Origin of the sequence: Novosphingobium sp. AP12, assembly GCF_000281975.1 — a bacterium.
In the GTDB taxonomy this organism is placed as follows: Bacteria; Pseudomonadota; Alphaproteobacteria; order Sphingomonadales; family Sphingomonadaceae; genus Novosphingobium.
Genome location: NZ_AKKE01000173.1, coordinates 1 through 80,904, shown reverse-complemented (window position 1 = coordinate 80,904; position 80,904 = coordinate 1). Strand labels below are relative to the sequence as shown.

General features: G+C 67.5%; 70 protein-coding genes and 1 pseudogene. 40 read left to right on the top strand and 31 right to left on the bottom strand.

The annotated features are described in order from the left end of the window. Nucleotides 1-223: 223 nt before the first annotated feature. A complete protein-coding gene (locus PMI02_RS24765) occupies nt 224-1,006 on the bottom strand; it encodes a metallophosphoesterase (RefSeq protein ID WP_007688210.1) in 783 nt (260 codons plus the stop codon). 242 nt (nt 1,007-1,248) lie between these two features. Between PMI02_RS24765 and PMI02_RS24760 the strand changes: the two genes are divergently transcribed. Then, nucleotides 1,249-2,013, top strand: coding sequence for a TorF family putative porin (locus tag PMI02_RS24760; protein WP_007688208.1), 765 nt, complete (start codon nt 1,249-1,251; stop codon nt 2,011-2,013). A gap of 84 nt (nt 2,014-2,097) precedes the next feature. On the opposite strand, the pseudogene PMI02_RS24755 reads toward PMI02_RS24760, so the two are convergent. Continuing rightward, nucleotides 2,098-2,826 (bottom strand): annotated as a pseudogene (locus PMI02_RS24755) (SIMPL domain-containing protein). A gap of 114 nt (nt 2,827-2,940) precedes the next feature. Between PMI02_RS24755 and PMI02_RS24750 the strand changes: the two are divergent. The 6 genes from PMI02_RS24750 (at nt 2,941) to PMI02_RS24725 (ending at nt 9,620) form a co-directional block, all read left to right on the top strand. Beyond that, on the top strand, nt 2,941-3,372 hold the full coding sequence (locus PMI02_RS24750; protein ID WP_007688201.1) for a VOC family protein: 432 nt from the start codon (nt 2,941-2,943) through the stop codon (nt 3,370-3,372). A gap of 188 nt (nt 3,373-3,560) precedes the next feature. Next, on the top strand, nt 3,561-4,964 hold the full coding sequence (locus tag PMI02_RS24745) for a glycosyl transferase family protein (RefSeq protein WP_007688199.1): 1,404 nt from the start codon (nt 3,561-3,563) through the stop codon (nt 4,962-4,964). Further along, entirely contained in the window at nt 4,946-6,106 is a 1,161-nt protein-coding gene (locus tag PMI02_RS24740) for a hypothetical protein (RefSeq protein ID WP_007688197.1), read from the top strand. Before PMI02_RS24745 ends, PMI02_RS24740 begins: the two co-directional genes overlap by 19 nt. A 61-nt stretch (nt 6,107-6,167) precedes the next feature. Continuing rightward, nucleotides 6,168-7,082, top strand: coding sequence for a sulfite exporter TauE/SafE family protein (locus tag PMI02_RS24735; RefSeq protein WP_007688195.1), 915 nt, complete (start codon nt 6,168-6,170; stop codon nt 7,080-7,082). A 20-nt stretch (nt 7,083-7,102) separates the two neighbouring features. After that, the gene (locus tag PMI02_RS24730) at nt 7,103-7,843 is read left to right on the top strand and encodes a TIGR02186 family protein (protein ID WP_193372913.1); all 741 of its coding nucleotides are present in this window, start codon (nt 7,103-7,105) and stop codon (nt 7,841-7,843) included. Nucleotides 7,844-7,949: 106 nt separating this feature from the next. Then, complete coding sequence (locus PMI02_RS24725; protein WP_007688192.1) at nt 7,950-9,620, top strand: ATP-binding protein; 1,671 nt, start codon at nt 7,950-7,952, stop codon at nt 9,618-9,620. Between the two features lie 26 nt (nt 9,621-9,646). Here the strand turns inward: PMI02_RS24725 and PMI02_RS24720 are convergent, their stop codons facing one another. From PMI02_RS24720 to PMI02_RS24710, 3 genes are all read right to left on the bottom strand, one after another. Further along, nucleotides 9,647-11,098, bottom strand: coding sequence for an MATE family efflux transporter (locus PMI02_RS24720; protein WP_007688190.1), 1,452 nt, complete (start codon nt 11,096-11,098; stop codon nt 9,647-9,649). Next, a complete protein-coding gene (locus PMI02_RS24715; protein ID WP_007688189.1) occupies nt 11,095-11,841 on the bottom strand; it encodes a 7-carboxy-7-deazaguanine synthase QueE in 747 nt (248 codons plus the stop codon). Before PMI02_RS24715 ends, PMI02_RS24720 begins: the two co-directional genes overlap by 4 nt. Before the next feature lie 287 nt (nt 11,842-12,128). Continuing rightward, on the bottom strand, nt 12,129-14,789 hold the full coding sequence (locus PMI02_RS24710; RefSeq protein ID WP_036505384.1) for a valine--tRNA ligase: 2,661 nt from the start codon (nt 14,787-14,789) through the stop codon (nt 12,129-12,131). Nucleotides 14,790-14,950: 161 nt separating this feature from the next. Here PMI02_RS24710 and PMI02_RS24705 point away from each other — a divergent pair, with 161 nt between their 5' ends. From PMI02_RS24705 to PMI02_RS24685, 5 genes are all read left to right on the top strand, one after another. After that, complete coding sequence (locus PMI02_RS24705) at nt 14,951-16,066, top strand: MlaE family lipid ABC transporter permease subunit (protein WP_007688187.1); 1,116 nt, start codon at nt 14,951-14,953, stop codon at nt 16,064-16,066. After that, nucleotides 16,063-17,007, top strand: a complete 945-nt coding sequence (locus tag PMI02_RS24700; protein ID WP_007688186.1) for an ABC transporter ATP-binding protein — start codon at nt 16,063-16,065, stop codon at nt 17,005-17,007. Before PMI02_RS24705 ends, PMI02_RS24700 begins: the two co-directional genes overlap by 4 nt. 9 nt (nt 17,008-17,016) lie before the next feature. Next, nucleotides 17,017-17,955 (top strand): MlaD family protein, encoded by a 939-nt coding sequence (locus tag PMI02_RS24695; protein WP_007688185.1) that lies wholly within the window; start codon nt 17,017-17,019, stop codon nt 17,953-17,955. Between the two features lie 23 nt (nt 17,956-17,978). Further along, nucleotides 17,979-18,599, top strand: coding sequence for an ABC-type transport auxiliary lipoprotein family protein (locus tag PMI02_RS24690; protein ID WP_052025725.1), 621 nt, complete (start codon nt 17,979-17,981; stop codon nt 18,597-18,599). A gap of 297 nt (nt 18,600-18,896) precedes the next feature. Next, entirely contained in the window at nt 18,897-19,445 is a 549-nt protein-coding gene (locus tag PMI02_RS24685) for an outer membrane protein (RefSeq protein WP_007688183.1), read from the top strand. Nucleotides 19,446-19,532: 87 nt separating this feature from the next. Here PMI02_RS24685 and PMI02_RS24680 read toward each other — a convergent pair whose 3' ends face one another. The 5 genes from PMI02_RS24680 to crcB are packed head-to-tail and all read right to left on the bottom strand — an operon-like array spanning nt 19,533 to nt 22,863. Continuing rightward, the gene (locus PMI02_RS24680) at nt 19,533-20,225 is read right to left on the bottom strand and encodes an ATP12 family chaperone protein (RefSeq protein ID WP_007688181.1); all 693 of its coding nucleotides are present in this window, start codon (nt 20,223-20,225) and stop codon (nt 19,533-19,535) included. A 10-nt stretch (nt 20,226-20,235) separates the two neighbouring features. Beyond that, entirely contained in the window at nt 20,236-20,451 is a 216-nt protein-coding gene (locus tag PMI02_RS24675) for a hypothetical protein (RefSeq protein ID WP_007688180.1), read from the bottom strand. After that, nucleotides 20,448-21,098 (bottom strand): HAD-IA family hydrolase, encoded by a 651-nt coding sequence (locus PMI02_RS24670; RefSeq protein WP_007688179.1) that lies wholly within the window; start codon nt 21,096-21,098, stop codon nt 20,448-20,450. The genes PMI02_RS24675 and PMI02_RS24670 overlap by 4 nt, the downstream gene beginning before the upstream one ends. Next, complete coding sequence (locus tag PMI02_RS24665; protein ID WP_007688178.1) at nt 21,098-22,459, bottom strand: RluA family pseudouridine synthase; 1,362 nt, start codon at nt 22,457-22,459, stop codon at nt 21,098-21,100. Before PMI02_RS24665 ends, PMI02_RS24670 begins: the two co-directional genes overlap by 1 nt. Further along, on the bottom strand, nt 22,456-22,863 hold the full coding sequence (gene crcB, locus PMI02_RS24660; protein ID WP_007688177.1) for a fluoride efflux transporter CrcB: 408 nt from the start codon (nt 22,861-22,863) through the stop codon (nt 22,456-22,458). Before crcB ends, PMI02_RS24665 begins: the two co-directional genes overlap by 4 nt. A 311-nt stretch (nt 22,864-23,174) precedes the next feature. Here crcB and rpsU point away from each other — a divergent pair, with 311 nt between their 5' ends. The 6 genes from rpsU (at nt 23,175) to gatB (ending at nt 28,331) form a co-directional block, all read left to right on the top strand. Further along, entirely contained in the window at nt 23,175-23,381 is a 207-nt protein-coding gene (gene rpsU / locus PMI02_RS24655) for a 30S ribosomal protein S21 (protein WP_007688176.1), read from the top strand. 184 nt (nt 23,382-23,565) lie between these two features. Next, on the top strand, nt 23,566-24,132 hold the full coding sequence (locus PMI02_RS24650) for an FKBP-type peptidyl-prolyl cis-trans isomerase (protein WP_007688174.1): 567 nt from the start codon (nt 23,566-23,568) through the stop codon (nt 24,130-24,132). Between the two features lie 8 nt (nt 24,133-24,140). Further along, nucleotides 24,141-24,635 carry an FKBP-type peptidyl-prolyl cis-trans isomerase gene (locus PMI02_RS24645; RefSeq protein WP_007688172.1) on the top strand — a complete coding sequence of 165 codons (495 nt, stop codon included), beginning with the start codon at nt 24,141-24,143 and terminating at the stop codon, nt 24,633-24,635. Between the two features lie 116 nt (nt 24,636-24,751). After that, nucleotides 24,752-25,054 (top strand): Asp-tRNA(Asn)/Glu-tRNA(Gln) amidotransferase subunit GatC, encoded by a 303-nt coding sequence (gatC, locus tag PMI02_RS24640; protein ID WP_007688170.1) that lies wholly within the window; start codon nt 24,752-24,754, stop codon nt 25,052-25,054. Nucleotides 25,055-25,166: 112 nt separating this feature from the next. Continuing rightward, the gene (gene gatA / locus PMI02_RS24635) at nt 25,167-26,651 is read left to right on the top strand and encodes an Asp-tRNA(Asn)/Glu-tRNA(Gln) amidotransferase subunit GatA (protein ID WP_007688168.1); all 1,485 of its coding nucleotides are present in this window, start codon (nt 25,167-25,169) and stop codon (nt 26,649-26,651) included. A 177-nt stretch (nt 26,652-26,828) separates the two neighbouring features. Continuing rightward, on the top strand, nt 26,829-28,331 hold the full coding sequence (gatB, locus tag PMI02_RS24630; protein ID WP_007688167.1) for an Asp-tRNA(Asn)/Glu-tRNA(Gln) amidotransferase subunit GatB: 1,503 nt from the start codon (nt 26,829-26,831) through the stop codon (nt 28,329-28,331). Nucleotides 28,332-28,765: 434 nt separating this feature from the next. On the opposite strand, the gene PMI02_RS24625 is transcribed toward gatB, so the two are convergent. From PMI02_RS24625 to PMI02_RS24615, 3 genes are all read right to left on the bottom strand, one after another. Further along, nucleotides 28,766-29,068 carry a hypothetical protein gene (locus PMI02_RS24625; protein WP_007688164.1) on the bottom strand — a complete coding sequence of 101 codons (303 nt, stop codon included), beginning with the start codon at nt 29,066-29,068 and terminating at the stop codon, nt 28,766-28,768. 2 nt (nt 29,069-29,070) lie between these two features. Then, entirely contained in the window at nt 29,071-31,980 is a 2,910-nt protein-coding gene (locus PMI02_RS24620; RefSeq protein ID WP_007688162.1) for a pitrilysin family protein, read from the bottom strand. Between the two features lie 121 nt (nt 31,981-32,101). Then, complete coding sequence (locus PMI02_RS24615) at nt 32,102-32,557, bottom strand: nuclear transport factor 2 family protein (protein ID WP_036505396.1); 456 nt, start codon at nt 32,555-32,557, stop codon at nt 32,102-32,104. 236 nt (nt 32,558-32,793) lie between these two features. On the opposite strand from PMI02_RS24615, the gene clpB reads away from it, so the two are divergent. Then, on the top strand, nt 32,794-35,373 hold the full coding sequence (gene clpB, locus PMI02_RS24610; protein WP_007688159.1) for an ATP-dependent chaperone ClpB: 2,580 nt from the start codon (nt 32,794-32,796) through the stop codon (nt 35,371-35,373). A gap of 132 nt (nt 35,374-35,505) precedes the next feature. Here the strand turns inward: clpB and PMI02_RS24605 are convergent, their stop codons facing one another. Further along, nucleotides 35,506-38,508: a TonB-dependent siderophore receptor gene (locus PMI02_RS24605; RefSeq protein ID WP_007688156.1), complete on the bottom strand. Its 3,003-nt coding sequence runs from the start codon at nt 38,506-38,508 to the stop codon at nt 35,506-35,508. 464 nt (nt 38,509-38,972) lie between these two features. Between PMI02_RS24605 and PMI02_RS24600 the strand changes: the two genes are divergently transcribed. The 4 genes from PMI02_RS24600 (at nt 38,973) to PMI02_RS24585 (ending at nt 41,520) form a co-directional block, all read left to right on the top strand. Next, a complete protein-coding gene (locus PMI02_RS24600) occupies nt 38,973-39,758 on the top strand; it encodes an SDR family oxidoreductase (RefSeq protein WP_007688154.1) in 786 nt (261 codons plus the stop codon). A gap of 7 nt (nt 39,759-39,765) precedes the next feature. After that, nucleotides 39,766-40,410, top strand: coding sequence for a TetR family transcriptional regulator (locus tag PMI02_RS24595; protein ID WP_007688152.1), 645 nt, complete (start codon nt 39,766-39,768; stop codon nt 40,408-40,410). 8 nt (nt 40,411-40,418) lie between these two features. Further along, nucleotides 40,419-40,679 carry a hypothetical protein gene (locus tag PMI02_RS24590; protein ID WP_007688150.1) on the top strand — a complete coding sequence of 87 codons (261 nt, stop codon included), beginning with the start codon at nt 40,419-40,421 and terminating at the stop codon, nt 40,677-40,679. A gap of 172 nt (nt 40,680-40,851) precedes the next feature. Continuing rightward, complete coding sequence (locus PMI02_RS24585; protein WP_007688147.1) at nt 40,852-41,520, top strand: hypothetical protein; 669 nt, start codon at nt 40,852-40,854, stop codon at nt 41,518-41,520. Between the two features lie 56 nt (nt 41,521-41,576). Here the strand turns inward: PMI02_RS24585 and PMI02_RS24580 are convergent, their stop codons facing one another. The 10 genes from PMI02_RS24580 to PMI02_RS24535 form a co-directional block, all read right to left on the bottom strand. Then, entirely contained in the window at nt 41,577-43,328 is a 1,752-nt protein-coding gene (locus PMI02_RS24580) for an acyl-CoA dehydrogenase family protein (protein ID WP_007688145.1), read from the bottom strand. Between the two features lie 72 nt (nt 43,329-43,400). Next, nucleotides 43,401-44,351 (bottom strand): sulfate/molybdate ABC transporter ATP-binding protein, encoded by a 951-nt coding sequence (locus PMI02_RS24575; protein ID WP_007688143.1) that lies wholly within the window; start codon nt 44,349-44,351, stop codon nt 43,401-43,403. Continuing rightward, entirely contained in the window at nt 44,348-45,181 is an 834-nt protein-coding gene (gene cysW / locus PMI02_RS24570; RefSeq protein ID WP_007688141.1) for a sulfate ABC transporter permease subunit CysW, read from the bottom strand. Before cysW ends, PMI02_RS24575 begins: the two co-directional genes overlap by 4 nt. Further along, nucleotides 45,178-46,047 carry a sulfate ABC transporter permease subunit CysT gene (cysT, locus tag PMI02_RS24565; protein ID WP_007688139.1) on the bottom strand — a complete coding sequence of 290 codons (870 nt, stop codon included), beginning with the start codon at nt 46,045-46,047 and terminating at the stop codon, nt 45,178-45,180. Before cysT ends, cysW begins: the two co-directional genes overlap by 4 nt. A 234-nt stretch (nt 46,048-46,281) precedes the next feature. Continuing rightward, nucleotides 46,282-47,304, bottom strand: coding sequence for a sulfate ABC transporter substrate-binding protein (locus tag PMI02_RS24560; protein WP_007688137.1), 1,023 nt, complete (start codon nt 47,302-47,304; stop codon nt 46,282-46,284). Between the two features lie 197 nt (nt 47,305-47,501). Continuing rightward, the gene (locus PMI02_RS24555; RefSeq protein WP_007688135.1) at nt 47,502-48,353 is read right to left on the bottom strand and encodes an acyl-CoA thioesterase II; all 852 of its coding nucleotides are present in this window, start codon (nt 48,351-48,353) and stop codon (nt 47,502-47,504) included. After that, nucleotides 48,350-48,742: a MerR family DNA-binding transcriptional regulator gene (locus PMI02_RS24550; RefSeq protein ID WP_007688133.1), complete on the bottom strand. Its 393-nt coding sequence runs from the start codon at nt 48,740-48,742 to the stop codon at nt 48,350-48,352. The genes PMI02_RS24555 and PMI02_RS24550 overlap by 4 nt, the downstream gene beginning before the upstream one ends. A 50-nt stretch (nt 48,743-48,792) precedes the next feature. After that, a complete protein-coding gene (locus tag PMI02_RS24545; protein ID WP_007688131.1) occupies nt 48,793-50,511 on the bottom strand; it encodes a long-chain fatty acid--CoA ligase in 1,719 nt (572 codons plus the stop codon). Beyond that, nucleotides 50,511-51,809: an OmpP1/FadL family transporter gene (locus PMI02_RS24540; protein ID WP_007688129.1), complete on the bottom strand. Its 1,299-nt coding sequence runs from the start codon at nt 51,807-51,809 to the stop codon at nt 50,511-50,513. Before PMI02_RS24540 ends, PMI02_RS24545 begins: the two co-directional genes overlap by 1 nt. A 54-nt stretch (nt 51,810-51,863) precedes the next feature. Then, nucleotides 51,864-52,301 (bottom strand): DUF2147 domain-containing protein, encoded by a 438-nt coding sequence (locus PMI02_RS24535; protein ID WP_007688127.1) that lies wholly within the window; start codon nt 52,299-52,301, stop codon nt 51,864-51,866. 223 nt (nt 52,302-52,524) lie between these two features. Here PMI02_RS24535 and PMI02_RS24530 point away from each other — a divergent pair, with 223 nt between their 5' ends. The 8 genes from PMI02_RS24530 to PMI02_RS24495 all read left to right on the top strand — a co-directional run bounded on the left by PMI02_RS24530 (nt 52,525) and on the right by PMI02_RS24495 (nt 64,404). Then, the gene (locus tag PMI02_RS24530; protein ID WP_007688124.1) at nt 52,525-53,661 is read left to right on the top strand and encodes a thiolase family protein; all 1,137 of its coding nucleotides are present in this window, start codon (nt 52,525-52,527) and stop codon (nt 53,659-53,661) included. Next, nucleotides 53,658-55,985: a 3-hydroxyacyl-CoA dehydrogenase/enoyl-CoA hydratase family protein gene (locus PMI02_RS24525; RefSeq protein ID WP_007688121.1), complete on the top strand. Its 2,328-nt coding sequence runs from the start codon at nt 53,658-53,660 to the stop codon at nt 55,983-55,985. The genes PMI02_RS24530 and PMI02_RS24525 overlap by 4 nt, the downstream gene beginning before the upstream one ends. A 52-nt stretch (nt 55,986-56,037) precedes the next feature. Next, complete coding sequence (locus PMI02_RS24520) at nt 56,038-57,867, top strand: acyl-CoA dehydrogenase C-terminal domain-containing protein (RefSeq protein ID WP_007688119.1); 1,830 nt, start codon at nt 56,038-56,040, stop codon at nt 57,865-57,867. Nucleotides 57,868-58,137: 270 nt separating this feature from the next. Next, nucleotides 58,138-59,433, top strand: a complete 1,296-nt coding sequence (locus PMI02_RS24515) for an MFS transporter (RefSeq protein ID WP_007688117.1) — start codon at nt 58,138-58,140, stop codon at nt 59,431-59,433. Between the two features lie 203 nt (nt 59,434-59,636). Beyond that, nucleotides 59,637-60,275 (top strand): aldehyde dehydrogenase iron-sulfur subunit PaoA, encoded by a 639-nt coding sequence (gene paoA / locus PMI02_RS24510; RefSeq protein WP_007688115.1) that lies wholly within the window; start codon nt 59,637-59,639, stop codon nt 60,273-60,275. After that, on the top strand, nt 60,272-61,225 hold the full coding sequence (locus tag PMI02_RS24505) for a xanthine dehydrogenase family protein subunit M (RefSeq protein WP_007688113.1): 954 nt from the start codon (nt 60,272-60,274) through the stop codon (nt 61,223-61,225). Before paoA ends, PMI02_RS24505 begins: the two co-directional genes overlap by 4 nt. Next, nucleotides 61,222-63,420 (top strand): aldehyde oxidoreductase molybdenum-binding subunit PaoC, encoded by a 2,199-nt coding sequence (paoC, locus tag PMI02_RS24500; protein WP_007688112.1) that lies wholly within the window; start codon nt 61,222-61,224, stop codon nt 63,418-63,420. Before PMI02_RS24505 ends, paoC begins: the two co-directional genes overlap by 4 nt. 75 nt (nt 63,421-63,495) lie before the next feature. After that, nucleotides 63,496-64,404, top strand: coding sequence for a LysR family transcriptional regulator (locus PMI02_RS24495; RefSeq protein WP_007688109.1), 909 nt, complete (start codon nt 63,496-63,498; stop codon nt 64,402-64,404). A 10-nt stretch (nt 64,405-64,414) separates the two neighbouring features. Here the strand turns inward: PMI02_RS24495 and PMI02_RS24490 are convergent, their stop codons facing one another. The 7 genes from PMI02_RS24490 to PMI02_RS24460 form a co-directional block, all read right to left on the bottom strand. Further along, on the bottom strand, nt 64,415-65,401 hold the full coding sequence (locus tag PMI02_RS24490) for an aldo/keto reductase (protein WP_007688106.1): 987 nt from the start codon (nt 65,399-65,401) through the stop codon (nt 64,415-64,417). Beyond that, nucleotides 65,401-66,357, bottom strand: coding sequence for a Gfo/Idh/MocA family oxidoreductase (locus tag PMI02_RS24485; RefSeq protein ID WP_007688104.1), 957 nt, complete (start codon nt 66,355-66,357; stop codon nt 65,401-65,403). The genes PMI02_RS24490 and PMI02_RS24485 overlap by 1 nt, the downstream gene beginning before the upstream one ends. Nucleotides 66,358-66,376: 19 nt before the next feature. Beyond that, on the bottom strand, nt 66,377-67,282 hold the full coding sequence (locus PMI02_RS24480; RefSeq protein WP_007688102.1) for a class III extradiol dioxygenase subunit beta: 906 nt from the start codon (nt 67,280-67,282) through the stop codon (nt 66,377-66,379). Between the two features lies 1 nt (nt 67,283). Then, on the bottom strand, nt 67,284-67,730 hold the full coding sequence (gene ligA, locus PMI02_RS24475; RefSeq protein ID WP_007688100.1) for a protocatechuate 4,5-dioxygenase subunit alpha: 447 nt from the start codon (nt 67,728-67,730) through the stop codon (nt 67,284-67,286). Continuing rightward, entirely contained in the window at nt 67,727-68,752 is a 1,026-nt protein-coding gene (locus PMI02_RS24470) for an amidohydrolase family protein (protein ID WP_007688098.1), read from the bottom strand. The genes ligA and PMI02_RS24470 overlap by 4 nt, the downstream gene beginning before the upstream one ends. Nucleotides 68,753-68,755: 3 nt before the next feature. Then, nucleotides 68,756-69,631, bottom strand: a complete 876-nt coding sequence (locus PMI02_RS24465) for an NAD(P)-dependent oxidoreductase (protein ID WP_007688097.1) — start codon at nt 69,629-69,631, stop codon at nt 68,756-68,758. Nucleotides 69,632-69,715: 84 nt separating this feature from the next. Beyond that, on the bottom strand, nt 69,716-70,876 hold the full coding sequence (locus PMI02_RS24460; RefSeq protein WP_036505391.1) for a LysR family transcriptional regulator: 1,161 nt from the start codon (nt 70,874-70,876) through the stop codon (nt 69,716-69,718). Between the two features lie 112 nt (nt 70,877-70,988). On the opposite strand from PMI02_RS24460, the gene ligK reads away from it, so the two are divergent. The 9 genes from ligK to PMI02_RS24415 all read left to right on the top strand — a co-directional run bounded on the left by ligK (nt 70,989) and on the right by PMI02_RS24415 (nt 80,772). Continuing rightward, the gene (ligK, locus tag PMI02_RS24455) at nt 70,989-71,663 is read left to right on the top strand and encodes a 4-carboxy-4-hydroxy-2-oxoadipate aldolase/oxaloacetate decarboxylase (protein WP_007688095.1); all 675 of its coding nucleotides are present in this window, start codon (nt 70,989-70,991) and stop codon (nt 71,661-71,663) included. After that, nucleotides 71,656-72,708, top strand: coding sequence for a 4-oxalomesaconate tautomerase (locus tag PMI02_RS24450; RefSeq protein ID WP_007688094.1), 1,053 nt, complete (start codon nt 71,656-71,658; stop codon nt 72,706-72,708). Before ligK ends, PMI02_RS24450 begins: the two co-directional genes overlap by 8 nt. Then, complete coding sequence (locus PMI02_RS24445; RefSeq protein WP_007688093.1) at nt 72,701-73,576, top strand: amidohydrolase family protein; 876 nt, start codon at nt 72,701-72,703, stop codon at nt 73,574-73,576. The genes PMI02_RS24450 and PMI02_RS24445 overlap by 8 nt, the downstream gene beginning before the upstream one ends. Before the next feature lie 134 nt (nt 73,577-73,710). Continuing rightward, nucleotides 73,711-75,093 (top strand): class II fumarate hydratase, encoded by a 1,383-nt coding sequence (gene fumC, locus PMI02_RS24440; protein WP_007688092.1) that lies wholly within the window; start codon nt 73,711-73,713, stop codon nt 75,091-75,093. 184 nt (nt 75,094-75,277) lie between these two features. Then, nucleotides 75,278-75,466 carry a hypothetical protein gene (locus PMI02_RS24435; RefSeq protein WP_036505375.1) on the top strand — a complete coding sequence of 63 codons (189 nt, stop codon included), beginning with the start codon at nt 75,278-75,280 and terminating at the stop codon, nt 75,464-75,466. Beyond that, a complete protein-coding gene (locus tag PMI02_RS24430) occupies nt 75,463-76,821 on the top strand; it encodes an AtzE family amidohydrolase (protein ID WP_007688090.1) in 1,359 nt (452 codons plus the stop codon). The genes PMI02_RS24435 and PMI02_RS24430 overlap by 4 nt, the downstream gene beginning before the upstream one ends. 64 nt (nt 76,822-76,885) lie before the next feature. Further along, complete coding sequence (locus PMI02_RS24425) at nt 76,886-78,235, top strand: NCS2 family permease (protein ID WP_036505372.1); 1,350 nt, start codon at nt 76,886-76,888, stop codon at nt 78,233-78,235. Continuing rightward, nucleotides 78,235-79,182, top strand: a complete 948-nt coding sequence (locus tag PMI02_RS24420; protein WP_007688088.1) for a 5'-methylthioadenosine/S-adenosylhomocysteine nucleosidase — start codon at nt 78,235-78,237, stop codon at nt 79,180-79,182. Before PMI02_RS24425 ends, PMI02_RS24420 begins: the two co-directional genes overlap by 1 nt. A gap of 12 nt (nt 79,183-79,194) precedes the next feature. Beyond that, nucleotides 79,195-80,772, top strand: coding sequence for a gamma-glutamyltransferase family protein (locus PMI02_RS24415; RefSeq protein ID WP_007688078.1), 1,578 nt, complete (start codon nt 79,195-79,197; stop codon nt 80,770-80,772). Nucleotides 80,773-80,904: the final 132 nt, after the last annotated feature.

The window sequence follows — 80,904 nt, the reverse complement described above, 5'->3', positions numbered from 1 at the left end:
AACACCGCTTCGCCTTGTACTTCGGCTGGCGGATGCTGGGCCATATAACCTAAATGGTTCTCTTTGTCAAGATCCGTCATCCCAGCGCAGGCTGGGACCGGTGTGAACCCTTGAGGCGGAACCCCGCCGAAGGCCACTAGCCAGGGACTGCCCGGCCTCGTACTCGCGTGGCGCGGCCAGCGGTCCCAGCCTGCGCTGGGACGACGGTCATATTCGAACCGCCTTAGGCCGCTTCGCTCCTCACCGCATCGCTCGCCTGGAGGAACCAGCGCTCCTCGCCCTGGAGGCCGATCGCGGTGAGGGTGCCGTGGAGGAAGGCCCCCGTGTCGATGCCGACGCGGTTGGCGCAGATATCGGGCTCGGGCGTGATGGTATGGCCGTGCACCACGAAGCCACCGAAATCGCCGCGATGACTGAGAAACGGCTCGCGGATCCAGCGGCAGTCGCGCCCGGTCTGGAATTCCAGCGGTGTATCGGGGCGCACGCCGGCATGGACGAACACGTAGTCACCGATGCGGACCATCTTCTTGAAGCTGTCGAGGAAATCGAAGTCGTCCTGCGGGATGGCCTCGTTCATCAGCGCCTGGAGTTCTTCGATCTCCGCCGACATCGCCGTTGCCGCATCTACGCCGTAGGACAGGATCGTCTCCAGCCCGCCGAACTTCAGGAAGCCGCGCATCGCATCGATATCGCTGCGGCTGACGAGAAGCATTTCCTCGTGATTGCCCTGGATCAGTTCGACTTCGCGCTCAGCGGCCCACCGGCGGGCCCGCTCCACCACGGCTGCGCTGTCGTGGCCGCGATCGATCAGGTCTCCCAGCAACACGACGGTCGTGTGGGCGCGGCCACGGGCAGCGTCGTCCTTCTCGATGATGTCGATGAGCCCCTCGAACAGGTCGGCCCGGCCATGGACGTCACCCACGGCATAGACGCGTTCGCCGGATGGGATGGAGGGGGCTTGCCTGGATGGACGGCGGCCCATGAGATTGCGGATTTTTGAAAGCATTTATCGCACCGCAGTATAGCGGCGGCGCCAACCGGCACAAGCCGTGACCCATACGCATAATGTGCGTGACATAAAGCCCACAGTTCATTTCCCTAATATTGCTGAATTGAAATTTTTCTTGTGCGACCTCTGGGTGCGGTGCAGCAATATTGAGCTGTTGCAACCGAGGTCCGTGAACGAGACCGGGTGCGACGGATGCAGGTGGGACGAGGCATCAAGACAATAATTGTGAGGGAATGATCATGCTTTTGTCCGTCCGCGGCGCCATCGCCGCCACTCTTCTTGCGGGAACCGCGCTTTCCGCCGCTCCGGCCTTCGCGCAGGAAGCCGAGGCTCCCAAGGAAATCACCGTGACCGGCAGCGCCGCCGTGACCAGCGACTACCGCTTCCGCGGCGTGTCGCAGTCGGGCGGGGACATCGCGATCCAGGGCGGCATCACCGTGTCGCACGCCAGCGGCTTTTACGTCGGCACCTGGGGTTCGTCGATCGACCTCGGTTCGCTCTACGGCAGCACCGAGCTCGACATTTTCGGCGGCTGGACCGGTGAAGTCTCCTCGGGCGTGACCACCGATATCGGCCTGCTTTACTATGCCTATCCCAACGGAACCGGCGGCGATTCCGAGTTCTTCGAGCCTTACGCCTCGGTCTCGGCGATGGCCGGCCCCGCCAAGGTGAAGCTCGGCGCCACTTACGCGTGGAAGCAGGACGCTCTCCCGAACTTCGCGGGCAACAAGAAGAGCGACAACCTCTATCTCTACGGCAATGTCGACTTCGCTATCCCCAACACCCCGCTTACCCTTTCGGGCCACCTGGGCTACACCGACGGCGCGCTCGCTCCGTGCTATTACTGCACCTCGGACCGCACCGGAATCGACTACTCGATCGGCGCCTCGGCCACGATCTACGGCCCGCTTTCGGTGAGCGTGTCCTACGTCGGCGTCTCGGGCCCCAGCATCGACAGCTACACCAACGATGCCGTGGTGGGCACGCTGACGGCATCGTTCTGATCGGCTCCGTTCCGGTCTGAACATCCAGGCGAACCCTTCGCTGAAGGACCCGTCCGGCGAAATCCGGGCGGGTCTTTCGCGAGTCTACCTCAGGTAGAAGTCGATCGTCGTGACGACGCGGACCTTTTTGTACGGCGTGTCGGACTGACCCCAGCCGCCGCCCGAGTCGCCGTCGCGCGCCTCGATCGAGAAATAGCCCTGCGCCGCGTTCTTGATCGCGCCCACCTCGGCGCCGCTGTCCTTGGCGAACTGCTCCGCCGCGGCGCGCGCGTCGTTCGTGGCGGCGGCCACCATCTCGGGCTTGATGCCGTTGAGCCTGGTGAAGGTATAGGCCATTCCCGACCCTTCCTCGAGCATGACACCCCGCCGCACGAGATCGGACTGGCGGCGCACGGCGTTCTGCGCCCGCTTGATGTCGGTCGTGCGCAGAGTGACGCGCTGGCGCACCGTGAAGCTGACGATCCGGGCGTTGTCCTTGGTCTGGCTGACGTTGACCCCGGTGGGCTGGAGGGCATCGGCGGGGAATCCGAGCTCGCGGAAGAAGGTGCCGATCTGGACGGTGTCGCGGTCGACGCTGCCTTGCGCGCTCGCGAGGTCGGGGGCGGTGGCGGAGTAGCTGATCGTCCATGTCGCGAGGTCGGCGGTGACGTCCCGTTCGGCGAGGCCCTTCACGGTGACCGCGCGGTCGGCCCGCTATGCCCGCTTGATACCGTCACCGAGCGCGAACCCGCCGACGACAAGCCCCGCGGCAAGGATCGCCGAACTCGCGAGCCAGCGCACGGTCATGCCGTCCAGGCCCTTGCCTCCGTTCATGCCCGAACTATCTTCGCTCATCGCATCTCTCCCTGATGGTCGGCCGGTTGTGCCAACGATCGGCTGTCTGCGCGATGAACCGTTCTGTGGCATAGACGAACCGAGAAAGCTCCCATGACCCGCTATTTGCACACCATGATCCGAGTGACCGATCCGGACGAGACCATCCGCTTCTTCGAGCTCGTGGGGCTTAAGGAATCCCGCCGTTTTTCCAGCGAGCAGGGCCGCTTCACGCTGATCTATCTGGCACCCCCGGGGCAGGAAGAGACCGAGGTCGAGCTGACCTACAACTGGCCGGGCGAGGACGGTTCGTCCGAGGACTACACCGGCGGGCGCAACTTCGGCCACCTCGCCTTCCAGGTCGCGGACATCTACGAGACGTGCCAGCGGCTGCAGGACGGCGGCGTCACCATCAACCGCCCGCCCCGCGACGGTCACATGGCCTTCGTGCGCACGCCCGACGGCATTTCAGTGGAGCTGCTGCAGGACGGCCGGCTCGACCCCGCCGAACCCTGGGCCAGCATGCCCAACGTCGGGAGCTGGTGAACCGGCAGGGAACGCTCCGCACGCGGAGGAGTGTTCCTTGTGCACACATATCCCTTCCCGCCGGTTAACTTTGTGAAACCGCACGGAAAGCTGCTGGCGAAACGGCCCCACCTGACCATAGTCCCGAGCAGGGACGGGTTGACGGGGGGTCGACCCCCGGGGCTCCCCGGGTCGCGGAAGGGGGAAAGGTGCAGCCAACGGTCGCACTCCGATGTGTCGCAGCTTGCCTGCAGGCGGCGGAGCATGAACTGCTGTTGTTCACGGCGTTCTGGTTCATTCTGGGCGCGCTCGACGATTTCGGCGTCGACCTGTGCTGGATCTGGCTGCGGCTGATCGGGCGGGGGCGCGACGCGCGGATCACGCGGGAGGCGGCGACGGCTCCGCTATCGGGCCGCGCGGCGGTGCTGATCGCGGCCTGGGACGAAGCGGCGGTGATCGGTCACACGATAACCCACGCGCTGGGCGCCTGGAAGCAGGACCAGTTCACGCTCTACCTCGGGTGTTATGGCAACGACCCCGCCACGATCGAGGCCGCCGCGCAGGCCGCCGGGAACGATCCGCGCATCCGCATCGTGATAAACGCAAGGCCGGGGCCGACCACCAAGGCCGATTGCCTCAACCGTGTCTACGAGGCGCTCTGCGCGGACGAGCGCCGGTACGCACGGCGATACCGCTCGGTCATCCTGCACGACTCCGAGGACATGGTTCATCCCGCCGAACTGGCGGTGATCGACCGGGCGCTGGCGGAGGCGGATTTCGTCCAGCTGCCGGTGCGCCCGGAACTGCAGCCTCATTCGCCATGGGTCGCCGGACACTACGCCGACGAATTCGCCGAATCGCATTGCAAGGCGCTGATCGTACGCGACGCGCTGGGCGCGGCGATCCCGGCGGCCGGGGTGGGCTGCGGCTTCTCGCGCGACATGCTCGCCCGCATCGCTCGCCGGCGAGGAGGAGGCGAGGCGGGAGGCCCGTTCGCCGCGGAATGCCTGACGGAAGACTATGAACTGGGCCTGCTGGTGCGGCGCGAGGGCGGTCGTTCGCGGTTCCTGCGCGCCCGCGACGAGAACGGCGATCTGGTGGCGACGCGGGCCTACTTTCCGGCCAGCGTGGAAACGTCGGTGCGGCAGAAGTCGCGCTGGACGCACGGCATCGCGTTCCAAGGCTGGGACCGCCTCGGCTGGAGCGATGGCTGGGCGGACCTCTGGATGGCCCTGCGCGACCGGCGCGGGCCGCTCACGGCCATCGTGCTGGCCTGCGGCTACATGCTCGTGGTGGTCGAGGGGCTGTTGGCCCTGGCAGGCTTCGGCGGCATCGAGATGCAGCCGTCGGGCTCGCCGGTCCTGCGCCTGATGCTGCAGGCGTGCTTCGCCTGCCTGGCGTGGCGGTGCGCCTTCCGGTTCGCCTTTACCGCGAGAGAGTACGGTGCGCTCGAAGGGATCAGCGCAATCGTCCGGATTCCGGTCGCCAATTACATCGCCATCCTTGCCGGGCGCCGGGCTCTGGCGGGGTACGTCGGCAGCTTGCGCGGCGTGGCCGTGCGCTGGGACAAGACCAGTCACGACCGGCATCCCGCATGGGCTCAAGCGCAGTGAGCGGGTCGAAGATATCGCGCGGTCATCCGCTCGTCGCACTGCTGGCGGTGCTGGCCGGCTGGGCCGGCGGGCGCGCGGCAACATGGGATGCGTCGCCCGCCAACGCGCTTCAGGTGCCGACGCTCTCGGCGGATGCTGCGGAGAGCGGATACGCCGTCGATCCGCGCGGCGGACCTCTGTCGTTTCCCGATACGGCCCCTTTCTATCCCTATCCGTCGATGCCCGTCGATCCTCGCAGCAGAGCAGGCGGCTATTTTAGCTACCCGGCCGCCATGCCGGAGACCTTGCGGGGAAGGGCGTGGGCGGCCCGGTCTCCGTACTACGGCGATGCGCCTGGCCCATCCTATCCCTCGATCCCGCGCCACCTGCGCGACGATTTCGCGCTGTCCGAGCCCCTACCGCGATTTTATGCGCCCGAACCGCCCGGCATGGCGGCGATGCGGCCGCCATCCGCCGCGCCTCAGCCTGCGTCGCAGCGCCCCCGCCGCTGGTCGGCCGATGCCTGGGCGCTGCTGCGCCGGGACTCCGCCGGGGGTGTCGCATCTCCAGGCGCATTCCCGGCGACGTACGGCGCGAGCCAAGCGGGCGCCGTGCTGCGTTACAGGCTGGCGCTCTCCAGTCGCTATCGCCCGGCAGTGTACATGCGCACCACCTCGACCATGGGCCTGCCGCAGGAGACCGCCGCTGCGATCGGACTATCGGCGCGGCCGCTGCCTTCGTTCCCCGTGATCGCCGGGATAGAGGCGCGGCTGACCGACCAGGCCGGCAGGCACCGTTTCCAACCCGCGATCCTCGCCGTGACCGAACTGCCGCCGCTTCGGCTTCCCGCAGGTTTTCGCGGCGAGGCTTACGCCCAGGGGGGCTACGTCGCCGGCAGCTTCGCCACGCCGTTTGCCGACGGACAGCTCCGGGCCGACCGCGCCTTGCTGAGCGTCGGCAAGGTCGATACCCGCATAGGGGCAGGCATCTGGGGAGGGGTCCAGAAAGGCGCCGCCCGGCTCGATGCCGGCCCGACCGCTTCCGTCGTGATGCCGCTCGGCCGGGGGACCAACGGTCGCATCGCCATCGACTGGCGGTTCCGTCTTGCCGGAGAGGCAGTGCCGGACTCGGGCCCTGCGCTGACTCTATCCGCAGGTTTCTGACCGAAACTTCTTGAAACGCCGCTTTTCTGCAAGGCGTTGCTGCGGTAGCGAGAAGTCAGCAATGGACGTTTACCTCCCCATCGCAAACCTTTCGGTCAACGGTCTCATCATCGTTGGTCTGGGTCTGCTGACCGGCCTGCTTTCGGGCATGTTCGGCGTGGGTGGCGGCTTCCTGACGACGCCGCTGATGATCTTCTACGGAATCCCCCCCACCGTCGCCGCCGCCTCCGCCGCGAGCCAGGTGACCGGCGCCAGCGTCTCGGGCGTGTTCGCGCATACACGGCGCGGCAACGTGGACTACCAGATGGGCTCGGTCATGGTGGCGGGCGGCATCATCGGCACCGGCATCGGCGCGCTGCTGTTCAATCTGCTGCAGAAGCTGGGTCAGATCGATACCGTCATCAACATCCTCTACGTCCTGATGCTCGGCTCGATCGGCTGGCTGATGGCGCGCGAGAGCATCCAGGCGATCCTGGCGGAGCGTTCGGGCGTCCCGCTGCCCGCGCGCAAGCGGCGGCACCACCCGATGGTGGCGAGCCTGCCGATGCGTTGGCGTTTCTACCGTTCGGGCCTCTACATCTCGCCGCTGGCGCCGCTGCTCCTGGGCATGGGGACGGGCATCCTGACGATGCTGATGGGCGTGGGCGGCGGCTTCATCCTGGTGCCCGCGATGCTCTACATCCTGGGCATGAGCGCGAATGTGGTGGTCGGCACCTCGCTGTTCCAGATCCTGTTCGTCACCATGGCGACGACGATGATGCACGCGCTGACAACCCATGCGGTCGACATCGTGCTGGCCTCGCTGCTGCTGCTGGGATCGGTGACGGGCGCGCAGGTCGGCGCGCAGTTCGCCCAGAAGGCGAGCCCGGTGAAGCTGCGCCTGATCCTGGCGGTGATCGTCCTGCTCGTCGCGGGACGCATGGCGCTGGGCCTCGGCTACCGACCCGACGAGATATACACGGTGGCCCCGCTGTGAAAGCGCTGGCCTCCGGCCTGATGGCGCTGCTGGCGCTGGTCATGCTGACGGGCGCGCGCGATCCGATCCTGGTGCCTGAAGTCTCGCAGCACGAGGTGGACCTGCAGCAGGGCTTCACCGGAACCGAACTGCTGCTGTTCGGCGCCATCCTCACGCCCGAGGGTTCGCGCGCGGCGCAGGACTACGACATCGTCGTCGTGCTCAAGGGCCCCACCCAGTCGATCGTCCTGCGCGAGAAGCAGAAGGTGGCGGGCATCTGGATCAATGCTGCCAGCACCGAACTGCGCAGCGCGCCCAGCTACTTCGCCATCGCCTCGACCAGGCCGATTGCCCAGATCGTCGACGACAAGACAGCGGCGATCTACGAACTGGGCCTCAAGTGGCTCCAGCTCTCCCCGATCGGCGCGATCGACGTCGACGAGCAGGCGCGCTTTTCCGAAGGCCTAGTCGACCTCAACCGCAGGAACGGCCTCTACCGTGAGGACGAGGGCGGCGTGAAGGTGAGCGAGCAGGTGCTCTACCAGGCGCGCATCGGCCTGCCCTCGCGCGTGCCCACGGGAATCTACACGGCCGAGACTTACGCCGTTTCGAAGGGCAGGGTGGTGGCCTCCGCCAGCAGCCAGGTCGAGGTGCGCAAGCTCGGCGTCGAGCGCGCGATCGCCAACTTTGCCGAGAACTATGGCTTCGCTTACGGCCTGCTCGCCGTCTTCGTGTCGGTGGCGATGGGCTGGCTCGCAGGGCGACTGTTCGCCCTGATCTGACCGGGCGCCGCGTGCGTGCTGTGGTAACGTTCTTAGGCGGAAATTAACCGAGGCCGCGCTACCGCTCGCAATCGGTTGCCAGATAATCCGACGGTAGAAGAACAATATGCATGTCGAGGGTCTCGATCAGATTCAAGCGCCCCTGGCCGCAGCCGCGCCCGTGAGCCAGGAAGCCGTTGGCCACGAGCCGATCGGCGTCGTGCTCGAGATCAGCGGTTCGGGCAGCCGCATCGCCTTCGACCTCGAGCGTCTGAACGAGATCGCCCTCGACGCCGACCCTTCGGTCGCCCTCTCCGGACAGGTCAGCAGCCAGGTGAAGATCCGCGTCGGCGGCGGCTGGCTGCTTGCCAGCGTGCGCAATCAGAAGCAGGATGGCCGGACGACCGGAGCGGTCCTCTCCGATGTCGATTTCCTCGGCGAGGGGCAGGTCGAGAAGCTGACCGGCCGCATCCAGGCCTTCCGGCGCGGCGTCACGTTCTATCCGATCCCCGGCGCGATGGTCTATCCCTGCACCAGCGACGACCTGCGCCAGATCTATGCCAGCGACGGCCGCTCGGCGATCCAGGTCGGCAACGTCTACCCCACCCGCGACATCCGGGCCGGGCTTTACGTCGATGCGCTGCTGGGCAAGCACTTCGCGCTGCTGGGCTCCACCGGCACCGGCAAGTCCACCAGCGTGGCGCTGATCCTGCACCGCATCTGCCAGCATGCGCCCGAGGGGCACATCATCATGGTCGATCCGCACGGCGAATATGCCGCGGCGTTCCGCGACACCGGCGTGATCCTCGACGTCTCGAACCTGCAGATGCCCTACTGGCTGATGAACTTCGGCGAGCACTGCGAAATCCTGCTGACCTCGCGAGGGGATGAACGCCAGCTTGACGCGGAGATTCTCGGCAAGGCGTTGCTGGAGGCGCGCGCGAAGAACCGGCTCGCCGAGCAGATGGGCCGGATCACGGTGGATTCGCCGATCCCGTACCTGCTCTCGGACCTCGGCATCATCCTCAACAACGCGATGGGTAAGCTCGACAAGGGCCACACCAGCGCGCCCTACCTGCGCATCAAGAGCAAGCTGGAGGAACTGAAGGGCGACCCGCGCTACCAGTTCATGTTCTCAGGGATGCTGGTGGGCGACGTGATGGCCGACTTCATCTCGCGACTGTTCCGCCTGCCCTCGCGCGGGCGGCCGATCTCGATCATCGACGTCTCGGGCGTGCCGACCGAGATCACCTCCACGGTGGTCGCCGTGCTCAGCCGCCTGGTCTTCGACTTCGCCGTCTGGGCGCGCGAGGAGCAGACCCGCCCGATCCTCCTCGTCTGCGAGGAGGCGCACCGCTACGTGCCGAACGAGAAGAACGCCGACGGATCGTCGGTCGGCCGCATCCTCTCGCGCATCGCCAAGGAGGGCCGCAAGTACGGCATCTCGCTGGGCCTCATCACGCAGCGGCCGTCCGATCTTGCCGAGGGCGTGCTCTCGCAGTGCGGCACCATCATTTCCATGCGTCTCAACAACGACCGCGACCAGGCCTTCGTGCGGGCCGCCATGCCCGAAGGCGCCCGCGGCTTCCTCGATTCGATCCCGGCGCTGCGCAACCGCGAGTGCATCATCTGCGGCGAGGGCGTGGCGATCCCGATGCGCGTCTCGTTCGACGATCTCGAGGAAGAAAAGCGCCCGGCCTCGGCCGACCCGTCGTTCACGCAGCTTTGGAACGAGACCGGCGGCGAGGAGGAGATGGTCCTGCGCACCGTCCAGCGCTGGCGGGCGCAGGGGCGCTGAGGCTTGGCGCGGATGCGCTCGCCGGCTCAGTCGCCCTTGTAGGCCGCGCGCCAGTTGCCCCAGCGGTAGTAGACCAGCGTGAGCGCCACCGTCAGAGCCGAGCCGACGGGGTATGCCCACCATACCGCGTCGCTTCCGAGGTAGGGCACCGCCAGCGCGTAGAAACCGAGGCGGCCCGGGTAGAGGCCCAGCGTCAGGATCACCAGCGGCGCCACCACGGCGCCATAGGCGCGCATGGTTCCGGTCAGGATCATGGTCACCGAGACGATCACGAACGAGGCGGTGCAGATCAGCTGGATGTGCTCTGCGATCGGCATCGCCGGGCTATCACCGCCGAGGAACAGCGCCAGCAGCGGATGGTCGAAGCCCACGATCAGCGCCGCCAGCACGGTCGACATCACGAGGTTGGCGCCGAGCCCGGTCATCGTCACCTTGGCGACACGGCTGTGGTCGCCGGCACCCAGCGACTGCGCGACCATGGCGCTGACCGCCGAGCCGATCGCGAAGGCGGGCATCTGCAGGTAGTTCCATAGCTGCAGCGAGGCGCCATAGGCGGCGGCCGCGTTCAGCCCCTCGCGGTTGACGAGGCTGATCATGATCAGCCCGGCGGACGAGACGATCAGCATCTGCGCGCCCATCGGCAGGCCCTTGGTGACGACGTAGGCGAGATCGGGGCCGCGGGGGATCAGGTAGTTCAGCTCCGGTCCGCGCAGGCGCAGCGGCAGGTCCTTGCGGTAGATGACCCAGATCTGGAACAGCATGCCAGCGGTGTTGGCGAAGGCGGTGGCGATGGCCGATCCGGCGACTCCCAGCGTTGGCAGCGGCCCCACGCCGATGATGAGCAGCGGGTTGAGCGCGATGTCCAGCGCGACCGCCAGGATCATCGCATAGAGCGGCGTCTTGGAGTCGCCCGCGCCGCGCATCCCCATCGAGACCATCATGTTGACCGTCGCCAGCGGGATGGTGACGAAGATCACCCGCAGGTAGTCGAGCGCATCGCTGCGGCTGGCCGCCGGCGTTCCCAGCGCGTCGAGCAGGGCGCCCGCACCGAACCAGCCGATCACGCCGGTCGCGATCGAAATGCCGATGCAGAAGCCGACGCCGGTGCCGAAAGTCCGCCGCGCCGCGTCGAGATCGCGCCCGCCGAAGTGCTGGCCCACGCGCACGGTGGTGGCCATGCCGAAGCCGAACACCGCGGCGAAGACCAGGAACATCACGATGTTCGCATTCGCCGTCGCGGCCAGCGCGCTCTCGCCCAGCAGGCGGCCGACCCAGATCGCGTTCACCGAGCCGTTCAGCGTCTGCAGCACGTTCGACACCAGCATCGGGATCGAGAACATCAGCAGCGTCTTGAGGATCGGTCCCCGCGTCAGGTCGCCCTTCAGCGCCGGGCCCTGCCGGTGCGCTTCTTCCTTCGCCTTGGCTTCGGCCTCGAGGGCCTGGGTCTCGGCGACCGGGATCGGGGATGCTTCGTTCATGTGCCCCTCGTGTCGCCCCAGAGATGGATGTGCAAGCGGTCGGTGAATCGCAATCCGCGTGCCGAGCAGAAATCCGCCAGCCAGCCCGATCGTTCCCGGACGACATCGCTGGAGCGGCCCTCGGGCATCAGGAACAGCCGCTCGCCGGGGATGGCGTAGGTTTCCTGCAGTTCCATGACCTCGGCGAGATCGGCTTCTTCGGCGATCACGAACTTAAAGAACGCGCGCGGCTCGGCGGCCCAGGCGGCGAGGCGGGCGGGCACGAGTGCGAGGCTTGCCGGGTTGCCGCTGTGCGCCAGTTTGGGGCTGACGTTGTACTGGTGGACGAGGGCGTCGAGCGCAGGATGCGGGGCGACGGTGGAGTTGGTCTCCACCTCGACGTGCATGCCGGGGCGGATGTCGTTCAGCGCGGTCACCATGCGGGCGAGGGCGGCGCCCTGCAGCAGCGGCTCGCCGCCGGTGATGACGAGGCGGTCGGGGACCAGCGCGGCGACGGCCTGCGCGAGGTCGGCTTCCTCCATCGGCACCTGGTTCTCGGTCCGCTCGAAGGCGAGGTCGTCGCGGTGGAAGCGGTTGTCGCCGGTGAAGCGCCAGGTGTAGGCGGTATCGCACCATTCGCAGGCGAGGTTGCAGCGCGACAGGCGCACGAACGTGCTCGGCCGGCCCATCGAGGGCCCTTCACCCTGGAGGGAGGCGAATATTTCCGGGGTCCCCGGGGTGGTGGTGGCGAGGGTCAGGGTCATGGGATCACAGGCATAAGGCGACAGGTTTGCACGGTTTACACGGTCCAGAGGGAAACGGCGTCAACTTGTGGCGGAAAGTGTCGTCTTGTCCGGCGGAAGTGTCGCCTTGCGACGAATAAGTGTCGCCTTGCGACCAATAGGTGTCGCCTTGCGGGTTACACCTGTCACCTTGCGTAATCGGTCAGCGGTCATGGCCGGAACAGTGACAGAGCGGCGCGATGTAGGAAACCCGGCTCCGCCGGTGGGTTGGTGGAGGTGACGTTCGATTTCACCTCCACCCACGTCCGTCAGCCCAGCCGCGCCAGCGCCGCCGCGAGCCGCTCGGCCTCGGCCGCGTGCGCGGCGTGGTCGTCGCGGGCTTTGGCGATCGCCTCAGGCTTGGCCTTCTCGACGAAGGCCGGGTTGTCGAGCCGCTTGGCGAGGCTGTCGCGCTCCTTGATCGAGAGGCCTTGCGCCTTCTCAAGACGGGCCTTCTCGGCGGTGATGTCGATCACGCCTTCGAGCGGGATCGCCAGCATCGCGTCGCCGGCGCCCACCTGCATGGCCGCGCCTGCAGGCGCCGCCTCGAAGCGGATCGCGTCGAGGCGGGCGAGGCGGTCGATCGCGGTCGCATTGCGCTCGATGATCGCGCGGGTCGCTTCCGAGGGCTCGGCGAGGTAGGCGGTCAGGCGGGCGCCGGGCGAGATGCCCAGTTCCGCCTTGGCGCCGCGCAGGTTGCCGACGAGCGCGATCAGCCACTCGACCTCGACCTTGGCGCCGGCATCGACCTTGGCCTCGGGCGCGGGCCACCGCGCGACGATCAGTTCGCCCTCACGCTCGCCCATCTTGCTCCACAGCTCCTCGGTTACGAAGGGCATGAAGGGGTGGAGCATCACGAGGATCTGGTCGAGCACCCAGCCGGCGACGGCCTTGGTTTCCTCGTCGAACTGGCCCTTGATGAGCTCGATGTACCAGTCGCAGAACTGGTTCCAGACGAAGTGGTAGATCGCGTTGGCGGCCGCGTCGAAGCGCAGGTCGGCCATCGCCTTGTCGAGCGCGGCGACGGTTTCGACGACTTCGCCGATGATCCAGCGGTTGACCGCCGATGTCGCGGCGGGCGCGGTCAGCGAAGTGCTCGCGCCGATGCCGTTCGACTGGCAGAAGCGTGCGGCGTTCCACAGCTTGGTGGCGAAGTTGCGGTAACCCTCGACGCGCTTCTCATCCATCTTCACGTCGCGGCCCTGGCTCTCCATGGCGGTCATGAAGAAGCGCAGCGCGTCGGCGCCGTACTGGTCGATGAGGCCGAGCGGATCGACCACGTTGCCCTTGGACTTGGACATCTTCTGGCCGTCGGCGGCGCGCACCAGCCCATGCAGGTAGAGCCGCTTCCACGGCACTTCCTTCATGAAGTGGATGCCCTGCATCGCCATGCGCGCATCCCAGAAGAACAGGATGTCGAAGCCCGAGACGAGCAGGTCGTTGGGGTAGTGCTTGGCGACGAGCGGCGCATTCTCGTCAGGCCAGCCGAGCGTGGCGAAGGGCCACAGCGCCGAGGAGAACCAGGTGTCCAGCACGTCCTCGTCGCGCGTCAGCTTCTTGTTGCCGGCCTGCGCCTGGGCCTCTTCCTCGGTTTCGGCGACGAAGATTTCACCATCCTCGGCGAACCAGGCCGGAATCCGGTGGCCCCACCAGAGTTGGCGGCTCACGCACCACGGCTGGATGTTCTCCATCCAGTTGAAGTACGTCTTCTCCCAGGTCTTGGGGACGATCTCGATCTGCCCGGTGCGCACCGCTTCGATGGCAGGCTTTGCGAGGGTCGCCGCATCGACGTACCACTGGTCGGTCAGCCACGGCTCGATCACCACGCCGCCGCGGTCGCCGTAAGGCGTCGCGATCACGCGGTCCTCGACCTTTTCGAGCAAGCCGTCGTCGTCCATCAGCTCGACCACACGCCGCCGCGCATCGAAGCGGTCCATGCCGATGAACTCGTGCGGGATCAGCCCGTCCGAGGTTTGCTGCACCTTGGCCTCGGCATCGAGCATGTTGAGCATGTCGGCGGCCTTGAAGCCCGCGCGCTTGCCGACCTCGAAGTCGTTGAAGTCATGCCCCGGGGTGATCTTCACCGCGCCCGAGCCCAGCTCCGGGTCGGCGTGCTCGTCGGCGACGATGGGGATCTCGCGGCCCGTGATCGGCAGCGTCACGGTGGCGCCGCGCTCCAGCAGCGGCTTGTAGCGCTCGTCCGCGGGGTTCACGGCGACGGCCATGTCGGCCAGCATCGTCTCGGGGCGGGTGGTGGCGACCATGATGTGGCCCGACCCGTCCGAGAGCGGATACCTGAAGTGCCAGAAGCTGCCGTTGATCTCGCGGGTCTCCACCTCGAGGTCGCTGATCGCGGTCTTGAGCTTGGGGTCCCAGTTCACCAGCCGCTTGTCGCGGTAGATCAGGCCCTGCTTGTGGAGGTCGACAAAGACCTTCACCACGGCGCGCGTGAAGTGCGGGTCCATGGTGAACTGCTCGCGGCTCCAGTCCATCGAGCAGCCGAGGCGGCGCAGCTGGCCGGTGATGGTGCCGCCGCTCTCGGCCTTCCACTCCCACACCTTCTCGATGAAGGCCTCGCGGGTGTAGTTTGTGCGCTTGTCCTGCTTGGCCTCGAGCTGGCGCTCGACCACCATCTGCGTCGCGATGCCGGCGTGGTCGGTGCCCACCACCCACAGCGCGTCCTTGCCGCGCAGGCGCTCGTAGCGGATCACCACGTCCTGCAGCGTGTTGTCCAGCGCGTGGCCGATGTGGAGCGAGCCGGTGACGTTCGGCGGCGGGTTGACGATGGTGAACGGCGCCGCGTCGGGGCGCTCGGGGCGGAACAGGCCCTTGTCTTCCCAGTGGGCGTACCACTTCGCCTCGATCCGGGCAGGGTCGAAAGTCTTGTCGAGTCCGGCCTCGGGCGAGGCTTCTGTATTAAGGTCGTTCATGGCGCGGCGCTTTGCCAGCACGCGGGTTTTGGTGCAAGGAGTCGCTTGCATCGTGCAATGCCTCGCTTTTGCCGCAACCGCGTGCGATGCAGTAAGGCAACAATTCGTCGCGCCGGTGGAACCTCTTGCCGGTCCACGCTTTTTCCACGATACGAGCGAACATGCGGGAATGGGCTGAATTCACCCTGTCGGAAAACGACGAAGGCGCAGACCATGTCCTGGCGCTGAAGGGGCCGCTTCGCGTTCATTCCATCGGCAATCTCGACGCCAAGCTGGGCGCGCTGGAAGGCAATTTCACCCGCGTCGACATGTCGGGCGTCACCGATATCGACACCACCGGGGCCTGGCTGGTCAGCAACTACGCCAGCCAGCGCAATCTGGAAATCACCGGAGAAAGCGAGCAGGCGCGCCGCCTCTTCGCCTCGCTCGGCGACATGGGCGAACCTGAGGCGGAGCCCGAGCCTGAGCTGCCGCTCCCCACGCGCACCCTGGCCGATCTGGGCGACCTCGTCACCAACTGGGGCCACGGCCTCTACAAGATGCTGGGCTTCCTGGGCGAGCTGATCGCCGCTTTCGGGTCCATCATCCGCCATCCTTCGCGCCTGCGCGGCACGGCGCTGGTGTTCCACATGCAATACGTCGGCGTGAACTCGCTCTGGATCATCGGCCTGATGAGTTTTCTCATCGGCATCGTGATCGCGCAGCAGGGCGCGGTGCAGCTCGCGCAGTTCGGCGCCGAGGTCTACACCATCAACCTCACCGGCCGCCTCTCGATGCGCGAACTGGGCATCCTGATGACCTCGATCATGGTCGCGGGCCGCTCGGGCTCGGCCTTCGCGGCGCAGATCGGCACCATGAAGCTGACCGAGGAGGTCGACGCCATGCGCACGATCGGCGTCTCGCCGATGGAAGCGCTGGTGGTGCCGCGCGTGCTCGCCTCGATGCTGATGATGCCGCTGCTCGGCTTCTACTCCACGGTGCTGGCGATCATCGGCGGCGCGACGATCGCCAACTTCGCGCTCGACATCCCGTTCTGGACCTTCCTCCAGCGCACGCAGGAAGTCGTGCCGATCACCGACGTGTGGGTCGGCCTCATCAAGGCGCCGGTCTTCGCGCTGATCGTCGCGCTGGCGGGCTGCTACCAGGGGATGCAGGTCACCTCCAACGCCGAGGAAGTCGGTGCGCGCACCACGCAGGCGGTGGTCACCGCGATCTTCACGGTGATCGTGCTCGACGCCTTCTTCGCCATCTTCTTCACCAAGATAGGTTGGGCATGACGGACGTGGCGGAAGACCAGGTCAAGGCGCCGCAGCCGGGCACCGACGAGGGGGAATATCCCATCGTCGTCAAGGGCCTGCGCAACACCTTCGGCGACCACGTCATCCACGAGGCCCTCGAACTCAAGGTCCGCAAGGGCGAAATCCTGGGTGTCGTCGGCGGGTCGGGCACCGGCAAATCGGTGCTGATGCGCTCGATCATCGGGCTCCAGCAGCCGGAATCGGGCGAGATCACCGTGCTCGGCCACAAGATGGGCGATTCCACGGAAGAGGATTCGATCGACCTGCGTTCGCGCTGGGGCGTGCTGTTCCAGGGCGGCGCGTTGTTCTCGACGCTCACCGTGGGCGAGAACGTGGAAGTGCCGCTCAAGCAGTTCTTCCCCGAAATCAGCGACCACCTGCGCGGGGACATCGCCCGCTTCAAGGTCCGCCTCTCCGGTCTCGCCGAGGAATCCGCGTTCAAGTATCCCAACGAGCTTTCGGGCGGCATGCGCAAGCGCGCCGGCCTTGCCCGCGCGCTGGCGCTCGACCCCGAACTGCTGTTCCTCGACGAGCCGACCGCCGGCCTCGACCCGATCGGCGCCGCCGCCTTCGACACGCTCACGCGCGAGCTGAAGGAGACGCTGGGTCTGACGGTGTTCCTCATCACCCACGATCTCGACACGCTTTACGCCATCTGCGACCGCGTGGCGGTGCTGGCCGACAAGCAGGTGATCGCGGTAGGCACCATTCCGGAGCTGCTGGCGCTCGACCATCCTTGGATTCAGGAATACTTCAACGGTCCGCGCGGCCGTGCGGCGCTCGCCGCGAAGGACGATCCGGCGGTGACGTCGGAACAGGAGACGGCTCAGGCCGTTGACACAGCTTCGGCCTCCACCGACGCGCCGACCGGCGCGGGGGAAGGCGCGAGCAAGATAGACATGCGAAAGTCGGGGGCATAGGGCACAGCGATGGAAACACGGGCCAATCACGTCTGGGTCGGAGCCGTCACGCTGGTGCTGATGGCTGCGCTGGCGGCATTCGTCATCTGGATCGCGCGCCTCAACGAGGGCTCGCAGAACGAATACGACATCTTCTTCAAGCAGTCGGTCGACGGCCTCGCGAAGGGGTCGGAGGTCGGCTACGCGGGCGTGCCCTCGGGGCAGGTCACCAAGATCGAACTGTGGCCGCAGGACCCCAGCTTCGTGCGCGTGCGCGTCAAGGTCGATGAAAAGGTGCCGATCACGGTCGGCACCACCGCGACCATCCAGGCGAGCTTCACCGGCGTTTCCGACATTCAGCTCGAAGGCGCCGTCAAAGGTGCGCCGCTGCTGACGGAGGCGGGCCCGGAAGGGGTGCCGGTGATCCCGACCAAGCGCGGCGGCTTCGGCGAAATCCTCTCCAACGCGCCGCTGCTGCTGGAGCGGCTGGCGACGTTGACCGAAAACCTCAACCAGATGCTCACCGACGACAACCGGCGTTCGATCGCCGGCATTCTCAAGAACACCGACAAGATGACGGCGGACATTTCCCGGGCCACGCCTGAGTTCCGCGCGACCATGGTCGAGATGCGCGGCAGCCTGGCCCAGGCGACCAGGACGCTCAAGGCGTTCGAGGGTGTGGCCGGCAAGGCCGACGACCTCCTCGGCGACGAGGGCAGTTCGCTCGCCGATCAGCTGCGCAAGACGCTGGCCTCGGCGCAGAAGTCGATGGAGCAGCTGGATTCGACGATGCAACACGCACAGCCCGCGCTGGACCAGGTGTCGCAGCAGACGCTCCCCGCCGCCGAAGCTGCGATCCGCGACCTTCGGGCGACCAGCAAGGCGCTGCGCAGCGTGACCGAGAAGATCGACGAGCAGGGCGCCGGCGCGCTGCTCAAGGGGCAGAAGCTGCCCGACTACAAGCCTTGATGGGGATCATGATGGGAACCGCGATGACCCGCCTGCGCCGCCTTCGTGCCGGCAGCATCCATAAGGCCGGCTTCATGGCCGTGGCCGCCGCGCTCACGCTGTCGGGCTGCGTCAGCCTCGGCACCAAGCCGCCGGACGAACTGCTGCGCCTGACCCCCGCCGAGACCGCGCCCGCCGGCACTGTCGCCAGCGGCCAGCTGACCGAGGCGATCGTCGTCCTCGATCCCGAGGCGGACCGCGGGCTCGACGTCCTGCGCGTGCCGGTCACCGTCGATGCGTCCAGCGTCTCCTATCTCAAGGACGCGCTGTGGATCGAGAAGCCCACCCGCCAGTTCCGCTCGTTGCTGGCCGAAACCCTGCGCTCGCGCACGGGCAAGCTGGTGGTCGAGGGCGGGGACTTCGAAGTCACCGGCCGGACGCTTATCGGCGGGCGCCTGATCCAGATGGGCTACGACGCCCAGCGAGGCGCAGTCGTCGTGCGCTTCGATGCCATGCGGACCGAACGCGGCAGCAATCCCATCCAGTCACGCCGCTTCGAGGCGGTGGTCGAAGGCGTCGAGCCCAAGGCCAAACCGGTGGGCGCCGCGCTCAACCAGGCGGCGAACGACGTCGCCCGGCAGGTCGCGGACTGGGTGAAGGGCTGATCGGCGAAGTCCCAAGGGCGCATGGCGCCCTTGGAATCGCTCTGCCGATAATAAAGGCATGCGGTCGAATTTAATTTCGTCCCAGTTTTATCGATTTGCCGGCAAACGTGTGCAATGTCCGCGAAGCCTCGGGAAACGGCGTTCTTCGCCATGACTGCGCTGTGGCCCATCGGACACAATGACAATTCGATGACGGGCTGATCCAACTCCATGGTTTGACTGCAGATTCTCTCCCGCTAAGGGGCGCGTCCCCGCTGCGTTCGACGGCGGGCGACAAGAATTTGCAGGAGCATACCCATGAAGAAGTTCGCCCTCGCGGCCACCGCCGCCGCGCTGTTCGCCGTCCCCGCCGCAGCGGGCGCACAGGCGTTCGTGCAGGCCGAAACCGGCCTCGATGCGATCTCGTTCGACGGCGAGTCCGACGAAGGCGTGAGCTACGGTGTGACCGCCGGCTACGACATGCCCCTGTCGGGCGGCATGTTCGTCGGCATTCAGGGCACCGCCGCCGACAGCACCACCAAGGAGTGCATCAGCGCCGGCGCGGAGAGCCTGTGCCTCAAGACCGGCCGTGACCTCGCGGCGGTCGTCCGCCTCGGCACCGCCGTCGGCGACAAGGGCAAGCTCTACGTGCTCGGCGGCTACACCAACGCCCGTCTGCGCCTGACCTACACCGACGGCGTCGACGACTACAGCGACGGCGCCAACGCCGACGGCTTCCGTCTCGGCGCGGGCTACCAGCACGACCTGAGCGACCGCCTCTTCGTGAAGGCCGAGTACCGCTACTCGAACTACGAATCCGACTTCAGCCGCCACAACGCGATTGTCGCCCTCGGCGCGAAGTTCTGATCTCAAGAAGGAGGGACGGGCGTAGCATGCGCCCGTCCTGCCAGGAGGCCCGTCCCGGATCCGTCCGGGGCGGGCTTTTTCGAGGGTTCAGCGCGAGAGCGCGGCGAGCCTCATCGCCAGCTGGAACGCGGTGAAGCGGGTGGCGCGAAGGTCCGCGGCTTCCCAGTCCTCGCCCCAGAGTTCGACCTGCCAGTCGGCCTCCAGTTCGGCCGCACGCCACAGCGTGTCCGCGTCGGCGCCGGGGCGGATTGCCTCCAGCGCGATCACCAGCGAGGCGGAGAGGCTGCTGAGCATCTTGAGCGCGGCCAGCTCGAAGTCGCTGCACGCCTCGAGTTCCCCGCGCAGCCGCGCCAGCGTCTCGTCGGGCTGCGGCCTGTGCATGATCCCCGAGATGCGCGTGAAGCGCACGCCGAGCCGCTCTTCGAAGGCGCGGAGCAGTGGCTCCCACACTTCGGCCTGCCGCTTGTAGAGTGCCTCGTCGGGGTCGGCGCGGTAGCAGAGGGTGTCGGTCTCGGCGTAAGGGACGAGTTCGGCGATCACCGTGTGGCGGTCGGGCGCGATCGCGTCGATCGCGAAGTCGGCGAGGTCGCGGAAGTGGAAGGAGGCCGGATCGATGATCTCACCCTGCACGGCCCATTCGGCGGCGAGGGTTGAGGCCAGCGCCTGCGTCGGCACGACCTGCTGGCGCCCGCCCGCCGTGCGAATGGCGCGCCCGTCGAGCACCGCGCGCCAGCCGCCCTCGACCTGCTCGGTGCCGGTTTCCTTGTAGAATCGCTTCATTGGGTTCGCTTTACTTCGGAGTGCGCCACTTGCGGGCCATCAGCACGGGAAGGACGAAGACGTCGACCATCCCGTTGGCGATCAGCACATAAGCGATCCACGTGGGCCAGTCGGGGAACACGCGGCCGTTCGCCATAAGCAGGCCCAGGATGATGCAGCCGACGCCCGAAATGCGGGTCATGTTGATCACGACGAAACGCGCGCCGGCGGACTTGGGCTCGATCATTGCAGCAGGTGCTCCAGCAGCTGGGCAGGGCTCTCCACCACGACTTCGGCCCCGGCCTCGGCCAGTTCGCGCGGGTGGTGGTAGCCCCAGTCGACACCGATGGCGCGGACCTGCGCGGCGCCCGCCATCTGCATGTCGTAGGCGGTGTCGCCGATCATCACCGCTTCACCGGGCAGCGCACCGGCCTCGGCCAGCGCCATCTCGAGCATCGCGGGATGCGGCTTGGAGGGGTGCCGGTCGGCGGTCTGGAGCGTCACGAACAGGTCGGCGATGCCGTTGGCGGCGAGGCAGAAGCCAAGCCCTCGGTCGGACATGCCGGTGGCGACGCCCAGCGTCCAGCTGGCGCCGTGGAGGCCGCGCAGCGTGTCTTCGATGCCCGGGAACAGCGGCTGCGCGACGCGGCCCTGCTCACGCGCGGTGCGGAACGAGAGCTTGTAGACCTCTGCCATGGCCTGCTGGCGCTCTTCGCCCGATTCGGGGAGCAACTGGCGGATCGCCTGCGGCAGCGAGAGCCCGACCGCGCGGCGGATCGCCCCGCGCGACGGTGCGGGGATGGAGAAGGCCGCGAAAGCCGCTTCCATCGCCTCGCAGATTGGCGCCTGGCCATCGACCAGGGTGCCGTCGCAGTCGAAGACCGCCAGCTTCATCAGCCGCGGCCTCGCGGTGCTCCGCGCGGGGCACCCTTGGGCGGCCCGCTGGGTTTGCGGGCACCGGCAGGCTTCCCGGCAGCAGGGCGCGAGGGTTTTCCGGCAGGCTTGGCGCCCGGCTTCGCGAAGGTTTTGGCACCGGGCTTCGCGGGCTTGCCGATCGGCTTGCCGCCGAGCTTGCCGACGGCCTTGGTGCCGGCCTTGGCGGTGGGCTTGCCCGAGCGGACCTGCCCGGTCGGGCTGTCGGTGCGCTTGCGGCGCTCGCCCCGGCGTTCCTTGCGGTATTCCTTGGCGTGCTGCTTGGCGGCCTTCTTGCGTTCCTCCTTCGAGAAGTCGACCGGCGCGTCGTCCGGCATTTCGCCTTCCGATTCCACGAAGCCGAGCGAATCCAGCGAGTTGGCGAAGTGCTCGGGCAGCGGCGCGGTGACGTCGAGCGGCACGCCGTCCGGGTGCTCGATGATGAGCCTGCGCGCGTGCAGGTGCATCTTGCGGCTGATCGAGCCGGTGAGGAAGGCTTCCTGGCCGCCGTACTTGCCGTCGCCGACGATCGGGTGGCCGATCGCCGCCATGTGGACGCGCAGCTGGTGGGTGCGGCCCGTCAGCGGGTGCAGCTCGACCCAGGCTGCCCGGTTGCCGGCGCGGTCGATCACGCGGTAGCGGGTGCGCGCGGTCTGCCCTTCCTTCTCGTCGACGTGCATCTTCTCGCCGCCGGTGCCCGGCTGCTTGGCGAGCGGCAGTTCGATCAGGCCCTCGTGGATGTCGGGGACGCCGACGACCAGCGCCCAGTAGATCTTGCGCGCGGTGCGGCCCGAGAACCGCTTGGAGAAGAACGCCGCGCTGCCCGGGGTACGGGCGATGAGCAGGACGCCAGAGGTGTCCTTGTCGAGCCGGTGGACGAGGCGCGGGCGCGGGCCCTTCTCGACATAGGCGTCGAGCAAGCCGTCGACGTGCTCCTTCTGGCCCGATCCACCCTGCGTGGCGAGGCCGGGGGGCTTGTTGAGCACGATCGCGGAGCGGTCCTGCGTCAGCACCATCGAATCGGCAAGTTCGATCTCGGCTTCGGTGAGTTCGCGGCGCGGGGTGTCGCCGCCGAGGCCCGGCTTGGCCTCGCCGCCCGGCGGCACGCGAAGAATCTGGCCGGCGGAAAGGCGGGTGTCGACCTCGGCGCGCTTGCCGTCGACGCGCAGCTGCCCGGTGCGCGCCCAGCGCGACACCATGGCGAAGCCTACCTTGGGCAGGTGGCGCTTGAACCAGCGGTCGAGGCGCACGCCCTCGTCGTCGCGGCCCACGGTGAATTGGCGCACCGCGTCGGAATTGTCGGCCCGGCCGGGCTTGTCGCCGGTGGGATCATAGGTGGTCATGCCACGCTCCGCATCATGATAAGGCCAAGGAACAGGCTGGCGAACCCTGCCAGCAGCGACAGGCCCGTAAAGAAGGCCGCCGTGCCGATCTCGCCGCGTTCGACGAGGGTGACCACGTCGAGGCTGAACGAGGAGAATGTGGTGAAGCCGCCTAGCGCGCCGACGGCGAGCAGGAGGCGCGTCGCCTCGCCCCCATTGCCGAAGCGCGCCAGCCAGCCGACGAGCAGGCCCATCATCAGGCTGCCCAGCACGTTGACGGTCAGCGTGCCGTAGGGGAACGCCCCGGCGCGAACCGGGCCGAGCGCGGCGGTCCAGCCTCGACCGACGAGGAAACGCAGCCAGGACCCGAAGGCGCCGCCGCCCGCCACGTACAACGAGGCGGTAAGAAAGGAAGGTTGGGGCATGGCGCCGCCTTAGACGCGAATCGGTGAATTTCCAAACGTGGTGGGCACGGGCGCCCGATTGCTATATATAAAGGTGACTCGATGGCGGTTTCGAAGCGGGCGGGGACGGGGCGTCCCGGCCTTTCCTTCAGCTTTACCGAAGCGGATGTGCCCTTAAGGCTTGTCTTCAAGGCGTCACTTTGGTAACGGGCCCGCCATTCCGCCGCTCCTTTGCAGGTTGCGGCCTTGTTTTGGCTCTTATGGATTCGCGGTCCGCTTCGCCACTGGCGCAGGAGCGGGCCTCGTTCTTATTTTGTGAGGTGTGTCGGTTTATGCAAATTCTCGTCCGCGACAACAACGTCGATCAGGCTCTTCGTGCGCTCAAGAAGAAGCTGCAGCGCGAAGGCGTCTACCGCGAGATGAAGCTGCGCCGTCACTACGAGAAGCCGTCCGAGAAGCGTGCCCGTGAAAAGGCCGCTGCCGTGCGCCGCGCCCGCAAGCTGGAGCGCAAGCGCATGGAGCGCGACGGCGCCAAGTAAGCGCGGTCGGGCAGGCTCTCACGGCCTGCTTTCCCGCCGTTTTCGGCGGGGCACCTCGAAATCCCAGGTTGCGGCTTGAACGCCGCGCCGGGTTGAGCCATGAGGGCGCGGAAATTCCTTTCCGCGCCCTTTGTGCTTGCGCCTTTCGGGCACGAACCACACTTTTCCGAACACGAGGCCATCCATGACAGAGATCACCCGCGTCCCGCTTCAGCCGATCGCCAAGGGCGCCGTCACCAAGATCTGGCTGGGCGTCGCCGCGATCGCTCTGGTCGCCGGCGGTGTGGCCTACGCGGCGCTGCCGCCGACGCCGACCGTGAAGACGCTCAGCGCGGGTACGGGCGATTCGCCGACCATGGAAGACGTCGTGCTCATCAACTACAAGGGCATGCTCGCCGACGGCACCGTGTTCGACCAGAACAAGAGCTTCCCGAACGCCGTGCGCGATTTCGTGCCCGGCTTCACCAAGGCGCTCCTGAAGATGCAGCGCGGCGGCAAGTACGAAGTCGAGATTCCTTCGGAACTCGCCTACGGCGCGCACCCGCAGCCCGGCTCGCCGATCCCGCCGAACGCGGACCTCAAGTTCGAGGTCGAGCTGCTCGACTACAAGAGCCTCGCCGAGATCCAGCAGCAGCAGCGCATCATGCAGCAGCTCCAGCAGATGCAGCAGCAGGGCGGCGCGCCCGGCATGCCGGCGATGCCCGGTGCTCCCGGCGTCCCCGGCGCCGAGCCCGCTCCGGTCCAGCCCTGAGCCTTTCGGTGAAGAACCGTAGCGCCGGACTGCTCGCAGCCTTTGTTTTCGCGGCAATGTCGCCCGGCGCCGCCTTCGCGCAAGGCGCGGCGGCAGCGCCCGCGGCTCCGCAGGTGAAGGTCGAGGCGTTGAAGGCCGGGACCGGCGACAAGCCGCCCGCGCATTCCTACGTGCTCATCAACTACAAGGGCATGCTCAAGGACGGCACCGTCTTCGACCAGGCCGAGCAGATGCCGATGCCGCTCGACGAAGTGGTGCCCGGCTTCGCACAGGGCCTCGTCCAGATGCAGCGCGGCGGGCGATACAAGCTGACGATCCCGCCCGAACTGGGCTACGGCGCCGAGGCTTCGGGCCCGATCCCGGCCAACTCCACGCTGGTCTTCGAGATCGACCTGCTCGACTTCAAGACCGCCGAGGAGATCGCGGCGATAAGGGCGCAGATGGAGGCGCAAGCAGCGCAAGGCGCGCGGCCCGAGGGTGCGGAGCAACCGGCGGCTCAGTAAGTCGCCGAGGCACTCCGGTAAGCGCCCGCGCTTGAAGCCGGGCCGCCTCGCTGCTAGCTGGGCCGCACCGAATTACTGCCCGCCCCGCGCGGCGGGTCCAACCGTGAAGGAAAGCCATGTCGGTCGATACCGCAACCGTGGCGAAGATCGCCAGCCTCGCGCGCATCAAGGTGAGCGAGCAGGAACTCGAGGCGATGGTGCCCGAGCTCAACGGGATTCTCGCCTGGGTCGAGCAACTGGGTGAAGTCGATACCTCCGGGGTCGAGCCGATGACCGCCGTCATCCCCAACACCCTGCGCCTGCGCGACGACGTGATCGACGCCGACCCGCTCACCGGCGGCAATCGCCGCGATGCGGTGCTGGCGAACGCGCCCGCGGCCGAGCACGGCTTCTTCGGCGTGCCCAAGGTGATCGAGTGAGGCTTCCGGGCCTCCTCGCCGATACCGATCTCGTTGCCCCTGCCAAGGCGGGGGCGCCGCTTCCTTACTACCCTGCCGCGAAGAGTTTCGCCGGGGTGACGGGTGAAGAAGAATGACTGAACTGACTGACCTTGGCGTAGCCGCCATCCGCGACGGCGTCGCCGCCGGCACTTTCTCCGCTGTTGAAGTGGCCGAGGCGTTCAATGCCAACGTCGCGGCGGCGCAAGGTGCTCTGAACGCCTTCATCGTCGCCACTCCCGAAAAGGCGATCGAGGCCGCGAAGGCCATCGACGCCGCGCGCGCTTCCGGCGCGGCGCTCGGGCCTATGGCCGGCGTGCCGATCGGCATGAAGGACCTGTTCGCGACCCAGGGCGTGCAGACCACCGCCGCTAGCCACATGCTCGAAGGCTTCGTGCCGCAGTACGAATCGACCGTTTCGGCGAAGCTGTGGGAAGCGGGCGCGGGCATGCTCGGCAAGCTAAACCTCGACCAGTTCGCGATGGGCTCCTCGAACGAGTCGAGCTACTTCGGCAACGTGATCTCGCCGTGGCAGCGCCCCGGCAGCAATGCGCAGCTGACCCCTGGCGGCTCCTCGGGCGGTTCCTCGGCGGCGATCGCGGCGCGCCTCTGCCCGGCGGCGACTGGCACGGACACCGGCGGTTCGATCCGCCAGCCCGCCGCCTACACCGGCACCACCGGCATCAAGCCGACTTACGGGCGCTGCTCGCGCTGGGGCGTGGTGGCCTTCGCCAGCTCGCTCGACCAGGCGGGCGCGATGGCGCGTGACGTCACCGACTGCGCGATCGTGCTGGAAGCCATGGCCGGTTTCGACCCCAAGGATTCGACCAGCCTCGACGTCGCCGTGCCGGCCTGGACCGCCAGCCTCTCGGCCGACCTCAAGGGCAAGAAGGTCGGCATCCCGCGCGAATACCGGGTCGACGGCATGCCTGCTGAAATCGACGCGATCTGGGAACAGGGCATCGCCTGGGCCAGGGATGCGGGCGCCGAAGTGGTCGAAGTCTCGCTGCCGCACACCAAGTACGCGCTGGCGACCTATTACATCATCGCGCCTGCCGAGGCGTCCTCGAACCTCGCGCGCTATGACGGCGTGCGCTACGGCCTGCGCGACCTGCCCGACGGCGCCGGCCTTCAGGACATGTATGCCGCCACCCGCGCCGCCGGCTTCGGCCCCGAGGTCAAGCGCCGCATCCTGATCGGCACTTACGTGCTCTCGGCGGGCTTCTACGACGCCTACTACACGCAGGCCCAGAAGGTTCGCGCCCTGATCTCGCAGGACTTCGCCAAGGCGTTCGAGCAGGTCGACGTGCTGCTGACGCCCACCGCCCCCAGCGCCGCCTTCGCGCTTGGCGAGAACGTGGACGATCCGCTGGCGATGTACCTCAACGACGTCTTCACCGTGCCCGCCAGCCTCGCCGGCCTCCCCGCGATGTCGGTGCCCGCCGGGCTCGACGCGCAAGGGTTGCCGCTGGGTCTCCAGATCATCGGCCGCCCGCTCGACGAGCAGGGCGTGCTGAACGCCGGTCTCGCGATCGAGGCACGCGCCGGTTTCACCGCGCGGCCGGGGAAATGGTGGTAAGCTGGTCGTCTCTCTTCGAACTGGTCGGCGACATCGCGCAGATGCTGAACGACCGGGCACCGAAGCGCAGGGACGACCGACCCGCTCCGCGGCGCGAGCCGCTGGCGCGGGAAATGAATGACGGAGCGAGGCAGCGGCATAGGCTGCTGCGTCGTTCCAGAAGTGGACCGAAACACGATGACTGAATCAACCTATCGCATCCAGGGCGCCACCGGTGACTGGGAGGTCGTGATCGGCCTCGAAGTCCACGCGCAGGTCACGTCCAATTCCAAGCTGTTCTCCGGCTCGGCCACGGCCTTCGGGGCGGAGCCGAACACGCAGGTCTCGCTGATCGACGCCGCGATGCCGGGCATGCTGCCCGTGCTCAACGGCGAGTGCATCCGCCAGGCCGTGCGTACCGGCATGGCGATCGACGCGCAGATCAACAAGTGGTCGCGCTTCGACCGCAAGAACTACTTCTACGCCGATCTTCCGCAGGGCTACCAGATCAGCCAGCTCTACCACCCGATCGTGGGTGAGGGCTCGCTGACGATCGAGGCGGACGAGAAGGCGGGCATTCCCGAGGCCAAGGTCATCGGCGTCGAGCGCATCCACGTCGAGCAGGACGCGGGCAAGCTGATGCACGACCAGCACCCGACCATGTCCTACGTCGACCTCAACCGTTCGGGCGTGGCGCTGATGGAGATCGTCAGCCGCCCCGACATGACCTCGCCCGCGGAGGCCGGCGCCTACCTGTCGAAGCTGCGCACGATCCTGCGCTACGTCGGCTCGTGCGACGGCAACATGGACCAGGGCTCGATGCGCGCGGACGTCAACGTCTCGGTGCGCCGCCCCGGTGACGAACTCGGTACCCGGACCGAGACCAAGAACGTCAACTCGGTGCGCTTCGTCATGCAGGCTATCGAGCACGAGGCGAACCGACAGGTCGACGTGATCGAGGGCGGCGGCAAGATCGTGCAGGAAACGCGCCTGTTCGACCCGAACACCGGCTCGACCCGCTCGATGCGCTCCAAGGAAGATGCGCACGACTACCGCTACTTCCCGGATCCCGACCTGCTGCCGCTGGTGCTGGAGGACGCGTTCCTCGAGGACTGCCGCGCCTCGCTGCCCGAACTGCCCGACGCCAAGCGCGCGCGCTATGAAGGCGAGCTGGGACTGTCGGCCTACAACGCCGCCGTGCTCACCGCCGACGTCGACACCTTCCAGTGGTTCGAGGCGCTGCTCGCCGAGACTGCGCTGGCGCAGGGCAAGCAGCCCGCCGAAGTCGCCAAGCAGGCGGCGAACTGGCTGATTTCGGAGCTGTTCGGCGCGCTCAACAAGCTGGGCAAGAGCCTCGAGGATTCGCCCGTCAGCCACGAACACGCGGCGGAACTGCTGGCGCTCGTCGGCAAGGGCACGATCTCGGGTTCGATCGCCAAGCAGGTGTTGGAGATCATGCTCGAGACCGGCGACGGCGCGACCGTCATCGTCGAACGCGAGGGCCTCAAGCAGGAATCGGACACCGGGGCCATCGAGGCCAAGGTGGACGAAATCCTCGCCGCCAACGGCGACAAGGTCGCGCAGTACCGCGAGGGCAAGGTCGCGCTGTTCGGCTTCTTCGTCGGCCAGACGATGAAGGCGATGCAGGGCAAGGCCAACCCGCAGGTCGTCAACGAAATCCTCAAGTCCAAGCTGGGCTGAGAAGGGGAAGCGGGCCGCTCCTCGCCGGGGCGGCCTGCATTTCGACGGATGTTGCCAGGGCGTAACACGTCGGCGATGTTGAGCATCCGGCGCCGCAGTCAGCTTGTGATCCAGCAACAATCCGCTTGTCTTCGGCAACGCCGGTGTTATCGATCTGCCACGAGGGACCGGGGGGTCTTTTCGAGAATTTCGCGTGCCGCGCGCGTCAGCGCCGGTTTCGCCACGCAAGCTCACCTGGGGGGTGAGGGGGTTCCGGCACTGCGCCCATTGCGCGCGCGGTGCCGGGCTTTCGCTCAGAAACAACCTACACGCGAAAATGCCGTCGTCCCAGCGAAGGCTGGGATCGCTGCGTACCCTTGAGGCGATGCCACGCAGCGCCCAGCCGGGAGCACATGCCCCCGGCCGGCGGTCCCAGCCTTCGCTGGGACGACGTGTCAGGCCTGCCGCGTTCCCGTCAGTTCCATCGAGCCGAACATGCCGGCCTTGACCTGCCCGGTCAGCTGGTCGCCTTCGACGGTGGCGGTGCAGTCGAGGTCCATCGGCATGGGCGAGGTCATCTTCATCGACCACGTCAGGGTCTGTCCGGAGATGCGGCCGTCGGTGATGTCCATGCTGCCAAGGTCGCCGGAAATGTGCCCATTGAAGCTGTCTCCCGCACCCGGCACGATCGTCAGCACGCCCTTCTGGCGGCCGAGCGGGGTATTGGTCACGCAGTCGTAGGTGCCTGCAACGGACATCGTCATTCTCCTTGGTCCTCGGCGCTCTCGTCGCCAGTGGCGGCGGGTGCTGCCCGCACTTCCACCGGTAAACCAAGGCCCTCGAGCTGGGGTTCCACCACCTTGCGATCGCCAACGATGACCCAGGTCAGGTCGGTCGGCTGGAGGTATTGCCCGGCCGCCGCGCCGATGCGCTTCGCGTCGATGCCCCGGTAGGTCGTGGCCAGGCGCACGTAATAGTCCTCGGGCCGGCCGAGCCGGTCGTTCTTGACGATCGCGGAGAGCACCGCGCCGTTGGTCTCGAACTGGTTGGGCAGGCCCCGGATCGCGCCTTCGGTGACGCGCTGGTACTCGACGGCGGAGACCGGCTGCTTGGCCGGGAAGGCGGCCATGTCCTTGATGATGGCGCGAACCGAATCGCCCGTGCGGTCGGCCTGGACCGGGGCCATGACCTGCAGCGCGCGCGGGCCGACCGACTGGCTGATCCGGCTCGACACGCCGTAGCTCCAGCCCTTTTCCTCGCGGATGTCGAGGTTGAGGCGCGAGAGGAAGTTGTTGCCGACGACGTCGTTGGCCAGCGCCAGCGGCTCCTCGCCCGGCGTGGTGCCGGTGAGAGGCAGCACCCGGCCTGCGTAGATCACCGACTGCGGCGAATTGGGCCGGTCGATCAGGACGATGCGCGATGCGGGCGCGGGCGTCTGCGCGCCCAGCTGCTTGACGGGCTTCGGCGCGGCGGGGGCCTTCCAGCCGCCGAACGCCTTCTCGAGCAGGGGCTTCAACTCCTCCATCGTCACGTCGCCGACGACGGTGATCCGCGCGAGGTCGGGGCGCAGCCACTTGGCATGCGCGGCGCGCAGGGCGGCGGGAGTCAGGGACTCGAGCGAAATTCTCGTACCGAGGCCGTCGCCGGGCTGCGCGTAAGGGTGGCTGCCGTAGAGTTCGGCGCCCAGCGTACGCGCGGCGAGCGCCGACGGGGTCGATTCGGCCTGCGACAGTTCCGCCTCGGCCTGCCCGCGGGCACGGTCGAAATCGGCCTGCGCGAAGGCCGGGTGCAGCAGCAGGTCGGCGGTCAGCGAGAGCGAGGGCGCGAGGTTGGCGCTCAGCGCGCTGAGCATCACGCTGCTGGTGTCGAGCGTGGCGCCGGTGCCGATCGAGGCGCCGAGGCGCTCCTGCTCCTCGGCGATCTGGGTGGCATTCCGGGTCTTGGTGCCTTCCTCGAGCATGCCCAACATCAGGCCCTGGGTGCCCGGCGTGTCGAGCGCGTCGGCAGCGTAGCCCGCGTCGAAGTCGATCGAGAGCACGAGCTTGGGCACGGCGGTGCGGCGGGCCAGCGCGACCGGGATGCCGTTCGAAAGGGTGGTCCGCTCGATCGCGGGGAAGGCGAGTTCGCCGACGGGCGCGACCGGCGGCGAAGTGCGCTTGGGTGCGGGGGCGAGCTTTGGTGCCTTGGCGCGCGCGTCGGGCGAGGGGGTATCCTTGTCGTCGTCGCCCCAGCCGCCCATGGCGTTGCCGCTGTCGGTACGCGGGCCCGGCACGATGGCGAGCTTGTAGACCGGGCGGCCGAGCCACTTGCGCATCGCCGCCTGCACCGCGCCCGGCGTGAGCGCGGCGATGGCCTGGAGGTCGGCCTTGTACTTGGCGGGGTCGCCCGAATAGACCTGACCCTCGGCCAGCGTGGCGCCCTTGCCGGAGAAGCCGCCGACTTGTTCCAGTCCGCCGATTTCGCTGGAAAGCGTGCTGACGACGGCGCGCTTGACTTCATCCTCGCTCGGACCCTTGTCGAGGAAGTCGGCCAGGACCTTGTCAAACGCCGCTTCCGCGACCGGGCGCTGGACGCCCGGCTTCACGTCCATGTTCATGTCGAGGATGCTGACCTGCTCGAACACTTGCGCCGAGGCGGTGACCGAGACGGCGAGTTGCTGCCCGCGCACCAGCGCGTTGTCGAGCCGCGAACTAGCGAGGCCGCCGAGGATGTGCATGCCTATGCGCAGCGCAGGAGTTTCGGCGTCGTTGAGGCCGGGGCCGCTCCACTGGCGGGTGAGGCGCAGCACCGGCACCTGGTCGGCCATGTCTCGCGAGATTGGCGCGGGAAGCGTGACCGGCTCGGCCGCGACCGGCGCGACGGCAGGGCCCTTCGGGATCGCGCCGAACCATTTCTCGACCTTGGGCCGGGCGGCGGCCGCGTCGATGTCGCCCGAGAGGACGAGGACGACGTTGTTGGGTCCGTAATGGTCGGCGAACCACTTGCGCACGTCGCCGAGGCTGGCGGCATCGAGGTCGGCCATCGAGCCGATGGTGGAGTGGCGGTAGGGGTGGCCGACCGGGAACAGGCCCTCGGCGACAGCGTATTCCGCGAGGCCGTAGGGCTGGTTGTCACCCTGCCGCTTCTCGTTCTGGACGACGCCCCGCTGCTTGTCGAGCTTGCCCTGGGTGACCGCGGGCAGCAGCGCGCCCATGCGGTCGCTCTCCATGAACAGCGCGAGGTCGAGCGCGCCGGTGGGCACGGTCTCGACATAGTTGGTGCGATCGTACCAGGTCGAGCCGTTGGTCGGCGTCGAGCCCGCGCCTTCCAGCGGGATGTCGAAGTTGGGCACGTTGGCGGAGCCGCCGAAGAACAGGTGCTCGTAAAGATGCGCGAAGCCGGTCTTGCCGCGCGGCTCGTTCTTGGAGCCGACCTTGTAGTAGGTCGTGACCGCCACGACGGGGGACTTGCGATCGGTGTGGACGATCGTGGTCAGCCCGTTGGGCAGGACGAACTTCTCGTAGGGAATGTCGACCCGGGAGACCAGTTCCTGGGGCGACGCGGCGGCGGGCGCGGTCGGTGCCGGTCCGGCATCGGCCACCGGGGCGCTGTTCGGCGCCGTCGTCGCGCAGGCGGAAAGGGAGAGGGCGGCGGCCAGAGCGGTCAGGCTCGGCGTGGAAAAGGATCGCATGGCCGGGAGGTTAGCAGCTTGTTCGCCGGGGGCCAGCCCCGCGATCGCACGGGGCTGCGCAAATATCCCGTTCGTGTCGAGCGATCCCAGCCTTCGCTGGGACGACGATTATCTCAGCCCTTCACCCGCGCTTGAAGATCTGGCCCGAATCGAACAGCGTGATGCGCCATTCGCCGTCTTCGTCGCGGCGGCATTCCATCTTCACGTCGGCGACGGCGAGGGGGTCGCAGTACTTGTCGAAGGGACCGTCGCCCAAGGCCGCGAAGAACACCAGCAAGTAGCCGACCTTGGCGTGGTCGGCGTCGTCGAAGGTGACGCGCAGGGAAGTGATGATGTGGCGCATGGTCATCAGGCCCGCCCCGGCGCGCATCGCCTCGGCGCGGCCCTTGTAGAACGCCTCGACCGCTTCCAGCCCTTCGCGCCACTGGCCGCCGACGTTGTAGCGCACGTCGTCCGCCAGGCAGTCGGTCGCGCGCATCGACAGGCCGTTGTGAAGGTCGAGTTCGTCGCCCCATTCGTAGACCACCTGCTTTACCGCAAGGACGTCCGCTGCCTGCTGGAGGGTGAATTTCGCCACGTTGGATGCCTCTTCCCTTTGGTTATCGGCGAGGAAACTAGGCCAGCGGGCGCGCGCGCGCCAAGCCTTGATGGCGGCGGGCACGCATTACCGCCCCGACGAAGTACCTCTGGCAATTCTCGGGGGTAATCCCATCTTGCTGCGGGGCGTTGGCCCGAGGCAGAAATTCAGCCTGCGACCCCTTGTGTTGCATAAGTGCAACACTATATCGACGGGATCAGGAGGCAGTTTCAGTCATGAATCTCGAAAAGTTCACCGACCGCGCCAAGGGGTTCCTGCAGGCCGCGCAGACCGTCGCGATCCGCTTGAACCACCAGCGCATCGCGCCCGAGCACGTGCTCAAGGCGCTGCTCGACGATCCCGAAGGCATGGCCGCCGGGCTCATCAAGCGGGCGGGCGGCAACCCCGTTTTCGCCACCCAGGAACTCGACAAGGCGCTGGCCAAGGTGCCGGTCGTCTCGGGCAGCGGGGCGGCGGGAGCGCCGGGCCTCGACAACGATGCCGTGCGCGTGCTCGACGCGGCGGAGCAGGCGGCGACCAGGTCGGGCGACAGCTTCGTCACCGTCGAGCGGCTGTTGCTGGGCCTCGCGCTCGCCACGACCACGCCCGCCGGACAGGCGCTCAAGGCCGCCAACGTCACGGCGCAGTCGCTGGAGGCCGCCATCACCGAACTGCGCGGCGGCCGCACCGCCGACAGCGCGGGCGCGGAGAATGCCTACGACGCGATGAAGAAGTACGCCCGCGACCTCACCGAGGCGGCGCGCGCCGGCAAGCTCGACCCGGTCATCGGCCGCGACGAGGAAATCCGCCGCACGATCCAGATCCTCGCCCGGCGCACCAAGAACAACCCCGTGCTCATCGGCGATCCCGGCGTCGGCAAGACCGCCATCGCCGAAGGCCTCGCGCTGCGCATCGCCAATGGCGACGTGCCCGACAGCCTCAAGGACCGCAGCCTGATGTCGCTGGACATGGGCTCGCTGATCGCGGGCGCCAAGTACCGCGGCGAGTTCGAGGAGCGCCTGAAGGCCGTGCTCGACGAAGTGAAGGGCGCGGACGGCCAGATCATCCTGTTCATCGACGAGATGCACACGCTGATCGGCGCGGGCGCGTCGGAAGGCTCGATGGACGCGGGCAACCTGCTCAAGCCTGCGCTGGCGCGGGGCGAACTGCACTGCATCGGCGCGACCACGCTCGACGAATACCAGAAGTACGTCGAGAAGGACGCGGCGTTGCAGCGGCGTTTCCAGCCCGTCTTCGTGGGCGAACCGACGGTCGAGGACACCATCTCGATCCTGCGCGGTCTCAAGGAGAAGTACGAACTGCACCACGGCGTGCGCATCACCGACGGCGCTATCGTGGCGGCGGCGACGCTGTCCAACCGCTACATCACCAACCGCTTCCTGCCTGACAAGGCGATCGACCTCATGGACGAGGCCGCCAGCCGCATCCGCATGGAAGTGGAGTCCAAGCCCGAGGAGATCGAGAAGCTCGACCGCCGCATCATCCAGCTCAAGATCGAGGAAATGGCGCTCGGCAAGGAGACCGACCAAGCCTCGCGCGACCGGCTGGAGACGCTGCGCGGGGAACTCGGCAACCTCGAGCAGCAGTCGAGCGAGCTGACAACCCGTTGGCAGAACGAGCGCGACAAGATCGCCGCCGAGGGCAAGCTGAAGGAACAGCTCGACGCCGCGCGCATCGAGCTGGAACAGGCGCAGCGTTCGGGTGATCTCGCCAAGGCGGGCGAGCTGTCCTACGGGCGCATCCCGGCGCTGGAGAAGCAGCTGGTCGAGGCGCAGGCCTCCGCCGGCAACGCCCTCCTGCGCGAGGAAGTGACCGAGGACGATATCGCCGGCGTCGTCAGTCGCTGGACCGGCGTGCCGGTCGACAAGATGCTGGCGGGCGAGCGCGAGAAGCTCCTCAGGATGGAGGAGGCGATCGGCGCGCGCGTGATCGGCCAGAAGGACGCGGTGATCGCCGTGTCCAAGGCGGTGCGGCGGGCGCGGGCGGGTCTGCAGGACCCGAACCGGCCGCTCGGCTCGTTCCTATTCCTCGGCCCCACCGGCGTCGGCAAGACCGAGCTGACCAAGGCGCTCGCCGGCTTCCTGTTCGACGACGACACCGCGATGGTGCGCATCGACATGTCCGAGTTCATGGAAAAGCACGCGGTGTCGCGCCTGATCGGCGCGCCTCCGGGCTACGTGGGCTACGACGAGGGCGGCGTCCTGACCGAAGCCGTGCGGCGCCGGCCCTACCAGGTCGTGCTGTTCGACGAGGTCGAGAAGGCGCACCCCGACGTGTTCAACGTGCTGCTGCAGGTGCTCGACGACGGGCGGCTGACCGACGGGCAGGGCCGGCTTGTGGACTTCACCAACACGCTCATCATCCTGACCTCGAACCTGGGCAGCCAGTACCTGAGCCAGCTGGACGAAGGGCAGGACGTGGACGTGGTCGAGCCGCAGGTGATGGAAGTGGTGCGCGGGCATTTCCGGCCCGAGTTCCTCAACCGCCTCGACGAGATCGTGCTGTTCCACCGGCTCGGCCAGGCGGACATGGCGCCGATCGTCGACATCCAGGTGGCGCGGGTCCAGAAGCTGCTCAAGGACCGCAAGATCGTGCTCGACCTCACCGACGCCGCGCGGCGCTGGCTCGGCCGGGTGGGTTACGACCCGGTATACGGTGCACGGCCCTTGAAGCGCGCGGTCCAGCGCTACCTGCAGGACCCGCTCGCCGAGAAGCTGCTGGCGGGCGAAGTGCCCGATGGTTCGAACGTCCACATCGAGGACGGCGACGGCGCGCTGGTCATGACGGTGAGCTGAGGCTCTCGGGTCCGTTAAACTGAGAGGCCGGCGGGGCGACCCGCCGGCCTTTTTCGTTGCCCACCGCGGGGGCACAAAAAAAGGGCGGCCTCCAAAGAGACCGCCCCGATTTTGTCGTGATCGATGTGAAGCTTAGAAGCCCACCTTCACGCCGGCCTTGAAGTAACGGCCGAGGATGCCTTCGCCGCCCTGGATCGGGTTGTAGGCGTGTGCACCGTAAGTGATGGTGTCGATCGGAGGCAGGTTGTCGAACAGGTTCTGCACGGTCGCGTAGAACGTGAACTTGTCGTTCATCTTCACCTGAGCGTTCAGGTCGAAGGTGATGTAGCTGTCGACCTTGCAAGGGATGGAGCCGTCGTTGAGGCCGCAATCCTTGTAGCCCGTGCCCTGGTCCATCGCCGAGGTGTCGTACCCGTCGAAGTAGTTGAGCGTACCGGCGAGGACGAACTTGTCGTTGAACGACACGGCCGTCGACCAGGTGCCCTTCCACTTCGGCGTGCCGCTGCCGGCGGTCAGGTTGAAGTTACCCAGCGTACCGTCGTAACGCTCGACGGTGCCGTCGGGGAACACGGTCTCGAGCTTGTTGATGAAGCTCGCTTCCGCGTAGGTGTTGAACGAGATCGTGTCTGTGATCGGGTAGTTGGCTTCGACGCTGAAGTCCAAACCATCGGTCTTGAGCGTGTTGGCGTTGATGAAGCCCGACTGGACGAAGGCGATACGCGGGGTGGCGTCTTCGTTGTTCACGTCCGCAGCGTCAGCAATGACCTGGTAGCCTGCGGGGATCGCCTGGCCCGAGTAGTAGGCCAGAATGGCCGGGGCGTTGTTGGCGGTCGTGATGACGTTGGTCTTCTTGATGTTGTAGTATTCAACAGCAAGCTTGATGCCGGGCAGCGGGCGAACTTCGAAGCCGGCCGTGAAGCTGCGCGACTTTTCGGGCTTCAGGTTCGGGTTCGACACCGAGGTCGCACCGTAGCTCGCACCGGTGATGTAGGTCGGGCACGAGGTGAACGTCGCGCTGGAGCAGCCGTACTGCGCCAGGTACGAGTCGGGGTAGGTACCGGCGTTGGCCGTCACGTAGCCGGTGGTCGGGAAGGTGGCGTTCGCTTCGCCGAAGCTCGGGATGCGGAAGCCGCGCGAGTACGAACCACGCACGATGATCCGGTCGTCCGAGAGGGGCCTGAGGATCACACCGGCCTTGGGCGAGAAGTTGTCGATGCCGTTCGGATAGCGGTCATAGCGACCCGAAAGGTTGACCGTCAGCTGATCGACGACCGGCGCGTTCACTTCGGCGTAGGCCGAGTAGACCGAGCGGCTGCCCTTGATGGCGAAGCCGTTCAGGCGGAAGTAACGCTCGGTACCGCCGTTGAAGTCCGAGTTGATGCTCGGCGAATCCACGGCTTCGTAGCGGTACGAAATGCCGACTGCGACCTGCAGCGGGCCACCGGGAAGGTCCATCAGCGAACCGTTGACGTTGGCGTCGACCTGGACGAGGTCGGACGTCGACGTCGCGCGAGCCTCGGGAGCGAGGTAGTCCAGCGTGGCCTGGCTGTTCGCGTAGGGGTTGATGAAGTTGTAGCTGCCGTCGGCGATCACGTCGAGTAGGTGCTGGATGTAGACGTAGCCGTTGTACTTGCGCTGCAGGTCCATGTGCATCGCGGTGGCCTTGACGTCGTAGTTCCAGTTGTCGCTGATCTTACCGGAGATGCCCATGGCGCCGCGATAGGCGCGGGTGCGGCTCTGGTTGTCCTCGAACAGGTTGGGGATACGGCCGGCGATCGCGGCGGTGTAGCCCTGTGCTGCGTAGGGGTTGTTCGGGTTCAGCGCGCCGTTGGCCGCGGTGCAGGCCACGGTCGTGCCGCGCGGGCAGACGTAGACCGGCAGCTGCAGGATCGTGTTGTTGCCGTAGTAGGCGACGTTGGCCGAGGTGCTGTAGCGCGGGTAGTAGAACGGCGCCGGCGCGTTGCCGCGGATGGTCGCCGGGATGTACGTGTCATGCGAGGACGACTGCACGAAGTTGAACGCCGCGTAGGCTTCCGTGTCGTCGTTGACCTTGGCGGTGACGCGCGCCGAGAAACCGAAGCGCTCGATGTCGGGCGAGATCACGCCGTACTTGTTGGTGAGATCTTCCTGGCAGACCGGGCCCGAAGCGGGAGCCGAAGCGTTGGCGGGAAGTGCCAGTTCTTCGGGAGTCGGGGTGTAGGTCGGCAGGCCCTGGCAACCGTTCAGGTACTGGTAGCGCGACGAAACGCCGGTGATGGCGCCGCCGGTGAGGGGGTTGCGCGGGCGAACCATGAACGGGGTGGTGACGCTGAAGCCGTTGGTGAAGCCATCTTCGCCCAGGCCGTTGAGCACGCCGTTGCTGCCGCAGACGCCGTCGTTGCAGACGCCGCGATAGTCGTCCGAGTTGAACGGGTAGGGACGCTGGCGGTTATACAGAGCGTCCTGGCTGTAGTAGAAGCCGCTGACGTAGGCATTGATGCCGTTTTCCTCGAGATCACCGAAGCCGGCGGTCAGCGAGAGGCGGTGCTGGGCAGCATCGCCGCGCGACGAGATGCCCGATTCAGCGCGGCCCGCGACGCCCTTGAATTCCTTCTTGGTGATCACGTTGACCACGCCGGCGATCGCGTCGGCGCCGTAGGTTGCCGAGGCACCGTCGCGCAGCACATCGACGGTCTGCACGATGTCGTCGGGGATGGTGTTGAGGTCGACGAAGTTGCGCGTGCCGTCATCGGCCAGCGGGTAGTACGCGGCGCGCATGCCGTCGAACAGGACCAGCGTCGAGTTGGTGGTCAGGCCGCGAAGCGAGACCGCCGAAGCACCGGCAGCGAAAGCACCGTTGGCGGAGAAGGAGTTGGTCAGGGCCGGGCCGTTGTTGGCCGACAGGCGCTGGATGCCTTCCTGGGTCGTGCTGATGCCGCGCTGGTCGAGGTTTTCTACCGTGACGGTGGTCACGGGCGAGATCAGCACAGGCGACTTGAGCAGCGAGCCGGTGACGATGATGACGTTGTCGTCGGCAGCAGCTTCGTCTGCGGCCTGGGGGGCGGTGTCCTGCGCGTGTGCCGTGCCGCAGAGCAGTGCGAAAGCCGTAAGGCTCGTCGCGCCCCGGAGGGCGGCCTTCTGGATCGATGTTTTCACTTTTGTGTCCCTTGTTGCTTCGTTCGCCTTCCGGGAGCGTGACCAGACCGGAAGAAGACCCGTTGCCGGCTTTCGGGTGTTTTCGCACCTCGACGCCATGGGACAGGGTTGTTGCTCTATGGGAACACGCTTTCAATCCCATTTGCCGCATCGCGCAAATTGCGTTCGCGATTGTGGTAATGTCGCAACAGAGTGGTACGACGAAGCGTTGCGTATCCACTTGGGCATATGGATTCCAGGGTCTTAATGTAAACAAGAGACCTGTTGCTTTCCCGCATTCTCCACAAGGAATCTTGCGCCGAGCATCGCTGGGGTGAAATCCTGTTGCGCAACTGCAATGCAATGGTGTCAAGCGGATTGACCCGCGCCCCCCGTCCACTTAACCGTTTGATTAAATCACGCGGTCGAAACGCTTGTCCGGGCACCCCGGAACGGCATAGGGCGCTCACCGAAAGGAACTTGGCATGAAGCTTGATGGCAACACCGCCGCCGTCGTCACTGGCGCGGCGTCGGGTCTGGGCGCGGCCACCGCGCGCGCTCTGGCCGCGAAGGGCGTGAAGGTCGCGATCTTCGACCTCAACGCCGAGGCGGGCGAAGCGCTGGCAGCGGAGATCGGCGGCGTGTTCTGCGCGGTCAACGTCACCGACGAGGAAAGCGTCGTTGCCGGCTTCGCCAGGGCCCGCGAGGCGCACGGGCAGGAGCGAGTGCTCGTCAACTGCGCCGGCATCGCGCCCGCCGCCAAGACCGTCGGCAAGAACCGCGAGACCGGGGAACCGCGCGCGCACGACATGGCGCTGTTCGAGAAGGCGATCGCCATCAACCTCGTCGGCACCTTCCGCTGCATCAGCAAGTCCGCCGCCGGCATGTCCACGCTCGAGCCGCTGGACGATTCCGGTTCGCGCGGCGCGATAGTCAACACCGCCTCGGTCGCGGCGCAGGACGGGCAGATCGGCCAGGCCGCCTATGCCGCGTCCAAGGGCGGCGTGCTGGCGATGACGCTGCCCGTCGCGCGCGACCTCATGAGCGAGGGCATCCGCGTCAACACCATCCTGCCCGGGATTTTCGAGACGCCGATGATGGCGGGCATGCCCCAAGGCGTGCAGGATGCGCTCGCCGCGATGGTGCCGTTCCCCAAGCGCCTCGGCAAGGCGGAGGAATATGCGGAACTCGCGCTGTTCCTGCTCGGCCACGACTACATGAACGGCGAAAGCGTCCGCCTCGACGGCGCCATTCGCCTGGGTCCGAAGTAAGGCTGCAATGAAGGAACGCCCCGTCACCTCGCAAGCAGACGTCGCCGCGCCCCCCGGGGCGCGCGCGATGCTGCTCGACACCGCGAGCGCGATCATGCGCGAGGGCGACGTGGTGGACATCTCGCTGTCCGAGCTGTCCTTGCGATCCGGGCTGAACTCGGCGCTGGTTAAGTACTACTTCGGCAACAAGGCCGGGCTGCTGAAAGCGCTGCTCGACCGGGATTGGCAGGCGATCGTCAAAAGCGTCGACGCGCTCGTCGCCAAGGACGGGTGGGAGCCCGAGGCCAAGCTGCGCCGCCACCTGTGGAAGGTCGTCGACACCTTCTACGAGGTGCCTTACCTCAACCGCCTGACCATGCGCATGGTGCGCGAGAGCGACGACGCCGAGGCCCGCCGCATCGCCGACTGCTACCTCTCGCCGATCTACCGCGCCTATGAACTGCTGATCGGCGACGGCATCAAGGCCGGCGTCTTCCGCGAGATCGATCCGCAGCTGTTCTACTTCACCGTTACGGGCGCGGTGGACCGGTTCTTCTCGGCGCGGCTGGTGCTCAAGCACTGCTTCGACCAGGACACCCTGACCGAGGAACTGCGCGACCGTTACCGCGAGCACACCATCGACATCATCATGGCCGGCATCCTCGCACGCTGAGGACACCGATGGCCCGCAGGAAACGCTACCTCACCGCCACGATGCCCGACGGCTACGTGAAGACGATCGGCCCCACCGCCGATCCCTTCACGCATTACTGGCGCGTCGTCGCGGTGCAGGAGAACAGTAAGACCGAGGTGTTCTGGGGCCACGCCCGCTCGCTGGCCGAAGCGAAGAAGAAGCGCGCGCCGCTTGCCGACGCCGCCCGAATACGCGGCTGGAAGAGTTTTGCGTTCGAGATCGCCGAACTGGTGGAAACCCCGGCCTGACTCGGCGCGGTTCGAGGGCCGGCGCGCCCACCGGGCAGCGCAGGGCATAGGCGCCATCTATGCGCCGCATATGACTTTTGCCGCTGGTTCGGCCATCCCTCCTTTGGAATGCGGGGCGCGTGGCAGTCACCAGCGCCTTTCGCAATAATCTGCCAGTTCGCGGAGACAAAATTTGAAACTTGGGATCGCAGGCGCGGCACTATCATTTCTGGTCCTGACATCGGCGGCATGTCCCGCATTCGCGGACGTGCCCGCGAAAAGCGGTGCACCGCAGGCGGCACCCAAGTCCGCGGGCAAGGGGGATTCAGGGGCAAGGCCGTCGTTCCTGCCGGACAATTTCACCGTCCCGGTATTGGCGGAAGCGGTGGGCTTCAAGCTCGTTCCGCTGGGTCCATCCTTGGCCCAGAAGGATTTCGATGCCTACATGTCATCGATCGAGCACTTGCAGACGACCTTTTCACGCAGCCCCAACTGGCCGCACAAAGGTATCTCGAGTGCCGATGCCATGAAGGACATGGAAAACGAACAGGCCAGGTTCAAGAACCGGAAGTCGTTCGCCTATGCCGTCCTCACGCCGGACGGTAGCCGCGAGCGCGGCTGCGTTTACGTCTCTCCAAGTACCGTCGAAGGCTACGATGCCGTGGTCAGAATGTGGGTGACCAAGGCCGATTACGACGCCGGCTTCGATGCCGAGCTGTATAAGTGGGTAACCGGCTGGATCCAGACAGATTGGCCGTTCAAGAAGGTCGCTTATCCTGGACGCAGCATAGACTGGGCCACGTGGGATCCCATGGTGGCCGCGAACAAGGCCGGAGCCGCGCCTAAGCGCCAGAACCCCTGAAGTGCGAACCGCCGGGCGGGCGACGCGGGTCGAAGCCTGCGCCGCCCGGGCAGGACTCAGAACAGTTCCTCGTCGAGAGCCATGACCGCCTCGGGCCCGGCGGCGATGCGGGCGGCATGAAGCCCGGCGCGCGGCAGCATGTAGGCGGCAAAGTAGCGGGCCAGGGCGTCATGGGCCTTGGGCGTGCGCGTATCCCCCAGTGCCGGGGCGGCGGCCAGGATGCGCAGCCACATCCACCCCAACGAGACGAGCGCGAAAAGGGCGAGATACTCGGTGGCCGCCGCGCCGAGCCGGTCCGTGTCGCCGGCGGCATCGGCGATCGTGGTGCTCGCATCCGCCAGCAGGCTGAGGGCATCGCGCAGTTCTTCGACCAGCGGGTGATCGGCTGCGCCGTCGATGTCGGCGGCGATGAGCGCGAGGTAGCGGCGCAGCGGTTCGCCGCCCTCCAGCGTGACCTTGCGGCTGACGAGGTCCATGGCCTGCACGCCGTTGGTGCCCTCGTAGATCTGGGTGATCCGGGCGTCACGGACGTACTGCTCCATCCCGGCTTCGTGGATGTAGCCGTGCCCGCCGAAGACCTGCTGGGCGAGCACCGTGGTCTCGAACCCGAAGTCGGTGAAGGCGGCCTTGATGACCGGGGTGAGCAGGGCGATGTCGGCATCGGCCGCGGCGGCGATCTGGCGGTCCGGATGGCGGTCGGCGACGTCCATGCGGATCGCGGTCCAGGCGGCGAGCGCACGCGCTGGCTCGATGAAGGCGCGGCCGGCGAGCAGCATCTTGCGCACGTCCGCATGGGCGATGATCGGCACCGGGCCGGAACCGTCGGCCGCCTTGCCCTGCAGCCGCTCGCGGGCATAGGCGACCGCCGCCTGCGTCGCCGCTTCGGCAAGGCCGAGGCCCTGGATGCCGACGAACAGGCGCTCGGCATTCATCATCGTGAACATCGCATTGAGCCCGCGCCCGGCCTCGCCGACCAGCCAGCCGGTGGCACCGTCGTAGTTCATCACGCAGGTCGGCTGGGCGTGGATGCCCATCTTGTGCTCCAGCGCGCCCACCGTCATCGCGTTGCGTGTCCCGAGCGAGCCGTCCGCCTCTGGGATGAATTTCGGCACGAGGAACAGGCTGATCCCTTTAACCCCGGCGGGCGCATCGGGCAGGCGGGCAAGGACGAGGTGGACGACGTTGTTGCCGAAGTCCTGGTCGCCGGAGGAGATGAAGATCTTGGTGCCGATGACCGAATAGCTGCCATCCTCGCGAGGGTCGGCGCGGGTGCTCAGCAGGCCGAGGTCGGTGCCCGCCGACGCCTCGGTCAGCGCCATGGCGCCGCACCACTCGCCGGTGGTCAGCTTGCCGAGGTAGGTAGCTTTCAGCTCGTCCGACCCGTGCGCCGCCAGCGCTTCCGCCGCGCCTCGTGTCAGGCCGGGGAACAGCCCGAACGATACATTGGCCGCCGACACCATCTCGTCGAGCATGATCTGTACCGTGCGCGGCAAGCCTTGTCCGCCGAACGCGGGGTCGCCCGCCAAGCTGGCCCAGCCGGAATCGACATAGTCGGCATAAGCCTGCGCGAAGCCCGGCGCGGTCACCACCTCGCCGTCGACCAGCCGGGCACCTGCCGCGTCGCCCGGCAGGTTGAGCGGGGCCAGCCGCTCGGCGCACATCCGGCCGGCCTGGGTCAGCACTTCGGCAGCGAAGTCGATGGTGACATCCTCCAGCCCCGGTAGCGCCGCCATCTGCGCGTCGAAATCGAGCACATGCTCGAGCAGGAACCGCATGGTGGGGACGGGGGGCAGGTACGGGGCGGGCATGATCGTCTCCGGCTGGGGGCGGCCGCGTCTTCGATCAAACGTCCCCTACAATCAAGGGGCTGGCGGCAGGGCTCAGCTGGAAAATTCGCGCACCCGCCGCGGCCTGATCTGCACGGTTTCGCCTAGTTTGGGCGCTGGCTGCGAGGCGTCGACGTCGAATTCCACCACCTTGTCGTGGCCTTCGATCCTGCCCTCCACGCGCCACGACCCGCCGCGCCGGAACACGTTGTCGACCAGCACGGGAGTGCCGCCTTCGCCGACCAGCTCGATATCGTGCGGCCGGGCGTGGACGCCGCCGGGGAGCTGGTTGGTCTCCCCCACGAAGTTGGAGACGAAGGGGCTGGCGGGCTCCATGTAGACCTGCTCCGGGGTCCCGACCTGTTCGATCCGGCCATGGTCCATGACCACCACGCGGTCCGCGAGTTCGAGGGCCTCCTCCTGGTCATGGGTGACGAAGATCGAAGTCAGGCCCATGCTCTCGTGAAGGTCCCGCAGCCAGCGGCGCAGGTCCTTGCGAACCTTGGCGTCGAGCGCGCCGAAGGGCTCGTCGAGCAGCAGCAGGCGCGGCTCGATGGCAAGCGCGCGGGCGAGGGCCACGCGCTGGCGCTGGCCGCCGGAGAGCTGGCCGGGGTAGCGCTTGCCGAGGCCCTCCAACTGGACGAGGCGCAGCAGTTCCTCGGCGCGGGCGCGGATGTCGGCCTTGGCGGGGCGGCCCTTGCGGCGCACGGAGAGGCCGAAGGCGACGTTTTCGGCCACGGTCATGTGCTTGAACAGCGCGTATTGCTGGAACACGAACCCGACCTGGCGCTCGCCCACCGAGCGGCTGGACACATCTTCGCCGTCGAACAGGACTTCGCCGCCGTCCTGGAATTCGAGGCCGGCGATGATGCGCAGCAAGGTCGTCTTGCCCGACCCTGACGGGCCGAGCAGTGCAACGAATTCACCCGGCTTGATCTCGAGGTCGATGCCGTGGAGCGCGGCGAAATCGCCGAAGGTCTTGGTGACGTTCTGGACCCGGATCAATGCGAGGCACTCCCGTGAAGGTTGAATCGCCACTCCAGCACGGTCTTGGCGACGAGCGTCACCAGCGCGAGGCCTGCGAGCAGCGAGGCGACCGCGAAGGCGCCGACGAAATCGTATTCGTTGTAGAGGATTTCGACGTGGAGCGGCATCGTGTTGGTCTCGCCCCGGATGTGCCCGGAGACGACCGAGACGGCGCCGAACTCGCCCATGGCGCGCGCATTGCAGAGCAGCACGCCGTAGAGCAGGCCCCAGCGGATGTTGGGCAGGGTAACGTGGCGGAAGGTCTGCCAGCCGCTGGCCCCGAGCGAAATAGCGGCCTCTTCCTCGTCCTTGCCCTGTTCCATCATCAGCGGGATCAGTTCGCGCGCGACGAAGGGGAAGGTGATGAAGACGGTGGCGAGGACGATGCCGGGGACAGCGAAGATGATCTTGAGGTCATGCTCCGCCAGCCACGGTCCGAACCAGCCGTTGGCGCCGAACAGCAGCACGAACATCAGGCCCGACACTACCGGCGAGACCGAGAAGGGCAGGTCGATCAGCGAGATCAATATGCTCTTGCCGGGGAACTGGAACTTGGTGATCGCCCAGCTCGCCACCACGCCGAAGACGAGGTTGAGCGGCACGCTGATCGCGGCGATCAGCAGCGTCAGCTTGATGGCGGACAAGGCGTCGGGCGCGGAAACGGCGTCGAGGAACGGGCCGATCCCTGCCTTCAGTGCCTCGCCGAACACGGCGATGAGCGGGAGCAGCAGGAAGAAGGCGAGGAACACCAGCGCGATCCCAATCAACATGACCTGCAGCGCGCGGCTCTCGGTGGTGGAGCGCCTCATACGCCGTACCTCCGGCGGCCGGCGGCCTGCACCACGTTGAGCGCGAGGAGGATCGCGAAGGACACCAGCATCATGATCGTGGCGATCGCGGTGGCGCCGTCATAGGCGTATTGCTCCAGCTGGGTAACGATCAGCAGCGGCGCGATCTCGGTACGGCCGGGCATGTTGCCCGAAATGAAGATCACCGACCCGTACTCGCCCACACCGCGCGCGAAGGCGAGCGCGAAGCCGGTGAGGAGGGCGGGGAAGATCGCGGGGAAAATGACGCGCCGGAAGGTCTGGAAGCGGCTGGCGCCCAGCGTCGCGGCGGCTTCCTCGACGTCGCGGCCAAGGTCCGCCAGCACCGGCTCGACCGAACGCACCACGAAGGGCAGCCCGATGAAGACGAGCGCGACAGTGATGCCGATCGGCGTGAAGGCGACCTTGATGCCCAGCGGATCGAGGAACTGGCCGACCCATCCGCTCGGCGAATAGAGCGTGGTCAGCGCGATGCCCGCGACGGCGGTGGGCAGCGCGAAAGGCAGGTCGACCACGGCGCCGATGAGCCGCTGGCCGGGGAACGTGTATCGCACCAGGACCCAGGCCACGAGCAGGCCGAACACCGCGTTGACCAGCCCGGCGGCGGCGGCGGTGCCGAAGCTCAGGCGATAGGCCGCCATGGCGCGGTCAGACAGGCCGACAGCGACGAACTGGTCCCAGCCCATGCCGGCGGACTTGAGGAAGATCGTCGCCAGCGGGATCAGCACGATCAGCGTCAGCCAGCCGAGGCTGAGCCCGAAAGTCAGGCCGAAGCCCGGCAGCACCGAAGGCTGGCGCCAGCGGCGACGGGGGGCGCGGGGAACTCGGGCGGCGGAAGAAGCGGTCATCTGCAGGGGTCTGCTCGATTCGTCATGAAAGTCCGGTCTGCCTGGGTAAAACACTGCTCATCCGCTCGTGTCGAGCGAAGTCGAGATACGCGAGCACGGGCTCTGGGTGTCTCGACTTTGGTCGACACGAAACGGCGGGTGACCTGGTGGCTGTCCTTCGCCGATCGATACAAAAGATCCCGTCATCCCCGCAGGGGACGAGCCATATCGCAATCGTTCAGCGGCGGCTTTCGGTCACTTCTTCGTGGAGATGCGGTCGAACACGCCCCCGTCGTCGAAGAAGGTCTTCTGCGCGGCGCGCCAGCCACCGAAGTCCTTGTCGATGGTGACCATCGGGATGTCGGGGAAGGTCGACTTGAACTGCGCGGAGATTTTCGGGTCGCTCGGGCGGTAGAAGTTGCGGGCGATCGCGACCTGCGCCTCGGGGGTGTAGAGGTATTCGAGGTAAGCCTTCGACACTTCCTCGGTGTGGTGCTTCGCCGCGTTCTTGGCGACCACGGCGACGGGCGGCTCGGCAAGGATGGAGATCGACGGGGCGACGATCTGGAACTTGCCCGCGCCCAGCTTCTTTTCGGCGAGCAGAGCCTCGTTTTCCCAGGCGATCAGCACGTCACCGATGCCGCGCTCCACGAAGGTCGTGGTCGCGCCGCGCGCGCCGCTGTCGAGCACGGGGACGTGGGTGAAGAGATTGCGGACGTAAGTCTCGGCGGCCTGGTCGGAGCCACCGGCCTTGCGGCCGTAGGCCCAGGCGGCGAGGAAGTTCCAGCGCGCGCCGCCGCTGGTCTTGGGATTAGGGGTGATGACTTCGACACCCGGCTTCACGAGGTCCGCCCAGTCGCGGATGCCCTTGGGATTGCCCTTGCGCACGAGGAACACGATCGTCGAGGTGTAGGGCGAGGAATTGTCGGGCAGCGCGGTCTGCCAGTCGGCCGGGAGCAGCTTCGCCTTGTCGGCGATCGCGTCGATGTCGTAGGCCAGCGCGAGGGTGGCGACATCGGCATCGAGGCCGTCGATGATCGCGCGGCTCTGCTTGCCGGAGCCGCCGTGGCTCATGCGGAAGGTCACGTCCTTGCCGGTCTTCTTCTTCCAGTACGCGGCGAAGGCGGGATTGATCGCCTCGTACAGCTCGCGCGTGGGATCGTAGCTGACGTTCGTGATCTGGACGGCGCCCGACTTGCCCTCTCCGCCACCGGAGCAGCCGGGAAGCGCGATCGCCAGGCCGAGGGCCAGGGCCAGCACTGCGCGGGACTTGTGCATCGTGTCGTCTCCAGATCGTGTCCGCCGGAACAATGCCCGGCGGGGGCTTCGGCTGCCTCGTGCCCTCATCCGCGTTCTGCGGCGACGTGGCAAGGCGTCCGTCCTCGTTCGATCCGACTACTCAGTTCCGTGCGTCAACTCAACTCGATTGATTGACAATGGAGCAACACTATCGTGGCCACACACAAGCGCAGCTTTCAAGGCTCGCGCTTGACGACGCGGCATAGGCCTTCCTGCGCGACGCTGGCGACGAGGTTGCCGGCGCGGTCGTAGATCGAGCCCCGCGCAAACCCGCGTGCATGGCCGGCCCAGGGGCTATCCATCGCGTAGAGCAGCCAGTCGTCGACGGGCGGCGTGGAATGGAACCAGACCGCATGGTCGAGGCTCGCCACCTGAAGCCCCGGCGTGAAGAAGCTGGGCGAGTGGGGCAGCACGGCAGTGGAGACGAGCGCGAAGTCGCTCGCGTAGGCCAGGACCACGCGCTTCAGGGCGTCGTCGGCTTCCATTGGCGCCGCAAGCCGGAACCACAGGAACTGGCGCGGTGTGCCGGCGCTGTCCGACGCGGGCGGTCCGGGGCGGACCTCGAAGGCGGCGAGGCGTTCGAGCATGGCCTGTGGGAATTTCTGCCCGGCGGCGGCGAGCGCGGCGGCGAGTTCGGGGCAATGCTCGGGGCCGGGCACCTGCGGCATCGGCGCGGCGTGGGCGAAGCCTTCCTCGCGGCGGTGGAACGAGGCGGCGAGGTTGAGGATCGGCTTGCCGCCCTGCATGGCGACGACGCGGCGGTTGGCGAAGCTGCCGCCGTCGAAATCGCGCAAGGTCCGGTAGATGATCGGGCGCGTGGTGTCCCCGGCGCGCAGGAAGTAGGCGTGAAGCGAGTGGGCCTGCTGCTGCTCGCCCACGCCGCGTGCGGCAGCGGCCAGCGCCTGTGCGACGACCTGCCCTCCGAACACACGGCCCGGCCCTTCGGCCGAGGCGGCGCCGCGGAACAGGTCGGTGTCGATTTCGTCGACCTCGAGAAGCGACTTCAGTTCGGTCACCGCCTCGCTCACGGCGTGTCCTCCACGGGCGCGACCGGCGAGCCCTGGAGCCACGCGCGGGCCTGCCGTTCGATCGACAGCAGTTCTTCCAGCGTCTGCTCGATCGCGCGCTTCTGCTTGCGCAGGTCGTCGATGCGGGTCGCCACCTTGGTCTGGAGGATGCGGACCTGTTCGTGGTGCTCGGGATCGACGTCGTAGAGGTCGAGGAATTCCTTGATCTCGCGGATCGAGAAGCCCAGCCGCTTGCCGCGCAGGATCAGCTGCATCCGCCCGATCTCGCGCTTCGAGTAGATGCGCATCGTGCCCACCCGCTGCGGCGCGATCAGGCCCTTGTCCTCGTAGAAGCGCAAGGTGCGCATGGTCACGCCAAGCTGCGTCGCCACGTCCTGGATGCCGGTCATCTCGGGGCGGTCCGGGTGCTCGGGCAGGGGGGCGGAGGCCGGGGGAGGGTTCAAGCGGACATGCCGCTCTGGCCGGCGCGGCGGGTGGCTTCCTCGGCGGCGAGGTCCTTCTTGGACAGCTTGCCGACCATGGTCTTGGGCAGCGCGTCGCGGAACTCGATCGAGGAGGGAATCTCGATCTTGTTCAGCCGCTCGCGCAGGAAGGCCAGCAATGTCTGTTCGTCCAAGATATCCCCCGCATGCAGCGCCACGAACGCCTTCGGGGACTGCCCCCGATACTTGTCCGGCACGCCGATCACCGCCGCTTCCGAGACCATCGGATGCTCGTAGAGAGCCTCCTCGATGATCCTGGGATAGACGTTGTAGCCCCCGCACAGGATCACGTCCTTGATCCTGTCGACCAGGAAGAGATAGCCGTCTTCGTCGAGATAGCCAATATCGCCCGTCCGGAGCGCGCCGTAGATGAAAGTCTTCTCGCTTTCCTCCGGGCGGTTCCAGTATCCCGCCATGACCTGGGGGCCTCGCGCGCAGACCTCGCCCTTCTCGCCTGGGGGCAGGGTGCGGGTGGGATCGTTGGGATCGCGGATTTCCAGCTGGGTGCCGGGGAAGGCCGGGCCGCAGGAGTTGTCCTTGACGAGGCCTTCCAGCGGATTGCAGGCGATGATCGGGCTCGCCTCGGACAGGCCGTAGCCTTCCACGACGTTGACGCCGGTCTTCTGCTCGAACTCGCGGCGGACTTCCAGCGGCAGCGGGGCGCCGCCCGAGATACATACGCGCGTCTGGTCGAACTCGCCGTGGAGCTGCTGGCCGTTGAGCGCGGTGTAGAGGGTGGGAACGCCGAAGAACTGCGTGGGCTTGGTGCGCTTGGCGGTGGCCAGGAACGACTTCATGTCGAAGCGCGGCAGCAGGATCATCTCGGCGGCGGTGTCGACCGAGTAGTGCAGCACTGTGGTCAGCGCGAAGACGTGGAACAGCGGCAGGACGCCCAGCGTCCGCTCCTGCTTGTCGGGCATGTGGCCGACGTGGGCGATCATCTGCGCCGAGTTGGCGGCGAGGTTCGCGTGGCTGAGCATGGCGCCCTTGGGCACGCCGGTGGTGCCGCCGGTGTACTGCAGCACGGCAAGGTCGTTCGGCGAGCTTTCTACCGGATCGAGCGGGGCGTCGCGGGCGATCAGGTTCTCGAAGCGGGCGTAGCGCAGGTCATGCGGTTCGTGGGCGATGTCGCCGCGCTTGAACAGCAGGAAGGCGCGGCGCTTGAAGGAGGGCAGCACGTCGGCGAAGGGGCAGACGATGACGCGCTTGAGGCAGCTGCCCTCCTTGTTGCGGACGCCGACCAGCGGCTCCAGCTTGGGCAGGCAGAGCGCGAGGTCGGTGGAGATCATGACCTCGCAGCCGGAATCCTCGACCTGATGGGCCATCTCGCGCTCGGTGTAGAGCGGGTTGAAGTTCACCACGACCGCGCCGATGCGCAGGATCGCGAAATAGCAGATCACGTAATAGGGCGTGTTGGGCAGGCACAGGCCGACGCGCGTGCCCTTGACCACGCCGAGGTCCTGGAGACCGCGAGCAGCGCGCCGCGAGAGCGCGCCGATCTCGGCATAAGTCCACTTGCGGCCCATGAAGTCGACCGCCGGCCAGTTGCCGTGGGCTTCCACGGCATGGTCCAGAAGGTCGGTCAGCAGACGCGGCGCGATCGGCGGCATCTCTTCTGCCGGTTGGGTGTTCAGGGTGGCGGGAGCGACCCCGCCGATCATCGCCGCGTCATTCATCAGAAGGCCATCCTTGCGCCGAGGGAAAGCACGATGGCGGAGGCGTCCTGAAGTTCGCCGTCCACCAGGATCGGGGTCTGCACCGGGGTTCCGGCGTAGGCCGCGGTCGTGCGGTCGATCGTCGCGTCCTTGAACGTGATGTAGGACGCTGCGGCATCGAGCGTGAACTTGGAGTTCATGGCGTAGCTGGTGCCGGCCGAGAAGTTCCAGCGGTTGCTGTCGGGCACGCGCGCGTCACGCTCGCCGTTGCGGGTGGGGGTCATGCCGCGCTGGAAGCCGGTACGAACCGTCCACTGCGGGGTGATGTCGTAGTCGAGGCCCATCGCCCAGGTCCAGCTGTTGCGATAGTTCTCGGGGATCGAGGTGTTGAGCGGGGCGCCGAGGTCGATCGTGTCGAACTCGCTCCAGCCCATGCGCACGACCTGCGCATTGAAGGTCAGCTTGGGGCTGAACTTGGCGCGCACGCTGCCGATGGCCTGCCACGGCGTGCTGAACGTCGCGGTCGTGTCGATCTTGCCGTTCTGCGCGGCGAGCGGACCGGCAAGGCCTTCGATCGTCACGCTGCCGTCGAGCTTGTGCTTGATCGCGGACTTGTAGGCGAAGCCCAGCGTGACCGGACCTTCGTGGATCTGCATGCCGGCCGACCAGCCCACATCCCAGCCGTTGCCCTTGAGGTTCTGGTGGCCGTCCGCGACCAGTGGCGAGAGGTTGGGCAGATAGTTGCCGAGCGAGGCGTCCACGTACTCGACGTTGGCGGCGGCGCCCACGCGCAGCCAGTCGGTCACCGCGACGGCGACGCTGGGCTGGATGTCGTAGGTGCGCAGCTTGGTCTTGTCCGCCGAGTAGCGCGTCCAGCTGTCGGCGTCGTAGTTGGTGGTGAACGAGTAGGGCGCGGTCACCGCGAGGCCGACCGCCACCTTGCCGAAGCCGTAGGCGATGGCGCCCGATGGCAGGATGCCGTTGTCGATCGGGTTCTTCGCAACCGGGTTGCCGCCGACCGACCGGGGGGCCTGCGCCGGACGCACGATCACCGAGCCATTGTCGACCACATCGCCGCGCGGGCGGATGAAGCTGCCGCGGATGGCCGCTTCGCCGCCCTGCATGTCGGCGATCGAGGCCGGGTTCCACCACAGCGAATCGACGCCGGTGTCGGCCGCTTCGCCCGAGAACGCGCGGCCCTGGCCGCGAACCGACTGCTCCTGCAGGTAGAACGCCTGGGCATGCGCCGCTCCGGCGTAAGCGAAGGCGACGGCGCTGGCCGCACCGGCGAGAAGGATGCGGCGTGACTTGGTATTCATCTGGGTACTCTCCCTAAGCGATTGCTTTTCGCGTATTATCAACGACCTGAAGTTTTACTTGATCCGGGTCCAGGTCTGGGTCTTGCACAAGGGCCAGACGATGCAGCCCTTCAGCTTGAGCGTGTCGGCGCCGGCCGGGGTGATGGTGGCCTTGTAGGTGCCGCCGTCCTCGGGGTTGTAGATCGAACCGCCGGTCCAGACGCCCTTTTCCAGCGTGAAGCCGCCGAGGATCTGGAGGCCCTTGAGCCGGCGGTCGCGCTTGGTGGTGTCCTTGTTGGCGACGTCCCGCAGGTCGGGGTTGGTCCTCAGGTGCTCGGAGGACAGCAGCTTGCCGCAGAGCGACGCGCCGCAGCGGGCGATCTCGACGCTGCCGTTCTTGGCAGGGGTACGCCAGGTGCCGACGACCGAGTCGCCCTCGGCTGCATAGGCAGGCGTGAGCGCGGCGGCGCCGGCGGCAACCAATGCCAGCGCCAGGTGTTTCATCACGTGCATTTGAGCGACCTCTCCATCTCTCTACCCGTGTTCGCTTGTGCGCCAGAACCCGCCCCTTTCACGAAGGTGGCTGTTCGATCCTGACCCGAACAAGAATCGGTCTAAACCAAAATTTGCTTGACGTATAGGGAAAGATTCGCACCTTTAGGGAAGACGTTCACGAGGAACGAGGATCGCAACGGATTCGGTATCAACCGAGCCGGTCCGCCCATGGAGAGAATGCATGCAAAGCGTCGTGATTGCGGGGTATGCCCGCTCGCCCTTCCACCTTGCCGGCAAGGGTGCTCTGGCCCGCGTCCGCCCCGATGACCTCGCGGCACAGGTGATCCGCGGCCTGATCGCGAAGACCGGCGTCGAGCCTTCCGACATCGAGGACATCATCGTCGGCTGCGCCTTCCCCGAAGGCGAGCAGGGTCTCAACGTCGCGCGCCTGATCGGCCTGCTGGCGGACCTGCCGATTTCGGTCGGCGGCATGACGGTGAACCGCTTCTGCGGCTCGTCGATGAGCGCCATCCACACGGCCATGGGCCAGATCGCCATCGGTGCGGGCGAAGTGTTCGTCTGCGCGGGCGTCGAATCGATGAGCCGTGTGCCGATGATGGGCTTCAACCCGCTGCCCAACCCCGCGCTCGCCAAGAAGAGCGCCGTCTACATGGGCATGGGCGAGACAGCAGAGAACGTCGCCACCCAATACCAGATCCCGCGCGCCGAGCAGGAAGCGCTGGCGGTGGAGAGCCAGAAGAAGGCCGCCGCCGCACGTGAAGGCGGCCGCCTGACCGACGAGATCGTCCCCATCGAAACCAAGGGCGGCACCGTCTCGGAAGACGGCACCATCCGCGCCGAAACCACCGCCGAGGCGCTCGCCGGGCTCAAGCCCGCGTTCGATGCGGCCGGTTCGGTCACCGCCGGCACTTCCTCGCCGCTGACCGACGGCGCCAGCGCCGTTCTCGTCACCACCGAGGAATACGCGCGCGCCCATAACCTGCCGATCCTCGCCCGCATCAAGTCGGTCGCCATCTCCGGCTGCGCGCCCGAGACGATGGGCCTCGGCCCGATCCTCTCGAGCCAGAAGGCGCTCGAGCGCGCCGGCATCACCGCCGCCGACCTCGACGTGGTGGAACTCAACGAAGCCTTCGCCAGCCAGGCGCTCGCCTGCATCAAGGACCTCGGCCTCGACCGCGCCAAGGTGAACATCGACGGCGGCGCCATCGCCATCGGCCACCCGCTCGGCGCGACCGGCGCGCGCATCGTCGGCAAGGCGGCCTCGCTGCTCAAGCGCGAGGGCGGCAAGTACGCGCTCGCCAGCCAGTGCATCGGCGGCGGGCAGGGCATCGCCACCGTCCTGGAGGCCGTGGAATGAGCGACAACACGATCAAGAAAGTCTGCGTCATCGGCGCGGGCACAATGGGCGCAGGCATTGCGGCGCAGGTCGCCAATGCCGGCGTGCCCGTGCTGCTGCTCGACATCGTCCCGAAGGATGGGGCCAACCGCAACGCCATCGCCGAGGGCGCGGTGGCCAAGATGCTCAAGACCGAGCCTGCGCCGTTCATGAGCAAGTCGGCGGCCAAGCTGGTCGAGACCGGCAACATCGAGGATCACCTTGAAAAGGTCGCCGAGTGCGATTGGGTGATCGAAGCGGTGATCGAACGCCTCGACATCAAGCAGGGCCTCTACGCCAAGCTCGAAGCGGTGAAGCGCGAGGGCACGGCGGTGTCGTCCAACACCTCGACGATCCCGCTCGGCCAGCTGGTCGAGGGGCGTTCGGAGGCGTTCAAGCGCGACTTCCTCATCACCCACTTCTTCAATCCGCCGCGTTACATGCGGCTGATGGAGATCGTCACCGGTCCGTCGACCGACAGCGCCGTTGCCGCCAAGGTGAAGCAGTTCGCCGACGTCGCCATGGGCAAGACCGTGGTCACGGCCAACGACACTCCGGGCTTCATCGCCAACCGCATCGGCACCTACTGGATTCAGCTCGGCCTCAACGCCGCGTTCGACATGGGCCTGACCGTGGAGCTGGCCGACGCCATCGCCGGCAAGCCGATGGGCGTGCCCAAGACCGGCATCTTCGGCCTCGTCGACCTCGTCGGCATCGACCTCATGCCGCACCTGCAGGCCAGCCTCACCTCGACGCTGCCCGAGGGCGACCTCTACCACGGCATCGCCCGAGAAATCCCGCTCATCACCAAGATGATCGGCGAGGGCTACACCGGCCGCAAGGGCAAGGGCGGCTTCTACCGCCTGAACAAGGAGGTCGGCCGCCGCAAGGAAACCATCGACCTTGCGACCGGCGAATACCGCCCGACCATCACGGCGCAGGGCCCGCGCGGCGCGGCTTCGCGGGGCGATCTCAAGGCGCTGGTCGAGAGCAAGGGCGACATCGGCGCCTATGCCTGGGCCGTGCTGGGCGCCACGCTCGCCTACGCCGCCAGCCTCGTGCCGAGCGCCGCGTCGGACTTGGTGTCGATCGATGACGCGATGAAGCTGGGCTACAACTGGAAGGCCGGCCCGTTCGAGATGATCGACGTGCTCGGCGCCAAATACCTCGCTGATCGCCTCGCCGCAGAAGGCAAGGCCGTGCCGGAAATCCTCACCGTTGCAGGGGACCGGACGTTCTACCGCATCGAAAACGGCAAGCGGCAGTACCTCGCCCTTGACGGCGAATATCGCGATATCGTGCGCCCCAAAGGTGTGTTGCGGCTGGCCGATATCAAGCTCGCCTCCAAGCCGCTGCTCAAGAACGGTTCCGCGGCGCTGTGGGACGTGGGTGACGGCGTCGTCTGCCTTGAATTCACCGGCAAGATGAACGCGCTCGACGGTGACGTCATGAAGCTCATCGTCGAGGCCATCGGCCTGGTGAAGGCGCAGTACAAGGCGCTCGTCGTCTACAACGACGCCGACAGCTTCTCGGCCGGCGCCAACCTCGGCCTCGCGCTCTTCGCGCTCAACATCGCGGCGTGGAGCGAGATCGAGAAGCTCGTGGCGGGCGGGCAGATGGCTTACAAGGGCCTGAAGTACGCGCCGTTCCCGGTGGTCGGCGCGCCCGCCGGCCTCGCCGTCGGTGGCGGCTGCGAGATCCTGCTCCACTGCGATGCGGTGCAGGCCCATGCCGAGCTGTACACCGGCCTCGTCGAATGCGGCGTCGGGCTGATCCCTGGCTGGGGCGGCAACGGCGAAATGCTCGATCGCTGGCAGAAGAACAAGATGATGCCGGAGGGCCCGATGCCAGCGGTCGCCAAGGTGTTCGAGACGGTCTCCACCGCCACGGTCTCGAAGTCGGCGGCGCAGGCGAAGGAACTGCTGTTCCTGCGCGAGAGCGACGCGATCACCATGAACCGTGACCGTCTGCTCTACGACGCCAAGCAGAAGGCACTGTCGCTGGTCGAGGGCTACACCCCGCCCGAGGCCCCGCACTTCCGCCTGCCGGGCGAGAGCGGCCGCGTGGCGCTGGGCATGGCGGCCGAGGGCTTCCACAAGCAGGGCAAGGCGACCGACTACGACATGGTCGTCTCGGACGCGCTGGCGAACGTGCTCTCGGGCGGCGAGGCGGACCTCGTCGACACCGTGACCGAGCAGGAACTGCTCAAGTTGGAGCGCGAGACCTTCATGCGCCTGGTGCGCGAGCCGCGCTCGATCGCCCGTGTCGAGCAGATGCTCGAAACCGGCAAGCCGCTGCGCAACTGAAGACTAAGGGGCGGCGCCCGGTTCAGCCGGGGCCGTCCGAGGAGAGTGACAAATGCAGGTCTATGAAGCGCCCTTGCGCGACATGCGGTTCGTGATCCACGAACTCCACCAGGACGACGGCTTCGGCAATATCGAGGCGCTGTCCGAATTCACCCCCGACCTCGTCGACGCTGTGCTCGAGGAAGCGGCGAAAGTCGCGCAGGAAGTCCTGCTGCCCCTCAACCGCTCGGGCGACATCGAGGGCTGCGTGCTGGAAAATGGCGTCGTGCGAACGCCGGGGGGCTTCAAGGAAGCCTACGACCTGTTCCGCGAGGGCGGCTGGTGCGCGCTGGCGTCCGATCCCGAGTGGGGCGGGCAGGGCCTGCCCGAGACGGTCAACAAGATGACCGAGGAGATGATCTGCTCCTCCAACCTCTCGTTCAGCCTCTACCCCGGCCTGACCCACGGTGCGACCACAGCGATCGAGGGCTATGCCAGCGACGAACTGAAGCAGGCCTACCTGCCCAAGATGGTCTCGGGCGACTGGTCGGGCACGATGTGCCTGACGGAACCGCACTGCGGCACCGACCTCGGCATGCTGCGCACCAGGGCGGTCACGCAGGATGACGGTTCGTACAAACTGACCGGCTCGAAGATCTTCATCTCGGCGGGCGAGCACGACCTGACCGAGAACATCATCCACCTCGTCCTCGCCCGCCTGCCGGACGCGCCCGAGGGCGTGAAGGGCATCAGCCTGTTCCTGGTGCCCAAGTACCTCCCCAAGGACGACGGCACTCCCGGTCCGTCGAACGGCGTGTCAGTGGCGGCGATCGAGCATAAGATGGGCCTCAAGGCCTCGGCCACCTGCCAGCTCAATTTCGACGATTCCATCGGCTGGCTGGTCGGTACGCCGCACAAGGGCATGGAAGCCATGTTCAAAATGATGAACACCGAGCGCGTCTCGGTCGGCGTCCAGGGTCTCGGCATCGGCGAGGCGGCGTATCAGTCCGCCGTGTACTACGCGAAGGACCGCCTGCAGGGCCGCTCGCTCTCGGGCGTCAAGAATTCCTCCGGCCCCGCCGATCCGATCATCGTCCACCCCGACGTGCGCCGCATGCTGATGACCATGCGCGCCTACAACGAGGGCTGCCGGGCGATGACCGGCTGGGTCAGCCGCGCGCTTGATGCCGAGCGTTATTCGACCGACCCCGAGGTCAGGCAGCGTGCCACCGACTTCATCGCACTGATGACGCCGGTGGTGAAGGCGCTGTTCACCGACCTCGGCTACGAGAGCGCCAACCTCGCGGTGCAGGTCTACGGCGGCCACGGCTACATCGCCGAGAGCGGCGTCGAGCAGTACGTGCGCGACGGCCGCATCGCCATGATCTACGAGGGTACCAACGGCATCCAGGCGCTGGACCTCGTCGGGCGGAAGCTGCCCGCGAACATGGGCCGCAACCTGCGCAGCTTCTTCCACCCGGTCTCGCAGTTCATCGAGGCGAACAAGGCCGACGCCCAGTTCAAGCCGATGATCGAGGCCAACAAGTCGGACGCGCAGTTCAAGCCGATGATCGAGGCGCTGGAAAAGGCGTTCGGCGCGCTCCAGCTCTCCACCGCGACGATCGCCCAGAAGGGCATGAAGGACCCCGAGGAAGCGGGCGCGGCGGCGACCGACTACCTGCGCCTCATGGGCCTCGTGGCGATGGCTTACTGCTTCGCGCAGTCCGCGCTGATCGCCCGGGACAAGCTGGCGGGCGGCACCGAGGAAGTGGGCTTCTACAAGGCCAAGCTGACGACCGCCCAGTTCTACTTCGACCGCATCCTGCCCCAGGCGACCACCGCGTTCCTGGCGATCAAGTCGGGCAAGGCCTCGATGATGGCACTGGACGCGGCGGCTTTCTGAGGAGCCAGTAATAAACCTGCACGCGTCATTCCCGCGAAGGCAGGAACCCAGCTGATGATCCTTCGGGTCGCACCGGCATCGGATGGGTCCCCGCCTTCGCGGGGATGACGAAAGAGGGAGAGGGCTGACGCGCGCGGTTTGCACTCTCCCTTTCATCTCTCACGAAACACTTTGCGCCGGGCGTGGACAAGCCCGCGTGCAGCCTGCAAGGTCCCTTCTCGAGAATGGCCAGCGGTCTCCGCTTTCGCGGTGACGATGTGGGGGAATATGATGTCCGCAAGCCTGGCCGCCGCGCCGCCACTCACCGACGCCATGCGCCTGCGCGCGATCGTGGCGGGTTCGGCGGGCAATCTCATCGAGTGGTACGACTTCTACGTATACGCCTTCACCGCGCTCTACTTCTCCTCCGAGTTCTTCCCCAAGAGCGATCCGCTGGTGCAGATCATGGCGACCAGCGGCATCTTCGCCGTCGGCTTCCTGATGCGCCCCTTCGGTGGCTGGTATTTCGGCCGCTATGCCGACCGCAAGGGGCGGCAGGCGGCCATGGTGGTCTCGGTGCTGATGATGGGCGCGGGTGCGTTGCTGATCTCGGTGCTGCCGACATATGCGAGCATCGGCGTGGCGGCTCCGGCGCTGCTGCTGGTTGGCCGCATGCTGCAGGGATTCTCCACCGGCGGGCAGTACGGCACTGCCGCCACGTACCTTAGCGAGATCGCCGGGCCGAAGCGGCGCGGCTTCTGGTCCTCGTTCCAGTACGTCACCCTGATCGGCGGGCAATTGAGCGCGACGCTGGTGATCCTCGTGCTCCAGCAGGTCTTCGGCGATGCGGGGATGAAGGCGTGGGGCTGGCGCATCGCCTTCGCCATCGGCGCCGTCGCCGCCGCCTGCATCGTCCTCCTGCGCGATCATATGCACGAGACCGCCAGCGCCGCCGACCGCGAGGGCGAGCATGCCGGCAGCCTCGCCGAGCTGTTCCGCCATTCGACCCGCGCCTTCCTGATCGTCGCCGCGCTGACGGCGGGGGGCAGCCTGATGTTCTACTCGTTCACCACCTACATGCAGAAGTTCCTGGTGCTGACCGTGGGCATGACCAAGGAGGCCGCGACCCTGCTGATGACGGTGGTGCTGATCGTGTTCATGGTGCAGCAGCCGCTGATGGGCCTGCTTTCGGACCGGATCGGCCGGCGCACCAACATGATCCTGTTCGCCGCTCTCGGAGCGCTCTGCACCCCGTTCCTGTTCGGCGCGCTGGCCACGGCGCAAAGCCCGCTCGCCGCCTTCCTGCTGATCGCAGCGGGGCTGACGATCTGCAGTTTCTACACTTCCGTCAGCGGGCTGTTCAAGGCGGAGCTGTTCCCCGTCCACGTCCGCGCGCTGGGCGTGGGGCTCGCCTATGGCATTGCCAACGCGGCGTTCGGCGGGACTGCGGAGAACGTCGCGCTGGGCTTCAAGCAGTACGGCATGGAGCACGGGTTCTACTGGTACGTTTCGGCCTTCTGCGTCGTTTCTTTGGTGGCCGCACTGATGCTTCCCGACACCCGGCGCGACAATCCGCTCGACCGCTGATGCGGGGTACTATATCTGTCGGTGCATAGAACTTTACGTCACGTTGAGTTCTGCTCATCGCGGCATGCAATCTGCGCGCCATGGCTTTGTGCAACCAAGGCGCCCAGATTGGGTTGATGGGCACATAGGGACGCGTCTTGGGCAAGCAGGGCGCGGCGGGTCGCGGCAATCGCCGTGCCCATTCCCGACAAAGGAACATCACCATGACGGAAGGATACGGAGCGATCTCTCGGCGCGACGTTCTCAAGACCAGCGCGGCCGGAGCGGCCCTCGCAGGTTCCATCGGCCCCGGCGGCGTGGCTCTCGCTCAGGCGGAGGCCTCCGCGCCCCCGCACGCGCCGGTTCGCATGAAGGTCAACGGCAAGGCAGTCAGCCTCGACCTCGACACCCGCACCACGCTGCTCGACGCCCTGCGCGAGCACCTGCACCTGACCGGCACCAAGAAGGGCTGCGATCACGGCCAGTGCGGCGCCTGCACGGTCATCGTCGACGGCCGCCGCATCAACTCGTGCCTCACCCTCGCGGTGATGCACGAAGGGGACGAGGTGACCACGATCGAGGGTCTTGGCACTCCAGGCAACCTGCACCCGATGCAGGCCGCCTTCGTCGAGCATGACGGCTTCCAGTGCGGTTATTGCACGCCCGGCCAGATCTGCTCGGCCGTCGCCGTGCTCGAGGAAATCCGCGCCGGCATTCCCAGCCACGTCACCGACGACATCGGCAAGGCACCCGCCATGACCACCCACGAGATGCGCGAACGCATGAGCGGCAACATCTGCCGCTGCGGCGCCTACTCGAACATCGCCGAGGCCATGGCGCAGGTCGCAGGAGTCAAGGCATGAGGCCCTTCACCTACGAACGCGCGGCCAGCGCGCAAGACGCCGCCGCCAAGGCCGCGGCAACCCCGGGCGCCAAGTTCATCGCCGGCGGCACCAACCTGCTCGACCTGATGAAGCTGGAGATCGAGACTCCGACGCACCTGATCGACGTCAACGGTCTCGGCATGGACAAGATCGAGCCGATCGACGGCGGCGGCCTGCGCATCGGCGCTCTCGTGCGCAACACCGACCTCGCGTCGGACAAGCGCGTGCGCAGCGACTACGGCGTGCTCACCCGTGCGCTCGTGGCGGGCGCCTCGGGCCAGCTGCGCAACAAGGCGACGACGGCGGGCAACCTGCTCCAGCGGACCCGCTGCCCCTATTTCTACGACGTCAACATGCCCTGCAACAAGCGCAAGCCCGGCTCGGGCTGCGCCGCGATCGGCGGTTTCTCGCGCCAGCTTGGTGTCGTCGGCACCAGCGACGCCTGCATCGCCACGCACCCCAGCGACATGGCGGTCGCCATGCGCGTGCTCGACGCCTCGGTCGAGACGATCCGCCCCGACGGCACCACCCGCGCGATTCCCATCGCCGACTTCCACGTGCTGCCGGGCCAGACCCCGCAGACCGAAACCGCGCTGGAAAAGGGCGAGATGATCATCTCGGTCGCTCTTCCCAAGCCGCGCGGCGGCACGCATATCTACCGCAAGGTTCGCGACCGCGCGTCCTACGCCTTCGCGCTGGTCTCCGTCGCGGCTGTGATCGGGCGTGACGGCAAGGGCGCCGTCGCGATCGGCGGCGTGGCTCCCAAGCCCTGGCGCGAGGCCGAGGCCGATGCCCTGCTGCCCAAGGGCGCAGGTCCTGTCGCCGACCGCCTGTTCGCCGACGCTGCCCCGCGCGAGGACAACGCGTTCAAGATCATGCTGGCGAAGCGCACCATCGCTTCCGTCATCGCCGAGGCCAGAGACGCATGAAGTTCGAAACACCCGCAGGGACCAACCCGATCGACCGCATGACGGTGGTCGGCAAGCCCACCACCCGCATCGACGGCCCGCTCAAGGTCAGCGGCGGCGCGACCTATGCCTACGAGCATCAGGACGTGCCCGGAAAGATGGCCTACGGCTATATCCTGGGCTCCGCCGTCGCCAAGGGCGCTATCCGCTCGATCGACACTTCCCGCGCCGAACGCGCGCCGGGCGTGGTTGCGGTGGTGACACACCGCAACGCCGGCAAGCTGGGCAAGGGCAAGAACAACACCGCGAAACTGCTCGCCGGACCGGAAGTGCAGCACTACCATCAGGCCGTCGCCGTGGTCGTCGCCGAGACCTTCGAGCAGGCCCGCGCGGCCGCCGCGATGATCGACGTCGACTATGCGCGCGACGGCGGCCGGTTCGACCTCGTCGCCGCGAAGACGGACGCGAAGGAGCAGCCGGGCTCGGACGCACCGACCGCCGTCGGCGACTTCGAAGGCGCCTTCGCCGGCGCCCCGGTGCAGGTCGACCAGACCTACACGACCCCCGACCACAGCCACGCGATGATGGAGCCACACGCGACCATCGCCGCGTGGGAAAGCGACAAGCTCACCGTCTGGACTTCCAACCAGATGATCAACTGGAGCCTCAAGGACCTCGCCGCGACGATGGGCATGCCGGTCGAGAAGCTGCGGCTGATCTCGCCCTACATCGGCGGCGGCTTCGGCGGTAAGCTGTTCCTGCGCGCCGATGCGCTCATGGCGGCACTCGGCGCGCGCGCGGCGAAGCGCCCCGTGAAGGTGGCACTGCAGCGGCCGCTGATGACCAACAACACGACCCACCGCCCCGCGACGCTCCAGCGTATCCGCCTCGGCTGTACGCAGGACGGCAAGATCAGCGCGATCGGCCACGAGAGCTGGTCGGGCGATCTCGAGGGCGGCGGGCTCGAAGTGGCGGTGCAGCAGACCAAGCTGCTCTACGCCGGCGCCAACCGCATGACCGCGATGCGCCTCGCCGTGCTCGACCTTCCCGAAGGCAACGCCATGCGCGCGCCGGGCGAGGCGCCGGGCCTGATGGCGCTGGAAATCGCCATCGACGAGATGGCCGAGAAGCTGGCCATGGATCCGGTCGCCTTCCGCGTCCTTAACGACACCCAGGTCGATCCCGAAAAGCCCGAGCGGCCGTTCTCGCAGCGCAATCTCGTGCGCTGCCTCCAGGATGGTGCGGAACGCTTCGGCTGGAGCCGCCGCAAGGCCAAGCCGGGCCAGGTCCGCGACGGCCGCTGGCTGGTCGGCATGGGCGTGGCGGCGGCGTTCCGGAACAACATCAACGGAAAGTCGGGCGCCCGCGTCAGGCTCAGTTCGTCCGGTGAAGTCACGGTCGAGACCGACATGACCGACATCGGCACCGGCACCTACACCATCATCGCCCAGACCGCGGCCGAGATGATGGGCGTGCCGCTCGCCAAGGTGGTGGTGAAGCTGGGCGACAGTTCGTCCCCCGTCTCGGCCGGTTCCGGCGGGCAGTGGGGTGCCAACAGCTCCACGGCGGGCGTCTACGCCGCCTGCGTCAAGCTGCGCGAGGCGGTCGTCGCCAGGCTCGGCTTCGGCCCCGGCGAGGCGGTGTTCGAAAACGGCAAGGTCCACGTCGGCAACCGCTCGGCGGATATCGCCAGCGCCGCGAAGTCGGGCGAGATCGTCGCCGAGGACACGATGGAATATGGCGACCTCGCCAAGAAGTTCCAGCAGTCCACCTTCGGCGCGCACTTCGTCGAAGTGGCGGTCGATCGCTACACCGGCGAGGCGCGGGTGCGGCGGATGCTGGCGGTCTGCGCGGCGGGCCGCATCCTCAACCCGATGGCGGCGCGCAGCCAGGTCATCGGCGCGATGACCATGGGCGTGGGCGGTGCGCTGATGGAGGAACTCGCGGTGGACAAGCGCTTCGGCTTCTTCGTCAACCACGACCTCGCGGGCTACGAAGTGCCGGTCCATGCGGACGTGCCGCACCAGGACGTCGTGTTCATCGACGAGGCCGACGACAAGGTCTCGCCGATGAAGGCCAAGGGCGTGGGCGAACTGGGCCTTTGCGGCGTCGGCGCGGCAGTGGCCAATGCGGTCTACAACGCCACCGGCGTGCGCATCCGCGAATACCCGATCACGCTCGACAAGTACCTCGACCGGCTGGGCGAGGTGGCCTGAACGGCCCGATTGCATTAGGATGAAAGGGGTCGCCGTCCGGCGGCCCTTTTCTTTTGTCTCCGGAAGCCCCCATCCATGCCGTTCAGGCGCTCCGACCTCGCCGACCTCAGCTATTTCCTCGCCATCGCGCGGCACCGCAACTTCCGTAAGGCGGCAACGGAGATGGGCGTCAGCGCCTCGGCGCTCAGCCATTCGCTGCGGGGGCTGGAGGAGCGGCTCAAGGTGCGCCTCGTCAACCGCACCAACCGCTCCGTCACCCTGACGGCGGCGGGCGACGACCTGCACGAGGCGATCCGCGATCCCTTCACCGCGATCCACGAGGCCGAGGACCGCCTCAACCTACACCGCGACGCGCCGACGGGCCGCGTGCGGATCAACGTGCCCGACGACGCGGCGACCCAGCTGCTCGCCCCGGTGCTGCCGGAATTCGTGGCGCGCTACCCCGACGTGGAACTCGACATCTGCGTCAACAACGCGATGGTCGACGTCACCGAGGAAGGCTTCGACGCCGGCATCCGCTTCGGCGGGACCGTGCCCGAGGACATGATCGCGCAGCGCCTCTCGGCCGACTTCAACTGGATCATCGCCGGCTCCCCGGCCTATTTCGAGCGCTGCGGCGAGCCCGCGCACCCCGAAGACCTGATGCGCCACCAATGCATCCGCATCCGCCTCGGCAACGACCGCATGTACAAGTGGGAGCTGGAACGCGGCGAGGAAGCCTTCGTGCTCGACGTGCCGGGCGGCGTGACGGTCAACAACGGCGGCGCCAGCCGGGCCATGGCGCTGCAGGGCCTCGGCCTCATCTACATCGCCGAGAACTGCATCGGCGACCTCATCGCGCAGGGCCGCCTGCGTCCCACGCTGACCGAGTGGGCCTCGCCGGGGCCCGGCTATTTCATCTACTATTCCGGCCGCCGCCAGGTCCCGCGGGGCCTGCGCCTGCTGGTCGACCTGATCCGCGAGCTGCGCCCGCTGGGGCTCTAGCCCCCCGCGGTTAGAAGTCCTCGGTGTCGATGCTGGCGAGCAGGGCCTCGGGATAGCGGTGTCCGCTGACGGTCTGCTGGTTGATGAGCACGCCCGCCCGCTCGAGGACGCCCGCGTCGATCGCCATATCCGCCGCCGCGTGGTTCTGGTCGAAATGCGCGATCGTCCGGGTGCCCGGAATGGCGTGGACGTGCTCCGCCTGCGCCAGCACCCAGGCCAGCGCGAGCTGCGCGGGCGTGATCCCGGCCTCGGCGGCGAGCGCGTCGAACTGCGCTATCAGCGGCGCGTTGTGCTCCCAGTTCGCGCCCTGGAAGCGGGGCATGCCGCGCCGCAGGTCCTGCTCGGACAGGGCGGAGGCGTCGCGCAGTTCGCCGCCCAGCGCGCCGCGTCCCACCGGCGAGAAGGCGACGAGGGCGATGCCAAGTTCGCGCGTCGTTTCCAGCACGCCCAGCTCGACGTTGCGCGTCCAGAGCGAATACTCGGTCTGCACCGCCGCCATGGGATGCACCGCATGGGCCTCGCGGATGTGGGCGGACGACCACTCCGACACGCCGTAGGCGCCGATCTTGCCCGCCTCGATGGCGCGGGCCATGGCGCCCGCCGAATCCGCGATCGGCGTGGAACGGTCGAGGCGGTGCATGTAGAACAGGTCGACGTGATCGGTCTTCAGCCGGGCAAGGCTGGCGTCGAGCGAGGTGGTGATCGCCTCGGGGCTGCAGTCCACGCTCCGGCGCGGGCCGTCGACCTTGATGCCGGTCTTGGTGGCGAGCAGGAATTCGCCGCGCCGGTCCATGATCGCCTCGGCCAGAATCTCTTCGCTCACGCCGCCGCCGTAGATGTTGGCGGTGTCGAAGTGGTCGCATCCGGCATCCAGCGCATGGCGCATCAGCGCCACCGCATCCTCGCGGGAAGGGGCGGCGCCATAGGCCCAGGCGACGTTCATGCAGCCGAGCCCGACGGAATGGACCGCGCGCCCTGCGAGAATGCGTTTCGTCATCAGCTCCAGCCGTCCTGTCGTTCGAGATCGGCAGCGAGGTCGCCGATCACGCGGTAGCAGTCAAGCACCTTGGCGACCGAGGAAGAGGGCTCGCGCCCCTCGCGGATGGCGGACACGAACTCGCGATCCTGCAGCTCGATGCCGTTGTTCGACACGGCGACGCCGGTGAGGTCGATCAGCTCCTCCCTGCCGTTCACCAGGTCGTCGTAGCGGGCGATGTAGGTCTCGCTGTCGCCGATGTAGCGGAAGAAGGTGCCGAGCGGGCCGTTGTTGTTGAACGAGAGCGAGAGCGTGCAGATCGCCCCGGTCTCGGCCTTGAGTTGGATCGACATGTCCATGGCGATTCCGAGTTCCGGGTGCTTTGGCCCTTGCATCGCATGGGCGGCGACGATCCGGCCCGACTGGTAGGCGAACAGGTCGATGGTGTGCGCGGCGTGGTGCCAGAGCAGGTGGTCGGTCCACGAGCGCGGCTCGCCCTTGGCGTTCATGTTCTGGCGTCGGAAGAAGTAGGTCTGCACGTCCATCTGCTGCACCGCGAACTCGCCCGCTACGATCCTGTCGTGGACGTACTGGTGCGAGGGATTGAAGCGCCGGGTGTGGCCGACCATGCAGACGAGACCGGTCTCGCGCTGTTTGGCGAGCACCGCCTCGGCGTCGGGCCAGCTGTCGGCGACGGGGATCTCGACCTCGACGTGCTTGCCCGCGTCCATCGCCTGGATCGCCTGGGCCGCGTGCATCGGGGTGGGCGTGGTGAGGATCACCGCGTCCACGTCGGCGCGCTTCAGCGTCTCCTCGTAGCTGTCGGACACGTCGGCGATGCCGTGCTTGTCCGCCAGCTTGCGCGCCTCGTCGATGGAGGCGCTGACGATGGTGGCGACTTCGGCGCCTTCGATCCGGGCGAGCGCGTCGAGGTGCTTCTCGCCGAACGCTCCGGCGCCCACGAGGGCAATACGCATGGGATGTTCTCCTTGGAAATCAGTCGATCAGAGCTTGGGCGGCGCTGCTGTTGCCTTCGATCGTCGGGCTGGGCGGCACCTGGCCGTCGATGGGCTCCAGCACCAGGTGGCCGACCGCGGTGTTGCTCGCGGGGACGTGGTAGAAGCGGTAAAGCTCGCGCGTCTCGCGGCCGAGGGCGCCGCGCATGATGAGCCACATGACCATCTCGATGCCCTCGGAGCCGGTCTCGCGCAGGTATTCGATGTGTGGCACGCGGCGCAGTTCCTGGGTGTCGCCCGAGAGGCGGTCCATGAAGCGGTTGTCCCACTCGCGGTTGATGAGCCCGGCGCGCGGGCCCTGGAGCTGGTGGCTCATGCCGCCGGTGCCCCAGACCTGCACCTTGAGGTCCTCGCTGTAGGACTGCACGGCGCGCGCGATCGCCTCGCCCAGCGCCCAGCAGCGGTTGCCCGACGGCGGCGGGTAAGTGACGACGTTGACGGCGAGCGGGATGACCTTGACCGGCCACCTGTCGACCTTGCCGAACATCATCGTGAGCGGCACGGTGAGGCCGTGGTCGACGTCCATCTCGTTGATGATGGTCATGTCGAACTCGTCGAGGACGAGGCTCTGCGCGATGTGCCAGGCGAGGTCGGGGTGGCCTTCCACGTCGGGCACGGCGCGCGGGCCCCAGCCTTCGTCGGCGGGCTTGTAGCTTTCACCGCAGCCGATGGCGAAAGTCGGGATGATCTTCATGTCGAAGGCGGATGCGTGGTCGTTGTAGACCAGGATCACGACGTCGGGCAGGTTCTCCGCCTCCCACTCCTGCGTGGGCGCGAAGCCCTGCTCGATCGGCTTCCAGTAGGGTTCTTCCCACTTGTCGAAGTCGGACGCGACGCCGAGCGCGGGGATGTGGCTGCAGGCGATGCCGTGGGTGATGCGGGCCATCTCAGCGAAACTCCTCAGTGGCCGCGCCGCCTTCGGCGTCACGGTTGGCCTTTATCGAGCGCGCGCCTTCGGGCGAGCGGCCCCCGGCGATCATCATCGCCTGATAGTCCTCGACCGACATGCCGGTCATCGTCGAGACGGCCTGCAGGAAGCTCAGGCCGTCGCTGGAGAACACCTTGGCGAGGAAGTAGATGTTGCCGCCAAGGTCGAGCAGGCGGTTGTAGTCGCGCGCGAGGACGGCGAGCTTCTGGTCCTCCGTCATCGGCCACTGGTCGAGGTAGGCGCGTTCGCCTGCCTTCCAACGCTCGCGGTTCTCGGCCTTCATCAGGCTCATGGCGAACTGGTTGAGGTGGTAGCCCTCGCGCGCGCGCTTCGCGGTGTAGACGCGCGTGCCGGGAATGTCGTCGAACTCGCCGAGGTATTCGTGGATGTCGCGAGGTCCCGTCACAGCCCGCGCTCCTTCAGCTGCGCGTCGAGGCGCGGGAAGACCTTGCGGGTGTTACCCTCGAAGATCGCATGGCGCTCCTCGTCGGTAACGTCGAGCGCATCGACGTAGCGCTTGGTGTCGTCGAAGTAGTGGCCCGTCGTGGGGTCGATGCCGCGCACGGCGCCGATCATCTCGGATCCGAACAGGATGTTCTTGTTGGCGATCACGTCGGCCAGCAGGTCGATGCCGGGCTGGTGGTAGACGCAGGTGTCGAAGAACACGTTGTTCATCAGGTGCTGGTCGAGGCTGGGCTGCCTGAGCATGTCCGCCAGACCCCTGTAGCGCCCCCAGTGATAAGGCACCGCGCCGCCGCCATGCGGGATGATGAAGCGTAGGGCCGGGAAGCGGGAGAACAGGTCGCCCTGCAGGAGCTGCATGAAGGCCACGGTATCCGCGGCGATGTAGAAGCCGCCGGTGGCGTGCATCGCCGGATTGCACGAGCCCGAGACGTGGATCATCGCCGGCACGTCCAGCTCGCACATCGCCTCGTAAATGGGGAACCAGTATTCGTCGGTCAGCGGCGGGTGATCGAAGTGGCCGCCGCCGGGGTCGGGGTTGAGGTTGCAGCCGATGAAGCCCAGCTCCTCCACGCAGCGGCGCAGTTCGCGCACGCTGGCGGACAGGTCCGCCCCCGGCGACTGCGGCAGCATGCAGACGCCCGCGAACGTCTCGGGGAAGAGGCCGACGACGCGGGCGATAAGGTTGTTGCAATGAAACGCCCACTCGGCCGAAACTGCCTGGTCGCCGACATGGTGCGCCATCGCGCTGGCGCGGGGGCTGAAGATCGTCAGGTCCGCGCCGCGCTCCCTGATGAGCTTGAGCTGGTTCTGCTCGATCGTCTCGCGGATCTCGTCGTCCGAGATGTCGGGGTAGTCGGGGGCGGGTTCACCGGCCTTGAACGCGGCGACCTGCGCCTCGCGCCAGGCGTCGTGCGCCTTGGGGAGCACGGTATAGTGGCCGTGGCAATCGATCACGAGGCTCATGGGTCAGGACTCTCCGGTCGATGGTGTGTTGAATGCTTTTCGGTCGGCGATGGCTGCCAGCTTGGCGGCAAGACCTTCGGGCGGCGGGGCACGGCCGAGGTCGCCCAGTGCCTGCTGCCGGGCGGCGGTGCTTTCGGTCATCAGCGGCGCGATGCCCAGGTCGCGCAGCATGCGGGCGGCTTCGGTCATCTCGGCGGCGCGGCGGCGGCCGTGGACCATCATGCGGTCGAGGTTGTAGTCGGCGCGGGTGGCCCAGTCCTGCGGCTTCTCGCTGGCGTCGAGCGAGGCGAGCACCTCCTCCGCCACGCCTTCGGCATGGGCAGCCAGCATCATCTCGGCGGTCAGCGCCTCCAGGCCTTTGACCATGACCGAGCGGACCAGCTTGATCGCGGAAGCCCTGCCGATCTCCTCGCCAATGACGGCCGTGCTAGTGAAGCCGGCGCCGCGCAGCAGGTGCTCGGCATGGGCGGCATCAGGGCCGGAAATGTTGAGCGGCACGGCCATGCGCGCAGGCGCGACGGGTGCCATCACCGCCACGTCGACGTAGCGGCGGCCAATCTCTGCGAATGCCCGCGCCGCCTCGCGCTTGGTGCCGGGCGCGACCGAGTTCATGTCGCAGAACACCGCATCAGGAGCGATAAGCCCGGCGCATTCGCGCGCGGCGGTCAGCGCCTGATCGGCGGTCACCAGTGATAGGACGAGCGCCGCGCCGGACAGCGCCTCGGCGGCGTCTGCGCAGGGGGTGACCCGCATATCCGCCATGACCTCGCGCCGGTGCGCCGCCACGTCGAATGCAGCCGCGCGCGAACCCCAGGCGCCGGCGCGGGCGAATGTCGATCCGGCCTCGCCGAAGCCGATCAGGGCAATGGAACCTCTCATGCCGCCTGCCTGCTCGCTCAGGGCCGCGCGGGCAAATCGGAAGTGGTCGTTCGCGATAAGGTTTACGTAATCAGGGTGCGAACACTACGCCTTCACGCCCACGTCCCGCGCAGCTGTTTCGAGGTCCGCGAAGAACTCCGCCTGCACCTCGGTGGGGCGCAGCGAGGCGCGGGTGGTCATGCCGATGGTTCGGGCGAATTCGCCGGGCAGGCGGGCCAGTTCGCTGAGCCAGCCAGCTTCGATCTCGACCTGCACCTGGTCGGGCGAGAGCAGGGCCAGGAAGTCGCCGCCCATCATCACCTGCCGGATCATCATGACCGATCCGCACTCGACCGGCACCAGCGGCAGCGCCAGCCCGCGCGCGGCGAAGTAGCGCTCGAAACTGTCGCGCAAGGGCGCGCCGTGCGGGGGAAGGGTGAAGGGGTAGCGCGCCATGTCCGCCGCCTGGGGCGCGGTCCCGGCGAGCGGATGCCCGCTGCGCGCGAAGAACGCGGGCACGTCGTCGAACAGCGGCTGCTGCACGAGGTCGGTTTCCACCAGCGGATCGCGCAGGGCGCCGACCATGACGTCGAGCGTGCCGTTGCGCAGCGGCTCGACCAGTTCGGCGCGCGACCCCTCGACGATGGTGAGCCGTACCTGCGGGCGGCGCGCCAGGAAGCGGGCGACGGCTGCGGGCAGGATACGGGCGCGCGACAGCGGCATCGCGCCGATGGAGATGCGCCGCGTCTCGTGCCCGCGCAGCGCCGCGACTTCGGAAAGGCCGGCTTCCAGCTCGACCTGCGCCAGCCGGAACTCGCGCGCGAGCTGGGTGCCGGCCTCGGTGGTGATGACGAACTTGCCCCGCCGCACCACCAGCGGGCGGCGCAGCGCGAGCGCAAGGTCGCTCACCGCGCGGTGGATGGAAGGGAGCGACAGTCCGGTCTCCTGGCTGGCGCCCGCGTAGCTCCCGGTCTCGGCCAGCGCCAGCATCGCGCGCAGGCGCGACATGGTGACGTGCGGGCTGCGGATATGGGCGAGCGCGGCTTCGATGCGGGGCGCAAGGATCTCCCCGGCCTGTGTCGGGATCATGCCGTCGTGCCGCCGCTCGAACAGCGATGCGCCAAGCTGCATCTCGAGTCGACCAAGCGCCTGTGTTATCGCGGGCTGGCTCAGGTTGACCGCAATCGCCGCCGCGTTGACGGTGCCCAATTCCGCTATTTTGGCGGCAGCCCGCAAGTGCCGCAGGTTGAGGCTCCAGATATCCATGGTGCCCGGCATAGCGCGGTGATTAGTCAAATCCAATCGCACTTGCGCAAGTTCTCTTTCCCCCGCGCGGCGCCGTGCCCCATCTGTCGGGGGCAGCGAAGGAGTGCATGGCATGAGTGGTATCGTCGTCCAGAACATCGAGCGCGCCGACCCGGCGGTGATCGACGGGCTCGCCCGCTGCGGCGTCTCCACCGTCCACGAGGCGCAGGGCCGCACCGGCCTCCTCGCCAGCCACATGCGTCCGATCTACAGCGGCGCGCGCATCGCCGGCTCGGCCGTCACGATCAGCGCGGCACCGGGCGACAACTGGATGGTCCACGTCGCGATCGAGCAGTTGAAGGACGGCGACATCCTCGTGCTCGCGCCCACGTCTCCGTGCGAGGACGGCTACTTCGGCGACCTGCTGGCGACCAGTGCGATGGCGCGCGGTTGCCGGGGCCTGGTGATCGACGCCGGCGTTCGCGACGTGCGCGACCTGACCGAGATGGGCTTCCCCGTCTGGTCCAAGGCGATCTGCGCGCAAGGTACGGTCAAGAACACGCTGGGTAGCGTCAATGTCCCTCTCGTGTGCGCCAATGCCGCCGTGCGGCCCGGCGACGTGATCGTCGCGGATGACGACGGCGTCTGCGTCGTCCCGCGCGAAAAAGCGGCGCAAGTCCTGGCCGCAGCGCAGGCGCGGGAGGCCAACGAGGCGGATAAGCGCGAGAAGCTCGCCAGCGGGATACTCGGCCTCGACATGTACAAGATGCGGGAAAGGCTGGAGAAGGAAGGGCTCCGCTATGTCTGAAGCCCGCTGCATGTGGATGCGCGGCGGGACCTCCAAGGGCGGCTACTTCCTCAAGGATGACCTCCCCGCCGACACCGCCGCGCGCGATGCGTTCCTGCTCGGCGTCATGGGCTCGCCCGACCCGCGCCAGATCGACGGCATGGGCGGCGCCGATCCGCTGACGAGCAAGGTGGCAGTGGTCAGTAAGTCCGCGCGCGAGGGGATCGACGTCGACTACCTGTTCCTGCAGGTCTTCGTCGACGAGGCGATCGTCTCGGACGCGCAGAACTGCGGCAACATCCTCGCCGGCGTCGGCCCCTTCGCGATCGAGCGCGGACTGGTGGCGGCGACTGGCGACGAAACGCGCGTGGCGATCTTCATGGAGAACACCGGCCAGGTCGCCGTCGCCGCGGTGCAGACGCCGGGCGGCGTGGTCACCTACCGGGGCGAGGCCGCGATCGATGGCGTTCCCGGCACGCATGCACCGATCCCGCTGGAGTTCCGCGACACCGCCGGTTCCTCGTGCGGGGCGCTGCTGCCGACCGGCAACGCGGTGGACGTGGTGGATGGCGTGGCAGTCACGCTCATCGACAACGGCATGCCCTGCGTGGTGATGAAGGCCGCCGACGTGGGCGTGACGGGTTACGAGGACCGGGAAACCCTCGACGCCGACACCGCGCTCAAGGCGCGGATCGAGGCGATCCGCTTGGCCGTGGGCGAGCGGATGAACCTCGGCGACGTGTCGGACAAGTCGGTGCCCAAGATGATGCTCGTCGCGGCTCCGAGAAACGGCGGCGCAGTCACCGTGCGCAGCTTCATTCCGCACCGCGCCCACGCCACCATCGGCGTGCTCGGCGCCGTCTCTGTCGCCACCGCCTGCCTGATCGAGGGCTCGCCCGCCGCCGAGGTGGCGCAGGTTCCGGGGGGGGGACGCAAGACGCTCTCTGTCGAGCACCTGACCGGCGAGATGAGCTGCGTGCTCGAAACCGACGAAACCGGCGCCGTCACCAGCGCCGCCCTGCTGCGCACCGCGCGCAAGCTGATGGACGGAACAGTCTATGTCTGATCGCATCGTTTCCTGGCACGCCAGTCCCAGCCAGCCGCGCTATACGCCGCCCGCAGGCGCCGTTGATGCGCATTGCCACGTCTTCGGGCCGATGGCGCAGTTCCCGTTCAGCACCAGGGCCAAGTACCTCCCCGAGGATGCCGGACCGGACAAGCTGTTCGCCCTGCGCGATCACCTCGGCTTCGCGCGCAACGTGATCGTGCAGGCCAGCTGCCACGGCACCGACAACGCCGCCGCGCTCGATGCCATCGCGAAGTCGGAAGGCCGGGCGAGGGGCGTCGCGGTGGTCGACCCGGCGATTTCCGAGGCCGAACTCGCCGCGCTGCACGAGGGCGGCATGCGCGGCATACGCTTCAACTTCCTCAAGCGCCTCGTCGACGATGCGCCCAAGGACAGGTTCCTCGAAGTCGCCTCGCGCCTGCCCGAAGGCTGGCATGTGGTGATCTATTTCGAGGCGGACATCCTGCACGACCTGCGCCCGTTCATGGACGCGATCCCGGTGCCCCTCATGATCGACCATATGGGCCGCCCCGACGTGACGCGGGGTCCGGACGGCGCGGACATGATGGCTTTCCGGGGGCTGCTCGATTCCCGGCAGGACATCTGGTTCAAGGCGACCTGCCCGGACCGGCTCGATCCGGCGGGCGATCCGTGGGACGCCTTCGCTTCCGCCGTCGCGCCGCTGGTGGCGGACTACCCCGATCGCGTGCTCTGGGGCACCGATTGGCCGCATCCGAACATGCAGGATGCGGTTCCCGACGACGGCCACCTCGTCGACATGATCCCCCGTATCGCGCCAAGCCTGGACCTGCAGACGCGGATGCTGGTGACCAATCCCATGCGCCTTTACTGGCCCGAGGAGGTCTGACGGCGGCAGGGAAGAACGCCTCGGCGCGCTTACTTGTTCAAATATGCGAGTAAGTCGCATTAGCAGTGGCAATGCCCCGAGGGTCGCTTATGTAGGTCTTCAAGCACTGCCAAAGCGATGGAGGCCAAGACCTTATGGATACCCGGCGCGAGTCCGACAGCATCGGTGAAATCGAAGTTCCTGCCTCTGCCTACTGGGGGGCGCAGACGCAGCGCAGCATCGAGAATTTCCCCTTCGGCGCGTCCGAGCGGATGCCGATCGCGATCGTCCACGCCCTCGCGCTGGTCAAGCAGGCGGCGGCGCGGGTCAACCGCAAGCACGGGCTTGACGCGAAGCTGGCCGACGCCATCGAGGCGGCGGCGGCGGGGATCGTCGCGGGCCAGCTCGACGACCAGTTCCCGCTGGTCATCTGGCAGACCGGCAGCGGCACCCAGACCAACATGAACCTCAACGAGGTCATCGCCGGACGCGCCAACGAGGTGCTGACCGGCAAGCGCGGCGGCAAGTCGCCGGTCCACCCCAACGACCACGTCAACATGGGCCAGTCCTCGAACGACAGCTTCCCGACCGCGCTGCACGTTGCCGCCGCGCGCGCGGTGACCGACACGCTGTTCCCGGCGCTCGACCATTTGTTCGCCACGCTGGATGCCAAGGCGAAAGCCTGGGCCGACATCGTCAAGATCGGCCGCACCCACCTGCAGGACGCCACCCCGGTGACGCTGGGCCAGGAGTTCTCCGGCTACGCCCAGCAACTCAAGCTTGCGAAGCTGCGCATCGCGCCTGCCGTGTCCGAGGGCATGGCCGCACTGGCGCAGGGCGGCACGGCGGTCGGCACCGGCCTCAACGCCGCGCCGGGCTTCGACGTCGACGTGGCCGCCGAACTCTCGCGGCTGACGGGGCTGGCGTTCCATCCGGCCGAGAACAAGTTCGAGGCGCTGGCCTCCAATGATCCGCTCGTCCACCTCTCGTCCACGCTGGCGACGCTGGCCGTGGCGCTGACCAAGATCGCCAACGATGTGCGCTGGCTGGGCTCCGGTCCGCGCTCGGGGCTGGGCGAACTCGACCTTCCTGCCAACGAGCCGGGCAGTTCGATCATGCCGGGCAAGGTCAATCCGACCCAGTGCGAGATGCTGACGATGGTCTCCGCGCAGGTCATCGGCAACCACCAGGCCGCGACCATCGGCGGCCTGCAGGGCGCATTCGAGCTGAACGTGTTCAAGCCGCTGATTGGCGCTGCGGTGATCCGCTCGATCGACCTGCTCTCGGTCGGCATGGTCAGCTTCGCGGAGCGCTGCGTCGAGGGCATCGAGCCCAACCGCGCGCGCATTGCCGAACTGCTCGACCGCTCGCTGATGCTGGTCACCGCGCTGGCGCCCGAGATCGGCTATGATAATGCCGCCACGATCGCCAAGCATGCCCACGCCGAAGGCCAGACGCTCAAGCAGGCGGCTTTGGACCTGGGTCTGGTGGACGAAGCGACCTTCGACCGCGTGGTTCGCCCGGAAACGATGATCTGATCGGTATGCGTTGAACCGCCGTCCCTGAGGAGACGGGGATGGCGGCCGCCTGCTCTAATTTTTGCAACGATCCGTTCCGATCATTGCGTTTGATCGATAGGGGGCAAGCGGGCAGGGAGGGGCTATGATGCGGCGCATGTCGCCTCATCGCCCGTCCCCTGCCGCGCCCACCGATCGTGAGACCATGGCCGAAACCCCCGCTGAGGCGCCGACCGCCGCAGTTCCCCAGAGTGCCGATGAGATCGCCGCCGCCGCCGGGGCGCGTGGCCTGTCGATCCTGCCCGAGTGCGAGGCGGGCGTCTCTGCGAACCTCGCGCTGCTGGCTCGCCATGCGCGGACCATGCGCCAGATGCCGACGGCGACGCAGGCATGATGGGCATCCACGAGATAGCTTCCGCCGTCCGCGCCGGGACACTGAGCGCGCGCGCGCTCGTCGAAGAGTGCCTCTGCGCACTGGTTCAGGCCGACCGCGACCTCATCGCCGTCACCCGCGTGCTCCACGACCGTGCCCGGGCCGAGGCCGACGCGGTCGACGCGATGGTGGCCGCCGGGCAGGACCCGGGGCCGCTCGCGGGGGTGCCGTACGGCGTCAAGGACCTGTTCGACCTTGCCGGGCTGCCGACCACTGCCGGTTCGACTCTCTATGCCGACGCCGCGCCTGCGCTGGCCGATGCGGAGGCCGTGGCGCGCCTTAAGGCGGCGGGCGCGGTCGTCGTCGCCACGCTCAACATGGACGAGTTCGCCTACGGCTTCGCTACCATCAACGCCGCTTATGGTACCACCCGCAATCCCCACGACATCGCGCGGCTCGCGGGCGGGTCGTCGGGCGGATCGGCGGCGGTGGTCGCGGCGGGGCTTCTGCCGTTTGCCCTGGGCTCCGACACCAACGGCTCGATCCGCGTGCCCGCCAGCCTGACCGGCGTCTACGGTCTCAAGCCCACCAACCGCGACCTGCCGCTCGCTGGCGTGTTCCCCTTCGCCGAGAGTTTCGACGACATCGGACCCTTCACCCGCTCGGTGGAGGACATGGAACTGGTCTGGCAGGTGCTCGCAGGACGCGAAGTCGCTCCGACCGGGAAAGCGCCTCGCCTCGCCCGTCTCGGCGGCCGGTTCCGTGAGAACGCCGACGCCGACCAGCTTGCCGCAATCGACGCCATCGCGCCCGGCGCGCCCCTGGTCGAACTCCCCGAGATCGCCCGGGCCCGCTCCGCCGCGTTCCTCATCACCGCCTACGAGGGCGGCACGCTGCACCGCGAGGCTCTGGCCGCCGATGCCATGGCCTTCGACCCGCAGGTCCGCGACCGCCTGCTCGCTGGTGCTTTGCTGCCGGACGCGCTCTATGCGGAGGCGCAGGCATTTCGCGCCGAATACCGCGCCCGGATCGAGGCGCTGGTGGCCGATTACGACGTGCTGCTCGCCCCCGCGACGCCGACCACGGCGCCGCTGGTCGAGGACCCGCGCATCGAGATCGACGGGGCCATGTCGGCTGCGCGCGCGGACCTCGGCATTCATACCCAGCCGATCAGTTTCACCGGATTGCCGTCGCTGGCGGTTCCGCTCTACCGTCCGGGAAAATTGCCGATCGGCCTCCAGCTGATCGGCGGACCGGGACGCGAGGCGGACCTGTTCGCCTTCGCCGCCACATTGGAAGCGCAGGGTGTGACGGGGTTCAGCGCGCCTGAAGAACTCGTCGTCCCAGCGCAGGCTGGGACTGCCGGGTACTCTTGAAGACGAATATCGAAAGACGCCGCAGGGGGCGGCGGAAGGGGCAAGCGTGACGCAGACACAGACCATGTCGGACACACCCGAGGCACCGCCTTCGGGCAGGCTCGACCGCTATTTCTCGCTCACCGCGCGCGGCACCACCGCGCGTACCGAGGTGCTGGCGGGGATGACCACCTTCCTCACCATGGCCTATATCGTGCTGGTCAATCCGGCGATCCTGGGCAGCGCGGGCATGCCGGTCGCCTCGGTGGCGGCGGCGACCTGCTTCGCGGCCGCCTTCGCCTCGATCCTGATGGGCTTCGTCGCCAACGTGCCCCTCGCGCTGGCGCCGGGCATGGGGCTCAACGCCTACTTCAGCTTCACCGTGGTGCAGCAGATGGGCGTGCCCTGGCCCGTCGCGCTGGGCTGCGTGTTCATCTCGGGCGTCGCCTTCCTAGTGCTGACGCTGACGGGCGTGCGCCAGCTGATCGTCTCGTCGATCCCGCAGTACCTGTTCGCCGCCGTGGCAGGCGGCATCGGCCTGTTCATCGGTTTCATCGGCTTCAAGGACGCCGGCATCGTCGTCGCCAACCCGGCGACTTTCGTGGCGCTGGGCGACCTCAAGGCCCCCGGCGCGGCGCTGGCGATCTTCGGCCTCGTGGTGATCGGCGCGCTGAGCGTGTGGAACGTGCGCGGCGCGATGCTGGTCGGCATCGTCGCGACCACGCTGGTCGGCTGGATCGCGGGCATGGTCTCGGTCAGCCCCGAGCCCTATTCGCTTGCCGCGCTGACCGGCACGGCCTTCCAGCTCGACCTTGGCGGCGTGTTCGGCCTTTCGGGCAAGCACGGGCTGGGGCTGCTCGAAATCCTGTTCGTGTTCCTGTTCGTCGACCTGTTCGACAACATCGGCACGCTCGTCGCCGTCACCAAGCGCGCCGGGCTGATGGACGCCGCGGGCCGCATTCCCGGCCTCAACCGTATCCTCGTCACCGATGCGGTCGCGACCATCGTCGGCTCGATGGCAGGCACCAGCACCGTCACCAGCTACGTCGAGAGCGCGGCGGGCGTGCAGGCGGGCGGGCGCACTGGCCTCACCGCCGTGGTCACCGGCGTGCTGTTCCTGGCGACGATGTTCGTGGCGCCTTACGCCCAGCTGATCCCGCTGGCGGCGACCGCCCCGGCGCTTATCATCGTCGGCGGCCTGATGCTGCTGCCGCTGACCGAGGTCGAGTGGGAGGACCCGCTTTCGGCGATCCCCGCGTTCCTCACCGTCGCGATGATCCCGCTGACCTTCTCCATCGCTAACGGCCTCGCCTTCGGCATCACCGCTCACTGCGCGCTCAAGATCGTGCGTGGTTCGTTCGCGAAGAAGGATTGGTTCCTGCTAGTGCTGGCCCTGCTCTTCGTCGCCCGCTTCGTCTGGATGGGAGGCGCCTGATGCGCTCGTTCGCATTGACTGCCGCCGCCGCGCTCGCGCTTTTCGCCGCCCCCGCACTGGCGGAGGAGCGGCTCGACCTCACCCCGCGTACCTTGGTGATGACCGCTTATCAGCCCGAATGGAACGCGCTCGTCCACGCCGTGATGGGGGGCAAGGAGTACCAGATCAACGGCATGACCTACCTCACCGGCACGCTGGAAGGTAAGCCGATCCTGCTGATGCAGAGCGGCGTCTCGATCGTGAACGCGGCGATGAACACGCAGCTCGTGATCGACAGGTTCACCGTCAAGCGCATCGTCTTTTCCGGCATCGCGGGCGGAGTGGACCCCAACCTCTCGATCGGCGACGTTATCGTGCTGGAGGACTGGGGCCAGTACCTGGAAGCCAACTTCGCGCGCAAGGATGGCTACGGGGACACGCCGGGCTGGAAGTCGCCAGAGCCGGTCGCGCCCGAGGCTCCGGCGAACTGGAACTTCATCTTTCCGCGCGGGGTGACCGTCGCCAATGCCGCGACGCCGATGAAGCGGATCTTCAAGTTCCCGATGGACCCGGCCTTGCTCGCGCTCGCCCGCAAGGTGGCGCCCAAGGTTTCCATGGAGCGCTGCGTGCCGCCATCGCCGACGCAGCTTCCCGACACCGAACTGTGCCTCGCCAAGCCGCCCAAGGTCGTCGTCGGCGGCACCGGCGTCAGCGCGGGTATCTACGCGGACAACGCCGAGTTTCGCGAGTATCTCTACAAGGCCTGGAACGCCCGCGTGCTCGACATGGAGAGCGGCGCGGTGGCGCAGGTCGCCTATGCCAACCAGGTGCCGACCATCGTGTTCCGCTCGCTGTGCGACCTTGCCGGGGGCGACAGGCACAAGAACATGGAGGACACTTACGAGCATCTCGCCGCGGTGAACTCCGCGCATGTCGTGCGCGCCTTCGTGGCCGCGCTGCCGGATTGAGGACCTGACGACATGAAGACCGTAACCGCCGAGAACGGCATCGTCACCGCACCGCACTTCCTGGCCGCACAGGCCGGGCGCGATGTGCTGGCCGATGGCGGGAACGCCGTCGAGGCCTGCGTCGCGGTCGCCGCCACGCTTGCCGTCGTCTACCCGCACATGACCGGGATCGGCGGCGACGGTTTCTGGGTGATCCGCGAGCCTGACGGGCGCGTCCACTCGATCCACGGCTGCGGCGGAGCGGCCGCGAGCGCCGACCTGTCGCTCTACGCGGGCCTCGATGCCGTGCCGACGCGCGGACCGCTGGCGGCGAATACGGTGGCGGGGACGATCTCCGGCTGGGCGGCGGCGCTGAGCGGAGAGGGCTGCACGATGCCGCTCGGCCGCCTGCTGCGCGACGCGATCGAGCATGCCGAGATCGGCATTTCGGTAACGTCCGGCGGCGCCGGGATCGCGGCGGCCAAGGGCGGCGAACTGCGCGGCCAGCCGGGCGCCTATGCCACGATCTTCGAGCCCGAGGGCCGCCCGCTCGTCGAAGGCGACGTGCTGCGCCAGCCGCTGCTGGGCGAAACGCTGCGCTCGCTCGCCGCGAATGGCCTCGACGATTTCTACCGCGGCGAGCTTGCGGCCCTGATCGCGCAGGACCTTGCGACGCTGGGCAGCCCGGTGTCGCTGGCCGACCTTGAGGCGCACGCCGCCGCCCGGCCGGACCCGCTGCACACGGTGATTTCCGGCGCCGCGCTCTACAATTCCACGCCGCCGACGCAGGGCTTCGCCGCGCTGATGATCCTCGCGCTGTTCGACCGCCTCGAGGCCGAGGCGCCCGACGGTTTCGACCACGTCCACGGGCTCATCGAGGCGACCAAGCAGGCGTTCCTGCTGCGCGACGTGCATGTCGGCGACCCGACCTACACCGACTTCGATTTCCAGGGCCTGCTTTCCGATCCTGCGGCGCTCGCCGAACTCGCCGCGCGGATCGACCCCGCCAAGGCGCTGCCCTGGCCGCAGCCGCCGCAGTGGGGCGACACGTGCTGGTTCGGCGCGGCCGACAGCGAGGGCAGGGTGGTCTCCTGTATCCAGTCCACCTATTTCGAATTCGGCTCCGGCCTCGTGCTGCCGCAGACCGGGATCACCTGGCAGAACCGGGGCAGCTCGTTCCGCCTTGCGACAGCCGGCTGGAACGCCCTGAAGCCCGGCCGCAAGCCGTTCCACACCCTCAACCCCGCGCTCGCCGTGTTCGAGGACGGCCGTGTCATGGCCTACGGCACCATGGGCGGTGAGGGCCAGCCGCAGACGCAGGCCGCGCTGTTCAGCCGCTACGCCCGCTTCGGGGTGGACCTTCAGGAAGCGATCAGCGCCCCGCGCTGGCTGCTGGGCCGCACCTGGGGCGAGCAGTCGACGACGCTCAAGCTGGAGGACGGCTTCGACGAAACGCTCTACGTGCAGCTGGCGGAGGCCGGGCACGATGTCGAGCGCGTCGGCCCGCTGACGGCGACGATGGGCCATGCCGGTGCCGTCGTGCGCCTCGCCGACGGCACCTTCCAGGGCGCCACCGATCCGCGCAGCGACGGCGGCGTGATGCCGTGGTGAGCGACCTCCTTCCCGGCGGAGCCCGCGCCGTCGCCCGCTGCGATGCGCTGCGGTTCGCGCCCTACAGCGACATGGAAGGCGGGCTTTTCCGCGCTTACCTGACGCCCTCTTACGCCGCTTCGCAGGAGGTGA

What these genes read in the sequence shown, in the direction of transcription:
- PMI02_RS24765 (WP_007688210.1), bottom strand. Translation starts at nt 1,006, where the DNA reads ATGCTTTCAAAAATCCGCAATCTCATGGGCCGCCGTCCATCCAGGCAA.
- PMI02_RS24760 (WP_007688208.1), top strand. Translation starts at nt 1,249, where the DNA reads ATGCTTTTGTCCGTCCGCGGCGCCATCGCCGCCACTCTTCTTGCGGGA.
- PMI02_RS24750 (WP_007688201.1), top strand. Translation starts at nt 2,941, where the DNA reads ATGACCCGCTATTTGCACACCATGATCCGAGTGACCGATCCGGACGAG.
- PMI02_RS24740 (WP_007688197.1), top strand. Translation starts at nt 4,946, where the DNA reads ATGGGCTCAAGCGCAGTGAGCGGGTCGAAGATATCGCGCGGTCATCCG.
- PMI02_RS24735 (WP_007688195.1), top strand. Translation starts at nt 6,168, where the DNA reads ATGGACGTTTACCTCCCCATCGCAAACCTTTCGGTCAACGGTCTCATC.
- PMI02_RS24730 (WP_193372913.1), top strand. Translation starts at nt 7,103, where the DNA reads ATGGCGCTGCTGGCGCTGGTCATGCTGACGGGCGCGCGCGATCCGATC.
- PMI02_RS24725 (WP_007688192.1), top strand. Translation starts at nt 7,950, where the DNA reads ATGCATGTCGAGGGTCTCGATCAGATTCAAGCGCCCCTGGCCGCAGCC.
- PMI02_RS24720 (WP_007688190.1), bottom strand. Translation starts at nt 11,098, where the DNA reads ATGAACGAAGCATCCCCGATCCCGGTCGCCGAGACCCAGGCCCTCGAG.
- PMI02_RS24715 (WP_007688189.1), bottom strand. Translation starts at nt 11,841, where the DNA reads ATGACCCTGACCCTCGCCACCACCACCCCGGGGACCCCGGAAATATTC.
- PMI02_RS24710 (WP_036505384.1), bottom strand. Translation starts at nt 14,789, where the DNA reads ATGAACGACCTTAATACAGAAGCCTCGCCCGAGGCCGGACTCGACAAG.
- PMI02_RS24705 (WP_007688187.1), top strand. Translation starts at nt 14,951, where the DNA reads ATGCGGGAATGGGCTGAATTCACCCTGTCGGAAAACGACGAAGGCGCA.
- PMI02_RS24700 (WP_007688186.1), top strand. Translation starts at nt 16,063, where the DNA reads ATGACGGACGTGGCGGAAGACCAGGTCAAGGCGCCGCAGCCGGGCACC.
- PMI02_RS24695 (WP_007688185.1), top strand. Translation starts at nt 17,017, where the DNA reads ATGGAAACACGGGCCAATCACGTCTGGGTCGGAGCCGTCACGCTGGTG.
- PMI02_RS24690 (WP_052025725.1), top strand. Translation starts at nt 17,979, where the DNA reads ATGACCCGCCTGCGCCGCCTTCGTGCCGGCAGCATCCATAAGGCCGGC.
- PMI02_RS24685 (WP_007688183.1), top strand. Translation starts at nt 18,897, where the DNA reads ATGAAGAAGTTCGCCCTCGCGGCCACCGCCGCCGCGCTGTTCGCCGTC.
- PMI02_RS24680 (WP_007688181.1), bottom strand. Translation starts at nt 20,225, where the DNA reads ATGAAGCGATTCTACAAGGAAACCGGCACCGAGCAGGTCGAGGGCGGC.
- PMI02_RS24675 (WP_007688180.1), bottom strand. Translation starts at nt 20,451, where the DNA reads ATGATCGAGCCCAAGTCCGCCGGCGCGCGTTTCGTCGTGATCAACATG.
- PMI02_RS24670 (WP_007688179.1), bottom strand. Translation starts at nt 21,098, where the DNA reads ATGAAGCTGGCGGTCTTCGACTGCGACGGCACCCTGGTCGATGGCCAG.
- PMI02_RS24665 (WP_007688178.1), bottom strand. Translation starts at nt 22,459, where the DNA reads ATGACCACCTATGATCCCACCGGCGACAAGCCCGGCCGGGCCGACAAT.
- crcB (WP_007688177.1), bottom strand. Translation starts at nt 22,863, where the DNA reads ATGCCCCAACCTTCCTTTCTTACCGCCTCGTTGTACGTGGCGGGCGGC.
- rpsU (WP_007688176.1), top strand. Translation starts at nt 23,175, where the DNA reads ATGCAAATTCTCGTCCGCGACAACAACGTCGATCAGGCTCTTCGTGCG.
- PMI02_RS24650 (WP_007688174.1), top strand. Translation starts at nt 23,566, where the DNA reads ATGACAGAGATCACCCGCGTCCCGCTTCAGCCGATCGCCAAGGGCGCC.
- gatC (WP_007688170.1), top strand. Translation starts at nt 24,752, where the DNA reads ATGTCGGTCGATACCGCAACCGTGGCGAAGATCGCCAGCCTCGCGCGC.
- gatA (WP_007688168.1), top strand. Translation starts at nt 25,167, where the DNA reads ATGACTGAACTGACTGACCTTGGCGTAGCCGCCATCCGCGACGGCGTC.
- gatB (WP_007688167.1), top strand. Translation starts at nt 26,829, where the DNA reads ATGACTGAATCAACCTATCGCATCCAGGGCGCCACCGGTGACTGGGAG.
- PMI02_RS24625 (WP_007688164.1), bottom strand. Translation starts at nt 29,068, where the DNA reads ATGTCCGTTGCAGGCACCTACGACTGCGTGACCAATACCCCGCTCGGC.
- PMI02_RS24620 (WP_007688162.1), bottom strand. Translation starts at nt 31,980, where the DNA reads ATGCGATCCTTTTCCACGCCGAGCCTGACCGCTCTGGCCGCCGCCCTC.
- clpB (WP_007688159.1), top strand. Translation starts at nt 32,794, where the DNA reads ATGAATCTCGAAAAGTTCACCGACCGCGCCAAGGGGTTCCTGCAGGCC.
- PMI02_RS24600 (WP_007688154.1), top strand. Translation starts at nt 38,973, where the DNA reads ATGAAGCTTGATGGCAACACCGCCGCCGTCGTCACTGGCGCGGCGTCG.
- PMI02_RS24595 (WP_007688152.1), top strand. Translation starts at nt 39,766, where the DNA reads ATGAAGGAACGCCCCGTCACCTCGCAAGCAGACGTCGCCGCGCCCCCC.
- PMI02_RS24590 (WP_007688150.1), top strand. Translation starts at nt 40,419, where the DNA reads ATGGCCCGCAGGAAACGCTACCTCACCGCCACGATGCCCGACGGCTAC.
- PMI02_RS24580 (WP_007688145.1), bottom strand. Translation starts at nt 43,328, where the DNA reads ATGCCCGCCCCGTACCTGCCCCCCGTCCCCACCATGCGGTTCCTGCTC.
- cysW (WP_007688141.1), bottom strand. Translation starts at nt 45,181, where the DNA reads ATGAGGCGCTCCACCACCGAGAGCCGCGCGCTGCAGGTCATGTTGATT.
- cysT (WP_007688139.1), bottom strand. Translation starts at nt 46,047, where the DNA reads ATGACCGCTTCTTCCGCCGCCCGAGTTCCCCGCGCCCCCCGTCGCCGC.
- PMI02_RS24560 (WP_007688137.1), bottom strand. Translation starts at nt 47,304, where the DNA reads ATGCACAAGTCCCGCGCAGTGCTGGCCCTGGCCCTCGGCCTGGCGATC.
- PMI02_RS24550 (WP_007688133.1), bottom strand. Translation starts at nt 48,742, where the DNA reads ATGACCGGCATCCAGGACGTGGCGACGCAGCTTGGCGTGACCATGCGC.
- PMI02_RS24545 (WP_007688131.1), bottom strand. Translation starts at nt 50,511, where the DNA reads ATGAATGACGCGGCGATGATCGGCGGGGTCGCTCCCGCCACCCTGAAC.
- PMI02_RS24540 (WP_007688129.1), bottom strand. Translation starts at nt 51,809, where the DNA reads ATGAATACCAAGTCACGCCGCATCCTTCTCGCCGGTGCGGCCAGCGCC.
- PMI02_RS24535 (WP_007688127.1), bottom strand. Translation starts at nt 52,301, where the DNA reads ATGCACGTGATGAAACACCTGGCGCTGGCATTGGTTGCCGCCGGCGCC.
- PMI02_RS24530 (WP_007688124.1), top strand. Translation starts at nt 52,525, where the DNA reads ATGCAAAGCGTCGTGATTGCGGGGTATGCCCGCTCGCCCTTCCACCTT.
- PMI02_RS24525 (WP_007688121.1), top strand. Translation starts at nt 53,658, where the DNA reads ATGAGCGACAACACGATCAAGAAAGTCTGCGTCATCGGCGCGGGCACA.
- PMI02_RS24520 (WP_007688119.1), top strand. Translation starts at nt 56,038, where the DNA reads ATGCAGGTCTATGAAGCGCCCTTGCGCGACATGCGGTTCGTGATCCAC.
- PMI02_RS24515 (WP_007688117.1), top strand. Translation starts at nt 58,138, where the DNA reads ATGTCCGCAAGCCTGGCCGCCGCGCCGCCACTCACCGACGCCATGCGC.
- paoA (WP_007688115.1), top strand. Translation starts at nt 59,637, where the DNA reads ATGACGGAAGGATACGGAGCGATCTCTCGGCGCGACGTTCTCAAGACC.
- PMI02_RS24505 (WP_007688113.1), top strand. Translation starts at nt 60,272, where the DNA reads ATGAGGCCCTTCACCTACGAACGCGCGGCCAGCGCGCAAGACGCCGCC.
- paoC (WP_007688112.1), top strand. Translation starts at nt 61,222, where the DNA reads ATGAAGTTCGAAACACCCGCAGGGACCAACCCGATCGACCGCATGACG.
- PMI02_RS24495 (WP_007688109.1), top strand. Translation starts at nt 63,496, where the DNA reads ATGCCGTTCAGGCGCTCCGACCTCGCCGACCTCAGCTATTTCCTCGCC.
- PMI02_RS24490 (WP_007688106.1), bottom strand. Translation starts at nt 65,401, where the DNA reads ATGACGAAACGCATTCTCGCAGGGCGCGCGGTCCATTCCGTCGGGCTC.
- PMI02_RS24485 (WP_007688104.1), bottom strand. Translation starts at nt 66,357, where the DNA reads ATGCGTATTGCCCTCGTGGGCGCCGGAGCGTTCGGCGAGAAGCACCTC.
- PMI02_RS24480 (WP_007688102.1), bottom strand. Translation starts at nt 67,282, where the DNA reads ATGGCCCGCATCACCCACGGCATCGCCTGCAGCCACATCCCCGCGCTC.
- PMI02_RS24470 (WP_007688098.1), bottom strand. Translation starts at nt 68,752, where the DNA reads ATGAGCCTCGTGATCGATTGCCACGGCCACTATACCGTGCTCCCCAAG.
- PMI02_RS24465 (WP_007688097.1), bottom strand. Translation starts at nt 69,631, where the DNA reads ATGAGAGGTTCCATTGCCCTGATCGGCTTCGGCGAGGCCGGATCGACA.
- PMI02_RS24460 (WP_036505391.1), bottom strand. Translation starts at nt 70,876, where the DNA reads ATGGATATCTGGAGCCTCAACCTGCGGCACTTGCGGGCTGCCGCCAAA.
- ligK (WP_007688095.1), top strand. Translation starts at nt 70,989, where the DNA reads ATGAGTGGTATCGTCGTCCAGAACATCGAGCGCGCCGACCCGGCGGTG.
- PMI02_RS24450 (WP_007688094.1), top strand. Translation starts at nt 71,656, where the DNA reads ATGTCTGAAGCCCGCTGCATGTGGATGCGCGGCGGGACCTCCAAGGGC.
- PMI02_RS24445 (WP_007688093.1), top strand. Translation starts at nt 72,701, where the DNA reads ATGTCTGATCGCATCGTTTCCTGGCACGCCAGTCCCAGCCAGCCGCGC.
- fumC (WP_007688092.1), top strand. Translation starts at nt 73,711, where the DNA reads ATGGATACCCGGCGCGAGTCCGACAGCATCGGTGAAATCGAAGTTCCT.
- PMI02_RS24435 (WP_036505375.1), top strand. Translation starts at nt 75,278, where the DNA reads ATGGCCGAAACCCCCGCTGAGGCGCCGACCGCCGCAGTTCCCCAGAGT.
- PMI02_RS24430 (WP_007688090.1), top strand. Translation starts at nt 75,463, where the DNA reads ATGATGGGCATCCACGAGATAGCTTCCGCCGTCCGCGCCGGGACACTG.
- PMI02_RS24425 (WP_036505372.1), top strand. Translation starts at nt 76,886, where the DNA reads ATGTCGGACACACCCGAGGCACCGCCTTCGGGCAGGCTCGACCGCTAT.
- PMI02_RS24420 (WP_007688088.1), top strand. Translation starts at nt 78,235, where the DNA reads ATGCGCTCGTTCGCATTGACTGCCGCCGCCGCGCTCGCGCTTTTCGCC.
- PMI02_RS24415 (WP_007688078.1), top strand. Translation starts at nt 79,195, where the DNA reads ATGAAGACCGTAACCGCCGAGAACGGCATCGTCACCGCACCGCACTTC.